This is a genomic window from Comamonadaceae bacterium M7527 (genome assembly GCA_021044545.1).
Taxonomy (GTDB): Bacteria; Pseudomonadota; Gammaproteobacteria; order Burkholderiales; family Burkholderiaceae_C; genus RS62.
On sequence record CP087990.1, the window covers coordinates 978,199 to 1,092,381 of the forward strand.

At 57.4% G+C, this 114,183-nt stretch carries 110 protein-coding genes, 2 tRNA genes and 8 pseudogenes (2 of these 120 cut by a window edge); 61 read left to right on the top strand and 59 right to left on the bottom strand.

Annotated features, from left to right (window positions below):
* Positions 1-1,318 carry the 3' portion of a TolC family outer membrane protein gene (locus tag LN050_04660; GenBank protein UFS57112.1) on the top strand. 20 nt of this gene lie to the left of the window's left edge, so the window shows 1,318 of its 1,338 coding nt (coding positions 21-1,338); its start codon lies beyond the left edge, outside the window; it ends in the stop codon at positions 1,316-1,318.
* A gap of 31 nt (positions 1,319-1,349) precedes the next feature.
* On the opposite strand, the gene LN050_04665 is transcribed toward LN050_04660, so the two are convergent.
* The 3 genes from LN050_04665 to LN050_04675 form a co-directional block, all read right to left on the bottom strand.
* A complete protein-coding gene (locus tag LN050_04665; GenBank protein ID UFS57113.1) occupies positions 1,350-2,699 on the bottom strand; it encodes a 3-deoxy-D-manno-octulosonic acid transferase in 1,350 nt (449 codons plus the stop codon).
* Complete coding sequence (locus tag LN050_04670; protein UFS57320.1) at positions 2,699-3,043, bottom strand: glycosyltransferase family 4 protein; 345 nt, start codon at positions 3,041-3,043, stop codon at positions 2,699-2,701. The genes LN050_04665 and LN050_04670 overlap by 1 nt, the downstream gene beginning before the upstream one ends.
* Before the next feature lie 747 nt (positions 3,044-3,790).
* On the bottom strand, positions 3,791-5,188 hold the full coding sequence (locus LN050_04675) for a phosphomannomutase/phosphoglucomutase (protein ID UFS57114.1): 1,398 nt from the start codon (positions 5,186-5,188) through the stop codon (positions 3,791-3,793).
* 247 nt (positions 5,189-5,435) lie between these two features.
* Between LN050_04675 and LN050_04680 the strand changes: the two genes are divergently transcribed.
* From LN050_04680 to LN050_04690, 3 genes are read left to right on the top strand one after another with little or no spacing between them, the layout of a single operon-like run.
* Entirely contained in the window at positions 5,436-5,879 is a 444-nt protein-coding gene (locus tag LN050_04680) for a methylated-DNA--[protein]-cysteine S-methyltransferase (protein ID UFS57321.1), read from the top strand.
* The gene (locus tag LN050_04685; GenBank protein ID UFS57115.1) at positions 5,872-6,822 is read left to right on the top strand and encodes a DMT family transporter; all 951 of its coding nucleotides are present in this window, start codon (positions 5,872-5,874) and stop codon (positions 6,820-6,822) included. Before LN050_04680 ends, LN050_04685 begins: the two co-directional genes overlap by 8 nt.
* A 45-nt stretch (positions 6,823-6,867) precedes the next feature.
* Positions 6,868-7,722, top strand: a complete 855-nt coding sequence (locus LN050_04690) for a fumarylacetoacetate hydrolase family protein (protein ID UFS57116.1) — start codon at positions 6,868-6,870, stop codon at positions 7,720-7,722.
* Between the two features lie 191 nt (positions 7,723-7,913).
* Here LN050_04690 and LN050_04695 read toward each other — a convergent pair.
* The 6 genes from LN050_04695 to cysS form a co-directional block, all read right to left on the bottom strand.
* Positions 7,914-8,006, bottom strand: a tRNA-Ser gene (locus LN050_04695).
* A gap of 57 nt (positions 8,007-8,063) precedes the next feature.
* Positions 8,064-9,347: an aspartate kinase gene (locus LN050_04700; GenBank protein ID UFS57117.1), complete on the bottom strand. Its 1,284-nt coding sequence runs from the start codon at positions 9,345-9,347 to the stop codon at positions 8,064-8,066.
* A 97-nt stretch (positions 9,348-9,444) separates the two neighbouring features.
* Positions 9,445-10,440, bottom strand: coding sequence for a tRNA lysidine(34) synthetase TilS (gene tilS / locus LN050_04705; GenBank protein UFS57118.1), 996 nt, complete (start codon positions 10,438-10,440; stop codon positions 9,445-9,447).
* Positions 10,441-10,462: 22 nt separating this feature from the next.
* Positions 10,463-11,431 carry an acetyl-CoA carboxylase carboxyltransferase subunit alpha gene (locus tag LN050_04710; protein UFS57119.1) on the bottom strand — a complete coding sequence of 323 codons (969 nt, stop codon included), beginning with the start codon at positions 11,429-11,431 and terminating at the stop codon, positions 10,463-10,465.
* Positions 11,432-11,502: 71 nt separating this feature from the next.
* The gene (locus tag LN050_04715) at positions 11,503-12,081 is read right to left on the bottom strand and encodes a DNA-3-methyladenine glycosylase 2 family protein (protein UFS57322.1); all 579 of its coding nucleotides are present in this window, start codon (positions 12,079-12,081) and stop codon (positions 11,503-11,505) included.
* A 68-nt stretch (positions 12,082-12,149) separates the two neighbouring features.
* Positions 12,150-13,550, bottom strand: a complete 1,401-nt coding sequence (gene cysS / locus LN050_04720; protein ID UFS57120.1) for a cysteine--tRNA ligase — start codon at positions 13,548-13,550, stop codon at positions 12,150-12,152.
* A gap of 310 nt (positions 13,551-13,860) precedes the next feature.
* On the opposite strand from cysS, the gene LN050_04725 reads away from it, so the two are divergent.
* From LN050_04725 to tolA, 22 genes are all read left to right on the top strand, one after another.
* Entirely contained in the window at positions 13,861-14,784 is a 924-nt protein-coding gene (locus tag LN050_04725; GenBank protein ID UFS57121.1) for a tetratricopeptide repeat protein, read from the top strand.
* Positions 14,785-14,849: 65 nt separating this feature from the next.
* Positions 14,850-16,322 (top strand): L,D-transpeptidase, encoded by a 1,473-nt coding sequence (locus LN050_04730; GenBank protein ID UFS57122.1) that lies wholly within the window; start codon positions 14,850-14,852, stop codon positions 16,320-16,322.
* On the top strand, positions 16,319-16,951 hold the full coding sequence (locus tag LN050_04735) for a peptidylprolyl isomerase (protein ID UFS57123.1): 633 nt from the start codon (positions 16,319-16,321) through the stop codon (positions 16,949-16,951). Before LN050_04730 ends, LN050_04735 begins: the two co-directional genes overlap by 4 nt.
* Positions 16,952-16,955: 4 nt before the next feature.
* Positions 16,956-17,462 (top strand): peptidyl-prolyl cis-trans isomerase, encoded by a 507-nt coding sequence (locus tag LN050_04740; protein UFS57124.1) that lies wholly within the window; start codon positions 16,956-16,958, stop codon positions 17,460-17,462.
* 39 nt (positions 17,463-17,501) lie between these two features.
* Positions 17,502-18,335: a UDP-2,3-diacylglucosamine diphosphatase gene (locus LN050_04745; GenBank protein ID UFS57125.1), complete on the top strand. Its 834-nt coding sequence runs from the start codon at positions 17,502-17,504 to the stop codon at positions 18,333-18,335.
* A gap of 253 nt (positions 18,336-18,588) precedes the next feature.
* A complete protein-coding gene (locus LN050_04750) occupies positions 18,589-19,506 on the top strand; it encodes a lytic transglycosylase domain-containing protein (GenBank protein ID UFS57126.1) in 918 nt (305 codons plus the stop codon).
* A 156-nt stretch (positions 19,507-19,662) separates the two neighbouring features.
* Positions 19,663-20,910, top strand: a complete 1,248-nt coding sequence (locus LN050_04755) for a serine hydroxymethyltransferase (protein ID UFS57127.1) — start codon at positions 19,663-19,665, stop codon at positions 20,908-20,910.
* 21 nt (positions 20,911-20,931) lie between these two features.
* Complete coding sequence (gene nrdR, locus LN050_04760) at positions 20,932-21,381, top strand: transcriptional regulator NrdR (GenBank protein UFS57128.1); 450 nt, start codon at positions 20,932-20,934, stop codon at positions 21,379-21,381.
* Between the two features lie 66 nt (positions 21,382-21,447).
* A complete protein-coding gene (locus LN050_04765; GenBank protein UFS57129.1) occupies positions 21,448-22,059 on the top strand; it encodes a GspH/FimT family pseudopilin in 612 nt (203 codons plus the stop codon).
* Positions 22,060-22,075: 16 nt separating this feature from the next.
* Positions 22,076-22,540 (top strand): hypothetical protein, encoded by a 465-nt coding sequence (locus LN050_04770; GenBank protein UFS57130.1) that lies wholly within the window; start codon positions 22,076-22,078, stop codon positions 22,538-22,540.
* Entirely contained in the window at positions 22,537-23,187 is a 651-nt protein-coding gene (locus LN050_04775; protein UFS57131.1) for a hypothetical protein, read from the top strand. The genes LN050_04770 and LN050_04775 overlap by 4 nt, the downstream gene beginning before the upstream one ends.
* Positions 23,184-23,777, top strand: a complete 594-nt coding sequence (locus LN050_04780; protein ID UFS57132.1) for a hypothetical protein — start codon at positions 23,184-23,186, stop codon at positions 23,775-23,777. Before LN050_04775 ends, LN050_04780 begins: the two co-directional genes overlap by 4 nt.
* Before the next feature lie 104 nt (positions 23,778-23,881).
* A complete protein-coding gene (gene ribD / locus LN050_04785) occupies positions 23,882-25,045 on the top strand; it encodes a bifunctional diaminohydroxyphosphoribosylaminopyrimidine deaminase/5-amino-6-(5-phosphoribosylamino)uracil reductase RibD (GenBank protein ID UFS57323.1) in 1,164 nt (387 codons plus the stop codon).
* Positions 25,046-25,047: 2 nt separating this feature from the next.
* The gene (locus LN050_04790) at positions 25,048-25,680 is read left to right on the top strand and encodes a riboflavin synthase (protein ID UFS57133.1); all 633 of its coding nucleotides are present in this window, start codon (positions 25,048-25,050) and stop codon (positions 25,678-25,680) included.
* Between the two features lie 110 nt (positions 25,681-25,790).
* Entirely contained in the window at positions 25,791-26,903 is a 1,113-nt protein-coding gene (ribB, locus tag LN050_04795) for a 3,4-dihydroxy-2-butanone-4-phosphate synthase (GenBank protein UFS57134.1), read from the top strand.
* Between the two features lie 27 nt (positions 26,904-26,930).
* On the top strand, positions 26,931-27,395 hold the full coding sequence (gene ribH, locus LN050_04800; GenBank protein UFS57135.1) for a 6,7-dimethyl-8-ribityllumazine synthase: 465 nt from the start codon (positions 26,931-26,933) through the stop codon (positions 27,393-27,395).
* Positions 27,396-27,470: 75 nt separating this feature from the next.
* The gene (gene nusB / locus LN050_04805) at positions 27,471-27,971 is read left to right on the top strand and encodes a transcription antitermination factor NusB (protein ID UFS57136.1); all 501 of its coding nucleotides are present in this window, start codon (positions 27,471-27,473) and stop codon (positions 27,969-27,971) included.
* Between the two features lie 17 nt (positions 27,972-27,988).
* A complete protein-coding gene (locus LN050_04810) occupies positions 27,989-29,206 on the top strand; it encodes a pyridoxal phosphate-dependent aminotransferase (protein UFS57137.1) in 1,218 nt (405 codons plus the stop codon).
* Positions 29,206-29,652: a tol-pal system-associated acyl-CoA thioesterase gene (gene ybgC / locus LN050_04815; protein ID UFS57138.1), complete on the top strand. Its 447-nt coding sequence runs from the start codon at positions 29,206-29,208 to the stop codon at positions 29,650-29,652. Before LN050_04810 ends, ybgC begins: the two co-directional genes overlap by 1 nt.
* Before the next feature lie 22 nt (positions 29,653-29,674).
* Positions 29,675-30,361: a protein TolQ gene (gene tolQ / locus LN050_04820; protein ID UFS57139.1), complete on the top strand. Its 687-nt coding sequence runs from the start codon at positions 29,675-29,677 to the stop codon at positions 30,359-30,361.
* A gap of 12 nt (positions 30,362-30,373) precedes the next feature.
* The gene (locus LN050_04825; GenBank protein ID UFS57140.1) at positions 30,374-30,832 is read left to right on the top strand and encodes a biopolymer transporter ExbD; all 459 of its coding nucleotides are present in this window, start codon (positions 30,374-30,376) and stop codon (positions 30,830-30,832) included.
* 42 nt (positions 30,833-30,874) lie between these two features.
* Positions 30,875-31,747 carry a cell envelope integrity protein TolA gene (tolA, locus tag LN050_04830; GenBank protein ID UFS57141.1) on the top strand — a complete coding sequence of 291 codons (873 nt, stop codon included), beginning with the start codon at positions 30,875-30,877 and terminating at the stop codon, positions 31,745-31,747.
* A gap of 74 nt (positions 31,748-31,821) precedes the next feature.
* On the opposite strand, the gene LN050_04835 is transcribed toward tolA, so the two are convergent.
* Positions 31,822-32,439, bottom strand: coding sequence for a cation transporter (locus LN050_04835; GenBank protein UFS57142.1), 618 nt, complete (start codon positions 32,437-32,439; stop codon positions 31,822-31,824).
* Positions 32,440-32,529: 90 nt separating this feature from the next.
* On the opposite strand from LN050_04835, the gene LN050_04840 reads away from it, so the two are divergent.
* The 3 genes and pseudogenes from LN050_04840 (at position 32,530) to LN050_04850 (ending at position 37,436) form a co-directional block, all read left to right on the top strand.
* On the top strand, positions 32,530-32,991 hold the full coding sequence (locus tag LN050_04840) for a helix-turn-helix domain-containing protein (GenBank protein UFS57143.1): 462 nt from the start codon (positions 32,530-32,532) through the stop codon (positions 32,989-32,991).
* A 134-nt stretch (positions 32,992-33,125) separates the two neighbouring features.
* Complete coding sequence (locus tag LN050_04845; GenBank protein UFS57144.1) at positions 33,126-34,331, top strand: efflux RND transporter periplasmic adaptor subunit; 1,206 nt, start codon at positions 33,126-33,128, stop codon at positions 34,329-34,331.
* Positions 34,332-34,342: 11 nt separating this feature from the next.
* Positions 34,343-37,436, top strand: a pseudogene (locus LN050_04850) (efflux RND transporter permease subunit).
* Positions 37,437-37,440: 4 nt separating this feature from the next.
* On the opposite strand, the pseudogene dnaE reads toward LN050_04850, so the two are convergent.
* Positions 37,441-40,952: pseudogene (gene dnaE, locus LN050_04855) on the bottom strand (DNA polymerase III subunit alpha).
* A gap of 58 nt (positions 40,953-41,010) precedes the next feature.
* Between dnaE and LN050_04860 the strand changes: the two are divergent.
* Positions 41,011-41,415, top strand: a complete 405-nt coding sequence (locus LN050_04860; GenBank protein UFS57145.1) for a hypothetical protein — start codon at positions 41,011-41,013, stop codon at positions 41,413-41,415.
* Positions 41,416-41,574: 159 nt separating this feature from the next.
* Here the strand turns inward: LN050_04860 and soxB are convergent, their stop codons facing one another.
* The 9 genes and pseudogenes from soxB to LN050_04905 form a co-directional block, all read right to left on the bottom strand.
* Positions 41,575-43,296: a thiosulfohydrolase SoxB gene (soxB, locus tag LN050_04865; GenBank protein ID UFS57146.1), complete on the bottom strand. Its 1,722-nt coding sequence runs from the start codon at positions 43,294-43,296 to the stop codon at positions 41,575-41,577.
* Between the two features lie 130 nt (positions 43,297-43,426).
* Complete coding sequence (gene soxX / locus LN050_04870; protein UFS57147.1) at positions 43,427-44,080, bottom strand: sulfur oxidation c-type cytochrome SoxX; 654 nt, start codon at positions 44,078-44,080, stop codon at positions 43,427-43,429.
* Positions 44,081-44,091: 11 nt separating this feature from the next.
* A complete protein-coding gene (gene soxA / locus LN050_04875; GenBank protein UFS57324.1) occupies positions 44,092-44,844 on the bottom strand; it encodes a sulfur oxidation c-type cytochrome SoxA in 753 nt (250 codons plus the stop codon).
* 118 nt (positions 44,845-44,962) lie between these two features.
* On the bottom strand, positions 44,963-45,274 hold the full coding sequence (gene soxZ, locus LN050_04880; protein ID UFS57148.1) for a thiosulfate oxidation carrier complex protein SoxZ: 312 nt from the start codon (positions 45,272-45,274) through the stop codon (positions 44,963-44,965).
* 36 nt (positions 45,275-45,310) lie between these two features.
* Positions 45,311-45,766: a thiosulfate oxidation carrier protein SoxY gene (soxY, locus tag LN050_04885; GenBank protein UFS57149.1), complete on the bottom strand. Its 456-nt coding sequence runs from the start codon at positions 45,764-45,766 to the stop codon at positions 45,311-45,313.
* Between the two features lie 109 nt (positions 45,767-45,875).
* The gene (locus LN050_04890) at positions 45,876-46,205 is read right to left on the bottom strand and encodes a c-type cytochrome (protein ID UFS57325.1); all 330 of its coding nucleotides are present in this window, start codon (positions 46,203-46,205) and stop codon (positions 45,876-45,878) included.
* 95 nt (positions 46,206-46,300) lie between these two features.
* Positions 46,301-47,367, bottom strand: a pseudogene (locus LN050_04895) (c-type cytochrome).
* A gap of 26 nt (positions 47,368-47,393) precedes the next feature.
* Positions 47,394-48,758, bottom strand: a complete 1,365-nt coding sequence (soxC, locus tag LN050_04900) for a sulfite dehydrogenase (GenBank protein ID UFS57150.1) — start codon at positions 48,756-48,758, stop codon at positions 47,394-47,396.
* A 45-nt stretch (positions 48,759-48,803) separates the two neighbouring features.
* A complete protein-coding gene (locus LN050_04905; protein UFS57151.1) occupies positions 48,804-49,085 on the bottom strand; it encodes a metalloregulator ArsR/SmtB family transcription factor in 282 nt (93 codons plus the stop codon).
* A 206-nt stretch (positions 49,086-49,291) separates the two neighbouring features.
* On the opposite strand from LN050_04905, the gene LN050_04910 reads away from it, so the two are divergent.
* From LN050_04910 to LN050_04920, 3 genes are read left to right on the top strand one after another with little or no spacing between them, the layout of a single operon-like run.
* Positions 49,292-49,663 carry a VUT family protein gene (locus LN050_04910; protein UFS57152.1) on the top strand — a complete coding sequence of 124 codons (372 nt, stop codon included), beginning with the start codon at positions 49,292-49,294 and terminating at the stop codon, positions 49,661-49,663.
* Positions 49,660-49,824, top strand: a complete 165-nt coding sequence (locus LN050_04915; protein ID UFS57153.1) for a hypothetical protein — start codon at positions 49,660-49,662, stop codon at positions 49,822-49,824. The genes LN050_04910 and LN050_04915 overlap by 4 nt, the downstream gene beginning before the upstream one ends.
* Before the next feature lie 48 nt (positions 49,825-49,872).
* A complete protein-coding gene (locus LN050_04920) occupies positions 49,873-50,316 on the top strand; it encodes a hypothetical protein (protein UFS57154.1) in 444 nt (147 codons plus the stop codon).
* Positions 50,317-50,493: 177 nt separating this feature from the next.
* Here the strand turns inward: LN050_04920 and LN050_04925 are convergent, their stop codons facing one another.
* Positions 50,494-50,652, bottom strand: a complete 159-nt coding sequence (locus LN050_04925; protein UFS57155.1) for a hypothetical protein — start codon at positions 50,650-50,652, stop codon at positions 50,494-50,496.
* Here LN050_04925 and LN050_04930 point away from each other — a divergent pair.
* The 6 genes and pseudogenes from LN050_04930 (at position 50,651) to LN050_04955 (ending at position 56,171) form a co-directional block, all read left to right on the top strand.
* A complete protein-coding gene (locus LN050_04930) occupies positions 50,651-51,682 on the top strand; it encodes an FAD-dependent oxidoreductase (protein ID UFS57156.1) in 1,032 nt (343 codons plus the stop codon). The genes LN050_04925 and LN050_04930 overlap by 2 nt on opposite strands.
* Positions 51,683-51,709: 27 nt before the next feature.
* On the top strand, positions 51,710-52,621 hold the full coding sequence (gluQRS, locus tag LN050_04935) for a tRNA glutamyl-Q(34) synthetase GluQRS (protein UFS57157.1): 912 nt from the start codon (positions 51,710-51,712) through the stop codon (positions 52,619-52,621).
* Between the two features lie 19 nt (positions 52,622-52,640).
* On the top strand, positions 52,641-53,399 hold the full coding sequence (trmB, locus tag LN050_04940; GenBank protein ID UFS57158.1) for a tRNA (guanosine(46)-N7)-methyltransferase TrmB: 759 nt from the start codon (positions 52,641-52,643) through the stop codon (positions 53,397-53,399).
* A 60-nt stretch (positions 53,400-53,459) separates the two neighbouring features.
* The gene (locus tag LN050_04945; protein ID UFS57159.1) at positions 53,460-54,128 is read left to right on the top strand and encodes a site-2 protease family protein; all 669 of its coding nucleotides are present in this window, start codon (positions 53,460-53,462) and stop codon (positions 54,126-54,128) included.
* 126 nt (positions 54,129-54,254) lie between these two features.
* Positions 54,255-55,427, top strand: coding sequence for a tryptophan--tRNA ligase (locus tag LN050_04950; protein ID UFS57326.1), 1,173 nt, complete (start codon positions 54,255-54,257; stop codon positions 55,425-55,427).
* A 148-nt stretch (positions 55,428-55,575) separates the two neighbouring features.
* Positions 55,576-56,171: pseudogene (locus tag LN050_04955) on the top strand (response regulator transcription factor).
* 90 nt (positions 56,172-56,261) lie between these two features.
* On the opposite strand, the gene LN050_04960 reads toward LN050_04955, so the two are convergent.
* Complete coding sequence (locus tag LN050_04960; GenBank protein ID UFS57160.1) at positions 56,262-57,311, bottom strand: ABC transporter ATP-binding protein; 1,050 nt, start codon at positions 57,309-57,311, stop codon at positions 56,262-56,264.
* 114 nt (positions 57,312-57,425) lie between these two features.
* Here LN050_04960 and LN050_04965 point away from each other — a divergent pair.
* Positions 57,426-59,035: pseudogene (locus LN050_04965) on the top strand (iron ABC transporter permease).
* 208 nt (positions 59,036-59,243) lie between these two features.
* Positions 59,244-60,290, top strand: coding sequence for an extracellular solute-binding protein (locus LN050_04970; protein ID UFS57161.1), 1,047 nt, complete (start codon positions 59,244-59,246; stop codon positions 60,288-60,290).
* A 62-nt stretch (positions 60,291-60,352) separates the two neighbouring features.
* Here the strand turns inward: LN050_04970 and serS are convergent, their stop codons facing one another.
* Positions 60,353-61,693, bottom strand: coding sequence for a serine--tRNA ligase (gene serS, locus LN050_04975; protein UFS57162.1), 1,341 nt, complete (start codon positions 61,691-61,693; stop codon positions 60,353-60,355).
* Between the two features lie 211 nt (positions 61,694-61,904).
* Here serS and LN050_04980 point away from each other — a divergent pair, with 211 nt between their 5' ends.
* Positions 61,905-62,198 carry a helix-hairpin-helix domain-containing protein gene (locus tag LN050_04980; GenBank protein ID UFS57163.1) on the top strand — a complete coding sequence of 98 codons (294 nt, stop codon included), beginning with the start codon at positions 61,905-61,907 and terminating at the stop codon, positions 62,196-62,198.
* Positions 62,199-62,296: 98 nt separating this feature from the next.
* Positions 62,297-62,686 carry a fluoride efflux transporter CrcB gene (crcB, locus tag LN050_04985; GenBank protein UFS57164.1) on the top strand — a complete coding sequence of 130 codons (390 nt, stop codon included), beginning with the start codon at positions 62,297-62,299 and terminating at the stop codon, positions 62,684-62,686.
* Between the two features lie 40 nt (positions 62,687-62,726).
* On the opposite strand, the gene LN050_04990 is transcribed toward crcB, so the two are convergent.
* Positions 62,727-63,647 carry an alpha/beta hydrolase gene (locus LN050_04990; protein UFS57165.1) on the bottom strand — a complete coding sequence of 307 codons (921 nt, stop codon included), beginning with the start codon at positions 63,645-63,647 and terminating at the stop codon, positions 62,727-62,729.
* 101 nt (positions 63,648-63,748) lie between these two features.
* On the opposite strand from LN050_04990, the gene LN050_04995 reads away from it, so the two are divergent.
* Positions 63,749-64,627: an NAD(P)-dependent oxidoreductase gene (locus LN050_04995; GenBank protein ID UFS57166.1), complete on the top strand. Its 879-nt coding sequence runs from the start codon at positions 63,749-63,751 to the stop codon at positions 64,625-64,627.
* Between the two features lie 36 nt (positions 64,628-64,663).
* Here LN050_04995 and LN050_05000 read toward each other — a convergent pair whose 3' ends face one another.
* Positions 64,664-65,398: a pseudouridine synthase gene (locus LN050_05000; protein UFS57167.1), complete on the bottom strand. Its 735-nt coding sequence runs from the start codon at positions 65,396-65,398 to the stop codon at positions 64,664-64,666.
* Between the two features lie 146 nt (positions 65,399-65,544).
* Between LN050_05000 and LN050_05005 the strand changes: the two genes are divergently transcribed.
* Positions 65,545-66,039, top strand: coding sequence for a DUF2062 domain-containing protein (locus LN050_05005; GenBank protein ID UFS57168.1), 495 nt, complete (start codon positions 65,545-65,547; stop codon positions 66,037-66,039).
* Between the two features lie 29 nt (positions 66,040-66,068).
* Here the strand turns inward: LN050_05005 and LN050_05010 are convergent, their stop codons facing one another.
* Positions 66,069-66,707 carry a 3-oxoacid CoA-transferase subunit B gene (locus LN050_05010; protein UFS57169.1) on the bottom strand — a complete coding sequence of 213 codons (639 nt, stop codon included), beginning with the start codon at positions 66,705-66,707 and terminating at the stop codon, positions 66,069-66,071.
* 34 nt (positions 66,708-66,741) lie between these two features.
* Positions 66,742-67,443, bottom strand: a complete 702-nt coding sequence (locus LN050_05015; protein ID UFS57170.1) for a CoA transferase subunit A — start codon at positions 67,441-67,443, stop codon at positions 66,742-66,744.
* 71 nt (positions 67,444-67,514) lie between these two features.
* Between LN050_05015 and LN050_05020 the strand changes: the two genes are divergently transcribed.
* The 3 genes and pseudogenes from LN050_05020 to LN050_05030 all read left to right on the top strand — a co-directional run bounded on the left by LN050_05020 (position 67,515) and on the right by LN050_05030 (position 70,412).
* Positions 67,515-68,105, top strand: coding sequence for a PAS and helix-turn-helix domain-containing protein (locus LN050_05020; GenBank protein ID UFS57171.1), 591 nt, complete (start codon positions 67,515-67,517; stop codon positions 68,103-68,105).
* Positions 68,105-69,331, top strand: a complete 1,227-nt coding sequence (locus tag LN050_05025; protein ID UFS57172.1) for a DNA polymerase IV — start codon at positions 68,105-68,107, stop codon at positions 69,329-69,331. The genes LN050_05020 and LN050_05025 overlap by 1 nt, the downstream gene beginning before the upstream one ends.
* Positions 69,328-70,412, top strand: a pseudogene (locus LN050_05030) (histone deacetylase family protein). Before LN050_05025 ends, LN050_05030 begins: the two are co-directional and overlap by 4 nt.
* On the opposite strand, the gene yaaA reads toward LN050_05030, so the two are convergent.
* The 5 genes and pseudogenes from yaaA to LN050_05055 form a co-directional block, all read right to left on the bottom strand.
* Positions 70,371-71,144 carry a peroxide stress protein YaaA gene (gene yaaA / locus LN050_05035; GenBank protein UFS57173.1) on the bottom strand — a complete coding sequence of 258 codons (774 nt, stop codon included), beginning with the start codon at positions 71,142-71,144 and terminating at the stop codon, positions 70,371-70,373. The pseudogene LN050_05030 and the gene yaaA overlap by 42 nt on opposite strands.
* 57 nt (positions 71,145-71,201) lie before the next feature.
* Entirely contained in the window at positions 71,202-71,798 is a 597-nt protein-coding gene (locus LN050_05040; protein ID UFS57174.1) for a DUF3501 family protein, read from the bottom strand.
* Positions 71,799-71,841: 43 nt separating this feature from the next.
* Entirely contained in the window at positions 71,842-73,194 is a 1,353-nt protein-coding gene (locus LN050_05045) for a Fe-S oxidoreductase (GenBank protein UFS57175.1), read from the bottom strand.
* Positions 73,195-73,312: 118 nt separating this feature from the next.
* Entirely contained in the window at positions 73,313-73,735 is a 423-nt protein-coding gene (locus tag LN050_05050; GenBank protein UFS57176.1) for a rubrerythrin family protein, read from the bottom strand.
* A 213-nt stretch (positions 73,736-73,948) separates the two neighbouring features.
* A pseudogene (locus tag LN050_05055) lies at positions 73,949-74,679 on the bottom strand (DTW domain-containing protein).
* A 74-nt stretch (positions 74,680-74,753) separates the two neighbouring features.
* Between LN050_05055 and LN050_05060 the strand changes: the two are divergent.
* Complete coding sequence (locus tag LN050_05060) at positions 74,754-75,626, top strand: TIGR00730 family Rossman fold protein (protein ID UFS57327.1); 873 nt, start codon at positions 74,754-74,756, stop codon at positions 75,624-75,626.
* Positions 75,627-75,652: 26 nt separating this feature from the next.
* Here the strand turns inward: LN050_05060 and LN050_05065 are convergent, their stop codons facing one another.
* The 11 genes from LN050_05065 to LN050_05115 all read right to left on the bottom strand — a co-directional run bounded on the left by LN050_05065 (position 75,653) and on the right by LN050_05115 (position 86,298).
* A complete protein-coding gene (locus LN050_05065; protein UFS57177.1) occupies positions 75,653-75,991 on the bottom strand; it encodes a Na+/H+ antiporter subunit G in 339 nt (112 codons plus the stop codon).
* A gap of 11 nt (positions 75,992-76,002) precedes the next feature.
* Positions 76,003-76,284 carry a K+/H+ antiporter subunit F gene (locus tag LN050_05070; GenBank protein UFS57178.1) on the bottom strand — a complete coding sequence of 94 codons (282 nt, stop codon included), beginning with the start codon at positions 76,282-76,284 and terminating at the stop codon, positions 76,003-76,005.
* A complete protein-coding gene (locus LN050_05075) occupies positions 76,281-76,823 on the bottom strand; it encodes a Na+/H+ antiporter subunit E (GenBank protein ID UFS57179.1) in 543 nt (180 codons plus the stop codon). Before LN050_05075 ends, LN050_05070 begins: the two co-directional genes overlap by 4 nt.
* Before the next feature lie 2 nt (positions 76,824-76,825).
* Positions 76,826-78,430 carry a monovalent cation/H+ antiporter subunit D gene (locus tag LN050_05080; GenBank protein UFS57180.1) on the bottom strand — a complete coding sequence of 535 codons (1,605 nt, stop codon included), beginning with the start codon at positions 78,428-78,430 and terminating at the stop codon, positions 76,826-76,828.
* A complete protein-coding gene (locus LN050_05085; protein UFS57328.1) occupies positions 78,427-78,771 on the bottom strand; it encodes a Na+/H+ antiporter subunit C in 345 nt (114 codons plus the stop codon). Before LN050_05085 ends, LN050_05080 begins: the two co-directional genes overlap by 4 nt.
* A gap of 5 nt (positions 78,772-78,776) precedes the next feature.
* Complete coding sequence (locus LN050_05090; protein UFS57181.1) at positions 78,777-81,611, bottom strand: monovalent cation/H+ antiporter subunit A; 2,835 nt, start codon at positions 81,609-81,611, stop codon at positions 78,777-78,779.
* Between the two features lie 49 nt (positions 81,612-81,660).
* The gene (gene rmuC / locus LN050_05095) at positions 81,661-83,085 is read right to left on the bottom strand and encodes a DNA recombination protein RmuC (GenBank protein ID UFS57182.1); all 1,425 of its coding nucleotides are present in this window, start codon (positions 83,083-83,085) and stop codon (positions 81,661-81,663) included.
* Entirely contained in the window at positions 83,082-84,059 is a 978-nt protein-coding gene (locus LN050_05100) for a D-glycerate dehydrogenase (GenBank protein UFS57183.1), read from the bottom strand. Before LN050_05100 ends, rmuC begins: the two co-directional genes overlap by 4 nt.
* Positions 84,060-84,062: 3 nt before the next feature.
* Positions 84,063-84,812 (bottom strand): nitroreductase, encoded by a 750-nt coding sequence (locus tag LN050_05105; protein UFS57184.1) that lies wholly within the window; start codon positions 84,810-84,812, stop codon positions 84,063-84,065.
* A complete protein-coding gene (locus LN050_05110; protein UFS57329.1) occupies positions 84,809-85,201 on the bottom strand; it encodes an acyl-CoA thioesterase in 393 nt (130 codons plus the stop codon). Before LN050_05110 ends, LN050_05105 begins: the two co-directional genes overlap by 4 nt.
* A gap of 164 nt (positions 85,202-85,365) precedes the next feature.
* Complete coding sequence (locus LN050_05115) at positions 85,366-86,298, bottom strand: histone deacetylase (protein UFS57185.1); 933 nt, start codon at positions 86,296-86,298, stop codon at positions 85,366-85,368.
* A 230-nt stretch (positions 86,299-86,528) separates the two neighbouring features.
* Between LN050_05115 and LN050_05120 the strand changes: the two genes are divergently transcribed.
* Entirely contained in the window at positions 86,529-87,071 is a 543-nt protein-coding gene (locus LN050_05120; protein ID UFS57186.1) for a phasin family protein, read from the top strand.
* A gap of 147 nt (positions 87,072-87,218) precedes the next feature.
* On the opposite strand, the gene murB is transcribed toward LN050_05120, so the two are convergent.
* On the bottom strand, positions 87,219-88,286 hold the full coding sequence (gene murB, locus LN050_05125) for a UDP-N-acetylmuramate dehydrogenase (protein UFS57330.1): 1,068 nt from the start codon (positions 88,284-88,286) through the stop codon (positions 87,219-87,221).
* An 89-nt stretch (positions 88,287-88,375) separates the two neighbouring features.
* Between murB and LN050_05130 the strand changes: the two genes are divergently transcribed.
* Positions 88,376-88,861, top strand: coding sequence for a YajQ family cyclic di-GMP-binding protein (locus tag LN050_05130; GenBank protein ID UFS57187.1), 486 nt, complete (start codon positions 88,376-88,378; stop codon positions 88,859-88,861).
* An 8-nt stretch (positions 88,862-88,869) separates the two neighbouring features.
* Here LN050_05130 and LN050_05135 read toward each other — a convergent pair whose 3' ends face one another.
* From LN050_05135 to LN050_05145, 3 genes are all read right to left on the bottom strand, one after another.
* Positions 88,870-89,226 carry a RidA family protein gene (locus LN050_05135; GenBank protein UFS57188.1) on the bottom strand — a complete coding sequence of 119 codons (357 nt, stop codon included), beginning with the start codon at positions 89,224-89,226 and terminating at the stop codon, positions 88,870-88,872.
* Positions 89,223-89,870 (bottom strand): glycerol-3-phosphate 1-O-acyltransferase PlsY, encoded by a 648-nt coding sequence (gene plsY / locus LN050_05140; protein ID UFS57189.1) that lies wholly within the window; start codon positions 89,868-89,870, stop codon positions 89,223-89,225. Before plsY ends, LN050_05135 begins: the two co-directional genes overlap by 4 nt.
* A gap of 87 nt (positions 89,871-89,957) precedes the next feature.
* A complete protein-coding gene (locus LN050_05145; GenBank protein UFS57190.1) occupies positions 89,958-91,031 on the bottom strand; it encodes an aldo/keto reductase in 1,074 nt (357 codons plus the stop codon).
* A 323-nt stretch (positions 91,032-91,354) separates the two neighbouring features.
* On the opposite strand from LN050_05145, the gene LN050_05150 reads away from it, so the two are divergent.
* The 4 genes from LN050_05150 to LN050_05165 all read left to right on the top strand — a co-directional run bounded on the left by LN050_05150 (position 91,355) and on the right by LN050_05165 (position 96,958).
* On the top strand, positions 91,355-91,978 hold the full coding sequence (locus LN050_05150; GenBank protein UFS57191.1) for a VOC family protein: 624 nt from the start codon (positions 91,355-91,357) through the stop codon (positions 91,976-91,978).
* 26 nt (positions 91,979-92,004) lie between these two features.
* On the top strand, positions 92,005-93,708 hold the full coding sequence (locus tag LN050_05155; GenBank protein UFS57192.1) for an FAD-dependent monooxygenase: 1,704 nt from the start codon (positions 92,005-92,007) through the stop codon (positions 93,706-93,708).
* Between the two features lie 19 nt (positions 93,709-93,727).
* Positions 93,728-93,910: a DUF2783 domain-containing protein gene (locus tag LN050_05160; protein UFS57193.1), complete on the top strand. Its 183-nt coding sequence runs from the start codon at positions 93,728-93,730 to the stop codon at positions 93,908-93,910.
* A 114-nt stretch (positions 93,911-94,024) separates the two neighbouring features.
* Positions 94,025-96,958, top strand: a complete 2,934-nt coding sequence (locus tag LN050_05165) for a valine--tRNA ligase (protein ID UFS57194.1) — start codon at positions 94,025-94,027, stop codon at positions 96,956-96,958.
* Positions 96,959-97,030: 72 nt separating this feature from the next.
* Here the strand turns inward: LN050_05165 and LN050_05170 are convergent.
* The 3 genes and pseudogenes from LN050_05170 to cysM form a co-directional block, all read right to left on the bottom strand.
* A pseudogene (locus LN050_05170) lies at positions 97,031-97,256 on the bottom strand (sulfurtransferase TusA family protein).
* A 72-nt stretch (positions 97,257-97,328) separates the two neighbouring features.
* Positions 97,329-97,853: an NUDIX hydrolase gene (locus LN050_05175; protein UFS57331.1), complete on the bottom strand. Its 525-nt coding sequence runs from the start codon at positions 97,851-97,853 to the stop codon at positions 97,329-97,331.
* A 20-nt stretch (positions 97,854-97,873) separates the two neighbouring features.
* On the bottom strand, positions 97,874-98,803 hold the full coding sequence (gene cysM, locus LN050_05180; protein ID UFS57195.1) for a cysteine synthase CysM: 930 nt from the start codon (positions 98,801-98,803) through the stop codon (positions 97,874-97,876).
* Positions 98,804-98,964: 161 nt separating this feature from the next.
* Here cysM and LN050_05185 point away from each other — a divergent pair.
* The 5 genes from LN050_05185 to LN050_05205 all read left to right on the top strand — a co-directional run bounded on the left by LN050_05185 (position 98,965) and on the right by LN050_05205 (position 105,002).
* Positions 98,965-99,052, top strand: a tRNA-Leu gene (locus tag LN050_05185).
* 147 nt (positions 99,053-99,199) lie between these two features.
* Complete coding sequence (locus LN050_05190) at positions 99,200-100,258, top strand: bifunctional riboflavin kinase/FAD synthetase (GenBank protein UFS57196.1); 1,059 nt, start codon at positions 99,200-99,202, stop codon at positions 100,256-100,258.
* A gap of 118 nt (positions 100,259-100,376) precedes the next feature.
* Positions 100,377-103,220, top strand: a complete 2,844-nt coding sequence (gene ileS, locus LN050_05195; GenBank protein UFS57197.1) for an isoleucine--tRNA ligase — start codon at positions 100,377-100,379, stop codon at positions 103,218-103,220.
* A gap of 68 nt (positions 103,221-103,288) precedes the next feature.
* Complete coding sequence (gene lspA, locus LN050_05200) at positions 103,289-103,813, top strand: signal peptidase II (GenBank protein UFS57198.1); 525 nt, start codon at positions 103,289-103,291, stop codon at positions 103,811-103,813.
* Positions 103,814-103,856: 43 nt separating this feature from the next.
* On the top strand, positions 103,857-105,002 hold the full coding sequence (locus LN050_05205; protein UFS57199.1) for an aminotransferase class V-fold PLP-dependent enzyme: 1,146 nt from the start codon (positions 103,857-103,859) through the stop codon (positions 105,000-105,002).
* A gap of 83 nt (positions 105,003-105,085) precedes the next feature.
* On the opposite strand, the gene LN050_05210 is transcribed toward LN050_05205, so the two are convergent.
* Complete coding sequence (locus LN050_05210) at positions 105,086-106,069, bottom strand: quinone oxidoreductase (protein ID UFS57332.1); 984 nt, start codon at positions 106,067-106,069, stop codon at positions 105,086-105,088.
* 110 nt (positions 106,070-106,179) lie between these two features.
* On the opposite strand from LN050_05210, the gene LN050_05215 reads away from it, so the two are divergent.
* A complete protein-coding gene (locus tag LN050_05215) occupies positions 106,180-107,142 on the top strand; it encodes a DMT family transporter (GenBank protein UFS57333.1) in 963 nt (320 codons plus the stop codon).
* Between the two features lie 13 nt (positions 107,143-107,155).
* Here the strand turns inward: LN050_05215 and LN050_05220 are convergent, their stop codons facing one another.
* The 8 genes from LN050_05220 to LN050_05255 all read right to left on the bottom strand — a co-directional run.
* Positions 107,156-107,953: an SDR family oxidoreductase gene (locus tag LN050_05220; protein ID UFS57200.1), complete on the bottom strand. Its 798-nt coding sequence runs from the start codon at positions 107,951-107,953 to the stop codon at positions 107,156-107,158.
* Between the two features lie 36 nt (positions 107,954-107,989).
* Positions 107,990-108,856, bottom strand: coding sequence for a DMT family transporter (locus LN050_05225; protein ID UFS57334.1), 867 nt, complete (start codon positions 108,854-108,856; stop codon positions 107,990-107,992).
* A gap of 112 nt (positions 108,857-108,968) precedes the next feature.
* The gene (locus LN050_05230) at positions 108,969-109,676 is read right to left on the bottom strand and encodes a Crp/Fnr family transcriptional regulator (protein UFS57201.1); all 708 of its coding nucleotides are present in this window, start codon (positions 109,674-109,676) and stop codon (positions 108,969-108,971) included.
* Positions 109,673-110,956, bottom strand: a complete 1,284-nt coding sequence (locus LN050_05235) for a DUF3422 domain-containing protein (protein UFS57202.1) — start codon at positions 110,954-110,956, stop codon at positions 109,673-109,675. Before LN050_05235 ends, LN050_05230 begins: the two co-directional genes overlap by 4 nt.
* Positions 110,957-110,987: 31 nt before the next feature.
* Positions 110,988-111,761: a spermidine synthase gene (locus LN050_05240; protein UFS57203.1), complete on the bottom strand. Its 774-nt coding sequence runs from the start codon at positions 111,759-111,761 to the stop codon at positions 110,988-110,990.
* Positions 111,762-111,853: 92 nt separating this feature from the next.
* Complete coding sequence (locus tag LN050_05245) at positions 111,854-112,687, bottom strand: TatD family hydrolase (GenBank protein UFS57204.1); 834 nt, start codon at positions 112,685-112,687, stop codon at positions 111,854-111,856.
* Positions 112,688-112,696: 9 nt separating this feature from the next.
* Complete coding sequence (locus tag LN050_05250; protein UFS57205.1) at positions 112,697-113,398, bottom strand: ATP-binding cassette domain-containing protein; 702 nt, start codon at positions 113,396-113,398, stop codon at positions 112,697-112,699.
* On the bottom strand, positions 113,391-114,183 hold the 3' portion of the coding sequence (locus LN050_05255) for a lipoprotein-releasing ABC transporter permease subunit (GenBank protein ID UFS57206.1). The gene runs 464 nt beyond the window's last position; the window shows 793 of its 1,257 coding nt (coding positions 465-1,257); the start codon falls outside the window, past its right edge — the gene reads right to left on this strand; its stop codon occupies positions 113,391-113,393. The genes LN050_05250 and LN050_05255 overlap by 8 nt, the downstream gene beginning before the upstream one ends.

Here is a 114,183-nt window from a genome sequence, read left to right on the forward strand (position 1 = left end):
ATTCAACACCCGCGCCGTCGCTGTAGCCGTAGGCCTCATAGCGGCAAACTGGTCATTTGGCGCCCACGCACAAAGTTTGCTCAGTATGGTGGAGGCCGCGCGCGCCTACGACGCCGCCTATCTGGCAGACGTGGCAGGTGCGCAGGCAACACGCGCCAGTGCCAAACAAGGCGAGGCGGGCGTACTACCCCAAATTGCATTGCAGGCTCAACAAGCGCGTAACACCGTATACCTGGACACAGCGCCCAATACAAAAGTCACCACAGACCAGGTCGGCATTGTGGCTTCGCAATCCTTGTACTCAGCGACCAATATCGCCAATTTTGGCAAGGCCAGGCAAGGTGAGAAGGCCGCGGATGTACAGTTGCGCGCCGCAGAGCAAGCCCTGCTGGTGCGCGTGGCGCAAGCCTACTTCAACGTGCTGACTGCACAAGATGCACTGGCCAGCGTCAAAGCCTCCAAAAAAGCCGCTGAACAACAACTTGAGGCCGCCAAACGCAATTTCGAAGTGGGCAACACCACCATTACCGACGCACGCGAGGCGCAAGCGCAATTCGACAGCATCGTGGCTCAAGAGATTGCCAGCGCCAACAACCTGCGCGTCTTGGAATTGGCCTTGTCCCAGGTCACAGGTCTGCAAAATCCGCAGCCTTACCGTTTAGAAAACCCACAGCTGCCACCACTGCCAAGCGGTGACATCCAACAATGGGTCAGCACAGCCCAAGACAGCAGCACCGCCGTTACCGCAGCCCAGATTGCACTGACCAATGCTGGCTATGACGTTGACGCGGCCAAAGGCGGCCACCTGCCCACGCTAGACCTAACGCTTGGCTACTACCGAAATGGCACAAGCGCATCACACACCGCCAACAACACCTCGTCTTACAAACCCACCAGCCAGATCGCATTGAAATTCAATATGCCGCTGTATGTGGGCGGGGCGGTATCAAATGGCGTTGACGCAGCCGTAGCCAAAGAAGCGCAAGCGCGCTCAAATCTAGACCAAGCCATGCGCGAGGTCACCAACCAAGTGAAGTCAGCCTATCTCGGCCTTCAGTCCGGCATGAGCCAAACAAAGGCCTTAGAGGCAGCTTTGGCGTCCAGCCAAAGCGCGCTTGACGCCAACAAACTGGGCTACGAAGTGGGTGTGCGCATCAACATTGACGTGCTCAACGCACAGACCAATGTATTCAAAACACAGGCGGCATTGGCCAAGGCGCGCTACGAAGTATTGTTAGGTGGTCTGCAACTGCGACTCGCTGCGGGCACCTTATCAATTGACGATCTGATTGCGCTGAACAAGCTCATGACGCCTTAAATCGTGCCCAGCCCGGCATGGGCCGCAGCCGTTAAAGACTCGGCGCCAACAAGTCAACCGTACGCCTGGCTGCCCCCCTGTGGGTGTGGGTCCAGGCCAGCGCGGCTTGCGCGCGGGCCTCATAGGCAGGCCGCTTTCCGGCTTGCGGCGCTACCAAGGCCAGCGCAGCCGTCAAGCCTTGCGTCATATCACGCACCCGCAGGCAAGCCCCAGCCTCAATGGCTTGCTCAGTGGCCTGCTCGAAGTTAAAGGTGTGCGGGCCCGCAACCACCACGCAACCGCAGGCGGCGGCCTCTATCAAATTTTGCCCACCCAAAGCCTCAAAGCTGCCGCCCAGCAGGGCCACGCGGCTCATGGCGAAATAAAAGGCCATCTCGCCCATAGAGTCACCCAGCCACACCGTAGGCGCCGCACTGGCCTCACGGTTTGCCACGTGTTGCAACTGCTCCCCCCAGGCCGAGCGCAGGCTGACCTGCCAGCCGGCATTTTCCAGCAGCGCATACACCTCGGCCACGCGCTGCGGATGACGTGGCACCAGCAGCCATTGCACCTGGTTGCGCTGCGCTGGGTTCAGCTGGTCTATAGCCTTCAACCACATGACCTCTTCGCCCTCTCGGCTACTGGCCAGCATCACAACCGGTTGGCTTAGTCGCTTAGCAAGCGCTTGACCTGTGTCGACTTGCTGCGCATTGACGGGCATGTCGAACTTCAAGTTACCCACAGTGCCCACTACCGTTGCACCCAAAGCTTTAAAACGCTGTGCGTCCTGCGCCGTTTGTGCCACCACGCCCGCCAAGTGGCGAAACGCCAAACGCGATAAAGTGGCCAAGCGCAGCGCCTTGTCCATAGACCGCTGCGACATACGCGCATTCACCACATACAAAGGCAGGCCGTGGCGCGCACAGAGCACACACAACGTAGGCCATACCTCTGTCTCCATGACCAAGCCTATACGCGGGCGAAAGTGGTTTAAAAAACCGTTGACCGCGCTGGCGCTGTCCCATGGCAACCAGGTTTGTACGTCGCCCTCTTTCAACAGGGCGCGCCCCGCCTCCAGGCCAGTCGCCGTGCCGTGGGTCAGCAGCAGCCTGAGTTGCGGGTAATGCTGGCGCAGTTCATCAACCAGCGCCACGCTGGCGCGCGTTTCACCCAACGACACCGCGTGCACCCACACCCACTGTTGCGCCTTGTCTGGCATGGTGTGGGCACTTGGGTAGTGGCCAAAGCGGGCTGGTACATCAACACCATAGCCGGGCTCCAGCCGCGCGCGTTTGGCCAGCTTCAACGGCAACACCCATTGCAAGGCGCGCACCGCACACTGGTAACCGGCAAATACCAAACGCTCATGCAAGCTAAGCGCTGCAGGGGTATGCATCAACATCAGCCGGCTTGGTCAAACAGTTTCTGATACACGCGGCCAATGCCTGCTGCCTCGTGGGCAAGCGCAAAGTGACTGGCCACGCGCTCGCGTGCGGCCAAGCCCATGGCTTGGGCTTGTGCCACACCGCCGGCCAGCACTTGCTGCACCGCGTGTGACACAGCCGGTGCATCCTCAAGTGGCACCATAAAGCCGTTCACGCCGTCTTGCACCAACATGCTGAACGCGCCCGTGTCCGAGCACACCAAAGCGCAGCCGCAAGCCGCCGCTTCAAAAGGTGTGAGACCAAAAGGCTCGTAACGCGGGCAAGCCACACACACGGTGCAGCGCTGGTACCACTCATGCACCTCACCCGCAGGCACTTCACCCAGCAACACAATGGCTCTGTCAAGCCAGCCGCGTCAATACGCTGACGCAGCTCGGCTTGATAGCTTTGGTGTTGGGGTTGCGCAAGACCTGCAATCACGGCGGTAGCGCCTGGCAACATGGGCAAGGCATCAATCATGGCGTCTACAAAAATATCGCTGCCTTTGTCCGGGCGTACGCGGCCAAAAACACCAATACCGTAGCTACCACCCAAGCCGCTTTGCGCCCAGGCTTGCGCTTTGTCTTGAGGCACTGAAAAGCGCGCCAAATCAATACCGTGGGGCACAACCGCTGTGGTGTTGGGCACAAAAGAGGCCGCCAGCGGCGTGGTGCTGATGACAGCGTCCATTTTAGAAATAAGCCAGCGCGCAAAGCGTCCGTGCAAATGCTGCGCAGCCGATGTAAACACCAACTGAATGGGCAAGCGCAACACATCGCGCGCCCACAGGCCTGCCATCATTTCGTGGTCGCGGCGAACGTGCCAAATGCGAAACGAACGTCCAGCCGGTGGACGCTTTGACAGCCTTATCGCCTGCTTTAGCGTCATACCCTCAATGCCGTTTGACAGCGGCGTGCCGCAATAAGCCATTGCCCACTGTTGCAACTGCAGCGGCACCAAAGCGTTCACAGTGGCCGACACGCCGGTGTAGCGCTTTTTGAGGTTAAAAACAATCACCTCTGGGTCGGCGTGTACAGCCCCCATATTTGTAACGCTATTCGCACTCATATCAATGCGCCGCCTGTTGCACGGCAGCACCGGGCATTAAGGTTTGAAGCAAATTCATAAACAACTGTTGAATACGCGCCAGCGCTTGCTCGGTGTGGCCCTCAAAACGCAACACCAACACAGGCGTGGTGTTGGATGCACGTATCAAACCAAAGCCGTCTGGCCAGTCTGCACGCAAGCCGTCAATGGTGCACAAGCTTGCAGCGCTTGCAATACCCTCGGCATCAGCCTGTGCCCGTTGCACCAGTTGCGCCACCAAGGCGTGCGCATCCATTCCTGCGCAGTCCACATTGAGCTCAGGCGTTGACACACTGGCAGGCAAGGCATTGAGCACGGCACTGGGGTCGGCGCTTTGGCTCAAGATTTCCAGCAAGCGGGCAGCCGCATAGGTGCCGTCGTCAAACCCAAACCAGCGCTCTTTAAAAAAGATGTGGCCACTCATCTCGCCGCCCAGTGGGCTGTTGAGTTGCTTCATGTGCGCTTTAACCAATGAGTGACCGGTTTTAAACATCACGGCTTGCCCGCCCGCGGCCTCAATTTCAGGGGCCAAGCGCTGGCTGCACTTGACGTCAAACACAATGGCACCGCCTGGCACGCGTGACAGCACATCGCGCGCAAACAACACCATTTGGCGGTCGGGGTAAATGGTGTTGCCCTCTTTGGTCACCACGCCAAGGCGGTCGCCATCGCCATCAAACGCCAAACCAACTTCAGCGTCGCTGTTTTGTAGCGCTGCCACCAGGTCACGCAGGTTTTCTGGTTTGCTGGGGTCTGGGTGGTGGTTGGGGAAGTTGCCGTCTACCTCACTGAACAACTCCAGCACCTCGCAGCCCAAGCTGCGCAAAATGGCTGGTGCCGAAGCACCCGCAATGCCGTTGCCGCTGTCGACCACCACCTTCATGGGGCGGGCCAGCTTGGCGTCACCCACAATGCGCTCGGTGTAGGCTTTTGTCACGTCTTGCGCGCTGATGTGGCCAGCCTGGGCCGCAGGCGCTACGCCGCTGTTCATGGCTTCACGTAGTGCCGTTATTTGCTCGCCATAAATGGCGGCGCCAGCCAATACCATTTTGAAACCGTTGTAATGTTTGGGGTTGTGGCTGCCCGTGATTTGAATGCCACTGGTGCACAGCGTGTGCGCGGCAAAGTACAACATGGGCGTGGTGGCCATACCTATGTCAATCACGCTCACGCCAGCCGCGGCCAAACCTTTGCACAAGGCCTCAGACAAGGCAGGCCCGCTCAAGCGGCCGTCTCTGCCCACGGCCACTACAGACTCACCTAGCGCCACCGCTTGCGCGCCAAACGCCAAACCCAAGTCGTAGGCAAACGCGGGCGTGAGTTGCTCGGGCACAGTGCCACGAATGTCGTAGGCCTTAAAGCAAGATGGGGAATAAGTCATGGGGCTGGCCAACTGCTGTGGCAGATGTTTATAAAGTTCACATTGTATGAAGTCGACGGCCGGGCGATAACCTGGCGTATCACAACAAAAGCGCACAATAGTGTGCTTGGGACCTTGTCCCAGCGCGCCCTGCCCCTACAACCGAGGCAATCCCATGTTTGAGCAACCACCAGCCACCACCACAAACCTTTTAACCAGCACGCTAGGGCACCAAGCACAAACGGTAATCGCCTCACCCTATGGCCCCATGCTGGCGGCTGTATGCAACGAGGGTTTGTCAGGCTTGTGGTTTGAGCAGCAAAAGCACACCCCAGATTTGAGCCAGGTGCCGCAAGACGACGGGCAGCACAAAGCGCTGTGGCGCGACGTGGCGGCTCAGCTCAACGCCTATGCCTTGGGCGACTTGCAACGCTTTGACTTGCCTCTACACTTGGCCACCGGCTCAGCCTTTGCACAGCGTGTGTGGCAAGCCTTGTTGCAAGTGCCATTTGGCGTCACCACCACCTACGGACAACTCGCGGCGCAGCTTGGCAGTGCCCCGCGTGCTGTAGGCGCAGCTGTTGGGCGCAACCCGATTTCTATCATCGTGCCCTGCCACCGCGTGGTGGGCACCAGTGGGGCGCTGACTGGCTATGCCGGTGGCCTGCACAACAAAACGGCGCTGCTGCGCTTGGAGCACTACTTTGACTGACGACAACGCCACTGCATCAGGCAGGCCAGCCACCACTTGGCTGAACAGGCTCAACCAGCGCCCTTGGTGGGTAGACCTGTTGATGCTCAGCGCGGTGTGGGGCTCGTCGTTTATGTTCACCAAAATCGCAGCACAAGACATTGGTGCACTGCCCACTGCCTTTAGCCGCGTGGCGGTTGCCACCGCCTTCTTGTTGCCTTTGCTGCTGTGGAAGCGTCAAACCAAGGCCATGGGGACGCACTGGAAAAAAGCCATGTTGCTGGGTGTTTTCAACTCAGGCATACCATTTGCGGCCTACGCTTACGCCTTGCTCACCATATCCACCAGCACCGGGGCCATAGTGAATGCATCAACGGCTTTGTTTGGTGCGGTCATTGCATGGCTTTGGCTCAAAGACAAACCCAGCCTCAGCCGCACCGTGGGCTTGGCACTGGGCTTTACAGGCGTGAGTTTGCTCGCGCTGCAAAACGCACAGTCAGCACCACCTGGCGATTTGGCAGGGCAACTTGTAGGCATGCTGGTGTGCTTGCTGGCACCGCTGTGCTATGGCCTGTCGGCCAGTTACACCAAGCAATATTTCTCAGGGGTGCCGGCCCTGGTGTCGGCCACCGGCAGCCAAATAGGCGCCACCTTGTTTTTGGCGCCTTTTGCGCTGTACTTTTGGCCAGACCACGGCATGAACCCTGGCACTGTTGCATCACTACTCATTATTGGCGTGGTGTGCACAGGCATGGCCTACATCTTGTTCTTCCGCATCATAGAGCTGGCAGGTGCCAGCAAAGCCCTCACCGTCACCTATGCAGTCCCCGTGTTTGCCGTGTTTTACGGTGTGACCTTTTTGGGCGAATCGCTCACCATACCCATGCTGCTGTGCGCGGCTGTCATTTTGGTGGGTATCAGCCTGTCCAGTGGCTTGCTGCGCCTACCTGGCACCAAGGCCTAGAGCCATAGCCGCAACACGTTTTAAACCCCATCAACAAACGCCGCCATGAAATTTTTAGCCTTCCAAAATCCATCGCAACAAACCGGCTTGGCCATTGAAACAGCCAGCGGCTTCAAAGGCCTTCTGGACAACCACGCCCACTACCCCGGCATCTTGCAACATCTTATTGAGCAAGGCTCTGACGCGCTCAACGCCGCAGCCCAAACACTGGCCAACGGCAACGTCATTGACGAGGCCAGCATCACCTACTTGCCACCCGTGCCAGCACCCGAAAAAATTATTTGTGTGGGCCTCAACTACCGCGACCACGCAGCCGAGACTGGCTTTGAGCCACCCACCTTCCCAACGCTTTTTGCGCGCTACAACTCCACACTCATAGGTCACCAAGCCAACATCATCAAGCCCGCCCTGTCAGACCAGCTGGACTTTGAAGGCGAGCTGGTAGCCATCATTGGCACTGGCGGCAAAGACATCACCGAGGCCAACGCCTTACAGCACGTGGCCGGCTACTCCATATTTAATGACGCCTCCATTCGCGACTACCAATTCAAGTCACCCCAATGGACAGCTGGCAAAAACTTTGACGCCACAGGCGCATTTGGCCCCTACTTCGTGACCGCCGATGCGCTGCCGCCTGGCTGCGTAGGCATCAACCTCACCACTCACCTCAATGGCAAAGTCGTACAAAGCGGCAACACCAATGACTTGATATTCCCAGTTGCACAAATCATTGCCATTTGCAGCAGCTTTATGACGCTTAAAGCAGGCGACGTCATCGTCACCGGCACACCCGCAGGCGTGGGCATAGGCCGCAAGCCACCACTGTTTATGAAAGACGGCGACTTGTGCACCGTAACCGTTGAAGGCATTGGCACACTGTCCAACCCGGTGAAGGCCTAAGCTACTGCTATCTATTCGGCACGGCGTAACATCCACCGCTCACGGGTTTCAGTCAGCAGCAAGCCTGGGTTGAGCTCGCTGCAGGTGCAGTGAGAGCACTTGGCACGCGTAGAGCACACAGCAAAAAGCCTCGCATATGCGAGGCTTTTTGCGCCTGACAACCCAACGGAACGGGTTGGCAGGACTTGTTTTGGCGGAGTGAGAGGGATTCGAACCCTCGATGAGGCTCTACACCCCATACTCCCTTAGCAGGGGAGCACCTTCGGCCACTCGGTCATCGCTCCGGACCTTTATATTATGCCACGACTTCAAGCCTCTTTTGAGGCCTGCCCGGGCAATGTTTACTCTATGGCGTCAGCGTTGGCGTCGTGGTCCAAATCAAACACACGATGCAAGGCACGCACGGCCAGCTCCATGTATTTTTCGTCTATCACCACAGACACTTTGATTTCAGAGGTAGAGATCATTTGGATGTTGATGCCCTCTTCGCTCAGGCTGCGAAACATTTTGCTGGCCACGCCTGCGTGGCTGCGCATGCCAATACCCACCACGCTCACTTTACAAATTTTGGCGTCGCCGGTTACCTCTTGCGCGCCCAGCTCGGTAGCCACTTTGTCTTTGAGCAAGTCCATGGCTCTGGCGTAGTCATTGCGGTGCACCGTAAAGCTAAAGTCGGTGCGTCCGTCTGTGCTCAGGTTTTGAATGATCATGTCAACGTCGATGTTGGCCTCGGCCACGCTGCCCAAAATTTTGTAGGCAATGCCCGGTGTGTCTGACACGCCCAGCAAAGAAATTTTGGCTTCGTCGCGGTTGAATGCGATACCTGATACGGCGGCTTGTTCCATAGCGTCGTTGTCCTCAAAAGTAATCAAAGTGCCAGACTTGGCTTCTTCATTGATGTCTATATCCCACGGCGTAAAGCTTGACAGCACACGCATGGGTACCTTGTATTTGCCAGCAAACTCCACCGACCTAATTTGCAGTACCTTGGAGCCCAGGCTTGCCATCTCCAGCATTTCTTCAAAGCTGATGCGAGACAAACGGCGTGCGTCTTGCACCACGCGTGGGTCTGTGGTGTACACACCGTCTACGTCGGTGTAAATCAAGCATTCGTCAGCCTTCATCGCTGCGGCCACCGCTACAGCTGAGGTGTCTGAACCACCGCGCCCAAGCGTGGTGATGTCGTTGCTGGCGTCAACCCCTTGAAAGCCGGTGATGATCACCACTTTGCCTTTGCCCAGCTCGCTGCGCACACGTGTGTCGTCTATGGACTCAATGCGCGCCTTCGTGTGTGTGCTGCTGGTTTTGATGGGCACTTGCCAGCCCGCAAAGCTGATGGCGTCTATGCCTTGTGCCTGCAAGGCAATGGCTAACAAGCCAACAGACACTTGCTCGCCCGTAGAGGCCAGCATGTCCAGCTCACGGTCGTAAGCCAGGCTGGGTTTTGCGGGCGCCAGCTCTTTGGCCAGCCCCAGCAAGCGGTTGGTCTCACCACTCATGGCTGAGGGCACCACAATCATTTGGTGGCCAGCGCGATGCCATTTGGCAACGCGCTTTGCAACGTTGCTGATGCGCTCGGTAGACCCCATAGAGGTCCCACCGTACTTGTGAACAATTAAAGCCATAGGTTGGTTGGCGCACAAAACAATGCGCCCATGCGGGTTGGTAAACGATTTGTAGCCAGTGCTGCGCTTGCAAATGCCTGCGGCGGTTTGGCAAACCCTAGATTATAGGAGGCGCATACGCCAATACATCACCCACACGGCGCACATGACCAGCGCCCACCTTTAAATGAATGCTGTGACCACGTGTGGTGCACGCCTTTACTTGAGACACCAGTTGGTGCAGCTGCTGCACCGTACTGGGTGTGGCCCCTGGCGTTTGTGCCAGCCAGTAGCGCAGCACATTGATACCTGCGGCCTCGCTGCGTGCCAGCAAGGTTTGCAGCGCTTTTATGCTGGGGGGCAAGCCCGTGAGTTGTGCGTCTTGCTGAGCCTGCGCTTGCAATGCGCTGTGCGCCTGCGCAGCATGTTGCGCACTGCGCAGCGCAGCCTGGGCCACACCGGGCAACGCTTGCTCCAACGCGGGCAACACGTGCGCACGAACGCGGTTGCGCGTCAGTGACATGTCTGCGTTGCTGGGGTCGTTTACAAATGCGTGCTCATTGGCACACAGCCAGTCTCGTATGGCTTGGGCTTGCACACCAAGAATGGGCCTGGCAAAGCGTTGGCCATGGCGCTCAAAGTCACTGGCCATAGCGCTTAAGCCGGGCAAACCGGCGCCACGGCTCAAGGCAATCAGTATGGTTTCAAGCTGGTCTTGAGCGTGCTGGGCCAACAACACCACGGTGCAGCTTTGCGGCTGTTGCGCCAGCTCGGACAACGCTTGGTAGCGGGCTAATCGGGCCTGCTCTTCAAGGCTTTGACCTGTTTGCACCACAACTTGTCGCTGTGCCACACGAATCGCAATGTTGTGCGTGTGGCAAAACGCTTTGGCGTGTGCCTCAAACGCACTGGCCGCATCTTGCAAGCCGTGGTTAACGTGTAGCGCCACCAAACGCTGGCCCAAACAAGCTTTGGCCGCCAGCAGCAAGGCGGTTGAGTCTGCACCGCCGCTGTAGGCCACGCCTAACAGGCCTGAGCTGGGCAGCGTTGCGGCGCTGGCTGCCACCCACTGCGCAAGCGGCGACGCGCAGGGGTTGGCCGCTGTGCTGCTCACGCTACTGGCTGGCTTGCAGTCGTTACGCGGCCGTATCGGTAAAACGACCGTAGCTGTTGAGGCGCTCGTAGCGACGCTCTACCAACTCCTTGGGCTTGAGGTCTGACACCATGCGCAGCGCATCTGCCAGTGACTTTTTAAGCCCGCCAATCATGGCTGCGTGATCACGGTGGGCGCCGCCCAAAGGCTCGTTGACAATTTTGTCGACCAGGCCCAAACCTTTTAGTCGATGGGCCGTAATGCCCAAGGCCTCGGCGGCCACTTCGGCTTTGTCGCCGGTTTTCCACAAAATGGAGGCACAGCCCTCAGGGCTGATGACGGAGTACACCGCATATTGCAGCATCAACACCTGGTCACCCACAGAAATGGCCAACGCCCCGCCAGAGCCACCCTCTCCGATGATGGTGGAAATAATGGGCACCTCAAGCTGCGCCATTTCAAAGATATTGCGGCCAATGGCTTCACTTTGGCCACGCTCCTCGGCATCAATACCCGGGTAAGCACCTGGCGTGTCAACAAAGGTGAACACCGGAATTTTGAACTTTTCAGCCAGCTTCATGAGGCGCAAGGCCTTGCGGTAACCCTCTGGCTTGGTCATGCCAAAGTTGCGCCTCGTGCGCTCTTTGGTGTCTCGCCCTTTTTGGTGGCCCAGCACCACACATGGCAGGCCGTTAAAGCGCGCCATGCCGCCCACAATGCTTTGGTCGTCTGCAAAGTGACGGTCGCCGTGCAGCTCTACAAAATGCGTAAACACACCGTTGATGTAGTCCAGCGTGTAGGGCCGCTCTGGGTGGCGCGCAATTTTGGTGACCTGCCAAGGCGTGAGGCTGGCGTAAATGTCTTTGGTGAGTTGTTGGCTCTTTTTCGAGATTTGCTCAATCTCTTGCGAAATATCGACTGCCGACTCTGTTTGCACATAGCGCAGCTCGTCTACCTTTTTTTCCAGCTCGGCAATGGGCTGCTCAAAGTCTAGGAAATGTCGTTTGCTCATGGATTTCCCCCTAAAGGAATCAGTTTTGTTTGTGGCTGCCCAGTGGGCCAAGCTTGAGGACCAGTGGCTCTTTAGTAAGTCACAGGCACCGGGTCTAGCGAGCGCCAAATATACCAAGTTGCCACGCTGCTGTAAGGGGACCAGGCCCTTGCCAGGTCTCGCACTTCGCTGCGGCTGACTTTTTCGCCAGAGAAGTAGAGCTTGCTCACACCGTTTAGCAGACCCACGTCGTCCAGGGGCAATACATCGGGGCGCATCAGGTGAAACATTAAAAACATCTCAGCCGTCCAGCGCCCAATGCCACGAATGGCAATCAGCTCGGTGATGATGGCCTCGTCACTCATCTCGCCCCACTGCTTGACGTGCACGCGGCCTTCGTGAAAGTAGGTGGCCAAATCCTTGATGTACTCAACCTTTCGCCCGCTCAGGCCGGCGCCGCGCATGTCGTCAACCGCCAGCTTGAGTACGGCTTGCGGCTTGACAGTCTTCATGAGTGCGGCGAACTTGTCCCACACTGATTGCGCGGCCTTTACAGAGATTTGCTGCCCTACGACGCTGCGCGCCAAGGTTACAAAGGCGTCTCCGCGCGTCTCCAGACTGACATTGGGAAACTGGGGCACCAACCGGCGCATCACGCGGTCTTTTCGCATGATGTGCTCGCACGCCTGCGCCCAGTACTCAGGCTGTGCCAGTGCTGGGGCGCTTGCCAAAGCCTGACTCACGCACGCTCCCACGTGGTGCCTTGCGGGCTGTCTTTCAGCACAATGCCATTGGCCAACAGGTCAGCCCTGATTTTGTCGGCACCAGCAAAGTCTTTCGCAGCTTTGGCCGCAGCGCGCTGGGCAATGAGGGCGTCAATATCCAGCGCTGGGTTGGCTGCTGTCTCGCCACCTTGCAAAAACTCCGTAGGCTCGCTTTGCAGCAAACCCAATACGCCGCCGAGGTCGCGCAACAAGGCCGCCGACTCGGCAGAGCCCGTGCGGTTAACCTCGCCCGCCAGGTCAAACAACACAGCCACGGCGCCTGGCGTTCCAAAGTCGTCGTCCATGGCGGCCTTGAAGGCTTGCGTGTAGTGGTTGGCTGCCCAGTCTATGGCTTGCGCAGGCGTGGCGGCAATGGCCGACAAGTCCACGTTGGCCAACGCCGTGTACAAACGCTTGAGTGCGCCTTTGGCGTCTGCCAAGTGCGCGTCGCTGTAGTTCAGTGGACTGCGGTAGTGGGCTCTGATAATGAAAAAGCGCACCGTCTCGGCATCAAACGATTTGAGCACTTCCCGGATGGTGAAGAAGTTGCCCAAGCTCTTGGACATTTTTTCGTTGTCCACACGCACAAAGCCGTTGTGCATCCACACCTGAGCCATGGTTTTGCCGGTGACGCCCTCGGTTTGAGCAATTTCGTTTTCGTGGTGTGGAAACTGCAAATCAGCGCCGCCGCCGTGAATATCAAACTGCTCGCCCAACAAGGCGCAGCTCATGGCCGAGCACTCAATGTGCCACCCTGGCCTGCCCTGCCCGTAGGAGCTGTCCCACTTTGCATCTGCTGGCTCTTGCGGCTTGGCAGACTTCCACAACACAAAGTCCAGGGGGTCTTGCTTGCCACCAGCCACCGCGACTCGCTCGCCAGCGCGCAGCTCATCTACCGATTTGCCGCTTAATGTGCCGTAGTTGGCAAAACCGCGCACGGCGTAGTTCACGTCGCCGTTGCCAGCTTGGTAAGCCAAGCCTTTGCCTTGCAGGCTTTCAATCATGGTCAACATCTGCGGGATGTAGTCGGTGGCGCGTGGCTCATGCGTGGGCCGCTCAATGCCAAGCGCATCCGCGTCAGCGTGCATTTCGGCAATCATGCGGTTGGTGAGCTGGCTAATGGTTTCACCGTTGTCCAGGGCGCGCTGGATGATTTTGTCGTCAATGTCGGTGATGTTGCGCACATAAGTCACCTCCAAGCCGCTGGCCTTTAGCCAGCGCTGCACCACATCAAACGCCACCATGACGCGGGCGTGGCCCAAATGGCACAGGTCGTACACAGTCATGCCGCACACATACAAGCGCACTTGGCCAGGCGTTAAAGGTGTGAAGGCAACGACGTCGCGCTGCAAGGTGTTGTAGATAGATAGAGTCATAAAGCGGCAAGTGCCAAACGCGAGACAGCCCAGAATTCTAAAGGCCAAGGGCTGGTGAGTGTGCCAGCGCTGGCAACACAAGTGCGAAACACCAGTGCGGACAAGGACTTAGCCCAACAAACAAGGCGCGACTGGCTACAATAGCTCAAGTTTGCAACAGCGCTAGAAAAAAGCGCGCCAGCCTACCCCGACAACTTACCACTGTAGTCAGCCCACTATGACTTTTAGCCATTTGCGCACTGTTTCCGCCCGTTTGTCTGTTATCCAAAGCGCAATCCGTTGCGTTGCGCAATCAAAGCGCCATCTGGCCATGGCAGCCTTGGCAGCAAGCCTTGGCTTTGCAGGCGCCAGCGCTTTAGCGGCTGACAGCTACAACGCCATCAAACAAGCACTGTCCACGGGCGAGCCCGAACGCGCCTTGGCGTTGCTGAAAAAAGCCAAGTCTGAGCACCCCAAAGATGTGCAGCTGATGTTTTTTGAAGGCGTCATCAACGCCCAAATGGGTGACACGCGCGCAGCCATTGCCGTGTTCGAAGGCATGGCTGAGCGATACCCAGAGCTGCCAGAGCCTCATAACAACCTAGGCGTGTTGTACGCCGCCAGGGGCGACCTGGAAAAAGCCAAGTCAGCTTTTGAGCGCGCCATGTTGACCAACCCCTCTTACGCAGCGGCTCATAAAAACATGGCCGATTTGTACGCCGCGATGGCCAAACAAAACTACGGCAAAGCCTTGCAAGTAGACGCCGCCAATACACCCCAATCGCCACAAATGACCCTGCTGGGTAATTTAACGTCTGGGGCCAAAGCCAAAGACGCGGTGCTGGTTGCAACGGCCAAACCCGAGAAAAAGCCAGCGCCCCAAGCTCAGCCCACACCTGATGCCAAGCCCCAGGCCGCACCCCAGGCCACCGCTGAAGCCAAACCCGCTGCACCCGAGCAGCCAAACGCAGACCAACTGGCCAACAACGTTGAAAAAAGCGTCATGGCTTGGGCCAGCGCATGGTCTAAGCGCGATATTGACGGCTACTTGGGGCCTACAGCAACAACTTTGACTCAGGACGCCTGTCTTTGTCTGAGTGGCAGCAACAGCGCAAGGACCGGATACTGCCGCGAAAGCGCATCAGTGTTGACATCAGAAACCTCAAGGTCACTGTCAACAGCGCAAAGGCCACTGCAGACTTTCAACAAGACTACGCGTCAGACACTTTTAACGGCTCCAGCAACAAGCGCCTGACTCTGGCCTTAGAGGGCGGACGTTGGCTCATTGTTAAAGAATCCGTGCGCTAAGAGGCCAAACCCATGACCTTAATGCAAGCCCCGCGCATGGCTGCTACGGCGCCACAAGACGACAAGCCAGCGCCGCGCCTGTCTGTGGCCAAGTTCAAGCAACAGCTGTGGTGGTGGCTGGCGGCGGGCTTGATGGGCGTGGCCGTTGTTATGGGCTGGGGTGGCGCCCCGGATGGCGCCAGGGCCGGCGTCAGTGCTGTGTTGGCCAGCGTCAAGCCAACAAGCACTGCTGCAAAGCCACCCGCCTGGGAGTTGTCCATAGACGGCTCGTCCACAGCCCCAAGCTCAAGCGACACTGCGTTGCAGCTTAGCGCTGAAGAGCGGCTGATCAGTGTGTACCAGCTGCTGCGAAGCGGCGCACGCGCTGATGCCTTGCGTCAGGCGCGCCAGCTCAACCTGGACTACCCCAACTTCCAATTGGCACAGTTGTTGTACGCAGACCTGTTGTCGGTCAGCGCCAACCAACGCTTCGACTTGAACAACATAGCGCCCAATAACAGCGCGCAAGCCAAACAACTGGCAACCTTGGTACGCGAGTCAGAGCTGCGCTTGCAAGCACTCACCGAGGTACCAAGCCCTGGTACCTTACCCAGCAACTTTGTGGCACTGCCACCTTCCACGCGCAACGCCATTGCAATTGACAGTTCCCGTTCGCGCTTGTACTGGTTCAAGAATATTGCAGCTGCCAACGAGCCTGCCAACATGGTGTTGGTCAAAGACACCTATATGTCAGTTGGCAAAGCAGGCGTAGACAAATTCATTGAAGGCGACAACCGCACGCCTTTGGGCGTTTACTTCATCACCGGCATCTTGCCAGGTGAGCAACTCCCAGACCTGTACGGCAAGGGCGCGCTGCCACTGAATTACCCCAATGCACTGGACATCTTGCGCCGCAAGACAGGTAGCGGAATCTGGTTGCATGGCACGCCCTCGGCCCAGTATGTACGCGCACCACAGGCGTCTGAGGGTTGCGTGGTGCTGTCAAACCCGGATATCCAGCGCTTGCTTGACGACGCGAACATCAAGGCCACACCGGTTGTGATCGCCAAGTCACTTGACTGGGTGGATGCAAGCCGCGCGGCCCAGCCGCTCAACCTGGCGCCAAGCGCCATATTGGTAGCTTCAGCCGCAGACAAGGCAAATGCCAGCAGCGCCGCGCCACAAGCCTCTGGTTTTTCGGACAGCTTTGGCCGTTGGCAAGCCGCTCGCCGCGCGCAAGATTTTGCCGCGCTGCGCGACATGTACAGCGACAGCTTCTTTCGCCGCGGCAAAGGCTTAAGCCATTGGTGGCCAACCATCAAAGGCGAGACTGGGCCAGACGCCACACTGACAGACATCACCGCTTTGAGCTGGCAGGACCAAGACCAGATCATGGTGATGAATTACACAGACCAAACACAAGCCGGCCAACGCGGCCTCAAAAAGCGCCAGTACTGGCGCCTGGAGGGTGACACTTGGCGCATTTTTTACGAGGGTAACGCATGAACAACAAACTCGCACGCAGCTTTAGCCGCCGCGCCTTTACCACCATTGCGGCACTGGCTGCGGCTGCCAGTTTTGGTCTGACCCATGTTGCGGCACAAGCCGCAACAGACAAGCCACGCGTGCGCCTGAACACCAACCTAGGCACCATCGTGTTAGAGCTGGACGCCAAGGCGGCACCGGCAACAGTGGCCAACTTTGTGCAGTACGTCCAAGACAAGCACTATGACGGCACCGTATTCCACCGCGTTATTGGCAACTTCATGATTCAAGGCGGTGGCTTTACGCCGCAACTCCAGCAAAAGCCAACGCGTCAAGCCATTGCACACGAAGGCGCCAACGCCCTGGCAAACGGCGGTCCGCGTAACACCGTAGGCACCATTGCCATGGCACGCACGCAAGACCCCCACTCTGCCACCGCGCAGTTTTTCATCAACGTGGCCGACAACGCCTTTCTGGACTACCGCGCCGCCACCATGCAAGGCTACGGTTACGTGGCCTTTGGCCGCGTTGTGAAAGGCATGGACGTTGTGAATGCCATCAAGTCTGTTGCCACTGGCGCAGCAGGCCCTTTTCCGTCCGACGTGCCCAAGTCGCCCGTCGTGATTCAAACCGCCACTTTGGAGCAATAACACCATGGCCAATCCCCAAGTCGAACTGCACATTGCAGACCACGGCGTCATCACCATTGAACTTGATCAGGACAATGCGCCACTGAGCACAGAGAATTTCCTGTCATACGTGAACAAAGGCCATTACGACGGCACTATTTTTCACCGCGTTATCGACAACTTCATGGTTCAAGGCGGCGGCTTTGCCCCAGGCATGAAGCAAAAAGACAGCGATGAACCTATACGCAACGAAGCCAACAACGGCTTGAAAAACAACAAGTACACCTTGGCCATGGCGCGCACACAAGACCCGCACTCAGCCAGCGCACAATTTTTCATCAACGTTGCAGACAACGATTTTTTGAACCACACCGCGCCCAGCATGCAGGGCTGGGGCTATGCCGTGTTTGGCAAAGTGATCTCAGGTACCGAAATTGTGGACACCATGAAGGGCGTTGCCACTGGTCGCAGCGGCTTTCACGACGACGTGCCTAAAACCGACTTGCTGGTCGAAAAGGCCGTTGCGCTTTAAGCCCTGCAAATCTGCCAAGCGGCACGGGTGAGCAGCGTTATGAACACCATCACAGCCCCCAGCGCTTGGCAGCGCGTTGACCTTGTATCTGACCTGCATTTGCAGGCCAGCACACAACATACGGCACTGGCTTGGCACCATTACTTGGCCCAGGCCAGCTGCGACGCGCTGTTTATATTGGGCGACTTCTTTGAAGTATGGGTTGGCGACGATGTCCTAAGCCCCAACGCCAGCAACACGCTAAGCCAGACAGATCAGGACAACGCCCTGTTTTGGCAGCATTGCACCGCGGAGCTGTTGGCGGCCAGTCGGCGCTTCCCCATCTACATGATCGTGGGCAACCGCGACTTTTTGCTTGGCCCCAGCTTTTTCAAAGCCAGTGGGGTGTTGCCGCTGGACGAAGAAACCACGCTTGATTGGCACGGCACGCGCTATTTGCTGGCCCACGGTGACCACTGGTGCACAGACGACCATGACTACCAGGCCTTTCGCAGCCAGGTGCGCACACCCGCTTGGCAACTCGAGTTTCTAAGCCAAAGCTTGGCAAGCCGCATGGCCATAGCCGCCAATATGCGTCAACAAAGCAGCCAACGCATGCGCACTTTAAGCGTGTTGCCAGACGTCAATGAACACGCTTTATTGGCCAGCGCCGCTGCCGTAGAGGCCAGCCACGTCATTCATGGACACACGCACACAGGCCTGGACCACCTGATGGCTGGCGGTGTCAGGCGAAGCGTGCTGAGCGACTGGGACTGCGAGCCGGTGGCAACAGCGTCTGCAGTGTCACACCCCAAAAGGGCCCAGGTGCTGCGTCTTGAACGCGCACCGGCCAATGGCTTTGTGGCTGGCACACCAAGGCGCATTGAGCTGTAGCAAACGTGGCGATATAACCACAGATCCACAGGGTTTAAACCCACATTGAATTCAAAAGCGGTATCGCCGCTAAGTCATTGGATGGGTTTGGTATTTTTCTTTTATATAAGAAAATATCTATTAAAAACAAGCCGCTTATCATTGACATTCATTTGGTGCTTTCTACAATCAAAGTCCCTACACAAAGTGTCTGCGCCAAACCCTCTTGCTGGGCTTGGCCATGGTCGTCAAGACCGAACAGACCACCAACCGAATGTCATCTAACGACCCAACCGCTGCCGCCGCTGCCACTACAACCACACCAAGCACCAACGCAGGCGTGGTGGGTGCTGGCGCGGCCAACTGGCTGTGGCGCGTGACCCATAGCGGCTTGGCCATGGCAGGCGTTGGTATTGTGTGCCTGGTGCTGCTGTTTTCCAGCCAGGACGCAGTGCGAGAGCCCGCCGAAGAACAACTGCTGGACTACTTGCAAAGCCGACAAGAAACCCGCCTCATTGAGACACAAACCCTGCCTGCAGAGCCCACCGCCGCCGAGCGCGCCAGTGTGGCCATGTTGTCAGACTTACCCGAACACCAGGCTGTGCTCACACGCTGGATTAGTCGCCAATACCGTGTGGCCACCGAGCCACTGGCCGTTTTGGTGGCCGAGGCGCACGACATTGGCGAGCGCATGGACATTGACCCGGCCCTGTTGCTGGCCATCATGGCCGTTGAGTCGCGCTTTAACCCCTTTGCGCAAAGCCCAGTGGGTGCACAAGGCCTGATGCAAGTGCTAACACGCGTACACGTTGACAAATTCGAAGCATTTGGCGGCACCATGGCCGCTTTTGACCCGGTTGCCAATTTGCGCGTAGGCGCCATGGTGTTGCAAGAGTGCATTCGCCGCGCTGGCGGCTCGGTGGAGGGTGGACTGGGCTACTACGTGGGCGCTGTGACTGTAGACGGCAGCTTCTACGTCAAGAAGGTCTTACGCGTTTACGAGCGCATGCACAAGGTGCTGGCGCCATTCGAGCTGCCTACCTATAAACGCTCGCTAACCCTCAACCTGACTCAGCCAGCACCCGCTGAAATCCCGGCCACGCCGCTTGGCAGCGTTGGCACCATCCCCGGCGCGTCAACCGTCAGCCGCGCAACAACCCTAGTGGCCCAGCAGCAAACGTCTGTACAGTAAAATGCGCTGGTGCGTAACTGGCGATAAGCCACGCCCCAACAGGGCTGGCAACGTGGACCACCACGAGGGAGCGCACCACGTCAGCCCAACCGTATTACGCAGGGCAGCCGTGTCAAGCCGTACGCCTGGGTCAACCTCCCTTTAAAGAAATGAACCATGTTTGACCGACAGCAACTCATTGCACAAACCGACCCCGAATTATTCGCAGCCATCCAAGCAGAAAACCTGCGTCAAGAACAACACATCGAGCTGATCGCCAGCGAAAACTACGCCTCGCCTGCTGTGATGCAGGCACAAGGCACACAACTTACCAATAAGTACGCCGAAGGCTACCCAGGCAAACGCTACTACGGCGGCTGTGAGCACGTAGACGTGGCCGAGCGCTTGGCCATTGAGCGCGTCAAGCAGATTTTTGGCGCCGATGCAGCCAACGTACAACCGCACTGCGGCGCATCCGCCAACGAGGCTGTGTTTTTAGCCTTCCTGAAGCCAGGTGACACCATCATGGGCATGAGCCTGGCCGAAGGTGGTCACCTCACACACGGCATGCCACTGAACATCAGCGGCAAATGGTTTAACGTGGTGAGCTACGGTCTCAACGCCCAGGAAGAGCTGGACTACGACGAGATGGAGCGCAAAGCCCACGAGACCAAGCCCAAGCTCATCATTGCAGGCGCGTCTGCCTACAGCTTGCGCATTGATTTTGAGCGCTTTGCCAAAGTTGCCAAAGACGTGGGTGCTATTTTTATGGTGGACATGGCCCACTACGCAGGCTTGATCGCAGCCGGTGTGTACCCCAACCCTGTGCCGCACGCGGACGTGGTGACATCCACCACCCACAAAAGCTTGCGCGGCCCACGCGGCGGCATCATACTCATGAAGGCAGAGCACGAAAAAGCCATTAACAGCGCCATCTTTCCAGGCTTACAGGGCGGCCCACTGATGCACGTGATCGCAGCCAAAGCGGTAGCCTTCAAGGAGGCTTTGCAGCCAGAGTTCAAAACCTACCAAGCGCAAGTGGCCAAAAACGCTGTCGCCATGGCTCAAGCCCTGACCAAGCGTGGTTTGCGCATTGTGAGCGGACGCACCGAAAGCCACGTCATGCTGGTAGACCTGCAAAGCAAGGGCTTAACGGGCAAAGAAGCTGAGGCCATTTTGGGGGCGGCGCACATCACTGTGAACAAAAACGCCATTCCCAATGACCCGCAAAAGCCTATGGTCACCAGCGGTATTCGCGTGGGAACCCCAGCCATTACCACGCGTGGTTTTGGTGAGGCCGAGGCCATTGAAACCGCCAACCTCATTGCCGATGCGCTGGACAACCCACACGACCAAGCCAACATTGACAGCGTGAAAGCGCGTGTGAATGCGCTGACAGCGCGCTTCCCTGTGTACAGCGCCTAAAGCGCAGGTAACAGCCAAGCGATGAAGTGCCCGTTTTGCGCCAACCTCGACACGCAAGTGGTCGAGACCCGCATTGGCGAAGACGCGGCACTGATTCGCAGGCGCAGGCGTTGCAATGCCTGCGACAAACGCTTCACCACCTACGAGCGCCCGGAAGTCAACTTTCCGGCTGTGATCAAAAAGGATGGCCGCCGCGTAGAGTTCACCCGTAACAAGTTGCAAGGCTCTTTTGCCTTGGCGGTACGCAAGCGCCCTGTTAGCGCCGACATCATCGCCGCAGCCATTGAGCGCATTGAAGAAAAGCTGCTAGGCCTTGGCGTGCGCGAGATTGCATCCGACAAAATCGGCGCGCTGGTCATGCGTGAACTCAAGAAGCTGGACAAGGTTGCCTATGTGCGTTTTGCCAGTGTGTACCGTAACTTTGAAGACGTGGACGACTTCACGGCCTTGGTAGATGAGGTCAGAAAATAACCTGAATTATTTACTTTTAAGGCGTTTACTGCGTTTAAATGAGTAAATAAAAATACAATATGAGGCATGTCTTGCAAGCATGTCCCAACGTACTCACGCGCACACGCTGCGTGGGGTTTCACCCTGTTAGAGCTGTTGATCAGCCTGGGCGTGGTGGCAGTACTGGCCAGCGTGGCCGTACCAACATTGGTGCACATGCGCACCCAGCAGCGCATCAATGCAGCAGCCAACAGCATGCGCGACAGCATTGTCCTGGCCAAATCACAGGCGTTGCGCCTTGGTCAAACCGTCATCATTGCCCCAGCTGGCTGCGTGCCTGCCAGCAGTGCCAACTTGTCGGACATACTTGTGCCGCCAGCTGTCAGCGCCACACCGAACTCGGCATGGCGATGCGGCTGGGTGGTGGTGTCCGACGTGAACCACAACAACCAGGTCGACGTCAACGACGCGTTGCTGCGCCACGTCAGCGGCATAAAGGGTGTGGTGATCGCCAACAACGTGCGCAACGAGCAGCTGCGCGTTGCGCCCAGCGGGGTTGTATCGCCCATGCAAAGCCTGCAGTTTTGCCCAGATACCAACGCACAATGGGTGAACTACGCCCGCAAACTGGTGGTCGCAATCAGTGGGCGTATCCGCAGCGACAGCCTACGAGATGGCAAGGGCTGCGCCGCCTCGTAGCCAGCGCGGCCTGACCATGCTGGACGCCTTGCTGGCGCTCAGCCTGGTGAGTATGAGCGTGTGGAGTGTGCAGCAACTGCTGGCGCAGCGTGTTCAACAGGCTCAACAACAGCGACACCGCGCAAACGCCATGGCGCTGCTTGATGATTTGGCGCAGCGCATTCGCATACACACGTCCCGCTTTGGCTATGCGTCTGCCCAGCAACGGTATGGCCAGCGCTTGCAAGCAATCACCATCGCAACTGGCCAAGCATTAAACAGTTGCCAGACAAGCATCTGTAACGCCCAGACGTTTGCCCAATGGGTGCTGGCGACTTGGACAGCGGCAGCCTACGACGCCCTGCCCGGTGCACAACTGGGTATTGAGGTACAGGGTCAGCGTTTGCGCTTGCTGTTGGCCTGGCCGCAAGTGGGCAGTGGCAGTTACAAGTGGCAGTCTATCTGCCCAGCACAATACGACTGCGAAGTGCTGTGGCTATGACGGCGATACCCTCATTTGTCCGTACACAACAAGGCGCAAGCTTGATGGCGCTCATGGTGGGCATGAGCATAGGTTTACTGGTGTTGCTGGTAGCAAACAGCTTGTTACAAGTCGTGCTACGTGAACAAGCCCAACTCAGCCAGGCGCTGGACCAGCAAACGGCTGCACGCCAAGCCTACAGACGCATACAAAGCATTGCCATTCACGCCGGGCAATACACCGCCACCCAAACGGCGCCAGGCATTGTTCAACTGCAAGCCGCCACACTGCCCAGCGCCAGAGCAAACGGCATGCAGCTAACGCTGGCTACAACGCCTGCCAGCTCGCCGTTTGCAGCAGACTGCTTAGACAGGCACGCCACCCGACAAGGTTTTTTGCAAAGTGTGTTTTACGTCAGCGCCAACAGCTTGCGCTGCAGTGTGGCAGACCGATCGGGTGGCCAGCCCGTGGCCGATGGCATTCAGCGCCTGTCATTGCTATGGTTTGTCGCCACACCGCAAGGCATACAAGTGCAGGCCAGTGCACAGCCCAATCCATCTGGTGCAACTGTGCTGGGCCACGCCAGCTGCCTCAGCCTCAGCATCACCGACGCCAGCTGCGGCAGCACTGTTGGCCACCACGCTGTGGCGTGGGCACCTACGCCATGACGCCCGCAACACACCAGGCAAACGGGTTTGCCACCTTGACAGCGCTGGTGCTGATCAGCGCCACAGCTGCAGTCATGCTGGCCTTGGCGCAGCGCCTGGACATAGAGGCTGATACGCTTGCCAGCGAACGCAGCCACTTGCACAGGCAACATGCCGCGCAGTCGGCCTATATGGCCGCCATTGAAGCCATACGGCACCATACACAACTGCCGCGAACGCCTGCACAACTAACGGTCTTGCGCGCCCGCATGGCGCCCCCTGCGCCACCCAACGCTACGCCCTGTTTGCCTCAGCTTGAACCCGGCCTGTGCCTGGGTTTGTCAATCTCAAGCCTTTCTGATGGCTGGCCACAGCAGTGGTGGACATCTGCGCTACACCGCAATGCCATGCTAGCCAGTGCGGCAAGCCTTGAGGTCAATACCAGCAGCCACTTGCCACCGGACCACCCCTTGCGCCACGCCCGCTATTGGATAAGGCCTTTCGAGCAACACAACAGCGAGCAACTCGCCTGGCAAGTGATGGTGTGGGTGCCCGCAGCCTCCAACATGGGCAGAGACACCATGTGGACGTTGTGGTGGCAATCTCCTTAAAGGCTCGCACTGGTATGCTGTGCGCCATGTCCGCCCATGCCACCGACTTGCCACTACACCCAGCTACCCTAGCCAGCATTGGTGCGCCGGGCGCCGCCCCAGCCATGCCGCAGCAAGTGCGTGATGACGCCCATGCCATGCAGCTGGCGTTGTCGCTGGCGCAGCAGGCGTTGTGGCTGTCCAACCCCAACCCACGTGTGGGCTGCGTGATCACCACGGCCAGCGGTCAAGTACTGGGTAGCGGCTACACACAGGCAGCGGGCAGCGCCCATGCCGAAGTCATGGCGCTGGCCTCTGCCGCACAACAACATGTGACTGTGGCCGGCGCCACAGCTTTCGTAACACTAGAGCCTTGTGCCCACACAGGCCGCACGCCGCCTTGCTGTGATGCCCTCATTGCGGCAGGTATCAAGCGCGTTGTCATCGCCGCGCTAGACCCCAACCCACAAGTCGCCGGCCAAGGCATGGCCTGCATGCGCGCTGCTGGCATTGAGGTGAGCCACGGCTTGCTGGCACGCGAATCGCAATGGTTAAACATTGGCTTTTTCAGCCGCATGCTGCGCAACAAGCCATGGGTGCGCCTCAAAATGGCGGCGTCGGTTGACGGCATTACGGCACTGCCCAACGGCCAAAGCCAATGGATTACCAGCGCACAAGCGCGCGCCGACGGACACGCCTTTAGAGCCAGGGCCTGCGCAGTGCTCACAGGTGCTGGCACCGTGCTGTCTGACGACCCGCAGCTCAACGTACGAGGCCTGGACGTTGAGCGCCAACCGCACTTGGTGGTGGTGGACAGCCGACTGCAAACACCGCTTAGCGCCAAACTGCTGCCCGCCAGCACACCAGCGCGTGCCGTGTGGCTTTACCACAGTGGCGCTGCACACGCCGACACACAAGCCGCCCTCACCCACGCAGGCGCCGAGCTGTGCACCATGCGCAACGCGGCAGGCAAGGTGGACTTAACCGCCATGTTCGGCGACTTGGCCAACAAAGGCGTGAATGAAGTGCACGTAGAGGCTGGCTCTGCACTCAATGGCTCGTTGCTGCGCGAAGGTCTGGTGGACGAGCTGCTGTTGTATGTTGCACCCAAGCTATTGGGTCAAGGCTTTGGCTTGTCGGGGTTTGGTCCACTGGATAGCCTGTCCGACGCCATTGAAATGGACTTTGCCAGCCCCACCATGGTCGGCTCGGACCTGAGGCTGCAAGCTGTTGTAGGCGGTGCAGACGCGTTTTTAAACGACCAGATTTTTAACCAGCAATTCAACTAACTATGTTTACAGGCATCATCACTGGCGTTGGCCACATCACCCGCATTGAAGACTTGGGCAACACAAACGCCCATGGCAAGCGCCTGCACATCAGCACGCCGCCAGGCTATCTGGACGACGTGGGCCTGGGCGACAGCATTGCCCTGAATGGTGCTTGCATGACAGTGACCAGCTTTGACGCCACCGCTGACCTGTTCACCATAGACATATCGGTAGAGTCGCTCAGCAAAACCAGCGGCCTGGATGCCACCGGCACCATCAATCTTGAAAAAGCGCTGCGCGCTCACGACCGCTTGGGCGGGCACATTGTGTCTGGCCACGTAGACGGCATAGGTCAGGTCAGGCGTTTTGACATCGTAGGCGAGAGCTGGCTGTTGCAAATTCAAATACCGCAAGCCTTGGCCAAATTTTTAGCCCACAAGGGCTCTATCACCGTCAACGGCGTGAGCCTTACGGTGAATAACGTGCTGGACAACCAGGACGGCTGCATCATAGACATCAACCTCATACCGCACACCATTGCAAACACGGCCTTGGGCGAACTGAAGGCCAGCGTACAGGTCAACCTGGAGATAGACCTGATTGCCCGCTACTGTGAGCGCATGCTCAGCAAGGCGCCGGCTCCAGCAGCATAAAGGCCATAGCTTGCGCCCAGGCCCTGGGGGTTAGTCATGCGCGTTACCCCACAGGCCCATAAGGCCTGAGATAATGGCGGGTATTGCATATTTTTTCCCCTAGGTATCTCATGGTCCAACCCGTTGCTATTTCCCCCGTACAAGACATTGTTGCCGAGCTCAAGGCTGGGCGTATGGTGGTATTGGTAGACGAGGAAGACCGAGAAAACGAGGGCGACCTGGTCATGGCGGCAGACCACGTGACGCCAGAGGCCATCAATTTCATGGCCAAGTTTGGGCGTGGTCTCATTTGCCTCACCCTGACCAAAGAACGTTGCCAGTTTTTAAAGCTGCCACCCATGGCCAGCAGCAACGGCACACAGTTCGCCACCGCTTTTACCGTCAGCATTGAGGCTGCCACAGGTGTGACCACTGGCATTTCAGCCGCTGACCGTGCGCGCACCGTGCAAGTGGCTGTATCTGGCGACAGTGCGCCGACAGACCTGGTGCAGCCAGGCCACGTGTTTCCGCTGCAGGCAGTAGATGGCGGCGTGTTGATGCGTGCTGGCCACACAGAGGCCGGCTGCGACCTGGCCGCCATGGCGGGCTGCTCACCGTCCAGCGTGATTTGCGAAATCATGAACGACGACGGCTCCATGGCACGTCTGCCCGACTTGCAGGTTTTTGCAGCCCAGCACAACCTCAAAATTGGCACCATTGCCGATCTCATCGAATACCGCAGCTCACACGAGTCTTTGGTAGAGCGCTTAGGCTCACGCCAATTGCAAACCACCCACGGTGCATTTACAGCGCATGCGTTCAAAGACCTGGCCTCTGGCAACATGCACTTGGCGCTGGTCATTGGCGAGTGGGAGCAAACAGACGTCATACCCGTGCGCGTGCATGAGCCCTTGTCGGTGCTGGACGCCTTAGAGCTCAACGGGCGCATGCACAGCTGGCCACTCAACGCCAGCCTGGCCTACTTGCAACAGCAAGGGCGGGGTGTGGCTGTATTGCTCAATGCTGGTGAGACAAGCGCCGAACTGCTAGACCAGTTTCAAGGCACAGCCCAAGCCAGCCATGGGCCAGGCGCTGGTCGTGTTGACCTGCGCACCTACGGCGTGGGCGCGCAGATATTACGCGAATGTGGCGTGTCCAACATGCGCCTGATGGGCTCGCCCAGGCGCATGCCCAGCCTGGCTGGCTACGGGCTAGACGTACATGGCTTTATTGACAACAAGTAAAAGACCACTGCAAGGAAAGCTCACATCATGTTTGGCGCAAACCAGGGCACTACCCCCACACTAGACGGACGCAAAGTGCGCATTGGCATTGTGCAAGCCCGCTTCAATGAAGACATCACCAACGCGTTAGCGGCAGCCTGTCTAGACCAACTAAAGGTCTTGGGCGTGCAAGATAAAAACATCAAACACGTCACAGTTGCTGGCGCCCTGGAGGTGCCCTTGGCGCTGCAAGCCATGGCCGTGTCTGACGACTTTGACGCGCTGGTGGCGCTGGGCTGCATTGTGCGCGGTGAAACCTACCACTTCGAACTGGTGGCCAATGAGTCTGGCGCGGGTGTGACCCGTGTGTCTTTAGACAACGAAATCCCGATTGCCAACGCCATACTCACCACTGAAAACATGGCCCAGGCTGTGGCCAGGCAAACAGACAAAGGTCGAGACGCGGCAACCGTCGCCGTTGAAATGGCCAAACTGCTAGACGACCTGCGATAATTCTACCCAGTCACAATGTGTAGCGGCCACTCGCTGGCCAGCTGCCTCGTTCACACTGCTCTTTTTGGATAAGCCATGACTGATCAAGCCCCCACCGACCGCACCGCCAACAAACCCAAGGCGGCCATGCGCAAAGCCTCTGACAAGTCTGGCCGCACACGCGCCCGCGAATTTGCAGTGCAGGCCCTGTACCAGCACCTGGTTGGCCACAACCCAGTGGCACATATTGACGCCTTTACGCGCGACCTGACCGGTTTTCACAAAGCTGATGCGGTGCACTTTGACGCCCTGCTCACCGGCTGCATAGAAGACCAAGCGGAGCTGGAAGCCCTCATGACGCCGCACCTAGACCGCGAAGTCGCCCAAGTGTCCCCTATTGAGCGTGGCATTTTGCTCATTGGCACCTTCGAGCTCAAGCAGTGTCTTGATGTGCCGCTTCGTGTTGTCATCAATGAATGCATTGAACTGACCAAGTCTTTTGGCGGCACAGACGGCCACAAGTTTGTCAACGGCGTGATACATCCGCTGGGCCAACAACTGCGCCCGCACGAAACCAACGACGCTGCTAGCCAGTAAACAACAAAGGCCTTTTAATGCGCATATCGCAGCGCGCTGAGCGCATCAAGCCTTTCATGGTGATGGAAGTGGCCAAAGCGGCACAGGCCATGGCAGCTCAGGCCGCGGGCACAGATCAGCCCATGGTGTTTTTAAACATAGGAGAGCCCGACTTCCTGGCACCACCCGCCGTGCAGGCGGCGGCCACGCAGGCTATGGCCAGTGGTCTGACCAGTTACACCCAAGCGCTGGGTATTGCACCACTGCGCGAAGCCATTAGCAAGTGGTACCTGCAGCGCTTTGGCCTGCACATTGACCCCTCACGCATAGCGGTCACGGCTGGCGCATCAGCCGCTTTGCAGCTGGCCTGCCTGGCACTGGTTAACCCCGGCGACGAGGTGCTCATGCCAGACCCCAGCTACCCGTGCAACCGCAACTTTGTGGCTGCGGCCAACGGCCAAGCCGTGTTGCTGCCCACTACCCCGCAACAACGCTTTCAATTAAGTGCCGAACAAGTCAGCAACGCTTGGGGCGACAACACACGCGGTGTATTGCTGGCATCGCCCAGCAACCCCACTGGCACATCCATTGCCAGGGAGGAACTCACGCGATTGGCGCAAACCGTGCGCGCCAAAGGCGGCTTCACCATTGTTGACGAAATCTATCTTGGGCTGAACTTTGACGACGCCTTTAGCCACAGCGCCCTGGGCCTGGAAGACGGTTTAGGCGACGACATCATCAGCGTGAACAGCTTTTCCAAGTACTTCAACATGACAGGTTGGCGCTTGGGCTGGCTGGTGCTGCCGCCTGCCCTGGTACCGGTTGTAGAGCGTTTGGCGCAGCACTTGTTTATTTGTGCCAGCACCATCAGCCAATACGCCGCCCTGGCCTGCTTTGAGCCCGACACCTTGGCCGAGTTCGAGCGCCGACGGGCCGCCTTTAAAGCCAGACGTGACTACTTCATACCAGAACTCAACCGCTTGGGGCTTCACGTGCCCGTCATGCCGGACGGCGCGTTTTACGCCTACGCCAACTGCCAAGCGGCCTGTGACAAATGGGGTATTGCACCCGGTACGGCCCACCAACCGGGTGGCAGCTGGGCCTTTGCATTTGAGTTGATGAAGCGCGCAGGCATTGCCGCCACACCTGGGCTGGACTTTGGCGGTGCTCAAAACCACAACTTCATTCGCTTTTCGACTGCCAGCAGCATGGCCCAACTGCAAACGGCTGTGGCACGCTTGGAACAGGTGTTGTAGTGTCTGCCACCGCACCCAAACGCGCCGCACACCACCAGTGGCCAGTACGTGTGTACTGGGAAGACACAGACGCCGGGGGCATTGTGTTTTATGCCAACTACCTCAAGTTTTTTGAGCGTGCACGCACCGAATGGTTGAGAACCTTGGGCCTGCAACAGGCTCAGATCAAGCAAGACCAAGACGGTATGTTCGTGGTGAGCGAAACCTCTGTGCGTTACCATCAACCCTGCCGCCTGGACGATGCCTTGACGGTGGACACACAGCTCGTAACCTGTGGCAAGGCCAGCATGGTGCTGGCACAGTCTGCCTGGCTGGATCAGCATCTGCTGTGCAGCGCCACCATTAAAGTGGGATGGGTTAGCGACAAGACGCTAAAGCCAGGCCGCTTGCCCGCAACGCTGCTCGCTCTTTTGTCAAACGCACAGGCAGCTCCCGCCACGTCATAAACCACTGAACCAACTCAACGCCATGAACCAAGATTTAGATATTGTTCACCTGTTACTCAATGCCAGCTGGGTGGTCCAAGCTGTGGTGGTGTTACTGCTTGGCGTATCCGTGGCCAGCTGGGCTGTAATCTTTGGCAAGACCTCAGCTCTGGCCCGCGTGCACCAGCGCAACACAGCGTTTGAGCAAGCATTCTGGTCTGGCACCAGCATGCACGACTTGTACACCGCTGCCATTCAAAAGACCACGGGCACTGGTCCCATGGAGCGTATTTTTGCTGCGGGCATGCGTGAGTTTTTAAAGCTGCGCGAACGCCGCATTGCCGAGACCCACGTTTTACTTGAAGGTGCACAACGCGCCATGCGCGCCAGCTTTCAGCGCGAGGTAGACGCGATGGAATCACAGTTGTCATTCTTGGGCTCGGTCGCATCGGTCTCGCCCTACGTGGGTTTGTTTGGCACGGTATGGGGCATCATGCACGCCTTTACAGGCTTGGCCTCACTGGAGTCCGTCACGCTGGCTTCCGTCGCCCCAGGTATTGCCGAGGCACTGGTAGCGACCGCAATTGGCTTGTTTGCCGCGATTCCAGCAGTGGTTGCCTTCAACCGTTTCTCTACCAAGGTAGACCGCGCGGCCAGCCACATGGATACGTTTGCCGACGAGTTCTCCAATATTTTGCAGCGCAACCTCAGCGCGCAAGCAAGCAACTAAGCGGAGCACGCCATGTCTGCTTTGCAACGCAAACGTCGCCACAGGCGCACCATGAACGAGATCAACATGGTGCCCTTTATTGATGTCATGCTGGTGCTGCTGATCATCTTCATGGTGACCGCACCGCTGATCACTCCCAGCATGATTGACCTTCCCACCGTAGGCCAGGCGCCGCGCCAGCCCGACCGTGTGGTGCAAGTGTTGGTGGCCAAAGACGCCTCGCTGCAAATAAGCGCTGACAAGCAAACGGTAGACGTTGTACTCAAGGACCTGGCCCAGCGCGTTCTGGATGTCGCCAACCAAAACCGGTCCAGCCGTGACGCCACGGCCAATTCATCACCCACACAAGAACTGGCGGTGGTGATCAGCGCAGACAAGGCGGTGGCCTACGAGGCTGTGGTGAATGTAATGGACACGCTGCAACAAGCTGGCCTCAACCGCGTGGCCTTGTCCGTTAACGCGCAACGCTAGCCACGCACCCGCAGCCAAGACCACGACCACGCACAAGCCTGTATGAACAACGCTTTGCCAACTGCAGCCCCCAAACCGCCACAAGACGGGCATTGGGGCCTACCGGTCGCCTTGGCCCTGGGCGTGCACGCCTTGCTGGTAGCCGCACTCACCTGGGGTGTGGCGTGGCAGCAAACGCAGGTTAGCGCCAACTTTGACGTAGAGCTGTGGTCTGACATACCCATTGCAGCCGCGCCACCGCCACCTGAGCCCAAACCCCAGCCAGAACCAGAGCCAACGCCTGAGCCTCCTGCACCCGAACCCGAGCCCACACCTGAACCAGCGCCACCGCCTGAACCCCCTGGACCAAGTGCTGCCGACATTGCCTTGGAACAACAGCGTGCGCTTGAGGCGCAGCAGCAGCTAGAAGCCGCCAAACTGGCTAAGGAAAAGGCAGCGAAAGAGAAAGCAGCCAGAGAAAAGGCCGCCAGGGAGAGGGCGGCCAAGGAAAAGGCTGCAAAGGAGCTGGCCGAGAAAAAAGCAGCACAGCAGCGTGCCCGCGAAGAAAAGGCCCTCAAGGACAAGCTGCGCCAAGAGCAACTGGCCCGCTTGAGCAACCTGGCAGGCACGGCTGGACAAACCGGCGATGCGGCGAAGGCAAGCGGCCCCAGCGCCAGCTACGCAGGCAAGGTCGTGGGCGCCATTCGCCCCAATATCGTGTTCACCGACGTGGTAGCGGGCAACCCTGGCGCCGAAGTAGAGGTCACCACACGCCCAACTGGTGAAATCCTGGGACGCACACTACGCAAGTCCAGCGGCATGCCGGCTTGGGATGAGGCGGTGCTGCGTGCCATTGACCGCACCGCAACACTGCCGCGCGACACCAACGGGCGTGTGCCCTCACCCATGCTGATACGGTTCCGGCCAAAAGACTAGCAAACACAGTTTTCTTGCAGTCCATCGCCGCAATTTGACAACGGCTGCTGCGCAAACCTGTATGGGTACACCGCTTAAGAGGCCACTTGTCGCAACTCGGCCATGGCTTGGCGAATGATGCTGGCGCTGGACCTCAAAAACAGCCCAGCCATCAGGCCGGCCACGACCAAATCTGGCCATGGGGCAGCGGTCCACGCCACCAGAGCAGCTGCCCCTATCACCGCGACATTGCCAATCGCGTCGTTGCGGCTGCACAACCAGACCGACCTGACGTTGGCGTCGCCATCTCGGTAACGCCACAGTATCAACACGCTGGCCAGATTGGCCAACAAGGCCATCAAACCGATAGCGCCCATGATGCCTGCACTGGGAACGCCCAGTATCCAAACCTGCCAAATGGTGGAGCCCAGCACCCAAGCCCCCATCAAAGCCAGGCTAACGCCCTTTAACAAGGCCGCACGCGCCCGGGTTTGCACGGCCCGGGCGATGGCCCACAGGCTAAGGCCATAGGTTAGTGCATCGCCCAGAAAATCGAGTGCATCGGCTTGCAGCGCCTGCGAGCCCGACCAGGCACCACCCAGTAGTTCGACCATGAACATGGCCGCGTTGATGACAATAACGGCCACCAACGCTTGCCGGTAAGCCCGGGTCGTGCCATCAAAGTGATTGCTTACACAACAGTGCTGCCCCATGATGATGCCTCGCAATTGTTCAATAAAGCGCTGAGTCTAGTAGCTACAATCGTTGTAGGTTCAAGCACTTTTTTGCGGGGATGTCTCAACATGCCACACAGCTACGGCATAGGTCAGTTGGCCAAACGACTGCATTGCGCTGTTCAAACGCTGCGGTATTACGAACGTATAGGCCTAATCACACCGCCACACCGAACCGAAGGCAACCAACGGCGCTACAGCGATGCACACCTGAGCCAGCTGCGCTTTATTCGCCACGCCCGAGAGCTGGGCTTCTCACTGGAGGCTATCCATTCCTTGCTGCGCTTGTCGCGCCATGGCGACGAGCCCTGCGATGAGGCCAATGCCATTGCCCAAGCGCAACTAACAGCCGTGCGCTCTAGGTTGGCCCGACTAAAGGCGCTAGAGGCGCAGCTGGCACAGATGGTAGGGGCTTGTGAGGGCCATACAGTGGCGCATTGTCGGGTGATTGAAGTGCTGCAAGACCATGCCTTGTGCTTGCATGACCACGACGTTGCGCCCCCTGACAAGCCCGGGGCGAACCACGCCTAATTGGCGCAACTTGCCTTTGGCCATCGCCCTCTATTTACAAAGCAGATAAGCAAGGCGAGGCATATTTGGCTATGCTATGGCCACCGAGCAGTGTTGCTCGACATTACCGCGGCATTGCAGCCCCATCGCTTAGCATGAAATCATCAAAATTGACCGGCCTGGTCGCCGCTTTGGCTACTGGCATTGCAGCCTTGTACTGGCTGGCGCCTACATGGCTACCCACTGCCCTGCAACCCCACAGTGCCGCTGCACAACCAGGACAACAAGGCAGTGCAGGCGCTGCTGGCAGGCGTAGTGGCTTTGGCGGCCCCACGGCAGTGAGCTTGCAGGAGGTGGTGATTGGCGACGTACCCATGTCTTTGCAAGCCCCTGGCAGCGTGGTGGCCCAGCAGTCTGTGGTGTTGAGGTCTCAAGTGGGCGCCACCATCAAACGGGTGGTCGCCAAAGAAGGCAGCCGTGTTGCCGCGGGTGAGTTGCTGTTTGAGCTGGATGCACGCGGTGTACAGGCGGAACTGGCCAAAGCGCAAGCGCAGCTGGCCAAGTCACAGGCCACACTCGCCGACTTGCAAAATCAATTGTTGCGCGCCAAGGCACTCAAAGACCAAGCCTTTGTATCGGGCAGCGCTGTTGACAGCGCACAAAGCCAAGTCGGCGCACAAATGGCACAAGTTGCCGCTGATCAAGCCAGCGTCAGAGCCCAGCAGGTGCAGCTGAGCCTGTATCAAGTGCGTGCACCATTTGCAGGCCGCGTGGGCGCCATTGACGTGAGTGCTGGCACCCTGGTCAGCGCTGGCGCATCGGCCACGCCCCTGGCCACACTCACACAGTTCAACCCCATAGGCGTGAAGTTTTCCCTTCCAGAGTCTGCCCTCAGTGCGGTAGCCAACGCTGGCACCGGACGTGAAGTCAGCGTGCGCTTGGCCAGCAGCAACCCAAGCATGGACACCACAAGCCACATGGGGCAGCTCACGCTGATTGACAACTTGGTCAACCCCGCCACAGGCATGCTAACCCTCAAGGCGACATTGGCCAACGACGACAACGCCTTGTGGCCAGGCCAATTTGTAGATGTGAGTCTGAGCGTCGCAACGCTCAACAATGTGGCCAAAATCGCGCAAGGTGCGGTGGCAATTTCAGACCAAGGTGCCAGCGTGTTTGTGATGGGCGACAACGGCAAAGCCCAAGTCAAACCCATCAGGATATTGCACACCATGGATGACATGGCTGTCGTGTCAGGCTTGAGCAGTGGCGACAAAGTGGTGGTAGACGGCAGGCAAAACGTCAAGCCCGGTGGCTTGTTGCGTGATATCAATGCGCCTGCTACCAAACCCACTAAATAAGCGCCAGCGCCATGAACTTGACTGAACTCTTTATTCGCCGTCCCGTGATGACGGTGCTGCTGAATCTCGCGCTGATTGCAGTGGGTGCGGCGGCCTTGGGTAGCATTCCGGTGGCCGCGTTGCCACGGTACGACACACCCACCATCAACGTGTCTGCCCGCCTCAGTGGTGCCAGCCCAGAGACCATGGCGCGCTCTGTGGCCTTGCCACTTGAGAAGCAGTTCTCCACCATTGCAGGCGTCAACGCCATCACGTCGACCAGCTCGTTGGGTAGAACCTCCATCACACTGGAGTTCAGCCCAGACCGCGACATTGACGCTGCCGCTGGTGACGTGCAGGCTGCACTATTACGCACACAGCGCTCGCTACCGTCTGAAATGGCAGACTTGCCGAGCTACCGCAAAGTCAACCCGGCAGACGCGCCTATTTTGATCATGGCCTTGAGCTCGCCAACCTTGGCACTCACGCAGGTCACCGATTTTGCCGAGAACTTGGTCTCACCCTCTTTGTCAACCATTGACGGTGTAGCCCAAGTGACGGTGTGGGGCGCCAAACGCTATGCAGTGCGCGTACAAGCCAATCCTGAAGAGCTGGCGTTAAGAGGCCTCACACTTGACGACGTGGCCAACGCGATCAGGGCAGCAAATGCCAACTCGCCCATGGGACAGATTCAGGGAAGCTCACAAACCCTAATTATTGAGGCCAACACACAGCTGCAAAGCGCGGCCCAATTTCGCGACTTGATTGTGACCGTCAAGGACGGCACACCGGTATACCTGCGCGATGTTGCCGTCATTCGCGACGGCTCTGAAAACGAAACGTCTCTGAGCCGCTACAACGGTACGCCGTCTATTATTCTGGCTGTGCAACGCCAGCCAGACGCCAATACCGTTGCCGTGATTGATGCGATTTACGCCGCCATACCCAAACTGCAAGAGCAGTTACCCAGCGACGTCAAACTCAACACACTCAATGACAGAGGCGTGTCCATCAGAGACGCGCTCAACGACATCTACTTCACCTTGGCGCTGACCATTGTGTTGGTGGTGCTGGTGATATTTCTATTTTTACGCCGCGTCTCAGCAACCGTCATTCCAGCGCTGTCCATACCCGTGTCATTGGTATCGGCCATGTCACTGCTGTACTACTTTGACTACAGCCTGGACAACATCTCCATGCTGGGCATTACCTTGGCCGTGGGCCTGGTGGTAGACGATGCCATCGTGATGCTGGAGAACATTGTTCGCCACATTGAAAACGGCATGCAGCCGTTTGCTGCGGCCATCAAAGGTGCGCGTGAAGTGGCCTTCACCATCATTTCCATTTCGATTTCGCTGGTGGCTGTGCTGATTCCAATCTTCTTCATGCCGGGCACACTGGGTTTGTTGTTCCACGAGTTCGCGGTCGTCGTGGGCTTGGCCATCATGGTCTCTGCTGTGGTATCGCTCACATTGGTGCCTATGCTGTGCAGCCGCTACCTGGGTGCACACCGCCCAGACACTGCAACCCAAGAGCAAGGCTGGGCTCACACCAGCACGCAGTGGTTTGAAGACATTTTTCAAACCACATTGCGCGGCTATGCCCGCGCCTTGGATTGGGCCTTGGCACACAAGCCCGTCATGGTCGGCGTCACACTGGCCAGCGTGGCCTTGACCGTGGGGCTATTCATGAGCATGCCCAAGGGATTTTTTCCACAAGAAGACATTGGCCAAGTCATGGCCAGTGTGGTGGGCGCTGAAGATGTTGGCCCGGAAACCATGCAACGCTTGCTGGACGACGTAGCAGCTCGCACCCAGCAAAACCCCGCCGTGGCCGGTATGGCAGCCGCTGTATTTGGTGGCAACAGTGCGCGCATGTTTCTCACGCTAAAGCCCAAATCTGAACGCGGCGACCTCAAGGCCGTGTTGGCCAGCTTGCGCAAAGACACTGCTGGTGTGGCTGGCGTTAAAGTGTTTTTTATTCCGCTACAAAACCTTCGTGTGGGCGGACGCACCAGTCGCAGCCAATACCAATACACCTTGCAAAGCGTTAGCGGCAATGCGCTGGGCGACTGGGCCAACAAGGTCATGGACAAGCTCAAGGAGGACGAGCGTTTTGCCGACGTTACCAGCGACTCCGAGCGTGGTGCCTTGCAAGCCGAAGTGGTGATTGACCGCGCGCGCGCGCAAGTGCTGGGCATTACCAATCAGTCGCTGCGCAACATGATGTACTCGGCGTTTGGTGAGCGTCAGGTGGCCAGCATCTACACAGACTCGGCACTTGGTCGGTGATACTGACCATTGACAACCCCTCGCAGCAAAACGAACAAGACCTGATGCAGCTGCACCTGCGCACTGCCAGCGGTGACTTGGTGCCTTTATCGGCCTTTGCCAGTGTCAAGCGCAGCCTTGGTCCTACCAGCATCAACCATCAAGGCCAGTTGCAAGCGGTCACCATCAGCTTCAACCTGAACGCCGGCATTCCTTTGGGCCAGGCCACTGCCGCACTGGACGGCTACGTGAAAGACATAGGCTTGCCCCCCAACGTCATCACAAGCTATGGCGGAGAAGCTGCGGTTTTTCAAGAATCTCAAACAAGCCAAGTGGTATTGCTACTGGCAGCCGTTGTGGTGATTTACATACTGCTGGGTATGCTTTACGAGAGCTACATACACCCTATTACGATTCTGGCGGGCTTGCCATCGGCGGTGGTGGGCGGTTTGCTCACGCTGCAGTTGTTTGGTCAGGACATCACCATCATCGCCACCATTGGTTGCTAATGCTCATTGGCATTGTCAAGAAGAATGCCATCATGATGATTGACTTTGCTTTGGCCGCTCAACGCGAACAAGGCCTGGCCGCGCTTGAGGCCATCAGGCAAGCCTGCTTGCTGCGCTTTAGACCCATCATGATGACCACACTGACTGCTGCCATTGGTGCGCTACCCATTGCCTTGGGCCATGGCGCCAGTGCAGAGCTGCGCCAACCGCTGGGCTTGGCAGTTGTTGGCGGTCTGGTGCTGTCACAAGTGGTGACGCTGTTCATCACACCTGTCATCTATGTGCTGCTGGACAGGTTTAGCGGGGTTGGGCCTATTACAACCCCAGCCGACGCCGCCAACGCCTAGCCGCCTAGTCGTACACCACGTGGGCTTGTTGCTCATGGGCGTTGGCCGCCCATGACGCAAGCGCTGCATCCGTCGGAAAGAACAGCGCTTGCTCGCCAAGCTGCAAGTCACAGTGCGCACCGTCACGCAACAAACGCATGCGCACGCGAAGGCCTTTGGTTACCTCTCCGGCCTCGGTGTATTCGGTGCGCGGAGGAAAGTCTTTCACCAGCTGGCGTACGTTGGGCGACTGGCCGTTAACCGTCACATGCAGGTATTTGCCAAACCGGCAGCGCGCCTGCGCCAAGCTCCAGACTTGTTGAATTTTGAGACGTATGCCACCGGAAAACCTGTCGGGCTGAGCGACCGCTTGCACCACAATAAATTCGTCGTCTTTGAGCAAGTTGCGATGCTGGTTGAGCAAGTTTTCGTCTGCTGCAGCTTCAATCACACCGGACTTGTCGTCCAACTTAAACAAACCCAAACGCCCGCGCTGACCACTGATAACACGCAACTCAGTCACGATACCAGCCAGCACCAGGCTGTCACGCGAGTCCACCAGGTCAGCAATGTTGAGTTTGGCAAAACGGCGCACTTCAGTGGCCACTTCATCGAACAGGTGGCCAGACAAAAAGAAGCCCACCGCTGTCTTTTCAAGTGTTAAACGCTCTTTCACACTCCATGGTGTGGCCTGCACCATGTCTGGCTCTTGGGTGCTGCTACCGTGGGCGTCATCCCCCATGTCAAATAAACCCACTTGGTCGGCGTTGGCCGCCTGGGCCGCCGCGTATTCAAAGGCACGTTCAACACTGGCCAGCAGACTGGCCCGGTTCAAGTCAATGCTGTCAAACGCGCCAGCCTTGATCAGTGCCTCTACTGTGCGCTTGTTCACGCGGCCTTTGTCTACGCGGGCACAGAAGTCAAACAACGATTTAAACGGCCCGCCCTCATTGCGCGCAGCCACTATGGACTCAATGGCCTGCTCACCAGAGCCTTTGATAGCGCCCAAACCATAGCGCACGCTTTGGTCAGTCACTGGCTCAAAGCGGTATACGCCTCTATTCACGTCTGGCGCCTCGAAGGTGATGCCCATCTCCAAAGCATCGCCATACAACACACGCAGCTTGTCGGTGTCGCCCATTTCAATGGTCATGTTGGCGGCGTAAAACTCTGCCGTGTAGTGCACCTTGAGCCAGCCTGTGTGATAGGCCAGCAAAGAATAGGCTGCGGCGTGTGACTTGTTAAAGCCGTAGCCGGCAAACTTCTCCATCAAGTCAAACACTTCGTCGGCTTTTTCTTGAGAGATATTTTGCTTGGCTGCACCAGCGCGGAACAGCTCACGCTGCTTTACCATTTCTTCCAGCTTTTTCTTACCCATGGCCCGGCGCAGCATGTCAGCGCCGCCCAGCGAGTAGCCCGCCAGTACCTGTGCCACCTGCATCACCTGTTCTTGATAGACCATGATGCCGTAGGTCTCTTCCAGCACGGGCTTAACCAATGGGTGTGGATACTCCACCTCTTCGCGGCCATGCTTGCGCGCCACAAAGGTTGGGATCAAGTCCATAGGGCCAGGGCGGTACAACGCGTTGAGGGCAATCAAATCTTCCAGGCGGCTGGGTTTGGCATCGCGCAACATGCCTTGCATGCCGCGACTTTCAAACTGAAACACGCCTCGGTCTGACCGCGCGAGAACAAGGCATAGACCTTGCTGTCGTTAATGGGTACATCTTCAAATCTAAAGTTGGCTTGGCCTTTGTGTCGCTGCACGATGAGCTGGCGCGCCAACTCCAGAATAGTGAGCGTGGCCAAGCCCAAGAAGTCAAACTTGACCAAGCCCACCGCTTCCACGTCGTCCTTGTCGTATTGGCTCACCGCAGATTCGCTACCGGGCTGCTGATAAAGGGGACAGAAGTCTGTGAGCTTGCCAGGCGCAATCAACACACCACCGGCGTGCATGCCCACGTTACGCGTCATACCTTCCAGCTTTTGTGCCATTTCCAACAGCGTGCGCACGTCTTCTTCGCGCTCTAGGCGCTCTGCAAGCTGCGGCTCTTGCTCGATAGCCTGTGCGATAGTGACTTGGGTGCCAGGCTTGTTGGGTATAAGCTTGGAAATACCATCGCAAAAGCCATAGGCAAAGTCCATCACACGGCCCACGTCGCGAATCGCGGCGCGGGCAGCCATGGTGCCAAAGGTGGCGATTTGACTCACCGCGTTGCGCCCGTACTTGTCTTTCACATAGTCAATCACGCGGTCGCGATTGCCTTGGCAAAAGTCAATATCAAAGTCGGGCATGGACACACGCTCTGGGTTCAAGAAGCGCTCAAACAACAAGTTGTATTGAAGCGGGTCAAGGTCTGTAATGCCCAGCGAGTAAGCCACCAAAGAGCCAGCGCCAGAACCTCGACCTGGACCCACTGGGCAGCCATTGTTTTTGGCCCAGTTGATGAAGTCCCCCACAATCAGGAAGTAGCCTGGGAAGCCCATGTTGAGAATGGTTTCAATCTCAAAATTCAAGCGGTCGACATAGCGCTCTTGCTGCGCATCACGCGCAGCCACATCTGGGTACAAGTGCTCCAAGCGGCGCTGTAAACCTTCGTGCGACAACTGGCGAAAGTAGTCCGCCATGGGCATAGGCACGCCGTCCACAAGTGGCGTTGGGAAGTCCGGCAGCTGCGGCTCACCCAGCGTGAGCGTGACGTTGCAGCGCTTGGCCACCTCTACCGCGTTGGTCAGCGCACTGGGCACATCAGCAAACAAGGTTTGCATTTCGCCGCCTGACTTGAAATATTGCTCACGGGTAAAGCGACGCACACGGCGACGGTTGGCCAGCATTTCGCCCTCGGCAATACAAACGCGCGCCTCGTGGCTTTCATAATCGTCTGGCGTTAAAAACTGAATCGGGTGGGTGGCCACCACGGGCAAGCCCAGCCTTGCCGCCAAGGGCACGCAAGCCAGCACGTGGCGCTCGTCATCGTCTCGCCCAGCGCGTTGAATCTCCAGGTAAAAGCGATGGGTAAAGGTTTGTGCAAAGGTCAAGGCCAAACGCCCTGCCCGCCCTTCATCGCCAGCCACCAAAGCGCGCCCTACTGGGCCCGCTTGCGCACCTGCCAATACGATAAGCCCTGCGTTTAACTCTTGCAGCCAGGCCCACTGCACGGCAGCCTGGTCGCGCGCGCTGGTTTGAGTCCAGGCCCGCGCCAACAATTCACACAGGTTTAAGTAGCCTTGGTTGTTTTGTGCCAGCAACACCACGCGCGATAGTGTGGGAGCCATACCGGGCATGGCCGACTTGGGCTCGGCATCATCGGGCACCCCCACCAACATCACCTCAGCGCCGATCAAAGGCTTAACGCCGGCAGCCCTGGCCTTCTTGTAAAACTTGACCATGCCATACAAGTTGCTAAGGTCGGTCATGGCCAATGCAGGCTGCCCGTTGGCGGCGGCGGTCTTGACGGCATCGGGCACACGAACGGCACCATCAACAACTGAGAACTCGGTATGCAGGCGAAGGTGAACAAAAGGCGCTGAAGTCATGTGTCTATTTTAGGTTTCTATTGGGCCTAAACGCCGCCGCCTCAGTCACAATGCTTGCATGCACGGCACACCCCTCAACATCGTCCTGTTGGACTCCATATCTGCCATCTCTGACGCACAGGCAGGCACAGTGGTGGTAAGCGGTTCGCACGGCGGCAGCTCTGCTGCTGACTTTGTACTGGCCGCGTCAACCCGCAACGTGCACGCTACAATCCCGGCTAAACCAGTGCTGGTAGTGCTCAATGACGCGGGGGTGGGCAAAGACCAAGCAGGCATTGCCGCTTTGGCCATGTTGCAAGCGCACGGCATTGCATGCGCGTGCTACAGCCACAACAGTGCACGCATTGGTGAGGCGCAAGACGCACTGGACAACGGCGTTATCAGCGCACTCAACGAGACCGCTTCTGATCTGGGCTTGAGTAGCGGGCAAACGGTGTTAGCCGCTGTTAAAGCCCTGTCCTAGCGGTTAAACCACAGCTACAGTTGCTGAGCGTTTGTGTGTTGAGGTGTGCACGTATGCCTCGCGGCGATGATCGCTGCGCCCGTTTAACGAGACGCCCCAACATAAAAAAAGCGCCCATTACAGGCGCTTTTTCCACATCACAGCAGCAGTGTGACCTGCTTAGGCAATGCCCAGGTTGCCGGCCATATTTTTAAGCGTTGGCATATTGAGCTTGCGCGGCTTGATCGTCTTTTCTGACTTGAGGTAAGTCTCCATGACGTCCCAAATAGGCTCGCCTGTGACGCCTGCACCTACAGGCGCCCAGCCGGCCACCTTATAGGTTTTACCCGCGTCAATGGCTTTACCGTTGAGCTCCATATTGCTGATACGCTTGCCAGAGTCGGCCAACGGGTCGCAAGCGTATTGCAAGCCGCCTACGCGCACCATGTCACCGCCTTGCTGGTAGTAGGGGTCTGGGTTAAAGAGGTTGTCGCAAACGTCTTCCAAAATAGTCTTGATCATCTCGCCGCTCATGTCTGTAACCGTAGTGGCCGGGTAAGTGATGGCCACCTGGTCCATGAGGTGATCGCGGGTGATGGCCTGGCCTGGCAATATGGTGGTACCCCAGCGGAAGCCTGGCGAGAAAGCAATTTCAGCGTCTTTAACAGCCATCAGACCATCCACAATAAGCTGGTCCCAAGAGCCGTTGAAGTTGCCACGACGGTACAACAAACCTTCACTGATCGCCAGCTTTTCATCCAGCTTGTCTTGGTATGGCGCACGCACTTTATCAATGTAGCTTTGCATCTCGGCGTCGGCTGGCAGCAAGTTGGCAAACACTGGCATGAGCTTGTAGCGGAAGTCTTGCACCTTGCCGCCGCGCACGTCAAAGTCAAGCACGCCCAGGAACTTGGAGTTGGAACCCGCATTGGTCACCAAGGTCTGACCGCCTGCGTTTTTAACCACCACAGGTGCAGGCACACCGTCGTGGGTATGGCCGCCCATAATGGCGTCTATACCCGTCACGCGCGATGCCATTTTGATGTCCACGTCCATGCCGTTGTGTGACAACACCACCACTACTTGCGCACCCTTTGCGCGCGCCTCATCCACCATTTGCTGCATGTGGTCGTCTTTGATACCAAAGGTCCAGTCAGACACCATGTGGCGTGGGTTGGCGATGGGCGTGTAAGGGAAGGCTTGACCAATGACAGCCACTGGCACGCCATTCATTTCACGAATCACGTAAGGCTTAAAGACCTGATCACCAAAGTCACTGGTGTGCACGTTTTGGGCCAAAAACTCAATTTGGCCGGCAAAGTCTTTTTCGATAATTTCGGTTACGCGCTCAGCACCCAGGGTGAACTCCCAGTGCGGCGTCATGAGGTTGACACCCAGCAACTTGCAAGCATCGACCATGTCTTGGCCGTTAGTCCACAGTGCAGTCGCCGAACCTTGCCAGGTATCACCACCGTCTAGCAACAAAGCGTGGGGGCGGCTGGCGCGTACCTGTTTGACCAAGGTGGCCAAATGCGCGAAACCGCCTACCTTGCCGTAAGTGGCAGCGGCTTGCTCAAAGTTGAGGTAGGTAAACGCGTGGGCTTGGGGCGAGTTGGCAGGAATCTTGAAGTAGTTCAACAAGTTTTCGCCTACCAGGTGCGGTGGCCTACCCAATGCATCGGCCACGCCCAGGTTCACACTGGGCTCGCGAAAGTAAATAGGGTTTAGCTGCGCGTGGCAGTCTGTAAAGTGCATGAAGCTGACGTTGCCAAACTTGGGCAGCTCGTACAAGCGTTGCGCAGCGGCCATGTCGCCCGCTAACACTTCTTTTTGGCCCAGCGCCATACCGCCCGCGCTGGCCACGGCCAACAACTGCAAAAATTCGCGACGTCCTATGCTCATACAAATATCCCTTGTTAATTGATTACTGATATTTAAACTTTAAAAAATGGTCGAGACAAAAATCTCGACCATTCGGTCAGGTTTCAACCGCACACCGCCTGCTGCACGATTGAAACCTCAAGCCACACTATTAGTTCGCGTTAACAGGCGACTTGGGATCCAACAACAAAGCCATGACGTGCTGGATTTGCTCCGTCGTCAAAATGCCGTTGTGACCCACGCGAGGCATGTTGGAGCAAGCGTTGTAAGCACGTGCGTTCCACAACTTGCCCCATGTGTACTCCACAATGGCCTTTGACGCTGGGCTGGCTGGATCGCTCACGCCACGCATTTTGCCGTAGTTGTAAAGGCTTGGGCCCAGGGTGCCGTAAGACACTTGGGCTTTATCAATCTGGTGGCAGTTGTAACAGTTGCCACCATTGACAGCGCCGGCCTTGTCTTTCCAGGTCAGGCCTTTGCCGCTGGCTGCGATTTTTTCGCCCTTGGCCCAGTCGCCCAAGAACTTACCGCCTTCTGGCCACTTGATGGTTTTCATCTGCGCAGCTTCGATAGCTTTTGCAGTGTCTGCATCCAGAGGCACGCCAGCAACATCGGCCGCGCTGCACAAGCGATTGGCTTCGTCTTGCTGCAAGCGATCAACAGTTGCAATACCCTTGCTTTGGAAAGAAGTCTTCACAACTTCCGCTGTCACCTTGTCCAGGTCGGCGCTAGACATGGTTGTTGACATGCAGCCTGCCAACACAGCAGCTGAGGCGAGTAGCGTTAGCGAAATATGCTTTTTCATGTGATGTCTCCTTATCGCTTGATAGCAGGTGCGATGCTCTCGGCACCTTTGGCGTTCACGCCCATGTACACACCCAATGCAATGGTTGCGTCGCTGGCGAACTTAGGCTCTGGAAAGCGCTGCTGACGGTAGCAGTCGTTCAAACGCTTTTGCATAGGCCACATTTGACCGTTACCTACGCGGTACGCAGGCCATGCCGCAAAGCCAATACCGTCGCCTGGGTTGCCAGTGAGGTTTGGCAAGCCTTGCAAGCGAATACGCTTGTTGTCTTCAGCGTGGCAAGTGGCACAAGCAAAATCATGTGGGCCAGAGCGCATGAAGAACAAACGCTTACCCACTTCGTACATCTCGCGCTCTTTGGGGTGCGCTTGTGACACGTTGATGTCCATGCCACGAGACATGGCAGATACATACGTGGCAATGTCACGGATATTGGCCTGCTCGCCTTTGCCGTAGCTTGTCTTGGCCAATGCTTGGGCATCGAAGCCTTGCAATGTTTCCATGCAGGTCAATAAACGGGACTCCAAGTCTTGTACGCGGCCAGTATCAGCAAAGTACTTGGGCAACGCCACAAACGCACCTTTTAAAACCCCTGGGCCCTGACCCAGATCGCAAGCTTCAAGAGACGCATTTTTGGGGCCGCGCGGCATGGTCCACAACTCTTCGCCGGCCATTTCAAACAGCTCGGCTGGGTTGCCGTCTTGCAGCATTTCGCGGTACTTGGCAATACCCGCCTCAATATCGTCGGCCTGGGCAGAAGCCATAAAGCCAGACGCTAGCAGTGCCACCAGGGCTAATTTGCTTTTCATCAGGAGTCTCCTTCGTTGTTGTGAAAAAGGCCGAAGCGCAACGCCCCGGCCTGTGATCTTAGGTCAGTCTCTATTAAGAGACTGTCACCTCATCAGTGCGGCTGTCGCCTTTGTTGTCTTTCCAGCTCACTACCACCTTGTCGCCGGCTGCGCCGCCGTCAAAGCTGAATGCGAGGTAAGGGTTTTGCGACACTGCAGAACCCCACTGTGCGCTCAAAACGGTTTTACCGTTGTGTGTAGCGCTGACCTCAGAAATGTGATGTGCTGGAATGACTTTGCCAGAAGCATCTTTACGCTGACCACCTTCCATGACATGTGCCATCAAAGCGCGCACGGTAACAACACCGTTGTCAGCCTTGGCGCGGATACGCATTGGACGTCCCATTTTGCTTACTCCTAAATATCTGTTTGTGTGTTGAGATTAACCGCCGCAACCGCCCAAAGTGACCTTGGTCTCTTTGGATGCTGCGTACAACTTGCCGTCGGCTTTCACAACCACGGTCACGTTAGACGTTTGGCCCATTTTCAAACGTGTTTGAATGTCGGCCTTGGTACCTGCTGGAATGGTAAAACCGGCAGCCAATGGGAACGGGTTCTTCTCAACCAGGAACCACATGTCTGTGGTGTTGGGGATGTTGCTCACTGCACCAACGGGCACTACAGCGCCGTTTTCAGCAATATCTGGTGCCACGACTTGAATGTCTGCGCTTTCAGCGGGGTTGCCGCCTAATGCGTTGATGGCGTCTGCATAGCTTTTGGACTCAAAGCCGGGACGGCTCTCAGCGGCCAAAGCCTGCGCTTGGGTCATGATGCCCAGTGACACCAAGGTGCTCAAAGCACCTGCGGTTTTTATCACTTGACGACGTGTCGTGTTCATATCAGCTCCTTAAAAAATTGGTTGGAACACAGGTTTCAATCAAACCCGCTAGACCAACAGCGATGTGATCTTAATCTAACGGATGCTTGTCGCAAAAACAGTTTAAAAATTAATTGGGCGCGCCGGCCATGACCCACTGGGCTAGCAATGTGGCGTCAGCATCGGTCAAGCGAGCTTGTGCTGGCATGGGTATTGGACCCCACTTGCCTGCGCCACCGGCCTTGATGCTGGCTGCCAATTGGGCAACGTCGCCACCCTTGTACTTAGCAGCCACATCTTTGTAGGCCGGGCCCACCAGCTTTTTATCTACCGCATGACAACCCATGCAGGCATTGGACTGCGCCAGCTGTTTGGCTTTGGCAGTATCCAGTGCGTGTGCGGGTGCAGCCAGCATGGCCGCAGCAGCACACAGGGCAGCTAACAGCGTGTTTGTTTTCATCATCTTTTTGTATCCGTTCACAGGTTTTATCTTATATGGATCTGCACGATCTTCAACTAGGGTTGCCACTAGCATCAGAGGGGGCAGCTTGTTATTTACTTTGCGCCGTCCACAACCCATTGGGCAATCGCCGAGGCATCACCATCGCTGAGTTGTGCTTGAGCAGGCATTGGCACGCTGCCCCACACACCCACGCCACCAGCCTTGATCTTGCCAGTTAGGTAGGCCTGGGCATCGGCTTGGCCTTTGTACTTGCTCGCGATATCCGCAAAGCTTGGACCTACGATCTTGTTGGCCATGCCGTGACATGCGGTACATGAGTTGCTGGCCAACAAGGCTTTAACGTCTGGACCACCCTCGGCTTGCGGCGCCTGAGCGGGCCACCCAATTTTTCGCGGGCCTTTTCCAGGGTTGTGGGCGCAGGCTCTGTCGTGATCGCGCCGCGCACTGGACCTATGCCACGGTTTTGCTCGTTGATGTTGCCGTGAGCATCGCGTGCAAAGTCTGGCAGGCTAGAGCTCAATGTGAGTTCTGAGACGCAGTCTTTCATACATGCGGTGTTGGTGACATCACCCTTGCCTTTGATGTCCCACAACGGCTTGAAGAATGTCATACCGTTGCGGTTAGGCATGCGTTGTTGTACCTGCGCGATGTTGTCATTGCTCAGCACGTAGTCGGCGGGGACAATTTCAGCCATGTTCAGCAAGTAGGCCAACACGGCGTACACGTCGTCGGTAGACAGCGACTTGGGCGCGTTCCAGGGCATGGCGCGGTTGATGTAGTCCCACAAGGTGGACACAGTGGCCACCTTCATGATGGTCGTGCGCTGCGGAAAGTTTTTGCCTGGCAGCAAATTGGCAACGTGGCCCGTTTCGATATCTTGCGCAGTTGTACCACCAATGATGGGCGTGAATACCTCATTGGACTCGCCAAAAACACCGTGACAGGACGCGCACTTCGCCTCCCACACGTCAACACCGCGGTCGACCGAGCCTGCGCCTTTGGGCAAGCCCTTGAAGTCTGGGCGAACGTCAATATCCCAAGCGGCCACTTCTGCTTTGGTGGCATCTCGGCCAATGTCGTTCCAAGGCTTTGCAGCCCAAGCGTTGCTGGCGCTGGCCAATAAAACGCCAGCCGCGATAGTTGAAAAAGTAAGCTTCATGGTGTGGATAAATGGTTGGGCTTGCATTAGTACACCTGCACGTTTGAGACTTCGCCGTTCTCGGACACTTTCCAGGACTGGATGGCGTTGTTGTGATAGATGGAGCGCGTACCGCGAACAGCGCGCAACTGATTGATCTTGGGTTGTACATAGCCGGTGCTGTCAATGGCACGACTTTGCAAAATAGCCGGCTTACCGTCCCACACCCAATCGATATTGAATCGGGTCAGCGCCTTGTTTTGCACTGGCCCTTCAAGGCGTGCAGTGCGCCAGTTGCGCCCGCCGTCAACAGATACGTCAACACGCTTGATGGGGCCGCGACCTGACCAGGCCAAACCGGTTACGTTGTAGTAACCCTTGTCCAGCAGCGTTTGTCCACCTGATGGCGTTGTAATCACGCTCTTGCACTCCTGGATAGAGGTGTACTGTCGGTGCTGACCATCTGGCTGCAAATCAATGTAGTGCACGGCCTCGTCTTTGGTCGCCCAAGGCTGGTCACCCACTTCAATTCGGCGCAGGTACTTCACCCAGCTCACACCCTGCACACCAGGCACCACCAAGCGCAGTGGGTAACCATTTTCGGGGCGCAACATTTCGCCGTTCATACCCCAGGCCACCATCACGTCGTCCATGGCTCTGTCCATGGGAATGGTGCGCGTCATGCTGGAGCCATCGGCACCTTCGGCCAGCACAAACTTGGCCTTTTTCTTGTCAATGCCACACATCTCCAGCACGGTAGACAGCAGCACGCCGGTGTACTCGCAGCAACTGATCATGCCGTGGGTGTACTGCACGGTTGGCAAGGCAACGTTGCCCCACTCAGGACCGGTATTGGCGCCACACTCTATGAAGTGAATACGAGACACAGCGGGCAAGCGCATCAAGTCGTCCATGGTGAACACGCGCTCACGCTTGACCAAGCCATTCACCATCAAGCGGTGTTTGGACGGATCAATATCCCACCAACCCTGGTGGTGGCGCTCAAAGTGCAAACCGTTGGGGGTGATGATGCCGAACAGACCTTGCAGGGGACAAAAGCTCACAGATGCTTGGGGCACGCGTGTGAGGCCCGGGCTTTCGCGGCGCTGCAGATTGGCTTCCCACTTGCTGGGCTGGCCATACTTGGAGGCTGTCACACCCTGGCCCAGGCCTTTGGTGTGCTCTGGCAGCTCCAGTATGGCGCTCTCACCGTCGGCAGCAAAGGCAGCCTTGGTACTGGCGGCGACGCCGGCACCCATGGCCAGCGCCTTGCCCATAAAGCTGCGACGCGCCTTGCGGGCCGTCTCCAAGCCTTCGGCCGACAAGTGGTGTTCAGGCGCAGCGATAACACGCCCAATGGGCTGGTCAAAGGTGCTGCCCACGGGCACATTCAATTCAGGATTGACGCTCATAGTTCCTCTTTTTGTCAATTGCAACGGTACTGTTTGCCGCCGCCGTTATCCAAAGGCTGCTGCCTCACCAAGCTTGCTGTGCGGCATGCGGCTGGCAACTTGTACCGAGATAGTCCGACACAGCTCAACAAACATAGGCTCAGCAACTTGGTAAAAAACCTGTGTACCCTCACGACGCCTAGACAGCAAACCGGCTTGGTACATCAAACCCAAGTGCCTGGACACATTGGCCTGCAACAAACCGGTCTTACGAATGATGTCGTTGACACACTTCTCTTCCTGGCAAATCACATGCAGTATCTTCAGGCGCGTAGGCTCGCCCAACACTGAAATAGCGTGCTGTGGACTCGAATACTGCGTTGAGTTCTTGCAAAGTGAGATCCTTGATAAATCAGCCTGTAACTATATTATTGATTGCTGATATTTAAATAAGTAAAAACCCGAACATCGACTACAACTGACATTCAGCTGACAAAGCAAGCGTTTTCAGCCTCAACAGGCGGGTGCAGGCGCTGTCATGAGACAATACGTCCATGAAAACACAAAATTTAATGGCCCTGCGCTGGCCAATCCTGGCCATGACAGTCGTCCTGGTGGTGTCCAATATCGCTGTGATGTACGCCATCAACGATTGGCTCACTTGGGGTGCCTTTACTTACCCTTTGGTATTTTTGGTCACTGACTTGACCAACAGGGCGTTGGGCGCTGGCGCAGCGCGCAAGGTCGCACTGATGGGTTTTGCGTTGGCGGTTGTCCTGTCCATTTACCTGGCCACGCCACAGATTGCGCTGGCGTCTGGCGCGGCGTTTTTAACGGCCCAGCTGCTGGACATTGCAGCGTTTAACCGCCTACGCAGCCAATCCTGGTGGAAAGCCCCCTCATTGGCTCTGTGCTTGCGTCCGTGATCGATACCGGCATCTTCTTTTACATCGCGTTTTACGGCTCTGACATGAACTGGCTGATGCTGGCCGCTGGTGACCTGTCCATGAAGTGGCTGATGGCCGCCGTGCTGCTGGTGCCCTACAAGGCGCTGCTGCCTAGGGTCACTGCCAGCGCCGCGGCTTAAAGCAGCAAGCACACACGACTACAGCAAGAAAGGCACAAGAGCTGGCCCATGCAAACACTGATACGCGTCATGTCAATAGCAGCCATTTCAGTTGCGAGTCTGTTAGGCGGCTGCGCAAACAACTACGGCAGCGTGCCGCCCGCTGACGGCGCGGGCAGCGCCAGCACAGCGCCCGCCGCACGGGTAGCGGACGACTTTCCCATACCGGCAGGCTCAGTCATAGACACAGAGCAAACCCTGGTTCTGGGCGAAGGTGCGAACTGGACTGGGCGCTTGGTGCTCAACTTGGGCAGTGATGCGCAATCTGCCTTTGTTTTCTTTAGAGACCAGGGCAAGGCATTTGGCTGGCAGCTGATTGCCGCGTCTTACGGTAAAGCAAGCCTTCTCACCTTTACCAAGGCACAGCGCTCTGCCACGGTCTACATTGAAGACAGTTTTAGAGGTGCGACAGCCACTGTAACTGTTGGTCCGGTAGCTGCAAAAGGCGTTTGAAAACGCCTGTTTAAACATGCAACGCTTGATCGAGTGATACGGATTTTCTGACCCGTGAAAATCCGGCCCGCGCGCTCAAGGGCCGTCTTGCTGGCCTCAACAATGGTTGGGGCTTGCCTGCCACCATTAACACCTTTGCAGCCGCAGCAACGCTGCTGGCCCTGGCCATCCTCGTGGCTACATCACGCAACACGCAATCTGAGGCACACTGTAGGCTCGCCCTGTTACCTCTTTTGGAGTTTGTATGCCCCGTGCCAAACCTGCGTCCTCTGCCACCACTGCCAAACCGTCTGCAACAAACAACCGACCAAGCGTCGCCGTAATTGGTGCGGGCATGTCTGGCGTCACCTGCGCCAGAACCCTGGCGCAAGCTGGGTACAGCGTGACCCTGTTTGACAAAAGCCGCGGCGTAGGCGGGCGCATGTCCACGAGGCGCACGGCCTTTGGCGACTTTGACCACGGCGCGCAGTACTTCACAGTGCGTGACCCACGGTTCACACAGGCCATGGCCACTGCGCCAGCCGCTGCCAAACGCTGGAGCGCCAACACCGTGCGCGTGCTAGACGACACGGGCCATGTGCTGGCTGCCACGGGCAAATCAACCGACTCGCACTGGGTGGGTACACCAGGTATGAACGGGCTGCTGAAAGCCTGGGCCAAACCCCTGGATGACGGCAGCATCGCCAATGCGCACTTGCACCTGCAAAGCCGCATCACCCACCTTGGCAAACAAGACGGTCAATGGGCACTGACCATGGAAGTAACCGACGGCGAGCAGGCCGCCACAGAGCAAGTCAGCGGCTTTGACCAGGTGGTGCTGGCCATACCCAGCGACCAGGCGCTCGCGCTGTTGCAACACAGTAAACTAATGCCCAAATGGCAAGCACAAATTGGTCAGGTGGTGGTTGACCCCTGCTGGACCGTCATGCTGGCCTACCCCAACGCCAGTCAGCCCGGCTTGGCGCACCTGGGCCCACAATGGAACGTGGCGCGCAGCACCCACCATCGCATCTCCTGGATGGCACGCGAATCCAGCAAGCCAGGGCGCGCCAGCATTGAGCGCTGGACAGTGCAAGCCAATCCTGAATGGTCACGCGAACACATCAACGACACACCAGAGCGTGTGGTGGCCAAACTCACCAAAGCATTTGCAGAAGTCACAGGCATTCGGGCTCAACCCGGTCACGCCGTGGCACACCGCTGGTTGTATGCGCAAACACGCACACCGCTGGGCAACAGCCACTTGTTTGACAAACGCCAAGGCTTGGGCGTTTGTGGTGACTGGTGTCTAGGCAACCGCGTGGAAAACGCCTTCATCTCTGGCTTGGAGCTGGCACTGGACGTGGCACAAGCCGTCAAGACCTAATGCAAACCTAGCACCCAGCAAGCCGGCATGACAAGCGCGTATGTGGGGCGGTTTGCGCCCTCGCCCACTGGCTTGCTGCACGCAGGCTCGCTGGTGGCTGCGCTGGCCAGCTGGCTGGATGCCAAAGCCCACAACGGGCAATGGCTTGTGCGTATCGAAGATATCGATACGCCGCGTTGTGTTGCGGGCGCAGACAAAGCCATATTGGGCCAGCTAAGCGCCTGCGGCTTGACGCCAGACGCGCGCGTGGTGTGGCAAAGCCAGCGCCACCACTTGTACCGCTTGGCCTTGGATCAGCTGCAACGTGCAGGCCACGTTTACGCCTGCAAGTGCTCACGACAAGACATCGCCAAAGCGCTGCTTGCCCAAGGCGTACACGCTCACAAACACCAGTCAGCCGTTTATCCTGGTACCTGTAGAAAGGCCGACCTGCAACACACCTGTGGCGGGCCACTGGCTTGGCGTTGCGCACTGCCTGATGCAATGCATGAGCCTTTGGCATGGACAGACAGGCGCTTAGGAGCACAACAGCAATACTTGGCGCAAGAAGTGGGTGACTTTGTGTTGTGGCGCAAAGACCAGCTATGGGCCTATCAACTGGCCGTGGTGATTGACGACGCTGAGCAAGGCGTGACCCATGTGGTGCGCGGCGAAGACCTCGCAGACAACACCCCGCGGCAGCTATGGCTGCAGCGGTGCATGGCGCTGAGCCAACCGCTTTACCTGCACACACCGCTGGTGCTGGGAGACAACGCAAACAAACTCAGCAAGCAAAACGGCGCACAGGCTCTGGTGCTGGAGACGCCTGGGCAGGTGCTCGGTGCGCTAAGCCAAGCAGCCCAACGGCTGGGTTTGCCCGCCGCCCAACCTGGCTATGGCACAGCTGAGCAACTGCACCAATGGGTCAATGCCTGGCGCGGCACCTACAATGCGTGCTGACTCCAACAAGACCAACTTTATGCCAGATACCCCAGCGCCAAACGAGGCGCCCCACAACGACAACATCGGCGAGCCAGTGCGCGGCAATCCCGCAGGCGTTGCCCACCCCAAACGCATTAAAAGCTATGTATTGCGCGCGGGTCGAACCACCACAGGCCAAGCCAAAGCCTTTGAGATGTTTGGCCCCACCATGCTGGTTCCCTACGCTGCGCAGCCTTTTGATGCGGCCAAAACCTTTGGCAGAGATGCCCCACTGATTCTTGAAATTGGGTTTGGCATGGGCGAGTCCACCGCTCACATTGCAAGCGTGCGCCCTGACGATAATTTTTTATGCTGTGAAGTGCACCAACCCGGTGTGGGTGCGCTGCTCAAGCGCATAGGCGAACAAGGAATTGCCAACATTCGCATTGCCGCGCACGATGCTGTTGAGGTACTGGACAACATGCTTGCACCAGACCAACTGAACGGCGTGCATATTTTCTTTCCAGACCCTTGGCATAAAAAACGTCACAACAAGCGTCGCCTGATACAAGCGCCTTTTGTGGCCAAACTCATGACCAGGTTGAAACCTGGTGGCTACATACACTGCGCCACCGACTGGGCCGAATACGCCGAGCAAATGCTGGACGTGCTAGACCAGACAAAAGGATTGGTGAACACCGCCACTGATGCGTCTGGCTATGCGCACAAGCCCAGCTACCGCCCACTCACCAAGTTTGAAAACCGCGGCATAAAACTGGGCCATGGCGTGTGGGACTTGGTATTTGTCAAGCGCTGATGGACCAGCCGCCAACGGGTATGCGTTTTTAAGTAGCGCGCAGTAACGCACAATAGCGCCATGGACATCGCCAACATCATTCAAACCGTAGCCATTTACGCGCTGCCTGTCTTATTTGCAATCACTTTGCACGAGGCCGCGCACGGCTTCGCTGCATTGCGTTTGGGTGACAACACCGCTGCCATGCTGGGGCGTATTACCCTTAACCCCATCAAGCACATAGACCCTGTCGGCACCATCGCCATGCCGCTGTTGCTGTACGTTGCAACCAGCGGCGCATTCTTGTTTGGCTATGCCAAACCGGTGCCTGTGCGCTTTGGCCAGCTGCACAACCCCAAACGTGACATGGTGTGGGTGGCTTTGGCTGGACCTGCGGCCAACTTTGTGCAAGCCGTGATGTGGGTGGTGCTGATGTACATGCTGGCGGCCAGTGGTGTTGAAGAACGCTTCTTTTTTGAAATGTGCCGCGCCGGCCTGTTGGTGAATCTGGTGATGTTTGCGTTTAATTTGTTCCCACTGCCGCCGCTTGATGGCGGTCGCATTCTGGTGGGCTTGCTGCCCATGCCCGCAGCGCTGCTGGTTCAGCGCGTAGAGCCCTGGGGCTTTTTCATAGTCATGGGCTTGGTACTAATGGGCGTTGTCAGCGACTGGTGGCTGCGCCCGTTGATGTCGGCCACTGCCAGCTTCATACAACTGGCGCTCACGCCGTTGCGCATGCTGCTCGGCTAAGGCCGCAGCACACTCGCAGCCGTTGACCTTACATTTTTTTGTTTTTGTATTCACCCAGTAGCTCATGTCAGACAACCACACCCCCTTTCCGCCCCAAACACTGCACGCGAACGTGTGTTGTCAGGCATGCGCCCCACTGGCGCTTTGCACCTGGGCCATTACCACGGTGCACTCAAGAACTGGAGCCGCCTGCAGCACGAGATGGAGTGCTTTTACTTTGTCGCAGACTGGCATGCGCTGACCACCCACTACGAAAGTCGCGATGTCATCGAAAAAAACGTCTACGAGATGGTGATTGACTGGCTGGCCACGGGTCTGGATCCCAACTTGTGCACCATGTTCTTGCAAAGCCGTATTCCAGAGCATGCAGAACTGTTCACGCTGCTGTCTATGGGCACCCCCATAGGCTGGCTGGAGCGCGTACCCACCTACAAAGACCAGCAAGAAAAACTCAAAGACAAAGACTTGTCGACTTATGGCTTTTTGGGCTACCCGTTGCTGCAAGCTGCGGACATACTCATATACAAAGCCAGGCATGTGCCTGTTGGCGAAGACCAAGCCAGCCATGTTGAGTTGACACGCGAGGCCGCCAGGCGCTTTAACCACTTGTACGGGCGCGAGGCTGACTTCGAGCAGCGCGTGGCCGCCTCGCTAGAGACCTTGGGCAAAGACAGCGCCAAGCGCTTTGAGAAATCTCGCCGCCAATTCCAGGAAACGGGCGACGTCAAAGCCTTTGACGGTGCGATGGGTTTTGTCAACAACCACCCAGACTTGAGCGCTGATGAAAAAGAACGCCTTCAGGGCTATTTCAAGGGCACAGGCAAAGCCATACTGGTTGAGCCACAAGCATTACTTACGCAAGCCAGCCGCCTGCCCGGCCTAGACGGCGCAAAAATGAGTAAAAGCTATAACAACGCCATTGCCATCAGAGAAGACAAAGCCAGCATTGAGACCAAAATAAAACGCATGCCGACAGACCCGGCGCGCGTCAAGCGAAGCGACGCTGGTGACCCTGCGCGCTGCCCTGTGTGGCAGTTTCACAAAGTCTACTCTGACGCGAGCGCTCAAGAATGGGTACAAAATGGCTGTAAAAGCGCGGGTATTGGCTGTCTCGAGTGCAAACAGCCCATTATTGATGCCGTGCTGCGCGAACAACAACCCATGCTTGAGCGTGCACAACCCTATGTAGACAATCCCAAATTGGTACGCGACATTGTTGATGCAGGCACAGACAGGGCCCGTGAAGTAGCGCGCGCGACCATGGTGGATGTACGTACTGCGATAGGATTAAACTACTAATCAAAATGCGAAAAAATGCCTATTTCGCACAGGTGCGTGAAATGAGGCCTTTTAGCCTGTAACATAAGCCCTTGGTATCAGCAGTGCGCCAGGGCTAAGCCTTTGGTGCATCTGGCTGAGTTATCGCCATTTAACGTGGAAAAACAATATGAGCATTCTTGTCATCGACGACCACCCCCTGATGCGGGAAGCCGTGGTCATGCTGCTGCGCCGCTTGCGCACCAAAGCAAGCATCATAGAGCTTGAACGCCTCGCTGTTGTCAACCAAGCCATCACTGAGCATGGCACGCCCGAGCTGGTGTGTTTGGACCTCAAGCTGCCCGATACCAACGGTGTATCAGGCGTGCGTGAGCTTCGCCGTTTGCTGCCAGACACCTCACTGATTGTGTTGTCTGCCTCACCTGCCACCGATTACTCGGACTTGGCTTTGGAAGCTGGTGCTGACGCTTACATTGAAAAGTCCTTGGGCGCAGCCCACATTGGCAAAGTACTCAAAGAGTTCTTGGAAGCCGAAGAGGACGATGACGAAGACGGCCCAACTGTTCCGGAAAAACTATCCAAGCGCCAAAAGCAATTGTTGGTCATGCTTGACCGAGGCTTGAGCAACCGCGACATTGCGGAATCTCTGTCTATCAGCGAGCACACCGTCAAGTGCACTTGTGGCGCTTGTTCCGCCGCTTGAACGTGAAAAGCCGCTCGCAGGCCAGTCACTTGGCGCGCACAGCCGGTTTGATAGACCACTAAACGGCCGTTCACGCGACCAGCCACCCGCCCCGGTTTGCTACGGCACACTGGTCTGGGTGGTTTTTTTATTGCTGATGGCGCAAGTACTCGTCAGCGCGGCGGGAAGCCCACCACGTGATCGACCTGCGCAGTCACACCAATCCACTCGCCCACGTGGTGGTCGTGGTGGCTGGGCACCAACGCCTTGATCTGTTGACCCGAAGCCAGACGCAGGGTGTACAAAAAGGTAGAACCTCTAAACACCTTGCTCTCTATTTGGGCCTTGGTGGGCGCATGGTCATCGTGCACGATGTCGTCGGCGCGCAGCAGCAACGCCATGCCATCGTCGGTTAATGCATGGTCTTGCTGCGTAAACACATGGGCATACAAATCACCCAGCTTGCGCTTGGCATCGGCGCGGCTGGCCAAATCCACAAATACGCCTTGCCCTGTGAAATTGGCCACAAACTTGGTGGCTGGCTCGTGGTACAGGTTGTAGGCGCTGTCCCATTGATGCAGCTGGCCTTGGTTCATCACGCCAACCTTGTCGCCAATGGCAAAAGCCTCTATCTGGTCATGCGTGACAAACAGCGCGGTCGCGTTGGCAGCTTTCAAAATGGCGCGCAAGTCTGAGGCCAGACGTTCACGCAAATCTGTATCCAGATTCGAGAAAGGCTCATCCAGCAGCAGCAACTCTGGCTTGGGCGCCAGCGCCCTGGCAACAGCCACACGCTGCTGCTGCCCACCAGACAACTCGTGTGGCATGCGCTGGCTCAACTCGCCCATGCGCACCAGCTCTAACACCTCTTGAGCGCGCGCAGCGCGCTGCGCCTTGGGCCAAGCCCCCAGACCAAAGCTGACGTTGTCAGCCACACTCAAGTGCGGAAACAGCGCATAGTCCTGGAACACCATGCCCACTCGGCGCAGCTGCGGCTGCACATGCACCTGGGCACTGCTAACGGTGTTGCCGCCAATAGCAATACTGCCTGCACCGACGTGCTCCAGCCCTGCAACTGCGCGTATGAGCGTGGTTTTACCGCAGCCAGACGGCCCCATCAGCACACCTAACTCGCCCTTATCCAGAGAAAGACTGACGTTGGCCACCACGGGCTGGTCCCGGCCAGTGAAACTGATATGAACATCGTTGAGCTGTAAATGCATGCCCCATTGTATGAACTAAGGACGTGCAGCCCTGCCATCCACAGGTAATGACCCGCTTGCCAAGATGCGCTTGCGAAGTTCCTACAATCTAGGCTCACCGAGACACATGCCCTAATGCCCTTACTTCGCTTTTTAGCCCTCGTGCCACTGCTGGTGCTTGCCATGCCTATTGTCAGCATTGGCCTGTCCTGGCTGGGTGTCGACTCCATTCAATGGGCGCTGATGAAGGAGATGGCCACCACCGTGCTGCCAGGCTACACACTCACCACGCTGGCACTGGTGGCAATGGTGGCTGTGGGTGCGGGCCTACTGGGCTGCAGTTGTGCTGTGCTGGTCGTTATGTTTGACTTTGCTGGCAAGCGTTGGCTGACCTGGGCGTTGTTGCTGCCATTGGCCATGCCGGCCTACGTGACGGCCTATGCCTACACCGATTTTTTACAGTACAGCGGCTGGCTACAAGTGAACTTGCGCGCCGCCTTTGGCCTTGAAGGCCGGATCTTACCCGAGATACGCAGCACAGGAGGTGCGGCCCTGGTATTTGTGGTGTCGCTATACCCCTATGTTTACTTGCTCACGCGTGCCGCGCTGCTTGAGCGTGCGGGCAACTTGCTGGAAGCGGCCAAGCTCATGGGCGCCAAGCCCCTGCAGCGCCTGAGCCGGGTGGCATTGCCGCTGGCCCGACCCGCCATTGTTGCCGGTATCGCTTTGGCGCTGATGGAGACCTTGGCAGACTTTGGCGTATCCAGCTACTTTGCTGTGCAGACTTTCAGCGCTGGTATTTACAAGGCATGGCTAGCGCTGGACAACCCCTTGCTCGCCAGCCAACTCGCCACCGTACTGCTGGTATTTGTAGCCGTTGTGTTGTGGCTAGAGCGACGAGCCCAGCAACGCTTGCGCTTCGCCAGCACCAAAACCACATCAGCCAAACCCAATGAAGTGGCACCTATTGCATTGCAAGGCTGGCGCAACTTGATAGTCAGCGCCGCCGTGCTGGTGCCTGTGCTGCTGGGATTTGTGGCGCCCGTGGCAGTCATGCTGCACACCTTATTGGTCAGCGGTGACGATGCCACAACGCCTTTCAGCGCGGCACTGGACTGGGCAGTCAACAGCGCAGGCCTTGGGCTGTTGGGATCTGTATTGGCTGTTGGTATTGCCCTGGCCTTGGCCGCTTACCAGCGTCTAAGCCCCAACAAGCTCAGCGACTGGGCCACACAGGTGGTGGCGCTGGGCTACGCCATACCGGGCGCAGTGGTGGTGGTGGGTTTGTGCCCGTGCTATGGCTTAACCAAATACTGCCAAACCTGGGGGCTGGTGCGTGGCTTACCGGCAGTATTGCTGGCTTGTTATGGGCTTACATGGTTCGCTTTGTGGCGGTGGCCTTGCAGTCTGTGAACAGCGGCTTTGCTCGCATACCCGCCAGCTTTGACGACAGCGCGCGCTTGCTGGGACTCAGCGGTTTTCGTGTTTGGCAACGCGTGCACTGGCCGCTGTTACGTGGCCCGGTCGCTGCGGCCACCCTGTTGGTGGCGGTAGACGTGATGAAAGAACTGCCAGCGACACTGGTATTGAGGCCGTTCAACACCGACACACTGGCAGTGATGACCTACCAACTGGCCCGCGATGAGCGCCTGGGTGAAGCCGCCTCACCCGCGCTGGCACTCGTAGCCATAGGGCTGATTCCTATCATATGGCTTAGCCGTCAACTGAGCGCGCGTAACACCTGACCCAGACGCTCGCGTCCCAGGCGCCATGTTTGTAATGCCAGGCTTGACGTGACGCACACGCTATTCCCCCTGGCCTGGTACCGCAAAAAACCATAAACGTTGTAAGTTAATTAAACGCGAATCATTCGTATTTGCGTTATAGTCACGCATCACCGAGTTTCGCTCTCCTCTTAATCCAGCCACCCAGGCTTTAACTTCACCGTTCAACATGACACGCCCAGCCATCAACAGCGCCATCACCTCAGCCACCATCGCAGCATGCCTGGCTTTAGCCAGCGCAAACGCTGTTGCGCAAGACAGCATCAACGTCTACTCAGCGCGCCACTACCAATCAGACGATGCGCTGTACGCCAAGTTCACCAAGGCCACCGGCATTGCCATCAACCGTGTTGACGCCAACGATGCCGGCATCATCGCGCGCTTGAAAGCCGAAGGCGCAGCCTCACCCGCAGATGTCATTTTGCTGGTCGATGCCACGCGCTTACACAAGGCAGAGCAAGACGGCCTGTTTCAATCGGTGAATTCGTCCGTGTTGAACAAGCGCATACCGGCCCATTTGCGCGCGCCCAGCAACAAGTGGTTTGGCTTCTCGACACGTGCGCGCGTCATCGTGTACGACCCAAAGCGCGTCAGCGCCAGCGATGTCGCCACCTACGAGCAACTGGCAGCACCCGTGAACAAGGGCAAAGTGTGCTTGCGCACTGGCACACACCCCTACAACCTATCGCTGTTTGGCTCTGTGGCCGTGCACAATGGTGAGGCATCAACGCAGCAATGGTTGACAGGCTTGGCGGGCAATTTGGCCCGCAAGCCACAAGGTGGCGACACCGATCAAATACGCGCCGTCGCCTCTGGCGAGTGTGCCATTGCCGTGGCCAACAGCTACTACCTTGCGCGCCTGATGCGCTCTGACAAGCCGGCTGACCAGGCAGTGGTCAAGACAGTCGCCGTCGTGATGCCCAACCAGGCCACGACTGGCACACACCTGAACGTGGCCGGTGGCGCAGTCGCTACCAACGCTCCACACAAGGCAGGCGCGGTGAAGTTTTTAGAGTACCTGGCCGGCGATGCGGCACAAGCCCACTTTGCTGACGGCAACAACGAGTGGCCCGTGGTCACCGGTGCGCCCATGACCAATCCGGCTCTGAATGCCATGACAGCCAACGGCTTTAAAACAGACTCGGCATCTGTTGCAGCCATTGGTGCCAAGCAGGTTGCCGTACAACAAATGCTGGATCGCGTAGGCTTTCAATAAGCCACCACACGGTGTGGCGCGCTGGCGGCACAAGCACCGGCGCGCCGCTGGTCAATGGGCGGCTAAGCCAGCTTTAGCAGCTCCAAGCCACCCATGTAAGGCTTTAGCGCAGCAGGAATGCGTATGCTGCCGTCAGCCTGCTGGTGGTTTTCCAGCACGGCTACCAAGGTACGGCCAACTGCCAAGCCTGAACCGTTTAACGTGTGCACCCAGTCGTTTTTACCCGCTGCATTTTTAAAGCGGGCCTGCATGCGGCGCGCCTGAAACGCTTGGCAGTTAGACACTGAGCTGATTTCACGGTAGGTATTTTGCGCTGGCAGCCACACTTCCAAGTCGTGTGTTTTGCTGGCGCCAAAGCCCATATCCCCCGTACACAGCAAGACCACGCGATAAGGCAGCTGCAACGCTTGCAACACAGCTTCCGCATGGCCTGTCATTTCTTGCAACGCGGCTTCGCTGTGATCTGGATGCACCACTTGCACCATTTCAACTTTGTCAAACTGGTGCTGGCGAATCATGCCGCGCGTGTCACGCCCGTGGCTGCCAGCCTCAGACCGGAAACAAGGCGTGTGCGCCGTAAACTTCATGGGCAGCTGGGCTTCTGTAGCGATGGTGTCGCGCACAAAGTTGGTCAGCGGCACCTCAGAGGTTGGTATCAGGTACAGCGACGTGTCAGCACTTAGGCTCTCGGTGTCGCCCTCTTGCCCGCCCTTGATAGCGGCAAACAAGTCTTCTTCAAATTTGGGCAGCTGGCCTGTGGCTTTGAGCGAGCTGGCGTTCACCATGTAAGGCGTGTAACACTCGGTGTAGCCATGTTGGTCGGTTTGCATGTCCAACATAAAAGCCGCCAGCGCACGGTGCAGACGCGCCATAGGGCCCTTTAGCACAGAGAACCTGGCGCCTGATAGCTTGGCGCCCATTTCAAAGTCCAAACCAAACGGCTCACCTAACGCAACGTGGTCTTGCGCCTCAAAGTCCAGGGGCATGGCGTTGCCGCCCAAGCCGCCCGCAGGCGACCAGCGGCGCAGTTCCTGGTTGTCGGCCTCGCTGGTGCCAACAGGCACGTCGCTTTGCGGCAAGTTAGGCACGCCTAGCAACAGCGTTTGCAGCTGAGCCTGCAGTTGATCGAGCTCCGTGGCAGAGCTGTCGAGTTCGTCTTTGATAGACGCCACCTGAGCCATTACCGAGTCGGCTGACTCTCCCTTTGACTTGAGCTGGCCAATTTGCTTGCTCAGGCTGTTGCGCTGCGCTTGCAGCTCTTCTGTGCGCACTTGCAGCTGTTTGCGCTTGTTTTCAAGCGCTGTGAAAGCCTCAACGTCTAAAAAAGGCTGGGGACTCTTGCGCTTTTCCAAAGTAGCCACCACCGCAGCCAAGTCTTTACGCAATGAAACGACATCTAACATGAAATAGGCACCTCAATAAATTACTCCCTGCATCATACGAGACCTGCCAGGCCCCTGGCCGCGTTGGTGATCGCTCATTGGGCAGCTGCACGTTACAGATAGGTGAAAACGCCGATTCACCAGGCGTTGAACGCACATAAAACGTAGGCGTGTGCGTGTTGTCACGCACACGGATTTGTAATGACTACTCAATCATTCGGGGAGAAACAACATGACTTACAACACGATCAAAACCGCTCTCAAGGGCATTATTGGGCTTGTTGCTGTGCTGGCCACCAGTTGGGCGCTGGCTGCTGTCGATGCCAACAAGGCCAGTGCTGCTGACCTCAACAGCGTCAAGGGCATTGGGCCAACGGTATCCAAGGCCATCCTGGACGAGCGGAAAACCGGCAAATTCAAAAACTGGGCAGACTTTATTGAGCGCGTTAAAGGCATAGGCAAAGCACGCGCAGCCAAGCTGTCCAAGGCGGGGCTCACCATTAACGACAAGCCAATCGGCAAATAGCCAGGCGCACCAGGGGGCCAGCCGCATCAACATGCTCTTGGCGCCCCCTACAATGGTGGGCAAGCCTGTGCACCCAGCACAGACAACACACCACTGTCATGTACTCTGTTGTAGCAATTTGTATCGGTGCAAGCCTTGGGGCGTTGGGACGCTGGCAGCTCAGCCTGTGGCTTAACAATGCGGCGTCTAACGGCGTGGCATTGGGCACGCTCAGCGCCAACTGGATTGGCGCTTACCTGGTTGGCTTTGGCGTGGTGTGGCTGCAAACCCATACAGCCCTAGACCCCATGTGGCGCTTGCTCATCATCACGGGCTTTTTGGGTGCGCTCACGACCTTCTCAACGTTCTCGCTGGAAACTGTTAACTTGCTGCAAAGCGGCCAAGTTGTCAGCGCTGTTGGCAACGCAGCACTTCATTTGCTGGGCTCACTGGCCCTCACCTACCTGGGCATTGTCAGCGCACAGTGGATTTGGACAGTAGCCAAGTAAACAAAGGCAACAAGCGTCATACGCGCTTATCGCCAAGCCATTACTGAAGCGCTTGTTTGAGTATCCTGGTCAACGCTGGCTGCCCAGCGGCAAGTGCCTCGACAATGGTGAAGTGATTGAGCCCTGCCAACACACTGGTATGCGGCACACGCTTCTTACCCCACGCTTGACGCATCATGTCGTTGTGGCGCAAAAACTCATCCGACTCATCGCCGCCCACCACGGCGTAGAGCTTGCCTGTGGCGGGTTGAGGCCAATAGGCTGGGCTGCAGCGCTGCACGGTTTGCGGGCTTAGGCGCAAGTCGCCCTGCAAAAATGGCGCGGGCACCAAGGGGGCCAAGTCGTACAGGCCAGAAATGCAAACCACACGACGCAGCCAATTTTCTGGCAATGGCTGACCCGCGCTGGTGTGCACCTGCGCCCAATGGCAACCCAGCAACATCGCGGCCAAATGCCCGCCTGCAGAATGGCCCACCACGCACACCTGACTGGCGTCGCCACCAACAGTGTGTATGTGTTCAAAAACCCAAGCCATGGCTCGCGTCATTTGCAGCGCAATGTCGTCTACCTGCACGCTGGGACACAAGCTGTAGTTGGGGACCACCACCACAGCGCCTTTATTGCCCGCAGATTGCTCAAGCGCAGGCACGAGAAATGAGTGGTCGGCTTTGTCCAGGCTGCGCCAATAACCACCATGAATAAACACCACGACAGGCTTTAAGCCTTTTTTCCTGGAAGGCTTGGGTACAAACAAATCCAATGTCTCGCCTGCGCTCACGCCATAGGCCACGTCCAGCATGCAGCGCTGCTGCTCAGCGTAAATGGCGCGGGTAGTGGCTGAACGCGCGGCCCACTCGGCCAATTGGCTTGACGCCGTGGGTACTCTGGCGCGATTGTTGTAGTTGGTGTGCAGCCACTGCAAGTCGGTGGGTGCGTCGCCGATGGCAAGGCTGATAGACATGGCAAACTCCTAGCTCACATATTCCAATTCATCAGGCGCTATTGTGGGGCCAGCTCGGGCCGGCTTTATAGACGCAGGTGACACACAACACATTACCAAATATGCAACAAAAGCACATTGCACTTTTAGGAACAGGCCTCATGGGCACGCCCATGGCCAAACGTTTGCTCAGCGCTGGTTTTAAGCTCAGTCTGTGGAATCGCTCTGCAGACAAGGCGCACGCCTTGCAGGCCTTTGGCGCTACAGTGGCCGACACACCGAGCCAGGCCGTAGAGCACGCCAGCGTGGTGATCACCATGCTGCAAGATGGCGACGCAGTTGGCGATGTACTGTTTAACAAAGGTGCTGCGCAGGCCATGCAAGCCGGCTCAACCGTACTGGACATGTCGTCGATTGCACCAGCGCAGGCGCAGACGCATGCGGCGCGGCTACAAGCGCTCAACATCAACCACCTGGACGCGCCCGTGTCAGGCGGCACGGTCGGCGCTGAACAAGGCAGGCTGGCCATCATGGTCGGAGGTGATGATGCTTTGTTTGAGGCCCTTGCGCCGGTATTTGCCGCCCTGGGTAGCGCCACACACGTAGGACCTAGTGGCGCCGGGCAGCTGGCCAAGCTGGCCAATCAAATGATTGTGGGCATCACCATAGGCGCAGTGGCTGAAGCCTTGCTACTGGCTGAAAAAGGCGGCGCCAACATGGCCAAGGTGCGTGAAGCCATTGGCGGTGGGTTTGCGCAAAGCCGCATTCTGGAACTACACGGCCAGCGTATGGTGCAGCGCGACTTCAGCAAGCGCGCAGCCATGACTGTGCAGCTCAAAGACATGCGCAACGCTTTAAGCACAGCGCAGGCTCTGGGCTTTGATGCACCCGTTACAGCCACATTTGAGAGCCTTTATGCGCAGGCCGTTGACAACGGCTTGGCCGACCTGGACCACAGCGCTTTATTTGTAGAGCTGGCCAAGCGCAATGGCATGACCTGAGTACCGATTACACCGGCCGCTCAGCGCCGCCAACCACTATTTGGTTTTCGCGCTCACCGCCACCACCTCTTGGGCAGTCAACCAACGCCATTCCCCGCTGGGTAAACCGTCAAGAGTGAGCTCGCCCATTTGGCTGCGGTGCAAGCCTTCCACTCGGTTGCTAACGGCAGCCAGCATACGCTTGACCTGGTGGTATTTGCCCTCGGTCAGCGTGAGGCGCAGACCGTATTCGCTGGTTTGCTCGGCTGCAAATGCGGCTACCGGCCTGGGGCTGTCGTCCAACACCACACCATCCAGCAAACGTCCTATTTGCGTGGCATCAACGGGATGCTTGGTGGTGACTTCATAGACCTTGGGCACATGGTGCTTGGGCGATGTGAGACGGTGGATAAATTTGCCGTCATCAGACAACACCAATAAGCCTGTGGTGTCTTGGTCCAGGCGGCCAACCGCCTGTACGCCAGCCGCCGCGCCGCCGCCACGCTGTCGCAATGGTGAAGGTAATAAGGTGTAAATACTGGGATACAGACTGGGCTTTTGAGAACACTCGTAGCCCGCAGGTTTGTGCAAGACCAAGTAGGCGCTCTCATAAAACGTCCAGGCAACGCCTTGCACGTCAAATTTCAAGTCCTGGGTATCCACCATCTCAGCGCTGTCTGCCACCACCTGACCGGCGTGGCTGACCAAGCCTTGCTGCACCAGGCCCGCGCAGACCCGGCGAGTGCCAAAACCTTGGGAAAAAAGCACATCGTGCCACTGTTTAATAGCCATGCGCATATTGTCGCCTCAAAGGCGTTGCACAATATAGGCCCATGCGCAACAAGCTCAAACGCCTTTTACCGTCGCCAGAGACCCTGCAGAGCAACCGCTGGTTGCGCTGGATGGGGCCAACGCTTGCGCACCCTCGTCTGTGGCATATGAGCCGTAAAGGCATTGCCGCAGGCCTGGCACTGGGCTTGTTTTTTGGCTTATTGGTACCTGTGGCGCAAATACCTATGGCAGCCAGCGCCGCCGTCATGCTAAGGGCCAACTTACCCGTAGCCGTGGGCAGCACCTTGGTCACCAACCCGGTAACCTTTGGGCCTGTGTACTTTGGTGCCTACAAGCTGGGCTACTGGGTGCTACACAGGGGCGATGTGCAAGATCACGAACACCCCCAAGCGCTACCCCCTGCGCTGTTAGAGGCCAAACGCGAACAGGCGCAGCAGACCGAGCTCACTTGGTTACAACAACTGCAAAATGCATGGCACCGCTTGACAACCGTAGGCAAGCCACTGGTCGTTGGTCTGGCGATTGTGGCCAGCGTTACCGGCGTGCTGGTGTACCTGTTAACAAGCTGGGTTTGGGCGCTGTTGATTTGGCTCAAAAGGCGCAGGCGCGTCAAAGCATCCCTGCGCAAACTGGCGAAATAGCGCGAGCGGCTTGCGCCCGCGCTGCGCCATTACAGCAAGGGCACGCCTGTCTTGCTTTGAATAAAGTCACGCGTTACGCCGTCTGCCAGCTCAACCAGCTGCAAGCCTTCAGGCGTGACGTCCATTACGCCCAAGTCTGTGATGATACGGTCTACCACGCCTACGCCAGTGAGTGGCAGGGTGCACTGGGGCATGATCTTGAGATCTTCGGTACCGTCCTTTTTGGTGGCCACATGCTCCATCAAAATAATGACGCGCTTCACACCAGCCACCAAGTCCATGGCACCGCCCATGCCCTTGATCATCTTGCCTGGAATCATCCAGTTGGCCAGATCACCCTTGGCACTGACTTGCATGGCCCCCAAAATACTGAGGTTGATTTTGCCGCCACGAATCATGGCAAAGCTGTCGTGACTGCCAAAAATAGACGTGCCAGGTATGGTGGTCACGGTTTGCTTGCCCGCGTTGATCAGGTCAGCGTCGACTTGATCTTCGGTTGGGAAAGGACCAATGCCCATCATGCCGTTTTCGGACTGCAACCACACCTCGATATCGTCTGGTACATGGTTGGCCACCAATGTGGGAATGCCAATGCCCAGGTTGACGTAGAAACCGTCTTCCAACTCTTTCGCCGCGCGTGCAGCCATTTGATCTTGTGTCCAGCTCATGGTGAATTCTCCGTAAATCTAGCAGCGCCGCAGCTTAGGCGGCTTCGGTAATGGTGCGCTTTTCGATGCGCTTCTCGGGCGTGGCGTTGAGCACCAGGCGGTGTACGTACACGCCGGGCAAATGCACGGCGTCTGGCTCAATGGCACCGACTTCTACAATCTCTTCCACCTCCACAATGCACAGCTTGCCGGCCATGGCCACAGCCGGGTTGAAGTTGCGCGCAGTCAGGCGAAACTGCAGGTTGCCGCTTTTATCAGCGCGCCACGCTTTAACCAACGAGACATCAGGCACCAGTGAGCGCTCCATGATGTAGGCTTCGCCATCAAACTCGCGCATCTCCTTGCCTTCGGCCACCATGGTGCCCACGCCTGTCTTGGTGAAAAACGCTGGAATACCAGCACCACCAGCGCGCAGCTTTTCTGCCAACGTGCCTTGGGGTGTGAACTCAAGCTCCAACTCTTTTTCTAAAAACTGGCGGGCAAACTCCTTGTTTTCCCCCACATAGCTGGAGATCATTTTTTTAATTTGGTGGGTCTCAAGTAATTTGCCCAAACCAAAACCGTCAACACCTGCGTTATTTGAAATAACCGTGAGATCTTTAACCGCACTGTCGCGCAATGCATCAATCAGCGCCTCTGGAATGCCGCACAGACCAAAACCACCCACAGCCAACAATTGGCCGCTGGACACCACACCGTCTAACGCCGCTTGGGCGTTTGGATAAACTTTGTTCACGTTCGCACTCCAAAAGTTAGTCAATCAACAAGCTGTACGATACTACGTATTCAACTACGTAGTATTTCGTAATGAGCAACCCCAGCTCCAAGTCGACCGAAATCGACTACCAAACCGCATTTGACGCCGCGCCGGTGGGCATGGCCTTGTCGCGTAGTCGTGTCGTGGTGGACTGCAACCAAGCCTTGTGTGTGATGTTTGGCGTCGCACGCACAGACCTGGTGGGCCAATCGTTTGAATGCTTGTACCCCAGCCCGGACGAGTTTGAGCGAACGGGCCGGCGCATCACCCCCGTATTGAACACCCGCGGCACCTACAGCGACAACCGCATCATGCGCCGCGTGGGCGGGCGCTTGGCTGGCGAAACATTTTGGTGCCACGTCACCGGCAAGGCCCTGGTTGCGGGTGATCCGCACGCCGCCGGCATTTGGTGCTTTGAAGACTTAAGCCTGCAACGACCTATTGTTGAGGCACTCACGCCGCGTGAGCGGGAGGTTGCGGCCATGTTGATGCAAGGCCTTACGTCCAAGGCCATAGGCAAGGCGCTGGACATCAGTCACCGCACAGTGGAAATTTACCGCGCCAAACTCATGCGCAAATACAAAGCACGCGGCACAGGCGACTTGGTCAGCAAACTCACCAGCAACCTCAGCCCATTCTGATGGCTATGCTTAGCACTGTGCCCACGCTCTCAACCACACACATACGCCGTATCGCGCACTTGGACATGGATGCATTTTTTGCCTCTGTCGAGCTGCTGCGCTACCCGCAACTGCAAGGTCTGCCTGTGGTCATTGGCGGTGGACGCGACGCTGAGCCCAAGCCACTGGATGACTTGCCCGCCAACAAACTGCCGCTGTCACAATTTGCGCGCCTTAGCAGCTACACCGGGCGAGGCGTGATCACCACCGCCACCTACGCTGCGCGCAAATTTGGTATTGGCTCGGCCATGGGGCTCATGAAGGCGGCAACCCTGTGCCCAGACGCACTGCTGCTGCCCACAGACTTTGAGCGCTACCGCGACTACTCGCGCCGCTTCAAGAAAGTGATTATGGACATTGCGCCCATCATGGAAAACCGGGGTGTAGACGAGGTGTACATAGACTTGACAGACGTACCTGGTGGCCAGCGTGAAGGCGGCCTTGTCATTGCCCGGCTGATACAAAAGCAAATATTTTTAGAGACGGGACTCACCTGCTCTATTGGCATTGCACCCAACAAATTACTGGCCAAAATGGCCAGCGAGTTAGACAAGCCCAACGGCATTACCGTGCTGCTTGAACAAGACTTGCAAACACGCATCTGGCCACTGGCGTGCAAAACCATGAACGGTATCGGGCCTAAATCCAACGACAAGCTCAAGGCGCACGGCTTGTACACGCTGGGCGATATTGCGGCTTGTGAGCAGCATTGGTTGATAGAGCAGTTTGGCAACAGCTTTGGCGCTTGGTTGTTTGAATCTGCGCATGGTCGAGACGACAGGCCAGTGGTGACCTTTAGCGAGCCCGTGTCTATCAGCCGCGAAACCACATTTGAGCGCAACCTGCACCCCAAGCGCGACCGCGCACACCTGGGGCAGGTGTTTACCAACCTGTGCGAGCGCCTGGCACAAGACTTGACGCAAAAAGGCTATCTTGCCAGAACGGTTGGCATTAAGTTGCGTGACGACCAGTTTCAAACCACCACGCGCGATATCAGCCTTTACGCACCCGTGGCGGATGCCAAAGCGATACGCCAGGCTGCTGGCAACGCTCTCAAACGCGCCCCACTCAACAGACCTTTGCGCCTGCTGGGCGTCAAACTGAGCCGCCTGGTAAAACCCAGCGACGTAGACACCACGCCAAGCCACAGCACGCCAGACTTGTTTGACAACACTGAACAGCCATGAGCATTTTTTACAATCCTATTCACCACTTGCACGTTGGCAAAAAAGAAATGTTCAGGGGTGAGTTGGTCGACGCGCACGAATCACCCGCACGGCTTGACCATGTGCTGAACGCCCTACGCGCCAGCGAGCTGGCACCGCAGTTGCTTGCCAGCCAGGAACGTGACACAGCACAGCTGCTGCCCTTGCTGGAGTCTGTACACCAGCGCCGTTACCTCAACTTTTTAAGCCGCGCATGGTCAGCCTGCTAGCCATTGATCCAGCCAATGCTGAACGTGACGCGTTTCCCAGTGTGTGGCCAGTGCGCGACGGCGCCGCCGACTTCAGGGTAGACGTAGAACCTCACAACTTTGCCGCGCAAATAGGCCTTTATTCATTTGACTCTGGCACACCACTAACAGCAGGCACGTGGCAAGCTGCCTGCGCGGGCGCAGCTTGCACGCTTGACGCGGTAGATGCCGTAGTGGCTGGACAGCCGCATGCCACCGCCATAACCCGCCCACCCGGACACCACGCTGGCGCCGACTATTTTGGTGGCTACTGTTTTATCAACAACGCCGCATTGGCTGCCGAACAACTGCGCCAGCGCCTGGGTGGCAACGTGGCGGTGCTGGACGTGGACTACCATCACGGCAACGGCACACAAGCCATTTTTTACAAGCGTGCCGATGTGCTCACTTGCTCCATACACGGTGACCCCATGACCGAATATCCCTTCTTCAGCGGTCACGCCGATGAGACGGGCACTGGCAATGGCCTGGGATTCAACGTCAACTGGCCACTACCCAAAGGCACAGGCTTTGAGGTGTGGCGGGCTTCTTTAATGCAGGCCATAGCACGCATCAGCGCCTACAAGCCCGCCGCTTTGGTGGTGTCGTTGGGTCTGGACACGTTCACCGGCGACCCCATTTCAGGTTTTCACTTGCACACCAAGCACTACGTACAGGTAGGCCAAGACATCGCCGCCTTGAACTTGCCTACTGTGCTGGTGTTTGAAGGCGGCTATGCCGTGTCCGCGCTGGGTGACAACACCGTGAATGCCTTACGCGGATTTGCGTCTGAACACCAACTTGTCAGCCGTTGATACCGACGGTTCAAACTGGTAGCCATCCAGCGCAAAGTCTTTGAGCTGGTCTGGGTTGGTGACCTGGTTGTCCACGGCAAAGCGCACCATCATGCCGCGGGCGCGTTTGGCCATAAAGCTGATGATTTTGTACTTGCCGTCTTTCAACTCTTCAAAGGCGCAGGTCACAATGCGCGGCTTGAGCACTTTCTTGTCCACCGACTTGAAGTATTCCTCGCTGGCCAAGTTCACCAACACGCCTGAACCATCGGCGTCAGCGCGCTTGTTGAGGTATTGCGCAATGTCTGTGCCCCAGTACTGGTACAGGTTGCTGCCCTTGCTGGTGGCAAGCCTGGTACCCATCTCTAGGCGGTAGGGTTGCATCAGGTCCAGTGGACGCAACACGCCGTACAGACCACTCAAAATGCACAAGTGCTCTTGCAACCAGTCCAAACCCGCTTGATCCAGCTCACTGGCAGCCAGGCCGTCGTACACATCACCGTTAAAGGCCAGTACCGCCTGCTTGGCATTGCCATGAGTGAACTGCGGTGTCCACGCCTGGTAACGCGCCACGTTCAGGCCAGCGAGCTTGTCGCTTAAATGCATAAGCTCAGACACCGCTTGCGGGCTAAAGCCTTTAAGCGTGTCTATCAGCGTTTGCGCCTGCAGCTTGAACAGCGGCTGCGTGGCCTTGGACGTCGTGGCTGGCGTGTCGTAGTCCAGCGCTTTGGCGGGAGAGATGGCAAATAACATGTGCGAGAGTTTAAACAGTCTTGCTCATGAGTGTCCCGCGCGCAATCCAGGCTGCGCTTACGCCAGCTTTAGATCACCCGCCAGGCTAGACAAGGTTTCCTGCGCAATCATGGTGTGCGCTGGGTAGTTGACGTGGTCACAACCCAGCTTACAGGCTGCGCCCGCATGCAAGGCCTTGACCATGGCCGTTGTGAACTCAAAGCGCGCGAAATGCACCGCTGAGGTTTTTTCGTCTGTTGAACGATCCAGGTCCTCGTCAGCAATGGCGTAAACGCGCTCAAAACCCTCTACCTCTACAAAGCACTTGTTCTCTACGCCAATCAAACGGGCCAGCTCACGCTTGCGCTCATTCACATCGGTGTACTCAATGAGCATGGTTGCTTTCCAGTTGCTGCCGTCTGGTACCAGCGGCGCATAAGCTTCAATTTCCTGGGCAATACCCTCTTCGTCGAACACCTTTTCAATGCGCAGCATCTCCTGGATTTGGTAACGAATCGTGGTTTCACTCTCAAACTGAAACACGAAGTGCTCGCCAAGCTGCACAGTGCGCAACTTGCGGTGCGCCAGCACCTCGCCTTTGTGCTCTTTGCGGTACTTGTGGTAGGCCTCAAGTGTCATGAGGTTGTCAGCGGTGATATTGCCTGTGAGTTGCATGTTGATAGTCCTCAAAAAATTAACGTGGATGGTTTATGCGTAATCAATCTGCCAGACCGTAAGCCTTGCGCACCAGCGTCAGTGGGTGCGCCAACTCTGGCGCGCCAAGGCCATTGACCTCAAAGCCTTGGGCAATGTGGTGGCCGCCAAGCGGACAGTCAGAGCTGATGAAGTCTGGCTTTGAGCCGTCTTTCATATTGGCCATGGCCTTGAACAGAGGCTTGCCAATCTTCATGGACATCTGGTGACTGGTCTTTTTAACGCCGTATGTGCCTGCATGGCCTGAGCAGCGCTCAATGGTGTTGAGCGTGGTCTCAGGAATCATCTTCAGCATTTCTTCTGTCTTGCGCCCAATGTTTTGCACGCGGCCATGACACGGGATCTGGTAGCTGATGTTGCCCAATGGCTTGGGGAACTCCTCTTTGAGGAGTCCGTCACGCTTGCGTGCCATAAGGTACTCAAACGGGTCCCACATGGCGGCCTGCACCGCCTTGACCGCTAGGTCCTCGGGGAACATGAGCGGAATTTCCTGCTTGAACATCAAGGTGCAGCTGGGTACTGCAGACAAAATGGCGTAACCCTCGGCCGCGTACTTGGCCAACACGGGGATATTGGCCTCTTTGCTTTTGCCCACGGCCTCAAGGTCGCCCAGCTCCAGCTTGGGCATGCCGCAGCACTGCTCTTTGTTCACCACGACATACGGCACAGCGTTGTGGTCTAGAACCTTGAGCAAATCTTGGCCAATGCCTGGCTCGTTGTAGTTGACATAGCAAGTGGAGTAAATCGCCACTTTGCCTGGCGTGCGCTCACCGTCCACGACCTTGTGCTCAGCGCTTTTGGCGGCACCGGCACGGAAGGTTTTACTGGCCAGCTCTGGCAGCCAGGCGTCTTTGTCAACGCCCAATACGTTTTCCATAATGGCGCGCGCAGGCTTTGTTTTGTTAACCGCGTTCACGGCTTGCACAACCACTGGAATACCAGCCAGCATGCCGTGTGTGTCGGTAGACGCCAACAGCTGCTCGGCTTTACCAACCTCGCCTTTTTTAAACTTAATCGCCTTGGCGCGCAGCATGGTGTGCGGGAAGTCCAGATTCCACTCGTGCGGCGGTGTGTAAGGGCACTTGGTCATGTAGCACAGATCACACATGTAGCACTGATCCACGACCTTCCAGTAGTCCGCCTTGTCCACGCCATCCACCTCCATGGTGGGGCTCTCGTCTACCAGATCAAACAAGGTTGGAAATGAGCCGCACAAGCTCACGCAACGGCGACAGCCGTGGCAAATGTCAAAAATGCGCTCCAACTCGTGGTTGAGTGATTCTTCGTTGTAGAACTCTGGGTTTTGCCAATCTAGTGGGTGGCGTGTAGGTGCTTCTAGGTTGCCTTCGCGTGACATGACGCATCTCCTGCAAATGGGGTTGTTGGCTGCAAATGTTCAGCGAGACGCGCTGCGAGCACAAAGCCCGACAGCGCGAAACGCTCAGCACTCGCGAGTACTAAGCTGTGGCGACTTTTTAATCCACCAATTCGGCCAAAGCCTTGGCGTAACGGTTGGCGTGTGAACGCTCAGCCTTGGCCAGGGTTTCAAACCAGTCGGCGATTTCGTCAAAACCTTCTTCACGAGCGGTTTTGGCCATACCTGGGTACATGTCGGTGTACTCGTGTGTTTCGCCAGCAACTGCTGACTCTAGGTTCTGGCGTGTTGGGCCAATTGGCAAACCCGTTGCGGGGTCACCAGCTTGCTCCAAAAACTCCAAGTGACCGTGCGCATGGCCAGTCTCGCCTTCAGCGGTAGAGCGAAACAGCGCTGCTACGTCGTTCTGACCTTCGATGTCGGCCTTGTTCGCGAAGTACAGGTAACGGCGGTTGGCTTGTGATTCACCGGCAAATGCGTCTTTCAAGCATTGCTCAGTTTGCGTGCCTTTCAAAGCTGGCATGAGACTCTCCTTCAGTTGTTGATGAAATGCCGACCAACACACTAGGTGTATTTGTTCGGACCACGAAACCTTACAGGTAAGTCGTGACAACGTCTAATTGCACTGTTTGATGTGCGCAATAGTATTTGTCTATCGAAAATAAGTGATTAATAAACAAAGGCTTAAGGTTATTTGTCTAGGACAAACCATCTATTAACCCTCCAGAAAAGTAGACTATTGTGCACTTAGCAAGGCCAATCGCCGGTGGGCAGGCGTGTCCGTATCCAGAGGTGTTTGCCTGATAGCACTCAAATAATGGGCCGTAAAAACGTCCAGGTAAGCGGCCAAAGTATGGGCCACATGTGTCTCTCCCGCCAATGCCAAGCACAGTGCAGCGACCTCTGACGTGCAGAAATGATCGTCTCGCGTAGATCGACGCAACTTGTAGTTGGACGACACACCCGGGTTCAGGCTCAATACCGGGAAAGCGTCCAAATAAGGGCTTTTGCGAAACATCTTGCGCGCCTCAGACCAAGTGCCGTCCAGCAGCACAAACAGCGGGCGCTTGGTGGTCTTACCCGCCTCTGGCAAGCTGGTCACCACGCGCTGGGGGGCACAAACTCACCGGGAAACACCACATAGGGCTGCCACTGCGGATCGGCCAACAAGGCCAGCAGCTCTGGGGCCACCACTGTTCTGGCCCAGGTAAATGCAAAGGTGTCTGGCACCAGGTCTGCAATCAGCCAGCCCGTGTTACTGGGCTTTAAGGCCTCAATGTCACCCATCAACAAACACACACCAGCGTTAACCGGTAGGCGTGGACGCAGTGCACACATACAGTGACTGGCGATCAGGCGGCAGCCTGCACAACGCACACTGCCCGCGCCTCTGGCCACATAAGGCTTTGAGCTGGCATTCAAACGGGTGGTGCGTAAACGGGCAACGGCGTGCGGTGTGTTTGTCATGGCGTAAGTGTAGGGTGGCTGCAAGGGCCACCTTGTTGCAAGCAACACCACATTGTTGAAGCACAATGACCTACATGAAAACTGTCAACGACATCAAAGAACACCCGTTAGCTGACGCGTGGGCCGAACTACAAGCACACGCCGATAGCGGTGAGCCGCTGCAACAAGACTCCTACCGGCTGGCTTTTGCAGACCCCGAGTTTTTGCTGCGCCGCGAATCGCGCGGCATACGCTTTCAGCTGGAGATGGCCAAGCCCGACATCGTCCAGCAAGACTTGGGCGTTGACCACACCGTGGTGGTGTTTGGCAGCGCTCGCTTCAAAGACCAAGCCACTGCTGACGCCATGGTGGCGCAGGCCTCGCAAGACGGTCATGCGCAGGCCTTGGCTGAAGCCCTGCGTCAGCAACGCAATGCGTACTACTATGAAAGTGCGCGAAGCTTTTCAAACATAGTTGCCAAATACAGCCTGGCGCGTAAGCCAAGTGAGCGCTTATTCATATGCACAGGCGGCGGCCCCGGCATTATGGAGGCAGCCAACAGGGGGGCATCCGAGGCCGGTGCCCCCACAGTGGGCTTAAACATTGCGCTTCCTCATGAGCAACGCTCCAACCCTTATGTGTCGCCAGAGCTGAGCTTCAAGTTTCACTATTTTGCTTTGCGCAAAATGCACTTCATGATGCGCGCCAAGGCACTGGTGGCTTTCCCTGGTGGCTTTGGCACACTGGATGAGCTATTTGAAGTCATCACCCTGGTACAGTGCAGAAAAGCCCAGCCTGTACCTATCGTACTGTTCGGCACAGACTACTGGAAGCGCTTGATCAACCTGGACGTATTGGTTGAAGAAGGCACCATATCGCCGGAAGATCTGTCGCTGATCAACTACGTTGACGACCCCAAAGCCGCATGGAAGGCAGTGACCAGCTTTTACAAGCTTGACGCAAGCTAAGCGTATTGCTCGCGCACAGCGCTGGCTTAGGCGTGGGGATCGACCTGCTCAGGCAAAGCCGCCTTGCTGCGCACATTAAGGTGCAGCGCAGCTTGTGCCAACAAGTTGGCCGACACCGGCGCCGTCACAAACACAAACAGCGTGATCAGCAGCTCGGCAATACCGGGACGACCTTGTTGAGCCGATAACAACAAAGACGCCAACAGCACACCACCAACACCCAGAGTCGATGCTTTGGTAGGCGCATGCAGGCGCATGTAAAAGTCAGGCAACCTCACCAAGCCGATAGCACCTACCAACAAGAAAAAGGCCGCCATCAAAATCAGCGCAGCGGCCAGCCATTCAATCCAAACGGACATTGTCATCGTTGTCTCCATCATTCCACCACGTCACCACGGGTGATGTAGCGGGCCAAGGCAACCGTGCCCACAAAACCCAACAAGGCCACCAGCAAAGCCACCTCGAACAACAGGGCTGTTTGCCACCTTAGTCCCAGCAAAACCACCAAGGCAACCACAGTCATGTAAAGCGTATCCAAGGCCAGAATGCGATCCGTTGTTTCCGGGCCCAGCCACAAGCGGTAAGCACACAAAACCATGGCAATGGCAACCGCTACCGAGGCAATGTCTATGGCCCACATCAAAACAGGCGATGTCATGCTGCACCTCCAACACTGGCCTGGGTATGTACGTTCAAGGCTTTGAGTAAAGGCGCCTCGTAGCGCTGCTTCATGTCTTGCGCCATGGTCTGGGCGTCGTCACCGTTGAGCGCGTGCACCCAGATGACATGCTGCTCCTCATCAACAACACACGACACCGTGCCAGGTGTGGTGGTAATGATGCTGGCAAACAAGGCATTGACGCGCACATTCGACGACGCAAGCGGCACAGGTATCCAAAGCGGTGTGGGCTTGTCCATAGAGCCCAGAACCAATCGTGCAACCGCGATGTTGGACACCACAATGTCCCACAGCACCACCAAGGTCAATCGTATGGCGCTTGGCCAATGCAGTCGACTGGCCTGCGGCATAAAGCTGCCAATCAGCCTGGGTACGATCAGCGCAATCAGAGCGGCAGACAGCAGATGCACCAGTGCCAGACTGTGTGACAAGGCCAGCCAGCTGGCGCCCAACAACAAAGACATGACCGGGTGGTCAAACCAGCCAACGGCCCGGGCAGAGGTGTGTGTGTTACTCATGATCAACGCTCTCCGGTATAGGGACGCGTGCTGTCGCCTATGTCTCCAAGCACCGCACGCTGGTAGGCCGCGCGATCAGTCAGTTGCGCTGCTGTCGCATCGGTGTACTGCTTCACAGGCGAGGCCACTACAGCCAACAACACGGTCATCAGCATAAAGGCCCAAACAGACGACAACATTTTGACGCTGGTACCCGCCGACGTATTGGCGTGCGCATCAGGCTGTACATGCCAAAACAAAATCACACCGGCGCGGGCCAAGCCCACCATACTCAAAAAGCCCACCAGCAGAATGACTGTCCACAGCCAAGGCTGCGCCTCTAAACCATGGCTGCTCTGCAGCATCATGAGCTTGCCCAAGAAACCAGGCAAAGGCGGCAGTCCAGCAGCAGAGGCTGCACCAAACAACATCATGAGACCCAGCAGAACAGGCTCTCTGACGGCATAGGCTGGCTGCAGCGCGTCACCGGTGTCACCTCGCTGTGCCGCCATGAGCTCAACCAGCAAAAACAAACCTGCGACTACTATCGTGCTGTGCAACGTGTAGTACAGCGCAGCGGACAAGGTCTCAGGCGTGAACAAGCCCACGCCCGCCAAGATAGTGCCCACCGAGGACACCGTGAGATAAGCCACCAAGCGACTCATGCTATGGGCAGCCAAGGCACCGAGAACGCCCAGAATACTGGTGCTCAGGGCCAGCGGCAAAATCCAGTCGGCGGCAGCCAGCGAAGCCTCACCTGCATCAACGCCAAACACAACCCAGTGGGTGCGAATAATGCTGTACACGCCCACCTTGGTCATGATGGCAAACAAAGCCGCCACGGGCGCGCTCGCTGCTGCATAGGTGCCTGGCAACCAGAAATAAAGCGGCACCAAGGCGGCCTTCAAGCCGAACACCACCAACAACAACAGGGCTGCAGCCTTGGCCAGCAAAGCCGAGTCGCCAGTCAACTGCGCCACGCGCAAAGCCATGTCCGACATGTTGAGCGTGCCAGTGACCGCGTACAACATCGCCAAACCTATGAGAAACAAGCCAGACGCCGTCAGGTTCAGCACCACGTAATGCACGCCCATACGGAAACGCTCTTTGCCCTGCCCGTGCAACAGCAACACATAGGATGCAATCAGCAAGACCTCAAAGAATACAAACAAGTTGAAGAAGTCACCCGTGAGGAATGCCCCGGCCAAGCCCATGAGCTGGAACTGGAACAGCGCATGAAAGTAACGGCCTCGGGCGTCCCAACCACCACTGGCGTACCACAGCACAGGCACCGCTACCAGGTAGGTGAGCAACACCATCAGGGCAGACAGATGGTCAATCACCAACACAATGCCAAACGGTGCTGGCCACTCGCCCAGGCGATACACCACCAGCTCACCTTGGCTGGCCCGCCAAACCATGGCCGCAGCCATGAGCAGACCCAGCAGTACAGACAGCAAGCCCACCAAACGGTGCCAGCGTATGCGCCCCGCGCCATGTGCGCCGCCTTGCGCGCTCATGCCACCTCTGTCGCCCAGCAGCAAAATAACCACAGCGGTGAACGAAGGCAACAACACAGACAACACGGGCATATGCTGCCACCACAAAGCCATTAAAGCGTTCATCATGCGCGCTCCTGGCTGGCTAAGGGTTCGTGACCATCGATATGGTCTGTCCCGCTCTCGTGGCGGCTTCGCAGCGCCAGCTCAATCACGAAACCGGTAGTTGCAAAGCCAATCACAATGGCCGTCAGCACCAGCGCTTGTGGCAACGGGTCGGCAACCAGGCCCTCCCCCACCAATATGGGTTCGGCGTTGCTCCACAAACGGCCCATCACAAAAATAAACACATTAACGGCATAGCCAATCAAGGTCAGACCCAAGACCACTGGGTAAGTCCGCCCGCGAAGCAGCAAGTACACACCCGCGGCCGTAACCACACCCAGGCCGCTGGCCAACAATGCTTCCATGCTGATCATGCAGCACCTCCTGTTTCAGGGGCAGGGCCAGTAGCGGCCTGTCGCGACGCTGAGCCCAAGACGCTTAGCGTCAACAACGTTGCCCCCACTACAGTGAGGTACACACCCAAATCAAATACCGCGGCCGACGCAAACGGCAACTCGCCCAACACACCCACAACAGGATGGCCATGAGCGCTTGTCAAGAAAGGCCTGCCGAAGAGGAAGGCGGCCACACCTGTGAGACCGGCAATACCCAAACCAGCGCCAATGCACTGAACAAAGCGACGACCGGATTGGGCATGCAACAGCATCTCAGCACGCGCCTGCCCCATTGATACAAATTGAAGTACCAAAGCCACCGCTGTAATCAAGCCTGCAATAAAGCCGCCGCCTGGCAAGTTGTGACCACGCATGAAGATGTAGATGGAGAAGACCAAAGCCAATGGCAGCACCACAGAGGCAGCCACGCGCAGCATCAAGGGCTGAGACGCAAATGTCCAAGGCTGGCCTGAACCATCCACGGCCTCTCGGCGGATACGCATGCCATCCATCAAAGCCAGCACGCCCAACGCTGCCACACCAAGCACAGTAATTTCACCCCAGGTGTCAAAACCGCGGAAGTCCACCAGGATCACGTTTACAGCGTTGGTGCCGCCGCCCTTTGGCAGCGCCTGCTCCAGGAAATACCACGAAATACTGTCGTGGTCGCGCGTCATGAATACCCAGGCCAGCCAAGCCATACCTGCGCCCGCAGCCACGGCCAACGTGGCGTCACGCGTCTTGCGCAGGCGGGTCGACTCGCGCGGCGAGGTCTGTGGCAGCAATGCCAACCCCATCAGCAACAACACGGTGGACACAACCTCCACAGACAGCTGGGTAAGCGCCAAATCGGGAGCCGAAAGCGCAACAAACGCCAGTGAGACCACCAAACCAACCAGCCCCACCAACACCACGCTGCGAAAGCGTTGGTGGTGCCCCTGTACCAAAACCGCGCAGGTCGCCAACAACAACAGCCACACCACCACGGCCAAGGCGTTGGCCGGCATGAGGGCACGCTCGCCGGCGCCCATGCCGCTGCCCCATAGCGCAGCGCCAGCAACCACTACGGCAGCGCCTACCGTTAAGGCCAGGTAGCGTTGCAATGAGCTGTTTTCAAGCTGCTGGGTCAGGCGGCCTGCCCCAGCAAACACGCTGTTGATCACAGACTCGAAAATATCCCGGCCTTTGGCCTTGCCAAACCATGCCTCTGAGCTGATGCCATGCAAGCGCTTGCCCTGTGCCAGGGTGCGGTACAGCAACACACCCACGACCAACGCCACGGCACTCATGAGCAGCGGCAGGTTAAAACCGTGCCACAACGACAGGTGGTAGTCGGGCAATGGCTGGCCTGTTAAAGCAGTGGCCGCAACGTGCACCAATGGCCCAAAGGTCGCCGCTGGAAACAAGCCCACCAACACGCACAGAATCACCAAGCCAATGGTGGGCAACTTCATACCCAGTGGTGGCTCGTGCGGATGCTTGTTCTCCACATCACCCAACTCGCCATTGAAGTAGGTATCGTGCACCATACGCAATGAGTAGGCCACGCTGAATACGCCTGCCAGGGTGACCATTGCAGGCACCACCCAAGCCCATATGCCTTGCGTGCCGTTAACCGCTTCGGTGAAAAACATTTCTTTTGACAAGAAGCCATTGGTCAATGGCACACCCGCCATGGAAGCAGCTGCCACCATGGTCAGCGTCGCAGTGAACGGCATGAAAGACCACAAGCCACCCAACTGGCGCATGTCGCGCGAGTGCGTTTCGTGGTCAACGATGCCGGCGATCATGAACAAAGACGCCTTGAAAGTGGCGTGGTTCAGCACGTGGAAAACCGCAGCCACTGAAGCCAGGGGTGAGCCTATGCCCACCAAAAAAGTGATGAGGCCCAAGTGACTGACAGTGGAGTACGCCAGCAGTCCTTTCAAGTCGTGCTTGAAGATGGCGATAAACGCGGCGAACACCACCGTGATCAAACCTGCACCGCTGACCAAGCCTTCAAACCAGCCCGATCCGGCCAAAATGGGATACAAGCGCATCAGCAAGAAGACGCCCGCTTTGACCATGGTGGCCGAGTGCAAGTAAGCCGACACCGGCGTGGGTGCAGCCATGGCGTCTGGCAGCCAAAAATGGAATGGGAACTGCGCGCTTTTGGTGAAGGCCCCCACCAAAATCAGCAACAGCGCCGGTACAAACATGGGGTCTGCCTGAATGAGTGCGGCCCGTGTGGCCAACACACTGATTTCGTAGCTGCCGCCAATTTGACCCAGCAACACGAAGCCACCAAGCATTGCCAAACCGCCGCCGCCAGTGACGGCAAGGGCTTGGCGGGCACCGGCGCGCGCATCTGGCCTGTGCCCCCAGTAGCCCACCAGCAAGAAGGAGGAGATGCTGGTCAACTCCCAAAATACCACCATCACCAACAAGTTATCGGACAGCACAATGCCCAGCATGGCGGACATGAACAGCATCATGAGGCTGTAAAACTTGGGCGCAGAATCTGCCGATGCCAGGTAATAGGCCGCGTACAAAACAATGCACAAGCCTATGAACAAAATCAGGCCTGCGAACATCAGCGACAAACCGTCCAGGCGAAAGCTAATGTCCAGGCCCAGGGACGGCACCCAGCTCCAGTGCTCCATGACCGGCATGCCAGCCAACACCTCCGGCGCATGAGACACCAAAATACCCAAACTGGCTGCGGTAATGACACCCGCAAGACCGGCGGTCACGCCGCGGCTGTAAGAGCCGCTCATAGCGGTCAATACGGTGCCAAACAACAAGGGCAATAAGACAACAAGCAACAACACGGCTGACCCTTTCAAACTGGCGGGATTATAGACGCGCGGTGTTAGTCCCCTATTTGCTAGGGACACCTCGCAAGGCTTCGTCCGCGCCATCGGCAGGCAATAGCGTCTGGGCTTGTTCGTTGGTTAGTGCGTCCACAGAACGCAAGGCTCGGTGCATGGCTCGGCTTCGCACTTCAGCACCCTCCAAACTGTTCAGCACGGTTTGCGTTTGGGACTTCACCTTGGTCAACACATCACCGAACTTGCCAAATTCAGTTTTGACAGCGCCCAACACTTGCCACACTTCGCTTGAGCGCTTCTCAAGCGCCAGCGTGCGAAAACCCATTTGTAGCGAGTTGAGCATGGCCATCAGCGTGGTGGGACCAACCAACGTCACGCGGTGCTCACGCTGCAGCAGCTCAAGCAAGCCTGGCACGCGCAACACTTCAGCGTACAAGCTCTCAGTGGGCAAAAACATGATGGCGAAATCGGTGGTGTAAGGCGGCTCAATATACTTTTCGCTCATGGATTTGGCCTCGGCTTTGATGCGCGCGGTCAATCCTTTGGTGGCCTCGGTCACCGCAGCCGGGTTGGCCTGCTCTTGCGCCTCCAACAAGCGCTCGTAGTCTTCTGTTGGGAACTTGGCATCAACGGGCAACCAAACAGGCGTGCCATCATCGCTTCGCCCGGGCATTCGAATCGCAAAGTCAACATGATTGCGGCTGCCAGGCTTGGTCATCACCTGCTCGGCGTATTGGTCTGGCGCCATGACTTGCTCTAACAGGGACTTCAATTGCGCCTCACCAAACAGGCCCCTGTTTTTAACGTTGGACAGCAGGTGCTTTAAATCACCAACCCCTTGGGCCAACACTTGCATCTCACCCAGTCCTTTGTGGACTTGCTCCAGGCGATCCGCCACTTGCTTGAAGCTCTCGCCCAAGCGTTGGTGCAGTGTGGCTTGCAGCTTTTCATCCACCACTGCGCGCATTTCATCCAGCTTGGCTGCGTTGCCCGTTTGCAGTTGGGTCAGCTGCGTATCCAATGCGGTGCGCACCTCACCCAAGCGCCTGATGTTGGCCTCACTCATGGCATTGAGGTTGTTGGTGAGGGTGTCGCTGATGTGCACTTGCAAGCTGCTGAGTTGCTGTGCAAACGCATCCATTTGTGCGTTTTGAGTGCGGGTGGCTTGTGCGATTTGCGCCAGCAATGTGCTTTGAAACTGCACCAATGTCTGCGACAACTCACTGCGTGCTTGGCGAGCGCTGTCAGCCACCTCCTGACGCATGTTGCGCTCAAGGCTGGCCACTTGTGCCGCCACTGTGGCACTGGCCTGTGTTTGTGCGTTGTGGGCATTGTCAGCCAACTGCAGCAGCGCGTCAGTTTGACGCTGCACGCCGCGCAACCTGAGCCACAGCAACAAGCCCACAATCAAAGCCACTATGGCGGCTACGCCGCCCCATAGCGCCACAAGCGCAAGCGTGTTGTCGCCGCTCACGCAGCCACCTCGTTAAGCGGTGTCAAGGCTTTACCGGTTGTGTAAAACGCGATGAGGTTGTCAGCCGCCAGGTTGGCCATGGCCAAGCGCGTGGCACGGCTGGCACTTGCAATATGCGGCGTGAGCACCACGTTGCTCAACGCTGTCAAACCCGGGTTAACAAAGGGCTCGCCCTCAAACACATCCAAACCTGCAGCGGCCAAACGGCCACTCCTTAACGCATCAATCAGCGCAACTTCGTCGACCACGCCACCACGGGCAATGTTGATGAGCGTCGCATGCGCAGGCATCAGCGCCAACTGAGCCGCACCCACAATGTGATGCGTTTGCGCTGAGTAAGGCACAACCACCATGATGTGGTCGTTGTTGGCAAACAAGTCTTCTTGGCTCATGTAACTGGCACCACAAGAATGCTCTTGCTCACGCGACAGCGGCGTGCGGTTGTGGTAACTCACCGTCATGTTGAAACCGTTGGCCGCACGCTTGGCGATGGCCTGGCCAATACGCCCCATGCCCAAAATGCCCAAGCGCGAACCAAATACATCGCTGCCCATAAACATGTCGTAGGCCCATTTGTCCCAGTGGCCTGCGCGCAAAAAATGCTCGCTCTCTGTCAGGCGCCTGGCAGTGGCCATGAGCAGGGCAAAACCAAAGTCGGCAGTGGTCTCGGTTAGCACGTCTGGCGTGTTGCTGCACTGCACGCCAGCAGCGGTCAGTGCCGGTACGTCAAAGTTGTTAAAGCCAACGGCCATATTGGCCACCATGCGCAGGCTTGGCGCGCTGCGCAGCAAGCTGGCATCTACACGCTCGCTGCCTGTGGTGAGCAGGCCCCACTGACCTGCAGCCAAGGTGGCCAAGGCTTGGGGGCTGAAAACGTCATCTGACTGGTTGTCCACCACATCAAAATGCTCACGCAGTTTGACCAACACTTCTGGAAATATGGCGCGCGCCACCAACAGGCTGGGTTTGGTCACGGCTTACTCCAACCAGGTGGTAAACGACTGCGCGGACTCGCGCGGTGTGTAAAACGTGTTCACGGTAGCCGCCTCGTCTATATAGCCCAGGGCCATGCCGCACACCATCATTTCGTTGTCGCCTGCACCTATGTGCGGCAAGATGATGCTGGCAAAGCCATTCCAAGCGGCTTGTGGGCAAGTGTGCAGGCCGTGCGCTCTGGCGGCCAACATCACGTTTTGCAAAAACATCCCGTAGTCCAACAAAGAGCCACGGCCCATCACTTTGTCTACCGTAAACATCAGGCCTACAGGTGCATCAAAAAACTTGTAGTTACGCTGGTGCTGGGCGTGCATGGCGTCTTTGTCGCCCTTGGTAATGCCCAGCAAGCCATAAAGACTCCAGCCATTTTCGCGGCGGCGGTCAATAAAAGGGCTCACCCACTCGGTGGGGTAGTAGTCATATGCCTCTTTGTACTGCGCGGCCAGACTTGGGTCTGCACGCACAGCATCGTGGGCGGCGCACACCTTACTCACCAGGCCATCGCGCGATGCGCCTTGCAGCACATAGGTTTTCCAGGGCTGGGTGTTGGTTCCAGACGGCGAGCGCGCCGCCAGCTCCAAAATGTCGGCAATGGTTTGCTGGCTCACTGCTTGCTGCGTAAAAGCGCGCATGGACACGCGGCTGCGAATGGCGTGCTCAACGGTGTCGCTGGCCTTGTTGAGGGGCGGCGGTGCTGCCAGTGTGGGTTGGGTTGTGTGTTGTTGGCTCATTGCGCTGTCTCCAAAAGTTGCAGTAATTGTGTGGGCAGTGAGGTGGGGCGGCGGCTGTCGCGATCGACATAAACGTGCACAAACTCGCCCCAAGCGGCGCATTGTGTGTCGTTCTGTGCAAACAAGGCCACTTGGTAGCGCACGCTGCTGCTACCTGTATGCAACACCCGTATACCGGCGGTTACAGGCTGCGGGAAGGCAATGGGCGCGAAGTAGTGGCACAAGGTGTGCACCACCAAACCAATCACCTCGCCCTTTTGTATGTCCAGTGCGCCGCCCTCTATCAGCCAGCTGTTGACAGCGGTGTCAAACCAGCTGTAATAAACGACGTTGTTCACATGGCCATACACGTCATTGTCTGCCCAGCGTGTTTGTATTGGCCTGAACATCTTGAAGGCGTCGCGCGCCACAGCTTGCACACGGGTGCTGGTTTTGGTCGCCTTTACTGGGGGGGTATCAGAGTGGTTAGCCATCAGGCCATTATGGCAATGTCTTATGCTGGGCCGCGTACCCAGAGAGACTTCAGACATAGGTCAGCAGCACTGTGCATCCGTCACAACAGCTGCCAGGTTGCGGCCAAGTGCATGGCTATAGCGTAGGTTTGCGTTTGCACCCGCACGGTAGTGGCTATGTCATGACCGTAGCCGCCGCCCATGGCAAACGCCAATGGCAGCCGCCTGGCTTTAGCCCAGGACATCACCCGCAAGTCTCTGGCGTACATGCCTTTGTCACTCACCTTCAAGCGCCCCAGCCTATCGCCCTCGTGTATGTCAGCGCCGGCCAAGTACAACACCAAGTCTGGGGCAAAGCGGTTCTCCATCTGCGCGATAGCTTTGTCCAGTGCTTCTAAATAGCTGTCGTCGTCGCAACCGTCTGGCAGCGCCACGTCTAGATCGCTAGGCTCTTTGCGAAACGGGAAGTTTTTCTCGCCATGCAACGACAATGTGAAAATACTGTCGTCTTGAGCCAGCACACGGGCCGTGCCATTGCCTTGATGTACATCCAAATCCACAATGGCCACCTGCATGGGGCGAACGCCTGGGCTGTTGTGACGCCCCCATTCGGCCTGCACCACCCTAGCGGCCACGCACAAGTCGTTGAAGACGCAAAAGCCACCGCCTTTGTCTGCATAAGCGTGGTGGGTGCCACCGGCCAGATTGGCTGCAATGCCCTCGCGCATGGCGGTGCGCGCAGCCGCGATGCTTGCCCCCACAGAGCGACGAGCGCGCTCGGCCATGGCCAGCGACCACGGAAAACCTATTTCACGCTGCGCCGCGTCACTGAGCGTGCCCTTGCCAACCGCTTGTATGTAATCAGGTGTGTGCACCAGGGCCAGCTCCCCGTCGGTGGCAGCTGGCGCTTGCTCAAAATCAATGGCCAAGCCCTGCTGTAAGAGTGCGTCGCGCAGCATGGCGTACTTGGCCATTGGGAATCGGTGCCCCTGTGGCAGCGGCAGCACAAAATTGTCGGCGTAATAGGCGCGCATGTCAGCTAGGGCGTATTGTTGTAAAAATCAAACAAATCAGCACGTCTCAATAAGCATTTTCAAATAATGTTGCACCGCAGCAAAAAAGAGCTTGCAAAACTCAGTGGAAACCCTATACTTCGATTCATGTTGCAGCGCAGCAAAAGTCCAACAGCCCAGCTGACCCGGCCGCCGCACTTCAACTACCGAGTCATTTGACTAAACCTTTTCAAAATGAATGGAGTATGAATATGCTAACCGCTGAACAAATCGTCGCCGCTCAAAAAGCCAACGTTAACACCCTGTTTGGCCTCACCGCCAAAGCCTTCGAAGGTATGGAAAAGCTCGTAGAGCTGAACTTGCAAGCCTCTAAAGCAGCCATGTCTGAAGGCGCAGAAAACGTGCAAGCCATGATGGGCGTCAAAGACGCACAGGAATTATTGGCCCTGCAAGCTGCCCTGGTGCAGCCACTGGCCGAAAAGACAGCTGCATACAGCCGCCACGTGTACGACATCACTTCTGGTGCTACTTCCGAGTTCACAGCCGCTGCTGAAGCGCAAGCTGCTGACACACAGAAGAAGTTCATGGCCGTTGTTGACAACGCCGCCAAGAACGCACCTGCTGGCTCGGAAACAGCTGTCGCCATGATGAAGTCGACTGTTGCTGCTGCCAACAACGCCATGGAATCTGTGCAAAAAGCTGTCAAGCAAGCCTCAGAAATGGCTGAGTCAAACATGAACACCATGGCCGCCACAGCGACAACAGCTACAAAATCAGCTGCCCGCAAGCGTTAATTGATTGAACTTTTAGTTGTAAGTTGTTTCTAACGCCTTGCAACTTCGTAGTTGTCTCCTCGAGTCTCGCGTGCACCAGGGCTTGCCTTGGCGCCCCAGACTCCTTAAAACCCGCCCTACCTCACGGTTTGGCGGGTTCTTTTTTGCCTACACAACCTCAGGCTCAGGCTCTAGCATGATGCCAAAGCGCTCAAACACACTGGTTTGAATGGCCTTGGCCAAAGTCATCACCTCGCCGCCCGTCACAGGGTTGCTGGCGTTGCCCTTGTTCACCAACACCAAGGCTTGTTTGTCATACACACCGGCTAGGCCTATGGTTTTGCCGCGCCAGCCACAGGCGTCAATCAGCCAGCCCGCCGCCAACTTGATGCGGCCATCAGCCAGCGGGTAATGCACCAGGTTGGGCTCTCGCCCAATGATGTCTGCACACTGGTATTCAGTAACGGTTGGGTTTTTAAAAAAGCTGCCTGCATTGCCAATGACTTTAGGGTCTGGCAGCTTGGCGCTGCGAATGGCCACCACCCAGTCCAACACCATCTGGGCTGTGGGCTGTGTGATGCCGGTTTGCTCCACCTTGCGCTGCAAATCCAGGTATGACAGCTCAGGCTGCCAGGCCTTGGGCAAGGCAAAGCGCACATGCGTGATGGCCGCTCTGCCCTTTAGCCCCAAGCCGTTGGGACCTGCGGGCGCATGCTTGAACACCGAATCTCGGTAGGCAAACGCACACTGTGCAGCCCCCAGGGTAAAAGTGTTGCCTGTGTGCAAGTCCACCGCGTCCAGCTCGTGAAAACAGTCTTGCAGCTCTACGCCGTAGGCACCAATGTTTTGCACAGGCGACGAACCCACCACGCCGGGTATGAGTGCCAGATTCTCCAGACCAAACCAGCCCTGCGCGACCGTCCAGCAGACAAACTCGTGCCAGTCCACGCCGGCACCGGCTTGCACAATCCAGTGCCTATCGGTGTCGCCCACCAACTCACAGCCGCTGATTTCCATTTTCAGCACCACGTCTTGCACGTCCGCAGACAACACAATATTGCTACCGCCTCCCAGCACAAAAACGCCGCGCTCGGCGGCACGCTGCTGGGCCAACCAGTCGCTGCGCACCAGCGTTTGCAGGGTTTGCACAGAGTCGATAGGGACCAAGTCACGTGCACGCGCAGCGATGCCAAAGGTATTGAACGGCTGCAGCGAGACGTTGTTGTGCACTAACATGGAGGGCTTGGACATTTGGAAATTGTCGCAGGGTTTAGGGCCGCTTTTGTAGCGGCTGCGCTGCGCCGCTGCTTTAGGAGAAACCACACATGCCATCATTTGACGCCGTTATGGAACCCGACTTGGTTGAAGTCAAAAACGCCATAGACCAATGCGCCCGCGAGATTGGCACCCGTTTTGACTTCAAGGGCACGTCAGCAGCCATTGAACTCAAAGACAAAGAGATCACCCTCACCGGTGACGCCGACTTTCAGCTCAGCCAAATTGACGACATCTTGCGCAACAAATTGGCCAAGCGCAACGTAGACGTGCGCTTTTTGGACATGGGCAAGATTGAGAAAATTGGCGGCGACAAGGTCAAGCAGATCGTGACTGTGCGCAGCGGCATTGCCACAGAAGATGGCAAAAAGATTCAACAAGCCATTAAAGCCAGCAAGCTCAAAGTGCAAGCCTCCATTCAAGGCGACAGCGTGCGCGTGAACGGCGCCAAGCGCGACGACTTGCAAGCCGCCATGGCCCTGATCAAGTCTGAGCTAACAGAGCTGCCGCTGAGCTTTAACAACTTTCGCGATTAATCACGCAACTACTTCACCGCCGCCGTTGCCACCACCTCGATTTTCCAGTCGGGGTTGGCCAGGCGGGCCTCTACGGTGGCGCGCGGCGGAGCATTACCCTCTGCCACCCAGGCGTCCCACACCTCATTCATGGCCGCCATGTCAGTGATGCTGGTGAGGAAAATTTGCACGCGGATAAGGCGTGTTTTATCGCTGCCTGCCTGCGCCAAGTGTTTGTCGATTTGAGCCAACACATCCTTGGTTTGGCTGCGAATATCAAGGGCACCGTTTTCGGGCACCATTCCCGCCAGGTACACCACGCCGCCAAAGGTGGCTGACTCACTCATGCGCTTGCCAACACCGTGGCGGGTAATCGAATTGCTCATACTGATTTTTCTCCTAAACGGCTTTCACTGCCGGCTAATAAACGGCTGACGTTGGCTTTGTGACGCCACACCAGCAACAAGGCCATCACCACCAAACATGCAGCCGAGGCCACAGAGGCCTGCCACATCACCTGATGACCAAACAGCCAATAAAAAGGCGCAAATACGGCGGCCACCATAGAAGCCAGCGACACATAGCGACTGAAATACACAATCACCAAAAACGTCGCCAGGCACGACAGTCCCAGCAGCGGGTCCAGGCCAAAAACTACGCCCACCGCGGTAGCCACGCCTTTACCCCCCTTAAAGCCAAAAAACAAGGGGTACAAATGCCCTAAAAATGCGGCCAAACCAGCAAGTGCCGCCCAAGACGGCGCGCTGCCAGCCAAACCCAGCAAATCGGCATTGCTGAGCACCAGCCAAACGGGTAGGTAGCCCTTTAGCGCGTCCAACAAAAGGGTTGCAACAGCGGCTTTTTTGCTGCCAGAGCGCAACACGTTGGTCGCCCCTGGGTTGTTGCTGCCAAAGGTGCGAGGGTCGGCCAAGCCCATCACGCGGCTGACCAATACGGCAAACGCCATTGAACCCAATACATACGCCAATGCGACGCACAAAACGGGTAGATAAAAACCGGCTTGGGTCATAGTTGCTGTCCTACATCATTGAGGGTTTGGTATTGGTATCGGCGGTGGCGTACTTGGACATGCCTGAAGCGATATGTGATTTGCCGTTTAAATGGCTGGGTCACCCAGCTCAAAACGCAATGCGTCTATGGCAGCCAAAGCATCAGCGCTCAAGTCTATGTCAAAAGCAACAATGTCTTCTTGCAACTGGGCCACTGTGGTCACACCAATGATGGTGCTGGCCACTTGCCACTTGGCCTTGCAAAACGCCAACGCCAGCTGGGTGGGCGTCAAGCCCAGCTCTCTAGCCAGTGCGTTGTAGCGTTTGGCGCCGGCCAGCGCCGCGGGCCTGCCCCAACGCTGCGCGCGCATGCTCTCATAAATGGCCATGCGACCCTGTGGCGCACCACCGTGCTCAAGCCCTAGCTCGTCGTATTTGCCCGTTAGCAAGCCAAATGCCAGTGGCGAATATGGCAGCAAGCTCACGCCCAAGCGGTGCATTGTTTCGTCCAGGCCATTTTCAACGCTGCGGTTGAGCAGGTGATAGGCGTTTTGTACGGTGGCGATGCGCGGCAAACCATGTTGCTCGGCCAAGCGCACAAACTCGTGCACCCCATAAGACGTCTCATTAGACAAACCAATGGCACGCACCTTGCCTGCGCGCACCAGTTGCGCCATGGCTTGTAGCTGCTCCAGTATGCTGGCGCAGGGCTTGTCTTTGCTGGGGTTGAAGTACATTTGGCCAAACAGCGGCGTGTTGCGCGCAGGCCAATGAATTTGATACAAATCGATCACATCGGTTTGCAAGCGCTTGAGGCTGGCGTCGCAGGCGTTGACGATTTCTTTGGCGCTTAGGCCTGAATCCTCGCCCCTGATCCAAGGCATGCCGCGCGACGGTCCAGCCACTTTGGTGGCCAGCACCACCTGCTGGCGCTTGCCAGGGTTGGCCGCAAACCAATTGCCCATGATGGTCTCAGTTACGCCGCAAGTCTCGGCTTTGGCCGGTACGGCGTACATTTCTGCCGTATCCCAAAACGTCACACCAGCATCAAACGCAGTGCTCATCACATCAAACGCGGTGGCCTGGTCGACTTGCTCGCCAAAGGTCATGGTGCCCAGGCAAATAGGCCCCACTTTCAGGTCTGACTGGCCCAGCTGGCGTAAGTCGTGCGGTGTGGTCATGGAAATGCTCCGTTAGGCGCTTGGCTGAAAGGCCAAGAATCGCGCGTGAATTGCCGTATGCGGTTGCACACAACTATAGACATACAAAAAATTAGGTTTGAGAGACACTTTAAACGGCAAGGCCGCGCAATCGCGCAGACACAGCCGTATCAGCCAAGGCAGTGTACTCATGCATCAGTGGCTCAACAGTAGCCCAGTTGTCACACACCGCACAAGTCTGCACCGCGCTTGGCAATGCCATCCCCTCTGGCTACAATGTTTGAAATTTCGATTAGTACAACTCATTACGTATTATTGAATTTCAAAGCCATTGAAAGGCCAGCATGAGCAACGCCACGCACGCAGCCGCTGCACCCAGCGCGACAACGCCCGACCCAGCCCCCATTCTGGGCTTGCACCACTACGCCTACCGCGCCAAAGACGCCGAAGAAACGCGGCATTTTTACGAAGACATTCTGGGCTTGCCGCTGTACCACATCATTCAAAGCGATCATGTGCCCAGCACCGGCGAGTATTGCCCCTACACCCACTTTTTCTTTCGTCTGACCGACGGCTCTTACATTGCCTTTTTTGACTTGGGCGACGACCAAGCCGCGCTGCCCTCACCCAACACGCCAGCGTGGGTGAACCATGTGGCGTTTTCAGTCGGCAACCTGGACGACTTGGCCGCCATGAAAGCGCGCCTTGTGGCACATGGCATTGATGTCATTGGCATCACCGATCACCACGTGTTTAAAAGCATTTATTTCTTTGACCCCAACGGCGTGCGTCTGGAGTTGTCTGCACAAGTAGCCACAGCTGAACAAATGGCCAAAGAAAGCACACAAGCCCGCCAACGCCTGGACGAATGGACGGCCCGTAAAAACGCGTGGCGTACCGAGCGGCTGCACAGCGGCACCACCGCCAAACTCAAACCCCAGCAAAACGACAGGCCAGAGGTTGGCTAAAGCGCTCGCATACCCAAGACATACCCATGAGCAACTACCAAGACCCCTCTTACACCAACGGCTACGAATTCACTGGTGGCCAAGGCTATGAGCTACCCACCTACCCCTTTGTCACGCCGCCAGAGCTGTGCGGCGAGGCAGGCAAGCGACACCCCGTGGTGATTGTGGGTGGTGGCATCTCAGGCCTCACCTTGGCAGCCAGCCTGGCACAACTGGGCGTGCCTGCCGTGCTACTCGACGAAGACAACACCGTGGGCGTGAAAGGTGCGTCGTCACGCGGTATTTGCTACACACAAAAATCATTAGAGATATTTGACAAACTGGGCATCTTTGATCGCATACGCGCCAAAGGCATTGAGTGGCACATAGGCCGCACCTTTGCTGGCGATGACGAGGTGTACCACTTCAACCTGCGTAACCGCGCAGACTTCAAGCTGTCCAGCCAACCAGCGTTTGTGAACATTCAGCAGTTCTACATAGAAGGCTATTTGGTGGAGCGCATTGCGCAGCTGGGCGTGGTGGACATGCGTTGGCAGTCTCGCGTGAGCGCTTGCACGCAAGACCAGCGCGGTGTGACCTTATCTGTGGACACACCTGAAGGCAGCTACCAACTGCAAGCCAGCTACGTGGTGGACTGCACCGGCACCAGCACGCCGTTTCATGAGTGGTGCGGCATGCCGGTATCCAGCATCAAGCGCGACGACCGCTGGTGCATTGCCGACGTGCGCTTCAAGGAGACTCCTCCCACAGAGCGCCACACGTGGATAGAAGCTCCCTTTAACGACAACCGCGCTGTATGGCAACACCTGATGGCCGACGATGTGTGGCGTATTGACTATCAAATGCGCCCAGACGATGACCCCTCTTACGTGGCACGCGAGGACGTGTTGCGAGAGCGCCTGGCCAAGCAATTTGGCAACAACGCGCAGTACGACATTGTGTGGGTAGGCCCCTACAGTTACCGCAGCCAGTTGGTTGAGCGCATGAACGCGGGGGGCATCTTTTTTATGGGCGATACCGCCAAAGTGGTTAGTCCATTTGGTGCGCGCGGCGGCAACACAGGCATCAGCGACGCCGACAACCTGGCTTGGAAGTTGGCCGCAGTGCTCCACAAGCGCGCACCCAAAGCCCTGCTCAACAGCTACCACCAAGAACGCCACGAGGCCGCCACGGTCAACGTCAAGGTCACGGCGCGCACCACGCGTTACTTGCGCCCACAAGACGGCGTGGAACGCCTGTTTAGAGACGCGACTATTGCGCTGGCCAAACAGCACAGCTTTGCACGCGCCCTGGTCAACACCGGGCGCATGGCTGAGGCCAACCCCTACACGCGCTCCAGCGTGTGCACCTACAACCACCGGCTGGTGGGCAAAAGCGTGCAAAACGTGGCCTTGCAATGGACCAACGGCACAGCCGGCTGCTTAAACGACCTATTGCGCTGGACCAATGGCCATTTGCTGCTGCTGTGGTTTACCAACCTACCCAAAGCCACGGCAGCCAGGTTGCAGCAAGCGGCCGCCGCCAGCGGCGTACATGTGGTGCAAGTGGTGACAAATGCCAGCCACGCACAAGCCCAAGAAGTGGTGATTGACCGCAAGGCCATATTGCACAAAGCCTGCGGCCAACAGCCATGGGCACTGGTGCGCCCAGACAGTTACCTGGCCGCCACCGGCACATCTGCCAACGCCCAACTGCTAACAGCCATTGCCACAGCACTGGCCATGGCCTAGACCCACATGGAGTGAAAGAATGTCCGACATCGCGCTGAACTTTGAAGACGCAGACGGCTTTTACGAGCAGCTGCTGGACGCCCACCTCGGGCTGAGTGAGCAGGATTCAGCACTGCTCAACGCAAAACTGGTGTTGGTGATGGCCAATGCCATTGGCAGCGCGGCACAGCTGGAGAAGTGCTTGACGGCGGCACGCCAGTAGCGCTGCGCCCGGTCACAAAGGTGGGGTGTGTGCGCCAGGCGTGGTCTGCGGCGCAGCAGCAGCCGCACCGTCTAAAATCGCGTGTTATCCCAAACACGACACACAGACCTGACTATGAACGCGCCCACCAACGACACCCCCTCCTCAGCCGCCCCAGCACAACCCGGTTTGGAATCCTTGTCCAAATCATTTGAGCCGGCAGCCATCGAGGCACATTGGGGACCAGAGTGGGAACAGCGTGGCTACGGTGTGGCGGGGTACCGCGGTACTGCGGCGGCAAAAGACGGCGCACCCAGTTTTGCCATCCAGCTGCCACCACCCAACGTCACTGGCACCCTGCACATGGGCCATGCGTTTAACCAAACCATCATGGACAGCCTCACGCGCTACCACCGCATGTTGGGCCACAACACAGTGTGGGTGCCAGGCACTGACCACGCCGGTATTGCCACGCAAATTGTGGTGGAGCGCCAGCTGCAAGGCGAGGGCCTCAGCCGCCACGACATGGGTCCAACACCAGCCGAGGCACGCAAGAACTTTGTGGCCCGTATATGGGAATGGAAGCATCAAAGCGGCAATACCATTACCAATCAAATGCGCCGCATGGGCGACAGTGTGGACTGGTCGCGCGAGTACTTCACCATGGACGACGACTTGTCGCAAACCGTCACCGAGACCTTTGTGCGCCTGTACGAGCAAGGCCTGATTTACCGCGGCAAGCGCTTGGTGAACTGGGACCCCATACTCATGTCCGCTGTGAGCGACCTAGAGGTGGAAAGCGAAGAGGAGGACGGCTCGTTGTGGCACATCAGCTACCCGCTGGCTGACGACTCTGGCCACCTGGTGGTGGCCACCACCCGCCCCGAGACCATGCTGGGCGACGTGGCCGTGATGGTGCACCCCGAAGACGAGCGCTACAAGCACTTGATTGGCCAAATGGTGAAGCTGCCACTGAGCGAGCGCGAGATACCCGTCATTGCCGATGAGTATGTCGACAAGGCCTTTGGCACCGGCGTGGTGAAGGTAACACCTGCGCACGATGTGAACGACTACGCTGTGGGCCAGCGCCACAAACTGCCGCTGATTTGCATTCTCAACTTGGACGCCACTGTGAACCACGAAGCGCCCGAGAAATACCGTGGCCTAGACCGCTTTGCCGCGCGTAAAGCGGTGGTGGCTGACTTGCAAGCCGCTGGCAACTTGGTGGAGGTGAAAAAGCACAAGCTCATGGTGCCGCGCTGCGCACGCACAGGCCAGGTGGTAGAGCCCATGCTCACAGACCAATGGTTTGTTGCCATGAGCCAAGTGGGCGCGGGCGACGCCACCGGCAAAAGCATTGCGCAAAAGGCCATTGACGCCGTCGCTGAAGGCAACGTCACCTTCTACCCAGAAAACTGGGTGAATACCTACAACCAGTGGATGAACAACATACAAGACTGGTGTATCAGCCGCCAACTGTGGTGGGGCCACCAAATACCCGCTTGGTACGACCAGGACGGCAAGGTGTACGTGGCCCGCAACGAGGCCGAGGCGCAAGCCAAAGCAGACAAGGTGGGCCCTGGCAAAACGCTCAAGCGCGACGACGACGTGCTGGACACGTGGTACTCGTCTGCACTGGTGCCCTTCTCGACCATGGGTTGGCCCAATAAAACCCCAGAGATGGACTTGTACCTGCCCTCAAGCGTGCTGGTCACTGGCTACGACATCATTTTCTTTTGGGTGGCGCGCATGATCATGATGACCACGCACTTCACCGGTCAAGTGCCCTTCAAGCATGTGTACATACACGGCCTGGTACGCGATGCGCAAGGCCAAAAAATGAGCAAGTCTGAGGGCAACGTATTAGACCCGGTTGACTTGATTGACGGTATCGAGCTGGCACCCCTGCTGGACAAACGCACCACCGGCTTGCGCAAGCCTGAAACTGCACCCAAGGTGCGCAAGAACACCGAAAAGGAATTTCCGCAAGGCATACCCGCCTTTGGCGCAGATGCGCTGCGCTTTACGTTTGCCTCGCTGGCAAGCTTGGGCCGCTCTATCAACTTTGACGCCAAGCGCTGCGAAGGCTACCGCAACTTTTGCAACAAGCTGTGGAACGCCACGCGCTTTGTGCTGATGAACTGTGAAGGCCAGGACTGCGGCCTGATGGAGCACACCAAAGCCGACTGCGTGGTGGGCGGCAAAGCCCACGGCTACATGAGCTTTAGCCAGGCTGACCGCTGGATCACGTCCAGCCTGCAACGCGTTGAAGCCGACGTCGCCAAGGGCTTTGCCGACTACCGTTTAGACAATGTGGCCAACAGCATCTACAGCTTTGTGTGGGACGAGTTTTGTGACTGGTACCTGGAAATTGCCAAGGTGCAAATTCAAAACGGCAACGAGGCGCAGCAACGCGCGACGCGCCGCACGCTCATTCGCACACTTGAAACCATTTTGCGCATGGCACACCCCATTGTTCCCTTCATCACCGAGTCATTGTGGCAAACCGTAGCGCCTGTGGCTGGGCGCGGTGGTGAGTCCGTCAGCGTGGCCGCCTACCCCGTTGCCCAACTTGATCGCATTGACGCCGCTGCGGAGGCGGACATCGCCAAACTCAAGTCGTGGGTAGAGCAGTGCCGCAACTTGCGCGGCGAGATGGGCTTGTCACCGGCCAACCGCGTGCCGCTGTTTGTGCTGGGCGACCATGCCTTTGTTGAAACCTACGGCCCCGCGCTCAAAGCCTTGGCCAAGTTGTCTGAAGTGCGCAGCTTTGCCAATGAAGCCGAATGGGCCGCCGCCGGCGACGGTGCACCTGTTGTAGAGCTGGGCACTGCACGCGCCTGTGTGTTTGTAGAGGTAGACGTGGCCGCAGAGACCGCTCGTTTGGGCAAAGAAATTGCCAAGCTTGAAGCCGAAATCGCCAAAGCCAATGGCAAGCTTGGCAACGAGGCCTTTGTAGCCAAAGCCCCGCCGGCCGTGATTGAGCAAGAGCGCGCACGCGTGGCCGAGTTTGGTGACAAGCTGGCCAAGATGCAAGGCCAGGTGGCCAAGCTGAAAGCCAAAGCTTAAAAGCCAGGCCTCACAACAACAAAGGCAGCCCTGAGGCTGCCTTTGTTGTGTCTGGCACGCTGACGTTGACTATCAGCGACGCTTCAACACAAAGCTGTAGTCTGGACCAGCGCTGTCCACCCAACATTTCATTGCCGGTTTGTTTGGCAAAGGCCTGAAAGTCGCGCACAGAGCCCTGGTCTGTGGACACCACACGCAGCAGCTGGCCAGAACTCAACTCTGCAAGCGCCTTTTTGGCTTTCAAAATGGGCAATGGGCAGTTCAGGCCGCGAGCGTCTAATTCTTTGTCGATATTCATGGCGGTAGGTTGCAAAGCGATAAAGTGAGATTTTACCCAGCACAGTAATCACCATGCCAGCGTGAGCGTTTATCAGGGCTTGGGCATCTCCATCCACTGCGGCTCAATGCCCTTGGACTGCAGCCAGTGCGCCATGGCCATTCCAGTGCCGCCTGGCCAGCATTTGATGGCCTCTGGCTTGAACAGCTTGTACTCCAGCAGCTCTGGGCTTAGGCGCACTTCGCCGTGCGCCAGCGCATGGTAAGCAATGATGACCTGGTTCATGCGCTGAAAGTCATAAACACCCACCAAATGAAGCTCGCTCACGCTTAAATTGGTTTCTTCCGCAATCTCGCGTGCAATGCCCTGCGTGGGTGACTCGCCCGCCTCCATAAAGCCGGTGATGAGTGCAAACATACGCCCAGACCAAGCCGCGTTGCGCGCCAGCAATACGTGGCCGTCGTATTCAACAATGGCGCCCAGCACAGGCGTGGGGTTATTCCAGTGCGTAAAGTCGCAAGCCGTGCAACGCAGCCGTTCGGTGGGGCCGCCGTCTTCATGTTGCGTTTGCAAGGACAACGGGGCCGCACACTGCGGACAAAAACGGTAATTGGCCATCGCGCCAGACACGGTAGCGCTCAAGCGGGAAACACGCCTGTGGACAAGTAGCGGTCGCCCCTGTCACACACAATAAACACGATGGTGGCGTTGTCAACTTCACTGGCCAACTGCAAGGCCACTTGCGCCGCACCAGCAGCCGAAATACCAGCAAAAATACCCTCTTCACGCGCCAATCTGCGGCACATGTCTTCAGCGCTTTGTTGGCTTACCAAACGCAGCTCATCCACATTGGCCGGGTCATAGATCTTGGGCAAATACTCGATAGGCCACTTGCGTATACCAGGTATGCGAGAGCCCTCTTCGGGTTGCGCACCCACAATGCGCACCTCTTTGTTTTGTTTTTTTAGAAACCGTGACACGCCAGTAATGGTTCCAGTGGTGCCCATGGCACTCACAAAGTGCGTCACACGCCCAGACGTGTCCTGCCAAATTTCCGGGCCAGTGGTTTCAAAGTGAATGCGTGGGTTGTCGCTGTTGGCGAACTGGTCTAACACCACGCCCTCGCCCTTGTTGCGCATTTGCTCGGCCAAGTCTCTTGCGTATTCCATGCCGCCACTTTTAGGCGTGAGTATCAGCTCAGCACCAAACGCCTTCATGGTTTGTGCGCGCTCAATAGACAAGTCTTCCGGCATGATCAACACCATGCGATAGCCTTTGATGGCAGCGGCCATGGCCAAGGCGATGCCGGTGTTGCCAGAGGTGGCCTCTATCAGCGTATCGCCGGGCTTGATGTCTCCGCGCTCTTGCGCACGCTGAATCATGGACAAGGCCGGGCGGTCTTTCACAGAACCAGCCGGGTTGTTGCCCTCCAGCTTGCCCAAAATAACGTTGCCACGCGCCTCGCACACCTCACGGCCAATGCGCTGCAAAGCCACCAGCGGCGTTTTGCCAATAGCAGCTTCAATGGTGGGGTAAACGTTGGCGCTGGAGGGAGGTACGGTAGACATAACAATAAATGGACTGGTTGCAGCCATGGAATAACAACAAACGCAACTGTGCCACAAACACCGCAGCGGCACCGATCGCACCAACACAATCATTTGCAAATCTTTTTAAGCGCGCCAAGAAGCCACAAAAAACTGTGCCATAATCGCTGTCTTCGATACCCGCCGGGGTGGCGAAATTGGTAGACGCAGCAGATTCAAAATCTGCCGGTGCAAAACACCGTGCCGGTTCGAGTCCGGCCCTCGGCACCAAAGATCAAGCCCTAAAGCAGACCTGCTTTAGGGCTTTTTTCTTGCCCATTCAACTGTCAACGCCAAGACCCCACTGGATAGTGGCCAGGCCAACAGGCTTGCGAATCAGTCAAAATAGCCGGTTTAGCACTCTTTGCACCATTGGCCATGCGCATTCACCACGGACTACCCACCAACCACAGCCGCAGTTTGCTGGCGGGTAGCTGCGCGCTGACAATTGGCAACTTTGATGGCGTACACCGGGGCCACCAAGCCATGTTGGCGCTGCTCACCAACGAGGCGCGCTTGCGCGGCATACCCAGCTGCGTCATGGTGTTTGAGCCGCACCCGCGCGACTACTTTGCGCAAGCCATGAACAAGCCGGAAATGGCTCCGGCGCGTATTGCTAAGCTGCGCGACAAATTGGCCGCGCTACAAGACTGCGGCATAGACCAATGTGTGGTGCTGCCCTTTGACCAGCGATTGGCCAGCCAAACACCCCATGCGTTTATCAACGACACCCTGGTTGCCGGCTTGGGTGCCAAATACGTACTGGTAGGCGACGACTTTAAATTTGGCGCCAAACGCGCTGGCGACTACCAGCTGCTGGACGCGCAGGGTCAGCGCCTGGGCTTTGACGTGGCCCGCATGATGAGCTACGAAGTACACGGTCTGCGGGTAAGCAGTTCTGCTGTGCGCGACGCCTTGAGCGCGGGCGACATGGACAAAGCCACAGCCTTGCTGGGGCGTCCCTACCGGGTATCAGGCCACGTGGTACACGGGCGCAAGCTGGGGCGCGAGCTCGGCTTTAGAACGCTGAATGTGCGCTTTGCACACTGGAAACCAGCTGCCAGCGGTATTTTTGTGGTGCAGGTGCATGGCCTGGACAACCAACCCATAGCGGGCGTCGCCAATCTGGGCATCAGACCCTCACTAGACCCAACCGATGTCAACGGCGGGCGGGTGCTGCTGGAAACCCATTGCCTGGACTGGCCAAGCAGCATGGCGCAGACCCTGCCCGGTGGTGAGGCCTACGGTAAAATCATCTCAGTGGATTTACTACACAAACTACACGACGAGCGGAAATACGAGGGTCTGGACGCCTTGATTGCAGGCATTCACCAAGACTGCGACGACGCGCGCGCCTATTTGGCCAGCAACGCCGCGTCTGGCCACACCTCGGTGCACACCGAAACCCAGCGCCAAACCACACGCGACCGAATTTGAAGCTCGCACCAATCTGCGCTTTATCGCCTGCCTCACGGCACGCTGGTAAGCCTCTTTTGTCCGCCCATGCGCCAAAGCGCTGCGGGCCACTTTTTAGCCTCACGTAAAGACCCAACTCATGTCCAGCGACAACTCCGGCACCAAGACCGATTACAGCAAAACCCTCAACCTGCCGGACACACCGTTCCCCATGCGCGGTGACTTGCCAAAGCGCGAGCCACAGTGGGTGGCTGACTGGGAAGCCAAGGGCACCTACCAGCGCTTGCGCGACGCACGCGTTGGCAGGCCAAAGTTTGTGCTGCACGACGGCCCGCCCTACGCCAACGGCCAAATCCACATTGGCCACGCCGCCAACAAAGTGCTCAAAGACATGATCGTGAAAGCAAGGCAGCTGGCCGGCTTTGACGCGCAATACATTCCTGGCTGGGACTGCCACGGCTTGCCCATTGAAAACGCCATTGAAAAACTGCACGGACGCAACTTGGCGCGCGACGACATGCAAGCCAAAAGCCGCGCCTTTGCCACCGAGCAAATTGGCCAGCAAATGGTCGACTTCAAACGCTTAGGACTGTTGGGCCAATGGGATAAGCCCTACCGCACCATGGACTTTGCCAACGAAGCCAATGAAATCCGCGCCTTCAAGCGCGTGATGGAACGCGGCTTTGTGTACCGTGGCTTAAAGCCTGTGCACTGGTGTTTTGACTGTGCCAGCTCACTGGCCGAGTTTGAAATTGAATATGCAGACAAGAAGAGCCAAACCCTGGACGTAGCCTTTGAAGCGGCACAGCCTGCCCAACTCAGCGCCGCGTTTGGCCTGGCCGCACTGCCCAAGCCATCGCTTAAAAGCTTTGTGGTGATTTGGACCACCACGGCTTGGACCATTCCCGCCAACCAAGCCCTCAACGTCAACCCCGAGTTGGTCTACGCCCTGGTTGAAACCACCAAGGGCTATTTGCTGTTGGCCCAGGACCTGGTCGCCAGCTGTTTAGAGCGCTACCAGCTAGAAGGCACAGTGGTCGCCACCTGCAAGGGACAAGCGCTTGATCACTTGACGTTTAAACACCCTTTGTTTGACGTACACGCTGGCTACCAGCGGTTGTCACCCATTTACTTGGCCGACTACGCCACAGCCTCAGACGGCACCGGCATTGTGCACTCATCGCCAGCCTATGGTGTGGATGACTTCAACTCATGCGTGGCCAACGGCCTAGCCTTTGACGACATCTTGAACCCCGTGCAAGGCAATGGCTGCTATGAAGAAACCCTGCCCTTGTTTGGCGGCATGCACATTTGGAAGGCTGCACCACGCATCATAGAAGTGTTGGGCGAAGCTGTCCGCCTAATGGCCACCCAGAACATAAGCCACAGCTACCCGCACTGCTGGCGCCACAAAACGCCAGTGATCTACCGCGCTGCGGCGCAGTGGTTTGTACGCATGGACGAAGGCGACGGCGTATTCACCAAAGACAAAGCGCCACAAACCCTGCGCCAGCTGGCTTTGGCCGCTATCGAGCAAACCGAGTTTCACCCGGAAAACGGCAAAACGCGTCTGCGCGACATGATTGCCAACCGCCCGGACTGGTGTATCAGCCGCCAGCGTAGCTGGGGTGTGCCGTTGCCGTTCTTGATGGACATCAACTCGGGCGAGCTACACCCGCGCACGCCAGACATCATCGACTTGGCAGCCGCTGTCGTAGAGCAAGGCGGCATTGAGGCCTGGAGCAAACTCAGCGCCGCAGACATTGTGGCGGCCATCAACGAGCCCGCAGCCACAGCCGCCCACTACACCAAGAGCACAGACATTTTGGAAGTATGGTTTGACTCTGGCACCACGCACACCACCGTGCTTAAAGGATCGCACGCAGGCGCGGCCCACGAGTCTGGCCCTGAGGCCGACCTGTACCTGGAAGGCCACGACCAACACCGCGGTTGGTTCCACTCATCGCTGTTGACAGCCTGTGCCATGTATGGCCGAGCGCCCTACAAGAGCCTACTGACCCACGGCTTTACGGTTGACGGCCAGGGCCGCAAGATGAGTAAAAGCGTGGGCAACGTGGTGGCACCGCAAACCATCAGCTCCAAAATGGGCGCTGAGATTATCCGATTGTGGGTGGCTTCGACCGACTACTCTGGCGACTTGGGCATTGATGACAAAATCCTGGCTCGCGTGGTAGACGGCTACCGCCGCATTCGCAACACGCTGCGCTTTTTAATGGCCAATACCAGCGACTTCAACATCGCTATAGACGCCGTGGCCATTGAGGACATGCTGGAAATTGACCGCTTTGCCATGGGCCTGGCGGCCAACATGCAGGCAGACATATTGGCGCACTTTGATCGCTACGAGTTTCACCCTGTGGTAGCCAAACTGCAAATCTATTGCTCTGAAGACTTGGGCGGCTTTTACCTGGACGTGCTCAAGGACCGCTTGTACACCAGCGCACCCAAGTCATTGGCAAGGCGCAGTGCGCAAACCGCACTATGGCACATCAACCAGGCCATGCTGCGCTGGATGGCACCGTTCTTGAGCTTTACAGCTGAAGAAGCCTGGGCCATTTTGGCGCCAGAGCAAGGCTCAATTTTTGTGCAAACCTACGCTGAGCTACCCGCAGCAGATGAAGCCTTGCAAGCCAAGTGGGCACGCATTCGCGAGATACGCGAAGTGGCCAACAAGGCCATTGAAGAGCGCCGCGCCGCAGGCGACATAGGCTCATCATTGCAAGCCGAGTTGCTCGTAGGTGCGCCACAGGCTGATTTGGCTTTGTTGCAAAGCTTGGGCGACGACTTGCGCTTTGTCTTCATCACCTCCAGGGTCACGCTCGAAGCAGCTGATCGCTTGCGCGTAGCCGTGCAAGCCAGCGGTGACGCCAAGTGTGAGCGCTGCTGGCACTATGTGGCCGATGTAGGCACGCACGCCCAACATGCCACACTATGTGGACGTTGCGTGGCCAATATCTCTTAATGCATTGACAGGCAATAATCGAACTATTTGGTATTTTTGGTATTGAATGATGAACACCACGCACCTACATGTTTGAACGTAAAAAAAGCACACCCTTTGGCGTATGGCTGGCTTTCGCGGCTGTTGTGGTCCTGATTGACCAGCTCACCAAAGCGTTGATCATCTCCAACTTTGCCACTGGCGGCGGGGTGGTGGTCACAGACTTTTTCAACATCGTGCGCGTACACAACTACGGCGCAGCCTTTTCATTTCTGGCCACCGAAGGCGGCTGGCAGCGCTGGTTGTTTACCGGCATTGCAGTAGCGACTGTGGTGTGGATTGTGTGGATGCTCAAAAGCCAGGGCACACAAACCCTGTTCTCCTTTGCACTGAGCTGCATCATGGGCGGCGCAATAGGCAACGTCCTGGATCGCATCATGCACGGCTATGTGGTGGACTTTTTAGACTTCCATTGGCGGTGGCTCACACCCGTGTTTTACCAAGGCCACTTCCCCGCTTTCAATGTGGCGGACGCAGCCATCACCATTGGCGCCGTGTCGCTGATTGCCGACGAAATCATTCGTGTTAGCCGCACCAAACGCAGCGCACAATAAGCAACTGCCCAACAAGCAACCCACACACAACAAGGAGCTCCCCATGCCTGCACTGTTACCCAACGTTGACCCAGACGGCTTGCTCGAGTTTTCAGTGGTCTACACAGACCGCTCGCTCAACCACATGTCCAAGCGCTTTGGCGACGTCATGCGCGACATTGGCAGCATGCTGAAGACCGCATACCACGCACACAGCGTGGTGCTGGTGCCAGGTAGTGGCAGCTTTGGTATGGAGTCTGTGGCTCGGCAGTTTGCCCACAAGCAGCACGTGATGGTGATTCGCAACGGCTACTTCAGTTACCGCTGGACACAAATTTTTGATATGGGCGGCTTCACCCAAAGCCACACCGTCTTGAAAGCCAGACCCGCCAGCACTGAGGCGCAAGCTGCATGGTCACCCGCCCCCATTGCGGACGTGGTGGCGGCAATTGCCGCCGAAAAGCCCGCCGTGGTGTTTGCACCGCACGTGGAAACCGCAGCTGGCATGATGCTGCCCGACGACTACTTGAAAGCCGTAGCTGACGCGGTGCACGCAGTCGGCGGCTTGTTTGTACTGGATTGCATTGCCTCAGGCGCCATGTGGGTCGATATGCAAGCCACAGGCGTAGACGTGCTGATCAGCGCGCCCCAAAAAGGCTGGAGCAGCACACCCTGCTGCGCCATGGTTATGCTCAGCGAGCGCGCCAGAAGCGCCATTGACTCGACCACCAGCACCACCTTTGCCATGGACCTGAAGCGCTGGTTGGGCATTATGGAAACCTACGAAGGCGGCGGTCACGCTTACCACACCACCATGCCTACAGACGCACTCACCAAGCTGCGCGACACCATGGCCGAGACGCAAGCCTATGGCTTTGACCGTGTGCGCGAGGAACAAATGACCTTGGGTGCCAAAGTCCGCGCCTTGCTGGAGCAACACGGCTTTACCTCAGTCGCCGCTGCCGGTTTTCAAGCACCGGGCGTAGTGGTCAGCTTTACCACCGACCCAGGCTTGCAATCGTCCAAGAAGTTTTTAGAAGTGGGCCTGCAAACCGCCGCGGGCGTGCCCTTGCAGTGTGACGAAGGTCCAGACTTCATGACCTTTCGCATAGGCTTGTTTGGCCTGGACAAATGGCACGACAGCGACCGCGCCGTAGCCGCCCTCGCCAAAGCCTTGTCTACAGTCGCCCCCGCCGCTCAGGCTGCTTAAGCCAAGCTTGTCACACCCAAGCTGATTGGGTGTGTCCATGGCGGCACGTCACGCCACACCCACGGCGCCCTGTGTTGCCGCGCTTACACCGTCAAAATGGTACAGCCAGTGGTCTTGCGCGCCTCCAGGTCGGCATGTGCCTGCGCCACGTCTTTGAGCGCATAGCGTTGGTCAATGCGAATGTTGACGGCGCCGCTGCCTACCACTTCAAACAAATCATCAGCCATGGCCTGCGTGGCTTCGCGGCTGCTGATGTGGCTGAACAACGTTTGGCGGGTTAAGTACAAAGAGCCTTTAGGGCCCAACATGCCTGGCGCAACAGGGTCTACCGGACCAGAAGCGTTGCCAAAACTGGCCATCAGACCAAAGGGGCGCAAGCAGTCTATAGAGCCCGCGAAGGTGTCTTTGCCAACAGAGTCGTAAACCACTTTCACGCCTTTGCCACCAGTGATGTCTTTCACGCGAGCAACAAAATCTTCGGTTTGGTAGTTGATGGTGTGCGCTGCACCGTGGGCTTTGGCCAGCTCGCACTTCTCATCAGAGCCAGCGGTACCAATGAGCTGCAAGCCCAGGTGCTTGGCCCATTGGCAGGCAATCAGGCCTACGCCACCTGCGGCAGCATGAAACAACACATGATCACCCGCTTGCAAGCCTTGTACGGGCAAGGTTTTTTTCAGCAGGTACTGGGCTGTCAAGCCTTTAAGCATCATGGCCGCGCCCGTCTCAAAACTGATGGCATCAGGCAGCACGCACACATTCATGGCGGGCATGACGCGCACTTCAGCGTAAGCGCCTGGCGGCTGGGAGGCGTATGCCACGCGGTCGCCGGCCTTCAGGTGCGTGACACCGGCGCCAACCGCCTCCACCACGCCCGCACCTTCCATGCCCAAGCCTGCTGGCAAGTTAAGAGGGTATAGACCTGCGCGAAAGTACACGTCAATAAAGTTCAGGCCAACCGCATGGTGGCGAATGCGCACCTCACCGGCGCCGGGCTCACCCACCTGTACTTCAACCCACTTGAGTTGCTCTGGGCCGCCGGTTTGGTTGAATTGAATGGCGTTGCTCATCATGGCTAGGTGTCCTTTAATCGTTATTGGAAGTAGCCCGTATGGTGCCAGAAAAGCCTGTTGGTTGCAGTCGCCATGGTGGCTCGCCAGAGTGGGCGACAATGGCGGCTATGACCACCCACCAGTCGCCCACATTCGTCGCTCAAACCCTCACGCTCAAGGCCGCTGTATTCCTGAGTATTCCGCCGTTGCTATGGGCTGGCAACGCCATTGTGGGCCGCCTGGTGGCAGATGTGGTGCCGCCCATGACACTCAATTTGTTGCGCTGGACACTGGCCAGTGTGCTGCTGGCACCTTTTGCGCTTGGCATCTGGAAGCAGCGCCACACCTTGCTGGCCGCCTGGCCCAGGCTGGCGTTATTGGGTTTGACGGGCATGGGTTGCTACAACTCGTTTCAATACCTGGCGCTCAAAACCTCTACACCCATGAACGTGACGCTGGTGGCGGCCAGCATGCCCGTCTGGGTCCTGCTGATTGGCAGCGTGTTTTTTGGGCAACGTATCAGCACCAGGGCCTGGGTCGGTGCAGCCCTGTCGCTGGCCGGCGTGTTGCTGGTGCTGCTGCGCGGTGACTTGTCGCAAATTGGCAGCGTGCAATTGGTGGCAGGCGATGGCTGGATGATTCTGGCCACTTGGGCCTGGGCCACTTACAGCTGGCTGCTGTCCAGCCCCTCGCCGGCCCAAGCGCAGCTCAAGTCGGACTGGATCACCTACCTCATGGCCCAAATGCTGTTTGGCGTGGTGTGGTCAGGCGTTTTTACCAGCGCAGAGTGGGCGTGGCCTGCCTTGCAGGGCAGCGCCCCACCCACGCTGGTTTGGGGCTTGCCTTTGATGGCGGCCTTGGCCTACGTGGCGGTGGGCCCTGCCCTCATTGCCTACCGCTGTTGGGGCGCAGGCATTGCCATTGCAGGCGCCTCAGTGGCTGGCTTTTTTGCCAACCTCACCCCATTGTTTGCGGCTGTACTGTCCACCCTGATACTGGGCGAGGCGCCGCACGGCTACCACGTCGTCGCTTTTGCGCTGATTGTGGGCGGCATTGTGGTGTCCAGCCGCAAGCCGCGCGCCATGCCTTGATACGCAAGTTGCGTTAAAACGCGCCCGCGTAAGCACCGCCATCAGCGAGTATGTTTTGGCCGTTGATAAAGCCCGCGTGTTGGCTGCACAAAAATGCGCAAATGGCACCAAACTCATCTGCCGTGCCAAAGCGCTTGGCCGGAATGGTTTGACGGCGTTGGTCCATGATGGCCTGCACTGGCTTGTCGGCTTTTTTGGCCGCACCCGCCATGGTTTGCTTCAGACGGTCTGTCTCAAACGCGCCAGGCAGCAAGTTGTTAATGGTCACGCCTTGAGCGGCAATGCCACTGCGCGCCACACCCGCAACAAAACCGGTCAGGCCTGAACGGGCGCCGTTAGATAGTCCCAAAATATCAATCGGTGCCTTCACTGCGCCACTGGTGATGTTGACTATGCGTCCAAAGCCGCGCTGGGCCATACCGTCTACCGTGGCCTTGATCAGCTCAATGGGGGTGAGCATGTTGGCATCAATAGCGGCCAACCAGTGCTCGCGCTCCCAATCTCTGAAGTCACCGGGTGGGGGGCCGCCCGCATTGGTTACCAACACGTCAAAGTTCATGCCTGGCCCGCCCACTGCTTGCCAAATAGAAGCGCGCCCCTCTGGCGTGGTGACATCACTGGCCACGCCAATGACCTGCGCACCATCGCCAATGGCCTTGAGCTTGGCCACAGCGTCATACAAGGGCAGCTCGGTACGTGCAGCCACCACCACATTGCAGCCCGCTTGTACCAAATTGGCCGCACAACCAAAACCCAAGCCTTTACTGGCACCACATACCAGGGCCCACTTGCCCTTTAAACCCAAGTCCATTGCTTTACTCCAATAAAGTTCAAAAAATACGCACCGCTACGCGAGGCGCTTCAGGCGACTGGCCCAAAAAACGCCCAACAATACCAATATGGTGCCCGCCACTATCCAGGCATTCAACGGCTCACCCAATAGGACACTGCCCATGATGAGGGTGGACATAGGCCCAATCATGCCAAACTGCGACGCCAGGCCTGCGCCAATGCGCTCAATACCCATCATCACCAGCACAACGGGCACCGCCGTACAAAACACTGCGTTGAATACCGATAGTTGTATGACCTCAGGCGCCACCATCGCTGCACTCAAGGGGCGCAACACCACAAACTGTGCAATGCACAACAAACAGGCCACAGTGGTAGCCAGGCCCACCAAGCGCAAGCTGCCCAGCTGCTTGACAAACTCACCGCTGAACATCAGGTACACGGCGTAGCTCACGGCACTGCCGAACACCAGCAAAGTGCCAATGGCTGTTGCCGAACCCTCAAAACTCACCTCGTGCGCAAACACCAGCAACACGCCCGCATAGCTCACGCCCATGGCCAACGCCTGCTGCAGTGTGATGCGCTGGCCGTACACCAGCCAGGCCAACAGCAACACCAGCGTAGGGTTGAGGTATAACACCAAGCGCTCAAGGCTGGCCGTGATGTACTGCAAGCCCCAAAAATCCAAAAAACTGGCCATGTAATAGCCGGAAAAACCAAGCCCCAGCACAGCCAACCACTGTCGCTTGCCCAACGCTGGCTTGCCGCGCCCAGCCCACCACGCCATAGCGACAAACAGCGGCAAGGCAAACAGCATGCGGTACATCAACAAGGTCACCGCATCAACGCCATAGCGGTATGCCAACTTCACAATAATGGCTTTGCCGCTGAAGGCAATAGCACCGACAGCGGCCATGAGCATGCCTGCGCCAAGGCTGGCACCGACGCCCGTTTTAGCCTGCACGTTGCAATGTCTCACAGATACGATGTTGCATAAAAAACGCTACCGGCCGGGGTGAATGGGCTTGTTGATGTCAGTTGGGATCTTGCAGCCCGGCGGCATTGCACACCTTGTAGACCCGCCCCTGCTTGTCCAAAGGCTCTATCAGACCTTCGCGCACAAAGGCGCTGATGGTGCGGCTCACCGTTTCTAGCTGCAAGTCCATCATGGCGCCCATGTCTTCGCGTGAAAACAAGGTCACCAAATCCGCATCGGCGCTGGTACGCATCTTCAGCACCAGGTTGCCCACGCGTTGTCGTGCGGTGCCAAAGTTCAAGTCGGCCAGCCAGTCATCGGCCTCTTTAAGGCTTTTGTGCCACGCGCCTAGCAAGCGCTGGTGCACGCGCGGTGTGTGCTCGTTCAATCGGTTGACCACGGCCACCGGTATGCGACACACCTTCACGCTAGACAAGGCAACGGCGTCGTTGTCCACTTGGCCGCTGGCCAACACCTCCAGGCCAATCACGTCACCCGGACGCAAAATGCGCACAATGCGGGCACGTCCGTCCACCGAGTTGCGTACCAGCTTGATCATGCCCACGCGCAGGGTAAGCACGTGCGCCACTTTGTCGCCGCGCGACTGCAGCAGCGCGCCAGGCGCGAACTCTAAATCATCTATGGGCGAATGTATGAGGTTGAAGTCTTGCTCTTGCAAGTCCCCAAACAAAGCCAACTCGCGTATACCGCAGTCGCGACAGTCGGAGGTCCCCTTCCATGCGGACTCGGTCTTAATCGGTATCACGCGTGTACATCCCCGTGCACACGCTTTTGCAAGCGCTTCAACATCCACCACACCAGCAGCGCAATAACAGGCACGGCCACAGCCATGGTCATCTCGGGCGAAAACGGCCAACCCACTGCTTTGCCACCTTTGGCCATATAGCCCAATAAACCTGTGAGGTAATAGGTAATAGCGGCCACGGACAAGCCCTCCACCGTGGACTGCAGTTTGAGCTGCAGTTCTTGGCGCTGGTTCATGGTGGTCAGCAAGGCACGGCTGCTGTCTTGCTGCTCAATTTCCACACGGGTGCGTAGCAAGTTGCTCATGCGAGAGATACGCTCGGATAAAGCTTGCTGACGGCGCTGTGACCAGTCGCAGGTGCTCATGGCTGGAGTCAAGCGGCGCTGCATGAAGTCCTTGATGGACTGCAAGCCTTCCAAGCGCTCTTCGGCTATGTCGTCAATGCGGCGCATCACCAGGTCAAAGTAGGCACTGCTTGCTGAAAAACGCGAATGCGTGGCCGCGTAATAGCCCTCTACCTCGCCAGCCAATCGCGTCAATCTGTCCAGCAAGGCAGGTTCATCATCTGGCCTTGCTGTTCGAATAGCCTGGGCCAATGAGGCGAGTTCGGCCTCTCCACGGCTCAGCATGCCGGTACTATCGCGCGCTATGGGCAAGCCCAGCAGCGCCATCATGCGGTAGGTTTCAATTTCCAACAAACGCTGCACCAATCTACCCAAGCGCCGGGGCGACAACTCTCGCACCAGCACCAGCGTCTGAGTGGCGCCGTCTGCCTGAATCGCAAAGTCGGTAAACACCACTGCCTGGCTGTCTGCCACCACAGCGCCTGTCAGCGACTCGTCTCTGAGCGTGGCACGCACCCTGGAGCCACGCACTGCATCCGCCTCGGCAATAGCAGTCACGTGCATGTGGCACACCAGCTCACCGGGCATGCTATCCAACCACGCGGTAGGCACCACCTCAAGGGCTTTGGGCACGGCCTGGTCTGGCAGCGCTTGTGCACTCAAGTTGCGCATAAAGGTGTAGCTCACAAACTCGGTATGCATCTCCCAGCGCAACCTGAAAGCGCCCATGTCAGCGCGCATGTGATTCACACCAGCCTGGGGCTCAGGCAGGTGATGGTCGCTGAGCAACTGCGCAAAGTGGGCATGGCTGGCCTCTCGTTCATGGGACTGCAGCAACATCACCACGTGCGTTACCGCCACCGGCGGAGGCAAAGGCTCTGGCGGCCTTGCGTGAATCTCGTTGTGCAACGACAGACGTTGTGGGTGATTGTTCATACCGTGTCCAATAAGTTGGGAGTTGCGTCAGTTACTTGGCAGCATCGCGCCAAGGTTTGAACATTTTCAGCCAATGCACGGCTGGTAAAGCGTAGCGGTCTTCAATAGCTTGCGCTTGTTTGAGCAACGCCATGCGACTGGGCTCGTTGGCGCGGGCTTGGGCCAGTACCACGCAATTGCCTTCACGCGTGGGTGTGAAGGCCCAAATGGCATCTTCACCAAACACCTGCGCCATGTTGGCCATAGACACATCAAAACTGGCATGACGGCCAAACAAGTTCACAGTCATAGCCCCGTTCAGGCTTAGCAATCGCTTGCAATCTGCATAAAAATCCACACTGTCCAGCACGGGGCCTGCGGCCAAATGGTCGTACAAGTCCACTTGCAAGGCGTCTACCGCGCCGGCCCACTCGGGCTGGCGAATCACCTCGCCCGCGTCGCCCATCACCACATTCAGGCGGGCCTGGTTGGGCGGCAACTTAAACCATTGGCGGCACATCATCGCCACTTGCGGGTTGATCTCCACCGCCGTGGTGAGCATGCCCAGCTTTTTAAAGCAGTATTTGGTCAGCGCCGCTGCACCCAGCCCCAACTGCATAGCGTGCAAGTCTTTGACATCGTCCAGGTCAACAAACAACAACCACGCCATCATGCGACGCACATAGTCCAACTCAATCTCAAAAGGCTTGTCCAAGATCATGGAGCCCTGCACCCACTCAGAGCCCAAGTGCAAATAGCGCACGTCACCGTCCTCTGAAAAGTTGACTTCTGGCAGTGCTAAGGCGTCTTTGTTGGGTCTGGCCATGTTGGGTGCGATCGGCAATGAGTGAGTACAAGCTTTCAAGTATCCACCATCATTTATGCGCGTACTTCTAATGTATGCGCATAAATGTATTTTTAATGTTGAAGAAGCTGCGCCAGTTTGGGCACAACGCGCATGGCATTCGCGGTGGTTTGCTGGGCCAGCGCTACGCTGCTCACGCCACGCAAGTGCGCTACCACGCGTGCAATGGCTGGCAGGTGCACGCTTGAGTTCAGACCCTGGCTAATGCCCGCTGCGCGGTCTTTGGCGCGCACGTAAATCCACTGAGGTGGCATATCAGGGCCGTCTGTCTCCAACACCACATCGGTAGCAGGCAAGCCAGTGACCAAGCGCCTGATTTGCTGCGATGTGTCAAAGGTGGTGGTGCCGCCAAAGCCCAGCACAAAACCCATTTGTGTAAACGCTTTAGCCTGTTGCGCACTGCCGTTGAAGGCGTGTGCAATACCGCCCACAACTGGCACCTCTCTCAAATGCTTTAGCAGCGCATCAGCGCTTTGACGCACATGCAACACCACGGGTAGGTTGTGCTTGCGCGCCAGTTTGAGTTGTGCCCGATAAACATGGTGCATTTTGGACAAGGCCGCTGGCGTTTGCAACGCCGGCACAAAGCCGTCTATGCCAATTTCGCCTACACCAACCAGCCTGGGGTCGTCTCTCAAATCACCCAAAGCCTGGTCCAGCTGCGCCAACTGTAGGGGCGTGGCATCTACCGCATACAACGGGTGAATGCCCAGCACGTAGGCATCACGGTGGCAATGCGCCCAGCGGCGCACCGTGTCAAAGTTGGCCACCTCTACGGCAGGTACCACACACAAGCGCACGCCCATGGCATAGGCCTGGCCACGCAAGCTCCCGCCCGCGGCACCAAATTCTTGTGCGTCCCAATGGCAGTGCGTATCTATCAGCACGGTAGCCTTTTAAGTAGCTGACAACACCCCGCCCACCAAGGCGTATTGGCGCTGACATTGTTGCGCAAGCGTGACGTCGTGCGTCACCACCACCAGGGCAGTTTGTTGCTGCGCCGCGAGTTCACACATCAGCTCAAACACGTTTTGGGCAGCGCTTCTATCCAGATTGCCCGTGGGCTCGTCTGCCAACACGCAGGCGGGCTGCGTCACCAGCGCTCTGGCCACTGCCACGCGCTGCCGCTCACCGCCAGACAGCTCTGCAGGACGGTGATGCAAACGCTCACCCAAGCCCACTTTGCGCAACATGGCCGCAGCTTGCTCGTTGGCGCTGGCTTTGTCTTGGCGTCGAATCCACAGTGGCATGGCCACGTTGTCCAGTGCTGAGAACTCTGGCAACAAGTGATGAAATTGGTAGATGAAGCCCAAGTGTCTGTTGCGCCATTGGCTTTGCGCCTGACCGCTCATGCTGGCCCAATTACTGGCGCACAAGGACGCCTCACCACTGCTGGCCTTGTCCAGGCCGCCCAAAATATGCAGCAAGGTGCTTTTGCCAGAACCTGATGCACCCACCACGGCCACCGTCTCGCCAGCAGCAACACTTAAAGACACCTCGCGCAGTACGGTCACATCCAGGCGCCCTTCGGTAAAGCGCTTGCTGAGCTTAACGGCGCTGACGACCTCACCCATACGCTGACTCAAAAGCTCACTCATAGCGCAAAGCCTCCGCTGGATTAATGCGACTGGCACGCCAGCTGGGGTATAGCGTGGCGACAAAAGCCAACACCAACGAAATAACGGTAATGGGAAATATGTCGCCCCACCGCGGGTCGCTGGGCATGCGGCTGATGAGGTAGACGTCTTGCGGCAAAAAGCTGGCACCCACCAGTTGCTCAATAAAGGGCACGATCACGTCGACATTAAAAGCCACCAAAAGACCAAGCCCCAGGCCAGCCAAAGTACCCATGACGCCAGCGGCAGCACCTTGCACCACAAAAATACCCATCACACTGAGCGGCGTGGCGCCCAGGGTGCGCAATATGGCAATGTCTGCGCGTTTGTCGGTGACCGTCATCACCAAGGTGCTGACCAGGTTAAACGCCGCTACCGCCACGATGAGCGTGAGAATGATGGCCATCATGCGTTTTTCCACTTGCACGGCAGCAAACCAATTGCGGTTTTGTCGTGTCCAGTCACTTACCACGTAGTCAAAACCCAGGCTGGCAGACACGCTGGCCGCCACCTGCGGTGCGAGGTTGTAGTCGTCCAGCTTCAGACGCACACCGGTTGGGCCCGCCAGGCGAAACAACTTGGCTGCGTCATTCATGTGCAAGTAAGCGTAACCCGCGTCAAACTCGTAATGACCAGAGTCAAATGCGCCCAGTACCTTCATTTGCTTTAAGCGCGGCACCACGCCAGCAGGCGTCATTTGGCCGCTGGGCACTATCAGCGTGACGGTGTCGCCTGCACCCACACCCAACGAGCGCGCCAAGTTGCCG

Excerpts from the sequence above, each read along its gene's own strand:
- ribH (UFS57135.1), top strand. The coding sequence starts at position 26,931 with ATGTTTGGCGCAAACCAGGGCACTACCCCCACACTAGACGGACGCAAA.
- soxA (UFS57324.1), bottom strand. The coding sequence starts at position 44,844 with ATGGCTTCTGCCCAGGCCGACGATATTGAGGCGGGTATTGCCAAGTAC.
- lspA (UFS57198.1), top strand. The coding sequence starts at position 103,289 with ATGTTTGAACGTAAAAAAAGCACACCCTTTGGCGTATGGCTGGCTTTC.
- LN050_05065 (UFS57177.1), bottom strand. The coding sequence starts at position 75,991 with ATGACAATGTCCGTTTGGATTGAATGGCTGGCCGCTGCGCTGATTTTG.
- LN050_05145 (UFS57190.1), bottom strand. The coding sequence starts at position 91,031 with ATGACCACACCGCACGACTTACGCCAGCTGGGCCAGTCAGACCTGAAA.
- LN050_04995 (UFS57166.1), top strand. The coding sequence starts at position 63,749 with ATGCAACAAAAGCACATTGCACTTTTAGGAACAGGCCTCATGGGCACG.
- soxZ (UFS57148.1), bottom strand. The coding sequence starts at position 45,274 with ATGGGACGTCCAATGCGTATCCGCGCCAAGGCTGACAACGGTGTTGTT.
- gluQRS (UFS57157.1), top strand. The coding sequence starts at position 51,710 with ATGACAAGCGCGTATGTGGGGCGGTTTGCGCCCTCGCCCACTGGCTTG.
- LN050_04925 (UFS57155.1), bottom strand. The coding sequence starts at position 50,652 with ATGCCCGCACCAATTACGGCGACGCTTGGTCGGTTGTTTGTTGCAGAC.
- LN050_04860 (UFS57145.1), top strand. The coding sequence starts at position 41,011 with ATGCACGGCACACCCCTCAACATCGTCCTGTTGGACTCCATATCTGCC.
- tolQ (UFS57139.1), top strand. The coding sequence starts at position 29,675 with ATGAACCAAGATTTAGATATTGTTCACCTGTTACTCAATGCCAGCTGG.
- LN050_04710 (UFS57119.1), bottom strand. The coding sequence starts at position 11,431 with ATGAGCAAACGACATTTCCTAGACTTTGAGCAGCCCATTGCCGAGCTG.
- LN050_04745 (UFS57125.1), top strand. The coding sequence starts at position 17,502 with ATGAACACCATCACAGCCCCCAGCGCTTGGCAGCGCGTTGACCTTGTA.
- LN050_05175 (UFS57331.1), bottom strand. The coding sequence starts at position 97,853 with ATGGCCAATTACCGTTTTTGTCCGCAGTGTGCGGCCCCGTTGTCCTTG.
- LN050_04750 (UFS57126.1), top strand. The coding sequence starts at position 18,589 with ATGTCATCTAACGACCCAACCGCTGCCGCCGCTGCCACTACAACCACA.
- trmB (UFS57158.1), top strand. The coding sequence starts at position 52,641 with ATGCCAGATACCCCAGCGCCAAACGAGGCGCCCCACAACGACAACATC.
- LN050_04730 (UFS57122.1), top strand. The coding sequence starts at position 14,850 with ATGACCTTAATGCAAGCCCCGCGCATGGCTGCTACGGCGCCACAAGAC.
- LN050_05215 (UFS57333.1), top strand. The coding sequence starts at position 106,180 with ATGACCACCCACCAGTCGCCCACATTCGTCGCTCAAACCCTCACGCTC.
- LN050_04960 (UFS57160.1), bottom strand. The coding sequence starts at position 57,311 with ATGCATTTACAGCTCAACGATGTTCATATCAGTTTCACTGGCCGGGAC.
- LN050_05075 (UFS57179.1), bottom strand. The coding sequence starts at position 76,823 with ATGAGTAACACACACACCTCTGCCCGGGCCGTTGGCTGGTTTGACCAC.
- LN050_05210 (UFS57332.1), bottom strand. The coding sequence starts at position 106,069 with ATGAGCAACGCCATTCAATTCAACCAAACCGGCGGCCCAGAGCAACTC.
- LN050_05160 (UFS57193.1), top strand. The coding sequence starts at position 93,728 with ATGTCCGACATCGCGCTGAACTTTGAAGACGCAGACGGCTTTTACGAG.
- LN050_04735 (UFS57123.1), top strand. The coding sequence starts at position 16,319 with ATGAACAACAAACTCGCACGCAGCTTTAGCCGCCGCGCCTTTACCACC.
- LN050_05155 (UFS57192.1), top strand. The coding sequence starts at position 92,005 with ATGAGCAACTACCAAGACCCCTCTTACACCAACGGCTACGAATTCACT.
- LN050_05110 (UFS57329.1), bottom strand. The coding sequence starts at position 85,201 with ATGTTCAGGCCAATACAAACACGCTGGGCAGACAATGACGTGTATGGC.
- soxC (UFS57150.1), bottom strand. The coding sequence starts at position 48,758 with ATGAGCGTCAATCCTGAATTGAATGTGCCCGTGGGCAGCACCTTTGAC.
- plsY (UFS57189.1), bottom strand. The coding sequence starts at position 89,870 with ATGACCCAAGCCGGTTTTTATCTACCCGTTTTGTGCGTCGCATTGGCG.
- ribB (UFS57134.1), top strand. The coding sequence starts at position 25,791 with ATGGTCCAACCCGTTGCTATTTCCCCCGTACAAGACATTGTTGCCGAG.
- LN050_04890 (UFS57325.1), bottom strand. The coding sequence starts at position 46,205 with ATGAAAACAAACACGCTGTTAGCTGCCCTGTGTGCTGCTGCGGCCATG.
- LN050_04715 (UFS57322.1), bottom strand. The coding sequence starts at position 12,081 with ATGCGAAAAGACCGCGTGATGCGCCGGTTGGTGCCCCAGTTTCCCAAT.
- LN050_05165 (UFS57194.1), top strand. The coding sequence starts at position 94,025 with ATGAACGCGCCCACCAACGACACCCCCTCCTCAGCCGCCCCAGCACAA.
- LN050_04970 (UFS57161.1), top strand. The coding sequence starts at position 59,244 with ATGACACGCCCAGCCATCAACAGCGCCATCACCTCAGCCACCATCGCA.
- LN050_05135 (UFS57188.1), bottom strand. The coding sequence starts at position 89,226 with ATGAGCAATTCGATTACCCGCCACGGTGTTGGCAAGCGCATGAGTGAG.
- LN050_05115 (UFS57185.1), bottom strand. The coding sequence starts at position 86,298 with ATGCGCGCCTATTACGCCGACAATTTTGTGCTGCCGCTGCCACAGGGG.
- LN050_04910 (UFS57152.1), top strand. The coding sequence starts at position 49,292 with ATGAAAACACAAAATTTAATGGCCCTGCGCTGGCCAATCCTGGCCATG.
- soxX (UFS57147.1), bottom strand. The coding sequence starts at position 44,080 with ATGAAAAAGCATATTTCGCTAACGCTACTCGCCTCAGCTGCTGTGTTG.
- LN050_05105 (UFS57184.1), bottom strand. The coding sequence starts at position 84,812 with ATGAGCCAACAACACACAACCCAACCCACACTGGCAGCACCGCCGCCC.
- LN050_04810 (UFS57137.1), top strand. The coding sequence starts at position 27,989 with ATGCGCATATCGCAGCGCGCTGAGCGCATCAAGCCTTTCATGGTGATG.
- LN050_05070 (UFS57178.1), bottom strand. The coding sequence starts at position 76,284 with ATGACATCGCCTGTTTTGATGTGGGCCATAGACATTGCCTCGGTAGCG.
- LN050_05005 (UFS57168.1), top strand. The coding sequence starts at position 65,545 with ATGAGCCGTAAAGGCATTGCCGCAGGCCTGGCACTGGGCTTGTTTTTT.
- LN050_05080 (UFS57180.1), bottom strand. The coding sequence starts at position 78,430 with ATGATGAACGCTTTAATGGCTTTGTGGTGGCAGCATATGCCCGTGTTG.
- LN050_05150 (UFS57191.1), top strand. The coding sequence starts at position 91,355 with ATGAGCAACGCCACGCACGCAGCCGCTGCACCCAGCGCGACAACGCCC.
- nusB (UFS57136.1), top strand. The coding sequence starts at position 27,471 with ATGACTGATCAAGCCCCCACCGACCGCACCGCCAACAAACCCAAGGCG.
- serS (UFS57162.1), bottom strand. The coding sequence starts at position 61,693 with ATGTTAGATGTCGTTTCATTGCGTAAAGACTTGGCTGCGGTGGTGGCT.
- LN050_04690 (UFS57116.1), top strand. The coding sequence starts at position 6,868 with ATGAAATTTTTAGCCTTCCAAAATCCATCGCAACAAACCGGCTTGGCC.
- LN050_04680 (UFS57321.1), top strand. The coding sequence starts at position 5,436 with ATGCTGGCGGCTGTATGCAACGAGGGTTTGTCAGGCTTGTGGTTTGAG.
- LN050_04755 (UFS57127.1), top strand. The coding sequence starts at position 19,663 with ATGTTTGACCGACAGCAACTCATTGCACAAACCGACCCCGAATTATTC.
- LN050_04990 (UFS57165.1), bottom strand. The coding sequence starts at position 63,647 with ATGTCTATCAGCCTTGCCATCGGCGACGCACCCACCGACTTGCAGTGG.
- LN050_04835 (UFS57142.1), bottom strand. The coding sequence starts at position 32,439 with ATGGGGCAGCACTGTTGTGTAAGCAATCACTTTGATGGCACGACCCGG.
- LN050_05190 (UFS57196.1), top strand. The coding sequence starts at position 99,200 with ATGCGCATTCACCACGGACTACCCACCAACCACAGCCGCAGTTTGCTG.
- cysS (UFS57120.1), bottom strand. The coding sequence starts at position 13,550 with ATGACTCTATCTATCTACAACACCTTGCAGCGCGACGTCGTTGCCTTC.
- LN050_05045 (UFS57175.1), bottom strand. The coding sequence starts at position 73,194 with ATGTCACGCGAAGGCAACCTAGAAGCACCTACACGCCACCCACTAGAT.
- nrdR (UFS57128.1), top strand. The coding sequence starts at position 20,932 with ATGAAGTGCCCGTTTTGCGCCAACCTCGACACGCAAGTGGTCGAGACC.
- ribD (UFS57323.1), top strand. The coding sequence starts at position 23,882 with ATGCCGCAGCAAGTGCGTGATGACGCCCATGCCATGCAGCTGGCGTTG.
- LN050_04980 (UFS57163.1), top strand. The coding sequence starts at position 61,905 with ATGACTTACAACACGATCAAAACCGCTCTCAAGGGCATTATTGGGCTT.
- LN050_04775 (UFS57131.1), top strand. The coding sequence starts at position 22,537 with ATGACGGCGATACCCTCATTTGTCCGTACACAACAAGGCGCAAGCTTG.
- LN050_05060 (UFS57327.1), top strand. The coding sequence starts at position 74,754 with ATGAAAACTGTCAACGACATCAAAGAACACCCGTTAGCTGACGCGTGG.
- yaaA (UFS57173.1), bottom strand. The coding sequence starts at position 71,144 with ATGTTATTTGCCATCTCTCCCGCCAAAGCGCTGGACTACGACACGCCA.
- LN050_05220 (UFS57200.1), bottom strand. The coding sequence starts at position 107,953 with ATGGACTTGGGTTTAAAGGGCAAGTGGGCCCTGGTATGTGGTGCCAGT.
- LN050_05020 (UFS57171.1), top strand. The coding sequence starts at position 67,515 with ATGAGCAACCCCAGCTCCAAGTCGACCGAAATCGACTACCAAACCGCA.
- soxY (UFS57149.1), bottom strand. The coding sequence starts at position 45,766 with ATGAACACGACACGTCGTCAAGTGATAAAAACCGCAGGTGCTTTGAGC.
- LN050_04920 (UFS57154.1), top strand. The coding sequence starts at position 49,873 with ATGCAAACACTGATACGCGTCATGTCAATAGCAGCCATTTCAGTTGCG.
- LN050_05225 (UFS57334.1), bottom strand. The coding sequence starts at position 108,856 with ATGCTCATGGCCGCTGTCGGTGCTATTGCCTTCAGCGGCAAAGCCATT.
- LN050_05000 (UFS57167.1), bottom strand. The coding sequence starts at position 65,398 with ATGGCTATTAAACAGTGGCACGATGTGCTTTTTTCCCAAGGTTTTGGC.
- LN050_05025 (UFS57172.1), top strand. The coding sequence starts at position 68,105 with ATGGCTATGCTTAGCACTGTGCCCACGCTCTCAACCACACACATACGC.
- LN050_05240 (UFS57203.1), bottom strand. The coding sequence starts at position 111,761 with ATGGCCAGACCCAACAAAGACGCCTTAGCACTGCCAGAAGTCAACTTT.
- tolA (UFS57141.1), top strand. The coding sequence starts at position 30,875 with ATGAACAACGCTTTGCCAACTGCAGCCCCCAAACCGCCACAAGACGGG.
- LN050_04845 (UFS57144.1), top strand. The coding sequence starts at position 33,126 with ATGAAATCATCAAAATTGACCGGCCTGGTCGCCGCTTTGGCTACTGGC.
- LN050_04765 (UFS57129.1), top strand. The coding sequence starts at position 21,448 with ATGTCTTGCAAGCATGTCCCAACGTACTCACGCGCACACGCTGCGTGG.
- LN050_04930 (UFS57156.1), top strand. The coding sequence starts at position 50,651 with ATGTCTGGCGTCACCTGCGCCAGAACCCTGGCGCAAGCTGGGTACAGC.
- LN050_04725 (UFS57121.1), top strand. The coding sequence starts at position 13,861 with ATGGCAGCCTTGGCAGCAAGCCTTGGCTTTGCAGGCGCCAGCGCTTTA.
- LN050_05205 (UFS57199.1), top strand. The coding sequence starts at position 103,857 with ATGCCTGCACTGTTACCCAACGTTGACCCAGACGGCTTGCTCGAGTTT.
- LN050_05050 (UFS57176.1), bottom strand. The coding sequence starts at position 73,735 with ATGCCAGCTTTGAAAGGCACGCAAACTGAGCAATGCTTGAAAGACGCA.
- LN050_05235 (UFS57202.1), bottom strand. The coding sequence starts at position 110,956 with ATGAACAATCACCCACAACGTCTGTCGTTGCACAACGAGATTCACGCA.
- LN050_04770 (UFS57130.1), top strand. The coding sequence starts at position 22,076 with ATGCTGGACGCCTTGCTGGCGCTCAGCCTGGTGAGTATGAGCGTGTGG.
- murB (UFS57330.1), bottom strand. The coding sequence starts at position 88,286 with ATGTTAGTGCACAACAACGTCTCGCTGCAGCCGTTCAATACCTTTGGC.
- LN050_05120 (UFS57186.1), top strand. The coding sequence starts at position 86,529 with ATGCTAACCGCTGAACAAATCGTCGCCGCTCAAAAAGCCAACGTTAAC.
- LN050_04840 (UFS57143.1), top strand. The coding sequence starts at position 32,530 with ATGCCACACAGCTACGGCATAGGTCAGTTGGCCAAACGACTGCATTGC.
- LN050_04790 (UFS57133.1), top strand. The coding sequence starts at position 25,048 with ATGTTTACAGGCATCATCACTGGCGTTGGCCACATCACCCGCATTGAA.
- LN050_04665 (UFS57113.1), bottom strand. The coding sequence starts at position 2,699 with ATGTTGATGCATACCCCTGCAGCGCTTAGCTTGCATGAGCGTTTGGTA.
- LN050_04780 (UFS57132.1), top strand. The coding sequence starts at position 23,184 with ATGACGCCCGCAACACACCAGGCAAACGGGTTTGCCACCTTGACAGCG.
- LN050_04950 (UFS57326.1), top strand. The coding sequence starts at position 54,255 with ATGCGCCCCACTGGCGCTTTGCACCTGGGCCATTACCACGGTGCACTC.
- LN050_04675 (UFS57114.1), bottom strand. The coding sequence starts at position 5,188 with ATGACTTATTCCCCATCTTGCTTTAAGGCCTACGACATTCGTGGCACT.
- crcB (UFS57164.1), top strand. The coding sequence starts at position 62,297 with ATGTACTCTGTTGTAGCAATTTGTATCGGTGCAAGCCTTGGGGCGTTG.
- LN050_04825 (UFS57140.1), top strand. The coding sequence starts at position 30,374 with ATGTCTGCTTTGCAACGCAAACGTCGCCACAGGCGCACCATGAACGAG.
- LN050_04945 (UFS57159.1), top strand. The coding sequence starts at position 53,460 with ATGGACATCGCCAACATCATTCAAACCGTAGCCATTTACGCGCTGCCT.
- soxB (UFS57146.1), bottom strand. The coding sequence starts at position 43,296 with ATGAGCATAGGACGTCGCGAATTTTTGCAGTTGTTGGCCGTGGCCAGC.
- LN050_05250 (UFS57205.1), bottom strand. The coding sequence starts at position 113,398 with ATGAGTGAGCTTTTGAGTCAGCGTATGGGTGAGGTCGTCAGCGCCGTT.
- LN050_05130 (UFS57187.1), top strand. The coding sequence starts at position 88,376 with ATGCCATCATTTGACGCCGTTATGGAACCCGACTTGGTTGAAGTCAAA.
- LN050_04740 (UFS57124.1), top strand. The coding sequence starts at position 16,956 with ATGGCCAATCCCCAAGTCGAACTGCACATTGCAGACCACGGCGTCATC.
- LN050_05040 (UFS57174.1), bottom strand. The coding sequence starts at position 71,798 with ATGCAACTCACAGGCAATATCACCGCTGACAACCTCATGACACTTGAG.
- LN050_04700 (UFS57117.1), bottom strand. The coding sequence starts at position 9,347 with ATGGCTTTAATTGTTCACAAGTACGGTGGGACCTCTATGGGGTCTACC.
- cysM (UFS57195.1), bottom strand. The coding sequence starts at position 98,803 with ATGTCTACCGTACCTCCCTCCAGCGCCAACGTTTACCCCACCATTGAA.
- LN050_05085 (UFS57328.1), bottom strand. The coding sequence starts at position 78,771 with ATGGAAGCATTGTTGGCCAGCGGCCTGGGTGTGGTTACGGCCGCGGGT.
- ileS (UFS57197.1), top strand. The coding sequence starts at position 100,377 with ATGTCCAGCGACAACTCCGGCACCAAGACCGATTACAGCAAAACCCTC.
- LN050_05010 (UFS57169.1), bottom strand. The coding sequence starts at position 66,707 with ATGAGCTGGACACAAGATCAAATGGCTGCACGCGCGGCGAAAGAGTTG.